General features: G+C 73.3%; 96 protein-coding genes (2 of these 96 cut by a window edge). 45 read left to right on the top strand and 51 right to left on the bottom strand.

Annotated elements, in window-relative coordinates; translation table 11 throughout:
- Both ACE4Q9_RS01685 and ACE4Q9_RS01690 read left to right on the top strand, forming a co-directional pair.
- Positions 1-854, top strand: partial view of a DUF5954 family protein gene (locus tag ACE4Q9_RS01685; RefSeq protein ID WP_397982390.1) — the 3' portion only. Its footprint begins 247 nt before the window's first position; the window shows 854 of its 1,101 coding nt (coding positions 248-1,101); its start codon lies beyond the left edge, outside the window; it ends in the stop codon at positions 852-854.
- A gap of 203 nt (positions 855-1,057) precedes the next feature.
- Positions 1,058-1,468: a glutaredoxin domain-containing protein gene (locus ACE4Q9_RS01690; RefSeq protein WP_397982391.1), complete on the top strand. Its 411-nt coding sequence runs from the start codon at positions 1,058-1,060 to the stop codon at positions 1,466-1,468.
- Positions 1,469-1,551: 83 nt separating this feature from the next.
- Here the strand turns inward: ACE4Q9_RS01690 and ACE4Q9_RS01695 are convergent, their stop codons facing one another.
- Together ACE4Q9_RS01695 and ACE4Q9_RS01700 are read right to left on the bottom strand one after the other, a co-directional pair.
- Positions 1,552-2,010, bottom strand: coding sequence for a universal stress protein (locus ACE4Q9_RS01695; RefSeq protein WP_397982392.1), 459 nt, complete (start codon positions 2,008-2,010; stop codon positions 1,552-1,554).
- 65 nt (positions 2,011-2,075) lie between these two features.
- Entirely contained in the window at positions 2,076-3,152 is a 1,077-nt protein-coding gene (locus ACE4Q9_RS01700; RefSeq protein WP_397982393.1) for a lactonase family protein, read from the bottom strand.
- A 262-nt stretch (positions 3,153-3,414) separates the two neighbouring features.
- On the opposite strand from ACE4Q9_RS01700, the gene ACE4Q9_RS01705 reads away from it, so the two are divergent.
- From ACE4Q9_RS01705 to ACE4Q9_RS01720, 4 genes are read left to right on the top strand one after another with little or no spacing between them, the layout of a single operon-like run.
- The gene (locus ACE4Q9_RS01705) at positions 3,415-4,470 is read left to right on the top strand and encodes an NAD(P)-dependent alcohol dehydrogenase (protein WP_397982394.1); all 1,056 of its coding nucleotides are present in this window, start codon (positions 3,415-3,417) and stop codon (positions 4,468-4,470) included.
- Positions 4,471-4,527: 57 nt separating this feature from the next.
- A complete protein-coding gene (locus ACE4Q9_RS01710) occupies positions 4,528-6,357 on the top strand; it encodes a glycoside hydrolase family 15 protein (protein WP_397982395.1) in 1,830 nt (609 codons plus the stop codon).
- Positions 6,354-7,802, top strand: coding sequence for a glucose-6-phosphate dehydrogenase (locus tag ACE4Q9_RS01715; protein WP_397982396.1), 1,449 nt, complete (start codon positions 6,354-6,356; stop codon positions 7,800-7,802). Before ACE4Q9_RS01710 ends, ACE4Q9_RS01715 begins: the two co-directional genes overlap by 4 nt.
- Positions 7,803-7,818: 16 nt before the next feature.
- Complete coding sequence (locus ACE4Q9_RS01720; protein ID WP_397982397.1) at positions 7,819-8,379, top strand: gluconokinase; 561 nt, start codon at positions 7,819-7,821, stop codon at positions 8,377-8,379.
- A 57-nt stretch (positions 8,380-8,436) separates the two neighbouring features.
- Here ACE4Q9_RS01720 and ACE4Q9_RS01725 read toward each other — a convergent pair whose 3' ends face one another.
- A complete protein-coding gene (locus ACE4Q9_RS01725; protein ID WP_397982398.1) occupies positions 8,437-8,931 on the bottom strand; it encodes a hypothetical protein in 495 nt (164 codons plus the stop codon).
- A 123-nt stretch (positions 8,932-9,054) separates the two neighbouring features.
- Positions 9,055-10,122: a sodium-dependent transporter gene (locus ACE4Q9_RS01730; protein ID WP_397982399.1), complete on the bottom strand. Its 1,068-nt coding sequence runs from the start codon at positions 10,120-10,122 to the stop codon at positions 9,055-9,057.
- A gap of 652 nt (positions 10,123-10,774) precedes the next feature.
- Here ACE4Q9_RS01730 and ACE4Q9_RS01735 point away from each other — a divergent pair.
- The 4 genes from ACE4Q9_RS01735 (at position 10,775) to ACE4Q9_RS01750 (ending at position 15,173) form a co-directional block, all read left to right on the top strand.
- Complete coding sequence (locus ACE4Q9_RS01735) at positions 10,775-12,004, top strand: FAD-dependent oxidoreductase (protein ID WP_397982400.1); 1,230 nt, start codon at positions 10,775-10,777, stop codon at positions 12,002-12,004.
- A gap of 138 nt (positions 12,005-12,142) precedes the next feature.
- Complete coding sequence (locus tag ACE4Q9_RS01740; RefSeq protein WP_397982401.1) at positions 12,143-13,501, top strand: rhodanese-like domain-containing protein; 1,359 nt, start codon at positions 12,143-12,145, stop codon at positions 13,499-13,501.
- A gap of 223 nt (positions 13,502-13,724) precedes the next feature.
- Complete coding sequence (locus ACE4Q9_RS01745; protein ID WP_397982402.1) at positions 13,725-14,474, top strand: sulfite exporter TauE/SafE family protein; 750 nt, start codon at positions 13,725-13,727, stop codon at positions 14,472-14,474.
- Between the two features lie 120 nt (positions 14,475-14,594).
- Positions 14,595-15,173, top strand: a complete 579-nt coding sequence (locus tag ACE4Q9_RS01750) for a rhodanese-like domain-containing protein (RefSeq protein ID WP_397982403.1) — start codon at positions 14,595-14,597, stop codon at positions 15,171-15,173.
- A gap of 94 nt (positions 15,174-15,267) precedes the next feature.
- Here the strand turns inward: ACE4Q9_RS01750 and ACE4Q9_RS01755 are convergent, their stop codons facing one another.
- From ACE4Q9_RS01755 to ACE4Q9_RS01775, 5 genes are all read right to left on the bottom strand, one after another.
- Positions 15,268-17,412, bottom strand: a complete 2,145-nt coding sequence (locus ACE4Q9_RS01755) for a glycoside hydrolase family 6 protein (protein WP_397982404.1) — start codon at positions 17,410-17,412, stop codon at positions 15,268-15,270.
- Between the two features lie 78 nt (positions 17,413-17,490).
- Positions 17,491-19,419 carry a cellulase family glycosylhydrolase gene (locus ACE4Q9_RS01760; RefSeq protein ID WP_397982405.1) on the bottom strand — a complete coding sequence of 643 codons (1,929 nt, stop codon included), beginning with the start codon at positions 19,417-19,419 and terminating at the stop codon, positions 17,491-17,493.
- 1,055 nt (positions 19,420-20,474) lie between these two features.
- On the bottom strand, positions 20,475-21,503 hold the full coding sequence (locus ACE4Q9_RS01765) for a LacI family DNA-binding transcriptional regulator (RefSeq protein ID WP_397987085.1): 1,029 nt from the start codon (positions 21,501-21,503) through the stop codon (positions 20,475-20,477).
- A gap of 209 nt (positions 21,504-21,712) precedes the next feature.
- Positions 21,713-23,218: an MFS transporter gene (locus tag ACE4Q9_RS01770; RefSeq protein ID WP_397982406.1), complete on the bottom strand. Its 1,506-nt coding sequence runs from the start codon at positions 23,216-23,218 to the stop codon at positions 21,713-21,715.
- A gap of 128 nt (positions 23,219-23,346) precedes the next feature.
- Complete coding sequence (locus ACE4Q9_RS01775) at positions 23,347-23,619, bottom strand: hypothetical protein (RefSeq protein ID WP_397982407.1); 273 nt, start codon at positions 23,617-23,619, stop codon at positions 23,347-23,349.
- Between the two features lie 172 nt (positions 23,620-23,791).
- Between ACE4Q9_RS01775 and ACE4Q9_RS01780 the strand changes: the two genes are divergently transcribed.
- Positions 23,792-25,309, top strand: coding sequence for an MFS transporter (locus tag ACE4Q9_RS01780; RefSeq protein WP_397982408.1), 1,518 nt, complete (start codon positions 23,792-23,794; stop codon positions 25,307-25,309).
- A gap of 14 nt (positions 25,310-25,323) precedes the next feature.
- On the opposite strand, the gene ACE4Q9_RS01785 is transcribed toward ACE4Q9_RS01780, so the two are convergent.
- Positions 25,324-26,109 (bottom strand): SDR family NAD(P)-dependent oxidoreductase, encoded by a 786-nt coding sequence (locus ACE4Q9_RS01785; protein WP_397982409.1) that lies wholly within the window; start codon positions 26,107-26,109, stop codon positions 25,324-25,326.
- 168 nt (positions 26,110-26,277) lie between these two features.
- On the opposite strand from ACE4Q9_RS01785, the gene ACE4Q9_RS01790 reads away from it, so the two are divergent.
- Positions 26,278-27,546: a DUF2993 domain-containing protein gene (locus ACE4Q9_RS01790; protein ID WP_397982410.1), complete on the top strand. Its 1,269-nt coding sequence runs from the start codon at positions 26,278-26,280 to the stop codon at positions 27,544-27,546.
- A gap of 27 nt (positions 27,547-27,573) precedes the next feature.
- Here ACE4Q9_RS01790 and ACE4Q9_RS01795 read toward each other — a convergent pair whose 3' ends face one another.
- Positions 27,574-28,455: an SDR family NAD(P)-dependent oxidoreductase gene (locus tag ACE4Q9_RS01795; protein WP_397982411.1), complete on the bottom strand. Its 882-nt coding sequence runs from the start codon at positions 28,453-28,455 to the stop codon at positions 27,574-27,576.
- A gap of 68 nt (positions 28,456-28,523) precedes the next feature.
- Between ACE4Q9_RS01795 and ACE4Q9_RS01800 the strand changes: the two genes are divergently transcribed.
- Complete coding sequence (locus ACE4Q9_RS01800) at positions 28,524-29,192, top strand: TetR/AcrR family transcriptional regulator (RefSeq protein ID WP_397982412.1); 669 nt, start codon at positions 28,524-28,526, stop codon at positions 29,190-29,192.
- Between the two features lie 51 nt (positions 29,193-29,243).
- Here ACE4Q9_RS01800 and ACE4Q9_RS01805 read toward each other — a convergent pair whose 3' ends face one another.
- Positions 29,244-30,002 carry a TetR/AcrR family transcriptional regulator gene (locus ACE4Q9_RS01805; RefSeq protein ID WP_397982413.1) on the bottom strand — a complete coding sequence of 253 codons (759 nt, stop codon included), beginning with the start codon at positions 30,000-30,002 and terminating at the stop codon, positions 29,244-29,246.
- A 134-nt stretch (positions 30,003-30,136) separates the two neighbouring features.
- On the opposite strand from ACE4Q9_RS01805, the gene ACE4Q9_RS01810 reads away from it, so the two are divergent.
- The 11 genes from ACE4Q9_RS01810 (at position 30,137) to ACE4Q9_RS01860 (ending at position 41,469) form a co-directional block, all read left to right on the top strand.
- The gene (locus tag ACE4Q9_RS01810) at positions 30,137-31,327 is read left to right on the top strand and encodes a cytochrome P450 (protein WP_397982414.1); all 1,191 of its coding nucleotides are present in this window, start codon (positions 30,137-30,139) and stop codon (positions 31,325-31,327) included.
- Positions 31,328-31,334: 7 nt separating this feature from the next.
- Complete coding sequence (locus tag ACE4Q9_RS01815; protein ID WP_397982415.1) at positions 31,335-31,556, top strand: ferredoxin; 222 nt, start codon at positions 31,335-31,337, stop codon at positions 31,554-31,556.
- Between the two features lie 146 nt (positions 31,557-31,702).
- Entirely contained in the window at positions 31,703-32,122 is a 420-nt protein-coding gene (locus ACE4Q9_RS01820) for a hypothetical protein (protein WP_397982416.1), read from the top strand.
- A 202-nt stretch (positions 32,123-32,324) separates the two neighbouring features.
- Positions 32,325-32,768 carry a MarR family winged helix-turn-helix transcriptional regulator gene (locus ACE4Q9_RS01825; RefSeq protein WP_397982417.1) on the top strand — a complete coding sequence of 148 codons (444 nt, stop codon included), beginning with the start codon at positions 32,325-32,327 and terminating at the stop codon, positions 32,766-32,768.
- A 122-nt stretch (positions 32,769-32,890) separates the two neighbouring features.
- On the top strand, positions 32,891-35,113 hold the full coding sequence (locus tag ACE4Q9_RS01830) for an MFS transporter (protein ID WP_397987086.1): 2,223 nt from the start codon (positions 32,891-32,893) through the stop codon (positions 35,111-35,113).
- Positions 35,114-35,381: 268 nt separating this feature from the next.
- On the top strand, positions 35,382-36,569 hold the full coding sequence (locus ACE4Q9_RS01835) for an acyltransferase family protein (protein WP_397982418.1): 1,188 nt from the start codon (positions 35,382-35,384) through the stop codon (positions 36,567-36,569).
- A gap of 482 nt (positions 36,570-37,051) precedes the next feature.
- Complete coding sequence (locus ACE4Q9_RS01840) at positions 37,052-37,948, top strand: STAS domain-containing protein (RefSeq protein WP_397982419.1); 897 nt, start codon at positions 37,052-37,054, stop codon at positions 37,946-37,948.
- Positions 37,945-38,325: an STAS domain-containing protein gene (locus ACE4Q9_RS01845; protein ID WP_397982420.1), complete on the top strand. Its 381-nt coding sequence runs from the start codon at positions 37,945-37,947 to the stop codon at positions 38,323-38,325. Before ACE4Q9_RS01840 ends, ACE4Q9_RS01845 begins: the two co-directional genes overlap by 4 nt.
- Positions 38,325-38,771 (top strand): ATP-binding protein, encoded by a 447-nt coding sequence (locus ACE4Q9_RS01850; RefSeq protein ID WP_397987087.1) that lies wholly within the window; start codon positions 38,325-38,327, stop codon positions 38,769-38,771. Before ACE4Q9_RS01845 ends, ACE4Q9_RS01850 begins: the two co-directional genes overlap by 1 nt.
- The gene (locus ACE4Q9_RS01855) at positions 38,768-39,805 is read left to right on the top strand and encodes a SpoIIE family protein phosphatase (protein ID WP_397982421.1); all 1,038 of its coding nucleotides are present in this window, start codon (positions 38,768-38,770) and stop codon (positions 39,803-39,805) included. Before ACE4Q9_RS01850 ends, ACE4Q9_RS01855 begins: the two co-directional genes overlap by 4 nt.
- Complete coding sequence (locus tag ACE4Q9_RS01860) at positions 39,802-41,469, top strand: PP2C family protein-serine/threonine phosphatase (protein WP_397982422.1); 1,668 nt, start codon at positions 39,802-39,804, stop codon at positions 41,467-41,469. Before ACE4Q9_RS01855 ends, ACE4Q9_RS01860 begins: the two co-directional genes overlap by 4 nt.
- A gap of 49 nt (positions 41,470-41,518) precedes the next feature.
- Here ACE4Q9_RS01860 and ACE4Q9_RS01865 read toward each other — a convergent pair whose 3' ends face one another.
- From ACE4Q9_RS01865 to ACE4Q9_RS01900, 8 genes are all read right to left on the bottom strand, one after another.
- A complete protein-coding gene (locus tag ACE4Q9_RS01865) occupies positions 41,519-41,761 on the bottom strand; it encodes a chaplin (protein ID WP_397982423.1) in 243 nt (80 codons plus the stop codon).
- Positions 41,762-41,890: 129 nt separating this feature from the next.
- Positions 41,891-44,155: a catalase gene (locus ACE4Q9_RS01870; RefSeq protein WP_397982424.1), complete on the bottom strand. Its 2,265-nt coding sequence runs from the start codon at positions 44,153-44,155 to the stop codon at positions 41,891-41,893.
- 251 nt (positions 44,156-44,406) lie between these two features.
- A complete protein-coding gene (locus ACE4Q9_RS01875; RefSeq protein ID WP_397982425.1) occupies positions 44,407-44,748 on the bottom strand; it encodes a hypothetical protein in 342 nt (113 codons plus the stop codon).
- A complete protein-coding gene (locus ACE4Q9_RS01880) occupies positions 44,745-46,040 on the bottom strand; it encodes an aminotransferase class I/II-fold pyridoxal phosphate-dependent enzyme (RefSeq protein WP_397982426.1) in 1,296 nt (431 codons plus the stop codon). The genes ACE4Q9_RS01875 and ACE4Q9_RS01880 overlap by 4 nt, the downstream gene beginning before the upstream one ends.
- Positions 46,041-46,174: 134 nt before the next feature.
- The gene (locus tag ACE4Q9_RS01885) at positions 46,175-48,712 is read right to left on the bottom strand and encodes a discoidin domain-containing protein (RefSeq protein ID WP_397982427.1); all 2,538 of its coding nucleotides are present in this window, start codon (positions 48,710-48,712) and stop codon (positions 46,175-46,177) included.
- A 139-nt stretch (positions 48,713-48,851) separates the two neighbouring features.
- The gene (locus ACE4Q9_RS01890; protein ID WP_397982428.1) at positions 48,852-49,673 is read right to left on the bottom strand and encodes an inositol monophosphatase family protein; all 822 of its coding nucleotides are present in this window, start codon (positions 49,671-49,673) and stop codon (positions 48,852-48,854) included.
- A 41-nt stretch (positions 49,674-49,714) separates the two neighbouring features.
- Positions 49,715-51,499, bottom strand: a complete 1,785-nt coding sequence (locus ACE4Q9_RS01895) for an RICIN domain-containing protein (protein ID WP_397982429.1) — start codon at positions 51,497-51,499, stop codon at positions 49,715-49,717.
- Between the two features lie 149 nt (positions 51,500-51,648).
- Entirely contained in the window at positions 51,649-52,821 is a 1,173-nt protein-coding gene (locus ACE4Q9_RS01900; protein WP_397982430.1) for an FAD-dependent oxidoreductase, read from the bottom strand.
- Between the two features lie 240 nt (positions 52,822-53,061).
- Here ACE4Q9_RS01900 and ACE4Q9_RS01905 point away from each other — a divergent pair, with 240 nt between their 5' ends.
- Positions 53,062-54,072 carry a Ppx/GppA family phosphatase gene (locus ACE4Q9_RS01905; protein ID WP_397982431.1) on the top strand — a complete coding sequence of 337 codons (1,011 nt, stop codon included), beginning with the start codon at positions 53,062-53,064 and terminating at the stop codon, positions 54,070-54,072.
- 49 nt (positions 54,073-54,121) lie between these two features.
- Here the strand turns inward: ACE4Q9_RS01905 and ACE4Q9_RS01910 are convergent, their stop codons facing one another.
- Positions 54,122-56,761: a glycosyl hydrolase gene (locus tag ACE4Q9_RS01910; protein WP_397982432.1), complete on the bottom strand. Its 2,640-nt coding sequence runs from the start codon at positions 56,759-56,761 to the stop codon at positions 54,122-54,124.
- A gap of 133 nt (positions 56,762-56,894) precedes the next feature.
- Entirely contained in the window at positions 56,895-57,992 is a 1,098-nt protein-coding gene (locus ACE4Q9_RS01915; RefSeq protein WP_397982433.1) for a GNAT family N-acetyltransferase, read from the bottom strand.
- Positions 57,993-58,199: 207 nt separating this feature from the next.
- Between ACE4Q9_RS01915 and ACE4Q9_RS01920 the strand changes: the two genes are divergently transcribed.
- From ACE4Q9_RS01920 to ACE4Q9_RS01935, 4 genes are all read left to right on the top strand, one after another.
- Positions 58,200-58,616, top strand: coding sequence for a PaaI family thioesterase (locus ACE4Q9_RS01920; RefSeq protein ID WP_397982434.1), 417 nt, complete (start codon positions 58,200-58,202; stop codon positions 58,614-58,616).
- Between the two features lie 721 nt (positions 58,617-59,337).
- Entirely contained in the window at positions 59,338-61,509 is a 2,172-nt protein-coding gene (locus ACE4Q9_RS01925; protein ID WP_397987088.1) for a TIM-barrel domain-containing protein, read from the top strand.
- A gap of 128 nt (positions 61,510-61,637) precedes the next feature.
- On the top strand, positions 61,638-62,858 hold the full coding sequence (locus tag ACE4Q9_RS01930) for a chitinase (RefSeq protein ID WP_397982435.1): 1,221 nt from the start codon (positions 61,638-61,640) through the stop codon (positions 62,856-62,858).
- A gap of 192 nt (positions 62,859-63,050) precedes the next feature.
- Positions 63,051-63,560, top strand: coding sequence for a hypothetical protein (locus ACE4Q9_RS01935; protein WP_397982436.1), 510 nt, complete (start codon positions 63,051-63,053; stop codon positions 63,558-63,560).
- Between the two features lie 51 nt (positions 63,561-63,611).
- Here the strand turns inward: ACE4Q9_RS01935 and ACE4Q9_RS01940 are convergent, their stop codons facing one another.
- From ACE4Q9_RS01940 to ACE4Q9_RS01955, 4 genes are all read right to left on the bottom strand, one after another.
- Positions 63,612-66,986, bottom strand: coding sequence for a pyruvate carboxylase (locus ACE4Q9_RS01940; RefSeq protein ID WP_397982437.1), 3,375 nt, complete (start codon positions 66,984-66,986; stop codon positions 63,612-63,614).
- Between the two features lie 234 nt (positions 66,987-67,220).
- Positions 67,221-68,129 carry a hypothetical protein gene (locus tag ACE4Q9_RS01945; protein ID WP_397982438.1) on the bottom strand — a complete coding sequence of 303 codons (909 nt, stop codon included), beginning with the start codon at positions 68,127-68,129 and terminating at the stop codon, positions 67,221-67,223.
- A gap of 288 nt (positions 68,130-68,417) precedes the next feature.
- Positions 68,418-69,530, bottom strand: a complete 1,113-nt coding sequence (locus ACE4Q9_RS01950) for an MFS transporter (protein WP_397987089.1) — start codon at positions 69,528-69,530, stop codon at positions 68,418-68,420.
- 309 nt (positions 69,531-69,839) lie between these two features.
- Complete coding sequence (locus ACE4Q9_RS01955; RefSeq protein ID WP_397982439.1) at positions 69,840-70,268, bottom strand: DUF6343 family protein; 429 nt, start codon at positions 70,266-70,268, stop codon at positions 69,840-69,842.
- 352 nt (positions 70,269-70,620) lie between these two features.
- Between ACE4Q9_RS01955 and ACE4Q9_RS01960 the strand changes: the two genes are divergently transcribed.
- The gene (locus tag ACE4Q9_RS01960; protein WP_397987090.1) at positions 70,621-71,886 is read left to right on the top strand and encodes an MFS transporter; all 1,266 of its coding nucleotides are present in this window, start codon (positions 70,621-70,623) and stop codon (positions 71,884-71,886) included.
- Positions 71,887-72,161: 275 nt separating this feature from the next.
- Here ACE4Q9_RS01960 and ACE4Q9_RS01965 read toward each other — a convergent pair whose 3' ends face one another.
- The 3 genes from ACE4Q9_RS01965 to ACE4Q9_RS01975 are packed head-to-tail and all read right to left on the bottom strand — an operon-like array spanning position 72,162 to position 74,004.
- Positions 72,162-72,893: a metallophosphoesterase gene (locus ACE4Q9_RS01965; protein ID WP_397982440.1), complete on the bottom strand. Its 732-nt coding sequence runs from the start codon at positions 72,891-72,893 to the stop codon at positions 72,162-72,164.
- Entirely contained in the window at positions 72,890-73,159 is a 270-nt protein-coding gene (locus ACE4Q9_RS01970; RefSeq protein WP_397982441.1) for a BON domain-containing protein, read from the bottom strand. The genes ACE4Q9_RS01965 and ACE4Q9_RS01970 overlap by 4 nt, the downstream gene beginning before the upstream one ends.
- Positions 73,156-74,004 carry a hypothetical protein gene (locus ACE4Q9_RS01975; protein ID WP_397982442.1) on the bottom strand — a complete coding sequence of 283 codons (849 nt, stop codon included), beginning with the start codon at positions 74,002-74,004 and terminating at the stop codon, positions 73,156-73,158. Before ACE4Q9_RS01975 ends, ACE4Q9_RS01970 begins: the two co-directional genes overlap by 4 nt.
- 249 nt (positions 74,005-74,253) lie before the next feature.
- Between ACE4Q9_RS01975 and ACE4Q9_RS01980 the strand changes: the two genes are divergently transcribed.
- Positions 74,254-75,444 carry a PP2C family protein-serine/threonine phosphatase gene (locus tag ACE4Q9_RS01980; protein ID WP_397982443.1) on the top strand — a complete coding sequence of 397 codons (1,191 nt, stop codon included), beginning with the start codon at positions 74,254-74,256 and terminating at the stop codon, positions 75,442-75,444.
- A 73-nt stretch (positions 75,445-75,517) separates the two neighbouring features.
- On the opposite strand, the gene ACE4Q9_RS01985 is transcribed toward ACE4Q9_RS01980, so the two are convergent.
- The 9 genes from ACE4Q9_RS01985 to ACE4Q9_RS02025 form a co-directional block, all read right to left on the bottom strand.
- Positions 75,518-76,003, bottom strand: a complete 486-nt coding sequence (locus tag ACE4Q9_RS01985; RefSeq protein WP_397982444.1) for a hypothetical protein — start codon at positions 76,001-76,003, stop codon at positions 75,518-75,520.
- A 181-nt stretch (positions 76,004-76,184) separates the two neighbouring features.
- Positions 76,185-76,412: a hypothetical protein gene (locus ACE4Q9_RS01990; protein ID WP_397982445.1), complete on the bottom strand. Its 228-nt coding sequence runs from the start codon at positions 76,410-76,412 to the stop codon at positions 76,185-76,187.
- Between the two features lie 839 nt (positions 76,413-77,251).
- On the bottom strand, positions 77,252-77,542 hold the full coding sequence (locus tag ACE4Q9_RS01995; RefSeq protein WP_397982446.1) for a hypothetical protein: 291 nt from the start codon (positions 77,540-77,542) through the stop codon (positions 77,252-77,254).
- A gap of 35 nt (positions 77,543-77,577) precedes the next feature.
- Positions 77,578-79,659: an acetoacetate decarboxylase family protein gene (locus tag ACE4Q9_RS02000; protein ID WP_397982447.1), complete on the bottom strand. Its 2,082-nt coding sequence runs from the start codon at positions 79,657-79,659 to the stop codon at positions 77,578-77,580.
- Between the two features lie 365 nt (positions 79,660-80,024).
- A complete protein-coding gene (locus ACE4Q9_RS02005) occupies positions 80,025-80,873 on the bottom strand; it encodes an ABC transporter permease (protein WP_397982448.1) in 849 nt (282 codons plus the stop codon).
- Positions 80,870-81,835 (bottom strand): ABC transporter ATP-binding protein, encoded by a 966-nt coding sequence (locus ACE4Q9_RS02010; RefSeq protein WP_397982449.1) that lies wholly within the window; start codon positions 81,833-81,835, stop codon positions 80,870-80,872. The genes ACE4Q9_RS02005 and ACE4Q9_RS02010 overlap by 4 nt, the downstream gene beginning before the upstream one ends.
- 158 nt (positions 81,836-81,993) lie before the next feature.
- Positions 81,994-83,028, bottom strand: coding sequence for a M56 family metallopeptidase (locus ACE4Q9_RS02015; RefSeq protein WP_397982450.1), 1,035 nt, complete (start codon positions 83,026-83,028; stop codon positions 81,994-81,996).
- Between the two features lie 4 nt (positions 83,029-83,032).
- Entirely contained in the window at positions 83,033-83,446 is a 414-nt protein-coding gene (locus ACE4Q9_RS02020; protein ID WP_397982451.1) for a BlaI/MecI/CopY family transcriptional regulator, read from the bottom strand.
- Between the two features lie 126 nt (positions 83,447-83,572).
- Positions 83,573-84,025: a flavodoxin family protein gene (locus ACE4Q9_RS02025; RefSeq protein ID WP_397987091.1), complete on the bottom strand. Its 453-nt coding sequence runs from the start codon at positions 84,023-84,025 to the stop codon at positions 83,573-83,575.
- Between the two features lie 228 nt (positions 84,026-84,253).
- Between ACE4Q9_RS02025 and ACE4Q9_RS02030 the strand changes: the two genes are divergently transcribed.
- From ACE4Q9_RS02030 to ACE4Q9_RS02055, 6 genes are all read left to right on the top strand, one after another.
- The gene (locus tag ACE4Q9_RS02030; protein WP_397982452.1) at positions 84,254-84,895 is read left to right on the top strand and encodes a class I SAM-dependent methyltransferase; all 642 of its coding nucleotides are present in this window, start codon (positions 84,254-84,256) and stop codon (positions 84,893-84,895) included.
- Positions 84,896-84,954: 59 nt separating this feature from the next.
- A complete protein-coding gene (locus ACE4Q9_RS02035) occupies positions 84,955-85,290 on the top strand; it encodes a hypothetical protein (protein WP_397982453.1) in 336 nt (111 codons plus the stop codon).
- A gap of 173 nt (positions 85,291-85,463) precedes the next feature.
- Positions 85,464-86,828 carry an FAD-dependent oxidoreductase gene (locus ACE4Q9_RS02040; protein WP_397982454.1) on the top strand — a complete coding sequence of 455 codons (1,365 nt, stop codon included), beginning with the start codon at positions 85,464-85,466 and terminating at the stop codon, positions 86,826-86,828.
- A gap of 423 nt (positions 86,829-87,251) precedes the next feature.
- The gene (locus tag ACE4Q9_RS02045; RefSeq protein WP_397982455.1) at positions 87,252-88,445 is read left to right on the top strand and encodes a hypothetical protein; all 1,194 of its coding nucleotides are present in this window, start codon (positions 87,252-87,254) and stop codon (positions 88,443-88,445) included.
- Positions 88,446-88,472: 27 nt separating this feature from the next.
- Positions 88,473-88,754, top strand: coding sequence for a DUF1232 domain-containing protein (locus ACE4Q9_RS02050; protein ID WP_397982456.1), 282 nt, complete (start codon positions 88,473-88,475; stop codon positions 88,752-88,754).
- A gap of 27 nt (positions 88,755-88,781) precedes the next feature.
- Positions 88,782-89,474 carry a 2-phosphosulfolactate phosphatase gene (locus tag ACE4Q9_RS02055; protein ID WP_397982457.1) on the top strand — a complete coding sequence of 231 codons (693 nt, stop codon included), beginning with the start codon at positions 88,782-88,784 and terminating at the stop codon, positions 89,472-89,474.
- A gap of 1 nt (position 89,475) precedes the next feature.
- On the opposite strand, the gene ACE4Q9_RS02060 is transcribed toward ACE4Q9_RS02055, so the two are convergent.
- On the bottom strand, positions 89,476-90,573 hold the full coding sequence (locus ACE4Q9_RS02060; RefSeq protein ID WP_397982458.1) for a hypothetical protein: 1,098 nt from the start codon (positions 90,571-90,573) through the stop codon (positions 89,476-89,478).
- 452 nt (positions 90,574-91,025) lie between these two features.
- Here ACE4Q9_RS02060 and ACE4Q9_RS02065 point away from each other — a divergent pair, with 452 nt between their 5' ends.
- Together ACE4Q9_RS02065 and ACE4Q9_RS02070 are read left to right on the top strand one after the other, a co-directional pair.
- Positions 91,026-93,548 (top strand): SpoIIE family protein phosphatase, encoded by a 2,523-nt coding sequence (locus ACE4Q9_RS02065; RefSeq protein WP_397982459.1) that lies wholly within the window; start codon positions 91,026-91,028, stop codon positions 93,546-93,548.
- Between the two features lie 319 nt (positions 93,549-93,867).
- Positions 93,868-96,489: a SpoIIE family protein phosphatase gene (locus tag ACE4Q9_RS02070; protein WP_397987092.1), complete on the top strand. Its 2,622-nt coding sequence runs from the start codon at positions 93,868-93,870 to the stop codon at positions 96,487-96,489.
- 38 nt (positions 96,490-96,527) lie between these two features.
- Here the strand turns inward: ACE4Q9_RS02070 and ACE4Q9_RS02075 are convergent, their stop codons facing one another.
- The 3 genes from ACE4Q9_RS02075 to ACE4Q9_RS02085 form a co-directional block, all read right to left on the bottom strand.
- Positions 96,528-97,028 (bottom strand): nucleoside deaminase, encoded by a 501-nt coding sequence (locus tag ACE4Q9_RS02075; RefSeq protein ID WP_397982460.1) that lies wholly within the window; start codon positions 97,026-97,028, stop codon positions 96,528-96,530.
- Positions 97,029-97,059: 31 nt separating this feature from the next.
- Positions 97,060-97,530 (bottom strand): cyanase, encoded by a 471-nt coding sequence (cynS, locus tag ACE4Q9_RS02080; protein WP_397982461.1) that lies wholly within the window; start codon positions 97,528-97,530, stop codon positions 97,060-97,062.
- Positions 97,531-97,603: 73 nt separating this feature from the next.
- Positions 97,604-98,188 (bottom strand): carbonic anhydrase, encoded by a 585-nt coding sequence (locus ACE4Q9_RS02085; RefSeq protein WP_397982462.1) that lies wholly within the window; start codon positions 98,186-98,188, stop codon positions 97,604-97,606.
- Between the two features lie 126 nt (positions 98,189-98,314).
- On the opposite strand from ACE4Q9_RS02085, the gene cynR reads away from it, so the two are divergent.
- On the top strand, positions 98,315-99,232 hold the full coding sequence (gene cynR / locus ACE4Q9_RS02090) for a transcriptional regulator CynR (protein ID WP_397982463.1): 918 nt from the start codon (positions 98,315-98,317) through the stop codon (positions 99,230-99,232).
- Positions 99,233-99,278: 46 nt separating this feature from the next.
- On the opposite strand, the gene ACE4Q9_RS02095 is transcribed toward cynR, so the two are convergent.
- Both ACE4Q9_RS02095 and ACE4Q9_RS02100 read right to left on the bottom strand, forming a co-directional pair.
- Positions 99,279-99,512 (bottom strand): hypothetical protein, encoded by a 234-nt coding sequence (locus tag ACE4Q9_RS02095; RefSeq protein ID WP_397982464.1) that lies wholly within the window; start codon positions 99,510-99,512, stop codon positions 99,279-99,281.
- 82 nt (positions 99,513-99,594) lie between these two features.
- Positions 99,595-101,439, bottom strand: a complete 1,845-nt coding sequence (locus ACE4Q9_RS02100; RefSeq protein WP_397982465.1) for a glycoside hydrolase family 15 protein — start codon at positions 101,437-101,439, stop codon at positions 99,595-99,597.
- Between the two features lie 208 nt (positions 101,440-101,647).
- On the opposite strand from ACE4Q9_RS02100, the gene ACE4Q9_RS02105 reads away from it, so the two are divergent.
- Positions 101,648-101,854 carry a hypothetical protein gene (locus tag ACE4Q9_RS02105; protein ID WP_037652629.1) on the top strand — a complete coding sequence of 69 codons (207 nt, stop codon included), beginning with the start codon at positions 101,648-101,650 and terminating at the stop codon, positions 101,852-101,854.
- Between the two features lie 123 nt (positions 101,855-101,977).
- Here ACE4Q9_RS02105 and ACE4Q9_RS02110 read toward each other — a convergent pair whose 3' ends face one another.
- From ACE4Q9_RS02110 to efeU, 4 genes are all read right to left on the bottom strand, one after another.
- A complete protein-coding gene (locus ACE4Q9_RS02110) occupies positions 101,978-102,457 on the bottom strand; it encodes a DUF5709 domain-containing protein (RefSeq protein WP_397982466.1) in 480 nt (159 codons plus the stop codon).
- A gap of 97 nt (positions 102,458-102,554) precedes the next feature.
- Positions 102,555-103,709, bottom strand: coding sequence for a HoxN/HupN/NixA family nickel/cobalt transporter (locus ACE4Q9_RS02115; protein ID WP_397987093.1), 1,155 nt, complete (start codon positions 103,707-103,709; stop codon positions 102,555-102,557).
- Between the two features lie 217 nt (positions 103,710-103,926).
- Entirely contained in the window at positions 103,927-105,198 is a 1,272-nt protein-coding gene (efeB, locus tag ACE4Q9_RS02120) for an iron uptake transporter deferrochelatase/peroxidase subunit (RefSeq protein WP_397982467.1), read from the bottom strand.
- A 38-nt stretch (positions 105,199-105,236) separates the two neighbouring features.
- Positions 105,237-107,360 carry an iron uptake transporter permease EfeU gene (efeU, locus tag ACE4Q9_RS02125; RefSeq protein ID WP_397982468.1) on the bottom strand — a complete coding sequence of 708 codons (2,124 nt, stop codon included), beginning with the start codon at positions 107,358-107,360 and terminating at the stop codon, positions 105,237-105,239.
- Positions 107,361-107,571: 211 nt separating this feature from the next.
- Between efeU and ACE4Q9_RS02130 the strand changes: the two genes are divergently transcribed.
- Together ACE4Q9_RS02130 and ACE4Q9_RS02135 are read left to right on the top strand one after the other, a co-directional pair.
- Positions 107,572-108,231 carry a DedA family protein gene (locus ACE4Q9_RS02130; protein ID WP_397982469.1) on the top strand — a complete coding sequence of 220 codons (660 nt, stop codon included), beginning with the start codon at positions 107,572-107,574 and terminating at the stop codon, positions 108,229-108,231.
- A gap of 43 nt (positions 108,232-108,274) precedes the next feature.
- Complete coding sequence (locus ACE4Q9_RS02135; RefSeq protein ID WP_397982470.1) at positions 108,275-108,988, top strand: phosphatase PAP2 family protein; 714 nt, start codon at positions 108,275-108,277, stop codon at positions 108,986-108,988.
- A 135-nt stretch (positions 108,989-109,123) separates the two neighbouring features.
- Here the strand turns inward: ACE4Q9_RS02135 and ACE4Q9_RS02140 are convergent, their stop codons facing one another.
- The 3 genes from ACE4Q9_RS02140 to ACE4Q9_RS02150 all read right to left on the bottom strand — a co-directional run bounded on the left by ACE4Q9_RS02140 (position 109,124) and on the right by ACE4Q9_RS02150 (position 112,151).
- Positions 109,124-109,588 (bottom strand): ALF repeat-containing protein, encoded by a 465-nt coding sequence (locus ACE4Q9_RS02140; RefSeq protein ID WP_397982471.1) that lies wholly within the window; start codon positions 109,586-109,588, stop codon positions 109,124-109,126.
- 161 nt (positions 109,589-109,749) lie between these two features.
- Complete coding sequence (gene prcB, locus ACE4Q9_RS02145; RefSeq protein ID WP_397982472.1) at positions 109,750-110,604, bottom strand: proteasome subunit beta; 855 nt, start codon at positions 110,602-110,604, stop codon at positions 109,750-109,752.
- Positions 110,605-110,630: 26 nt separating this feature from the next.
- Positions 110,631-112,151 carry a hypothetical protein gene (locus ACE4Q9_RS02150; protein ID WP_397987094.1) on the bottom strand — a complete coding sequence of 507 codons (1,521 nt, stop codon included), beginning with the start codon at positions 112,149-112,151 and terminating at the stop codon, positions 110,631-110,633.
- A 165-nt stretch (positions 112,152-112,316) separates the two neighbouring features.
- On the opposite strand from ACE4Q9_RS02150, the gene ACE4Q9_RS02155 reads away from it, so the two are divergent.
- Both ACE4Q9_RS02155 and ACE4Q9_RS02160 read left to right on the top strand, forming a co-directional pair.
- A complete protein-coding gene (locus tag ACE4Q9_RS02155; RefSeq protein WP_397982473.1) occupies positions 112,317-112,700 on the top strand; it encodes a BlaI/MecI/CopY family transcriptional regulator in 384 nt (127 codons plus the stop codon).
- A gap of 88 nt (positions 112,701-112,788) precedes the next feature.
- A protein-coding gene (locus tag ACE4Q9_RS02160; RefSeq protein ID WP_397982474.1) for a M48 family metalloprotease crosses the window boundary here: on the top strand, positions 112,789-113,099 show its beginning. 577 nt of this gene lie beyond the right edge of the window; 311 of the gene's 888 nt are visible here — the first part of the coding sequence; its start codon is at positions 112,789-112,791; the stop codon falls past the right edge of the window.

Below are 113,099 nucleotides of genomic sequence, written 5' to 3' on the forward strand. Positions count from 1 at the left end.
TGTGGTTCCGCGCGAAGGACGAGGCCAAGAACAAGGCGGAGCGGCGTGCCCTGCTCGCGGCGGTCGCCCGGCTGGAGACCGAGCCCGTCGACGAACTCACCGTGCTGGACACCCGTTACCGGATCGTCCGCGCCGAGGAGTGGGCCGGCACCGGCGCGGACGGTATCGAACTGCCGCGTCCGACCGATCCGGAGCCCGTCTCCCCCGACTGGAGCCCCGGCAACCGGGAGCCGGAGGTCGACGCCGGCCTGGTCCTGGACCCGGACGCGCCGCTCACCCCGGCGCAGGCCACCGAGCGGCTGGCGCTCCGCGACTTCGTCTACGCCGGCTCGCGCTTCCCCGACTTCGTGATCCGCGAGTCCCGCCGGGCCCGCGCCACCCATCCGGACGTCGTCCTGCTGCCGGCCACGTTCACGGTCGCGGAGCGCAACGGCAAGGCCTGGGAACCGGTGAGCCGCCCGCACACCACCACGCTCGGCGCCCGCAAGGCGCTGGACTTCCGCCTCACATGGCTCGAACCGCGTACCCGCGGCCTGATCGAGGTGGAGGACGGCCACCTCGTGACCGCCCGCACGGTGGTGGCCGAGGACCCCGGCGCCGATCCCGTGCTGGTCGCGTTCGCCGAGGCCTCCGACCGGCTGCGCTCCGGCCGCGTCAACCAGCTGGAGGTCCTCGGCACCACGTACCGGATCATCCGCACCCGCCGCATGCTGCGCTGGGGCCCCGACGGCCCGGAGGGCCCACGCCCGTCCGACACCAGCGATTACGGCCCCGAACGCATCCACCCCCGGATGGACGAGGACGGCGTCGTCCATTACGACGAAGAGTCCAGCGAGGAGTCGGAGGACGACTGACGGCAGCGGGGCCGGGTGCGGGCCTCGACCCCACCACCCCGTCGGCGCCGAGGAGTTGGAGCGGACGCAGCGTCCGGCCGAGGAAGAGACAGCCAGGAGTGGCGACGCCTGGCTCACTCCCGCCCCGTGGCGACCGCCTGGAGCGCTCCGTCCCCGCACGGATAACCTCCCTCATCATGAGGCGCCCTTGAACCCTGCCGATCATGCTGGTGCTCTGCGGCTCCGCCGTGGCGACGGAACTGTTCCGGTCGGGCCACCCCGGCGCGGGCGCGGCCTCCGTGGCGGTTTTCGTGCTGCTCGCCGCCGTCAACTCACCCTTGATCCACCCGCGTTCGGTCAGCGCCTCGGAGGCCCTGCGCCGCAGCGAGGCCGACGGCAGGCCCGTGGTCTACTGGCGGCCGGGCTGCGCGTACTGCCTTCGCCTGCGCCTGCGTCTGGGCCGTAGTGCCCGCCGACTGCACTGGGTCGACATCTGGCGCGACCCCGACGGCGCGGCGGTGGTGCGGGCGGCCACCGGGGGCGACGAGACCGTGCCGACCGTGGTCGTGGCGGGCCGGCCGCACGTCAACCCCGACCCCGCGTGGGTGCGTGACCAGCTCTCTCCCTCCGCGTGACGCGAGGGCGGCCAGGGCCCTGGTCTCTTCGCGGGCGAGGTCGTCGTCCTGTCCGCCGGGCCGGGCGCCCCGGCCGCCGCGCCTCAGTCCTCCTGTCCCCGGAGGACGAGGACCGGGCAGTGGGCGTGCTGGACGCAGTGCTGGGCGACCGAGCCGAGGAGCAGGCCCTTGAATCCGCCGAGGCCACGGCTGCCGACCACGAGCAGCGCGGCGCCGCGGGAGGCCTCCAGGAGGACGCTGGCGGGGGTGCCGTAGCGCGCCACCGTGCTGACCTGCACCGCGGGGTGGGCCGCGACGGCTTCCTCCACCACGGAGGTGACCTCACTCTGCGCCCGTGCCTCCAGCGCGGCCTCGTCGGAGCTGGAGGGCGGCATCCAGCCGAGGGCACCGTGGAACTGCGGGACGTCCCAGGCGATCACCGCCTCCACCCAGCCGCCGGTGAGTTCCGCCTGGCGCACCGCCCAGTTCAGGGCCTGCTTGGAGCCCTCCGAGCCGTCCACCCCGACCACGACGCGTTCTCTCTCGCTCTGCCGCTCCGCCATCCTCGTCCCTCGTCCTTTCCTCGGCCTTGTCCTCGTCTTTGTCTTCGTCCTCGTGTGAGGCGCCCTCAGCCGAATGCGACGCTGCTGGCGGCGGGCACGGTCAGCGATCCGGCAGGCCGGGGAATGCCCGTCGCGTGGTCGACGTCGAGCCAGGTCACCTCGCCCGAGCGCTCGTTGGCCGCGTACAGCCGCCGGCCCGCCGGATCGAGCACCAGATCGCGCGGCCGGCGGCCACCGCAGGGCACGGCAGTGACCGGCTCCGCCCGCTCCCCGGACGCGTCGAGCGCGAGGACGACCACGGTGTCGGGGCCGCGCACCGCCGTCCACAGATACCGGCCGTCCGGTGCCACCACCGGGGCCGACGGCTGCGCCTGGCCGTCAGCGCCGTCCGGGCTGTCCGGGCTGTCCGGGCTGTCCGGGAGCAGCGAGGTCTCGCCGATCGCGCGCAGCACCCCCGCGGCGGCGTCCCAGCGGCACACGGTCACCGTCGGACGGAGTTCGCCGAGGACGTAGGCGTGGTCTCCGGACGGGTGGAAGGCGAGATGGCGGGGTCCGGTGCCCGGCGGCAGGGCGGTCGCGCCGTGCGGGCGCATTGCGCCCGTGCGCTCGTCCAGTGAGCACACCTGCACGGAGTCGGTGCCGAGGTCCACGGCGAGCACCCAGCGTCCCGACGGGTCGGGGACGACCTGGTGGGCGTGCGGGGAGCGCTGGCGTTCCGGGTCCGGTCCCGAGCCCTCGTGGTGCAGCACCGCGCTCGGCGGCAGCGGCAGGCCCTCGGCCGTCAGCGGCAGCACGCTGACGCTGCCCGAGCCGTAGTTGGCGGTCAGCAGATGGCCCTGGGCCAGGGCGAGATGGGTCGGTTCGTCCCCGCCGACCGGCACGGGCTCGCCGAGTGGCCGGGGCACCGCCCCACTGGCGTCGTAGGCGGCCACCACACCCGCCACCGTCTCCGAGACCGCGTAGAGGACGGGGCCCGCCTCGCCGTGCCCGACGGCGAGGTACGAGGGGTCGGGCACGGACCGTACGGCGCCCGTCCGGGTCAGCGCGCCGGTGCGCGGGTCGATGTCGGCCACGACGATCCCCGGTCCGCCCGCCGACGTGAACGATCCGATGAAGGCGCGCCCTGCGGCACTGCCGGACATGAACCCTCCGCCCTCCGCCCCGCGCGCAGCACGACGGAGTCACCACGATGCGGGCGCCCCGCCGGAGCGCGGCGGATTCGCCGTGCGACATGGCCCCGCTTTCACCGGAACGCATCAACGCTTCTGCGGCCGCCGCGCGCTCCCCAGGGCCCCATGTGAGACGGTGATCACGGTGTGCGAGGCATGCCACAGGCCGCCGCGAACGGTTCCGTACGGCGGCCGGTGGCGCGGTGTCGGTCGTCCGACAGGAGGGCGCAGGCCGGTGAAGGCATTCGTGATGAAGGAGATCGGGAGCGTCGGCTTCATGGACAAGCCGCTTCCCGAACCGGGTCCCGCCGACGCCGTGGTGCGCACGACCAAGGCGCTGATCTGCACCTCCGACACGCACACCGTGCGGGGCGGCATCGGGCCGCGTAAGGACCTCACCCTCGGTCACGAGGGCGTCGGCGTCGTGCACGCCGTGGGCAGCGAGGTCAGGGACTTCCGGCCCGGCGACCGGGTGGTGGTCGGCGCGATCACCCCCGACTGGGGCGACCTCGCCGCGCAGAACGGCTACCCCTCGCAGTCGGGCGGCCCGCTGGGCGGCTTCAAGTTCGCCAACCTCAAGGACGGCGTGTTCGCCGAGTACTTCCACGTGAACGACGCGGACGCCAACATGGCGCGGATTCCCGACGGCATCCCGGACGACGTGGCGGTCTACTGCGCCGACATGCTGTCCACCGGCTTCATGGGCGCCGAGCACGGTGACATCCCGATCGGCGGCACCGTCGCGGTGCTGGCGCAGGGCCCGGTCGGGCTGATGGCCACGGCGGGGGCGCGGCTGCGGGGCGCGGGCCTGGTCATCGGCGTGGAGTCGGTGCCCAGCCGGCAGGAACTCGCCCGGTTCTACGGCGCGGACGTGATCGTGGACTTCGGCCGGGAGGACGTGGTCGAGCGAATCGCCGAACTGACCGGCGGGCAGGGCGTGGACACCGCCATCGAGGCGCTCGGCGCGGACGTGACCTTCCGGACCGCGGTCAAGGTCACCAAGCCGGGCGGCACCATCTCCGTCATCGGCTATTTCGGCGAGGGCGAGTTCGTGCACATCCCGCGCGTCGACTGGGGTGTCGGCATGGCGGACAAGACGATCGCGACCGGCCTGTGTCCCGGCGGGCGGCTACGCATGGAGCGGCTGCTGCGGGTGCTGGAGAACAAACGCGTCGACCCGACCCGGCTGACCACCCACCGCTTCCCCTTCCGCGAGATGGAGCGGGCCTTCGAGGTGTCGGACAGGAAGCTGGAGGACACCGTGAAGGTGCTGGTCGGCTTCGACGAGTGACGCGCCCCGGTCCCGCAGCACGGTCCGACTCACCGAAGGTCCACGAAGCGAGGCCGCATGTACGATCCCGATCCGCCCTTCCGGGCCGTCCGCAGGAGGGACGGCTACCTCCCGCTGGAGGATCTCGGCCTGATCGGCGACGGCACCACGGCGGCGCTGGTCGGCCTGGACGGCTCGATCCCCTGGATGTGCCTGCCCCGCTTCGACTCGGACGCGGTCTTCTGCTCTCTGCTGGACCACGCGCGCGGCGGCCACTTCACGGTGGCGCCGGAGGATCTGGTCGAGGCGCGCCAGCGCTATCAGCCCGACACGGGTGTGCTGGTCACCGAACTGCGCTCGCGCACCGGGCTGGTGCGTCTGACCGACGCGCTCGCCCTGAGGGCCGGCGCCGACCTCACCGAGGACATGCCGGCCGGGCGGGCCGAACTCGTGCGCTTGGCGGTGGTCCTGGACGGGCACGTACGGCTGCGGGCCGAGCTGGAGCCGCGCGGCGGTGGGCAGGCACAGGCGCTGTTCAGCGGGCTCGAAGTGCGGCCCCACCGGCAGCCGGGCCAGCGTCTGCACCTGCGCTCCAACCGTCCGCTGACCGGTCTGCGCAGCGTCCACGAGCTGCGGCAGGGCGACCGGCTGGACCTGGTGCTGTCCTGGGGGCGCTTCCACCGGCACCACCGTTTCGACACCGACGCCATGCTGAAGGGCACCGCCGACGCCTGGCACCGCTGGATGCGGCACTGCGACTACGCCGGCCCCGAGGCGGCCCTGGTCAGGCGGGCCGCGCTGACGCTGAAGATGTGCGACGACTGGGCCTGCGGCTCACTGGTGGCCGCCCCGACCTCCTCGCTGCCCGCGCCGATCGGCGGCATCCGCAACTGGGACTACCGCTACGCCTGGATCCGGGACGCGGCGTACGCCGTGTTCGCGCTGCGCCGTATCGGCTTCGACGGCGAGGCGGACTCGTTCCTCGGCTGGGTCCTCGACGCCTTCGAGAACAGCCGGCAGCCGCGCATCATGTACACGCTCCAGGGTGACATGGTGCCGGACGAGGTGACGGACGGTGAGTTGGCGGGCTATCGCGGCTCGGCCCCGGTGCGCTGGGGCAACGGCGCGACCGACCAGCGCCAGCACGACGTGTACGGCGAGATCCTCGACTGCGCCGACCAGTGGCTGCTGTCGGGCGGGGAGGTGCAGCCGGCGCTGTGGGCGGGCCTGGCCGGACTCGCCGACGCGGCGGAGCGCGCCTGGTGCCATCCCGACCAGGGGATCTGGGAAGTGCGCAGCGAGGGAAGGGCGTTCACGTACTCGGCCGGGATGTGCCAGGTCGCCCTGGACCGGGCGGTGCGCATCGGGGAGCGGCACCGGCTGCCCGGCCGGATCGGGCAGTGGCGGGCGGCGGCCGAGCGGGTGCGGCAGGTCATCCTGAAGGAGTCCTGGGACGAGGAGTCGCGGACCCTGAGCGCCCATCTGTCCGGCGGTGGTGTCCTCGACGCGAGTTTGCTGGCGCTGCCGCTGCGCGAGGTCGTACCGGCCGGTCATCCGCGGATGGTGGCCACGGCGGCGGCCGTCGCCGAACGGCTGTCGGCCGGGGGCGGGCTGCTGTACCGCTATCTGCACGACGAGGCCCCGGACGGACTGGCCGGGGACGAGGGCGCGTTCGTGCTGTGCAGCTTTTGGCTGGTCGACAACCTGGTCGGGCAAGGGCGCCTGGAGGAGGCCGGGGAGCTGTACGCGTCCCTGTGCGCGCGGGCCAGCACGGTCGGCCTGCTGTCGGAGCAGATCCATCCCACCACAGGAGAGTTCATGGGCAACTTCCCCCAGGCGTTCAGCCATATCGGTGTCATCGCGAGCGGCGTGAACCTCCAGCGCGCGAGGGCGGCGAGCCGGCGATGATCGGGCGGCTGGTCGTCCTGGGGGCGACGGGGGACCTCAGCGGGCGGTTCCTCATGCCGGCCCTCGCCGCCCTGCACGCCGCGGGCCATCTGGGCGAGGGGTTCCGGCTGACCGGGGCGAGCCGCGAGGAGCTGACCACGGAGGAGTTCCGGGAGTGGATCAACGACTGGCTCGGCCGGCAGGCCGCCGATGTCCCGGCCGCCGCCCGGCGGGCAGTGGTGGCGTCGGCGGACTACCAGCGGGCCGATGTCACCGATCAGGAGGACGTGCGGGCGCTCATCGGCGGCGACGAGCCGGTGGCGCTGTACCTGGCGCTGCCGCCCTCGCTCTTTCCACAGGTGGTCTCCGCGCTGCGCTCGGCGGGCCTGCCGGCCGGGAGCAGGGTCGTGCTGGAGAAGCCGTTCGGGGAGGACCTGGACAGCGCGCGCGAGTTGAACGCGCGCCTGGCCGAACTGGTGCCGGAGCAGGCGGTGTTCCGGGTGGATCACTTCCTGGCCATGACGACGGTGCAGAACGTGCTGGGCAGCAGGCTCGCCAACCGGGTGCTGGAACCCCTGTGGAACAGCACCCACATCGCCGAGGTGGAGATCGTCTGGGACGAGAGCCTCGCGCTGGAGGGCCGGGCCGGTTACTACGACCGTGTCGGCGCCCTGAAGGACATGGTGCAGAATCACCTCCTCCAGGTGCTCTGCCTCGTCGCCATGGAGCCGCCGGTCACCCTCGGCGAACGGGATCTGCGGGACCGCAAGGTGGACGTGCTGCGCTCGGTGCGGATGCCGACCGAGTACGACGTGGTGCACCGCACCCGCCGCGCCCGCTACTCGGCGGGCCGGATCGACGGCCGCGAGGTGCCGTCGTACGCCGACGAGGAGGGCGTGGACCCCGCACGCGGCACCGAGACCTTCGCCGAGGTGGAGCTGGAACTGGACAGCTGGCGTTGGGCGGGTACGACGTTCCGGCTGCGCAGCGGCAAGGGGCTGCGGGCGGACCGCAAGGAGGTCGCGGTGCGGTTCCGGCCCGTGCCGCATCTGCCGTTCGGGCACACCGGGGAGGTGGCGCCCAATGTGCTGCGCTTCGGCCTGGAGCCGGAGGGGCTGACCCTGGATCTGATGGGCACGGGCGCGCGGTCCGGGCATCTCACCGAGCTGGAGCTGTTTGCCGAGCTGGAGCCCGCCGAACTGCCCGCCTACGGGCGGCTGTTGCTGGACGTGCTGCGGGGCGATCCCGCCCTGTCGATCCGCGGCGACGAGGCGGAGCAGGCGTGGCGGGTGCTCACCCCGGTGCTCACGGCCTGGGAGCGGGGCCTCGTCCCCCTGGAGGAGTACCCGGCGGGCTCGGACGGCCCGGCGCCCCGGCACCCCTACGGCCCCGGCCCGCTGACCAGGGACGCGCTGCTGCACGAGGAGACGGTCCTGGGTACGGCGGCCGACGAGAGCCGGTCGTGAGGAGAGGGGGCAGCCGATGCGCCGTGACCCGTTGGAGCGTCCGCCGTGCGTCGTCGTGATCGGGGTGTCCGGGGTGGGCAAGACCACCGTGGCCCGGCTGCTGGCGCGGCGGCTGGGCGTGCCGTTCGCGGAGGCGGACGACTTCCACTCCCCCGAGAGCGTCGCCAAGATGGCGGCCGGCGTACCGCTCACGGACGCCGACCGGGAGACCTGGCTGGAAGCGATCGGCGGCTGGCTGCGGGACCGCGACCGGGCCGGGACCGGGGGTGTGGTGCCCTGCTCGGCGCTGCGCCGCCGCTACCGTGACGTGCTGCGGGCGGCCTGCCCGGACGCCTTCTTCGTGCATCTGACGGCGCGTCATGAGGAGGTGAGGCGGCGGATGAGCGGGCGCTCGGGCCACTTCATGCCGCGCGCGCTGCTGGAGTCGCAGGAGGCGACGCTGGAACCGCTGGAGGCCGGCGAACGCGGCGGTGCCGTGGACGCGGGGCCGCCCCCCGGTGTCGTCGTCGAGGCGGTCCTCAGGCTCATGGCCGAGGCGGCGGACGACACCAACGGGGAGCCAGAGGAGCCGACTTGAGGGGTGCCGGCGGATCCGGACGACGGCGGTCGCCCGGATCCGCCGGCCGGCCCGGTGTCAGCAGCCGCAGCTGTAGTACAGGGCGTCCCAGTGGGTGCCCTCGTCGGCGTAGACGTTGCCGGAGGCCGCGGTCCACATCGGGTAACCGTCGCCGCGCAGACCGGAGTAGGTGAAGTTGTTCTTGATGTAGTTGGTGATGCAGGTGTTCTTCCCGTAGTCGAGCTTGTAGCCGTTCCAGTGGGAGTACGTGCCGGAGGCGTGCCCGGTCTCGGTGCCGCCGGTGATGTTCAGGGCGCAGCCGCTGGCGTGCTTGAGGGTCACGGCGCCCTGGGCGGTGGCCAGGTTGAGCTGGTCGAAGGACGTACAGGTCGCATTGTTGCGGTCGGAGCAGCCACCGGAGGAGGACCAGGTGATGCCCGCGTCGCGGAACATCTGGGTCGCGGTGGCATTGCTGATCTTGGTGACCGCGAAGGCGTCCGTCGCGGTGCCGAGGACGGCGACACCGGGAGCGACGACCAGCGCGAGGGCGGTCAGGGCCGAGCGGACCTTCATGGGGGAGCCTCCTGCGTGAGACCGGGCGACGTGTGGGGCGGCGGTGCAGGCGGTGCGTGGGGATGATGCCAGAGACCTCCGCGCGCCCGCCAGAGACCGCGGACACCGGCCGCGCGGGGCCGCTCAGCGCACGGCACGCCGTTCGCGGGCCGCCCGGTACGACGGCGCGGCGGCGCCGTGCCCGAGGGCACGCCGGGCCCCGACCTTCTGCGCCAGTCCGTACACCAGGGTGACCAGCAGCGCGTGCGACTGCCCCGGCAGCGCCTGGACGACGACGACCGTGCTGACGCTGACGTTGCTCATCCCGCACGCCAGGGTGACGGTGGCCCCGGCGGCGGGCGGCAGCCGCAGTGCGCGGGCGGTGAGCGCACCCGCGAGGAAGGCCAGCCGGCACACCCCCCAGCCCACGGCTGCGCAGAGCGCGACGACCGGCCAGGGCTCCTTGTGCAGCACGGGGACCGCGGCGGTGGCGTTGGCGTACGTGAGCGCGAGCATCGCCGTGACCGCCACCAGCGGCGCCCCGGCGAGCAGGCGTTCGGTGACGGTGGCGGGGACGGACCGCCGGGCGAGCAGTCCGAGCGCGCAGGGCAAGGCGACGGCCCCGGCGAGCAGCGCCCGCGCCTGCCCCGCGGCGCTGTCGACGAGCGCCCCGGTGTGACCCGCGGACGGCAGGACATGGGCCAGCAGGCTCAGTGTCGTCGGCATGGTCAGCGGGCTGAGCAGCGCGGAGAGCAGGACGACGGCGAGCAGGGCGGTGACATCGCCGTCCCGGCCGGCCCAGACCGTCGCGGCGGCGGCCACGGGTGCCGCCGCGATCAGCGCCACGGCGGTGGACAGGCCGGCGGCCGGGCCGCGCAGCCCGGCGCCGTACAGCGCCACGGCGGTGGCGGGGGCCAGGGCGAAGGCGGTCAGCAGATGCGCGGCAAGCCCCGCGACCACGGCCTTCGGCTGCCGGACGGCGGCCAGGGCCCGTTCCGGCGGCACCTGGAAGGCGGCGGCGAAGAGGATGACGAACAGCGCGACCGCCGACGCGTCCAGGCGCAGCCCGGACAGGCCGAGCGCCATCCCGCGCAGCCGGGTTCCGGGTCCGGGGACGAGCAGCGCGAGCAGGTAGCAGACGAGGACGGCCGGAGCCAGGTGCCGGTGGATCCGGCCGGACAACCGGCTGCCGCGGGCGGGTCGAGCGAGCATGAGGGGTTCCTTGGTGTGCCGCCGGGGGGGGGCGGGGACGTGAAGAGGCCGGGCGGGCGGGCGCGACCGGGAAATCCCTGGACCCTGAGCGGTGGTTCTGGTCGGCCGTCGGGAACCCGCCGGGGCGCGCGGTTCCGGGTGCGGTGGCGGAGAGGTGCCGGGCTCGCCTCGGTACCTGCCGTTCGGGACGCAGACGTGGACGCTCGGAGCCGGGGCGGGGGCGGGGGCCGCCGCGGTGAGCGCGCCCCCGCCGTGGCAGCGGGGGCCCGCCGCCTTCCGGGCCTCCGTGTCCGCGGACCGGGGGTCGGCCACCGCTCGGGGCGCGGACACGGCGAACGGCCGGTGCGACGCGTCGGGGGCGGATCCGGCGAGGGCGACCCCGGCTCCTCGCCCCGCGTACACGCACATGCCCGGACGCTACGACGCCCGGACGGGACCAGGGCGTTCACCTGGCGTGGCGCGCCGCCGCGTCCCCTCACACGGTCCCCGGCACTCGCGCGCGACCCCGGATTTACCTCCGAGGCAAATACCCGCCGGGGTATTTGACCCTCTCGCGGGGGCCGTCATAACTTCGGTCGCGGAAACCCCCTGGGGTATTTGAGGAGACAACCAAATCGTGTGTCCGCAGGGCCGATACAGGAAGGACTCCCCCATGGCCGCAAGCCCCGTACCCGGCACCGAGACGATCACCGGTCGGCATCGCGTCGCCATCATCGGCGGTGGCAGCGCGGGAATCAGCGTCGCCGCCCGGCTGCGCCGCGCGGGCGTCAGCGACATCACGCTCGTCGAACCGTCCGACAGCCACTGGTACCAGCCGCTGTGGACCCTGGTCGGCGGCGGTCAGGCGGCCCTGCGCACCACCCGCCGCGCCGAGGCGTCCGTCATCCCGGACGGGGTGCGCTGGATACGCCGGCACGCCCTCGCCGTCGACCCCGACGCACGGACGGTCACCCTGTCCGGCGGTGCCGAACTCGCCTACGAGCACCTGGTGATGGCCCCCGGACTGCAACTGGACTGGGACGCCGTGCCCGGTCTCGCCGAGGCCGTGGGACACGACCGGGTGGCCAGCAACTACGCGCCCGAGTACGCCCCGCGCACCTGGGACCTGATCCGGGGCATGCGCTCCGGCACGGCCGTCTTCACCCAGCCGGCCACGCCGGTCAAGTGCGGCGGGGCGCCGCAGAAGATCGCCTACCTGGCCGCCGACCACTGGCGCAGGCAAGGGGTCCTGGACCGCATCCGGATCATCCTCGTCATCCCCGACGACGCGCTGTTCAAGGTGCCCGAGTGGCGCCGCGTCCTGGAGCGGGTGGCCGACCGGTACGGCATCGAGGTGCGGCTGCGCTCGGAGATGACGGCCGTGGACGGCGACCGCCGGGAGATCACCGTCACCGACCACGCGAGCGGACGCGCGGAGACCGTCGCGTACGACCTGCTGCACGCCGTGCCCCCACAGAGCGCGCCCGACTGGGTCAAGCGGAGCCCGCTCGCCGATCCCGCCGCCCCGCTGGGCTTCGTCGCCGCCGACAAGCACACGCTGCAACACCCGCAATATCCGGAGGTGTTCGCGCTCGGCGACGTGGCGCACCTGCCGACCTCCAAGACCGGCGCGGCGGTGCGCAAGCAGGCTCCGGTGGTGGCCGCCAACCTGCTCGACGTGATGAACGGCCGGACGCCCGCGCACCGCTACGACGGCTACACCTCATGCCCGCTGGTGACCGCCCGCGACCGGATGCTGCTCGCCGAGTTCGACTACGACCTGACGCCCCGGCCGAGTTTCCCGCTGATCGACACCTTCAAGGAACGGCGTGACATGTGGGTCTTCAAGCGGTACCTGCTGCCGCGGATCTACTGGCACGGCATGCTCACCGGCCGCCTCTGATGACCAGGCCGGCCCCTCCCACCAGCGGGGACCGGCCCGACCAAGGTGTACCGGCACGCGTACGAAATACCCCCCGGGGTACCCGTGCTAGGGTTCGATATATACCCCAGGGGGTAATTAGCGAAAGGGAACGTCCGCGTGTTCTTCATCGACACCATCGAGCTTGAGGGCCTCGGAAACCGCAGCTACCTGGCCGGCGGGCGACAGGCGGCCGTGGCGGTGGACCCGCCGCGCGACATCGACCAGGTGCTCGCGGCGGCGGCCCGGCGCGGCGTACGGATCACCCACGTGGTGGAGACGCACATCCACAACGACTACGTCACCGGCGGTCTGGAGCTGGCCCGGCTGACGGGCGCCGCCTACCTGGTGCCGGTCGGCGCGCGGGTGTCGTTCGCGCGGGTGCCGGTGGCCGACGGCGACACCGTCACGCTGGACGACGCGCTGGAGCTGCGGGCGGTCGCCACTCCCGGACACACCCCCCATCACACCTCGTACGTCCTGCGGGAGCAGGGCCGGCCGGTGGCCGCGTTCACCGGCGGTTCGCTGCTGATCGGCACGGTGGGCCGGCCCGATCTGGTCGAGCCCCGGCTGACCGAGCGGCTGGCCCGCGCCCAGCACGCCTCCGCGCACCGCCTGGCCACCGAGCTGCCGGACGACACGTCCGTGCTGCCCACGCACGGCTTCGGCAGCTTCTGCTCCTCGGCGCAGGCCGAGGGCGACACCACCACCATCGGCAAGGAGAAGTCGGCCAACGCCGCGCTCACCACGGACGTCGACTCCTTCGTCGCCCGGCTGCTCGCCGACCTGGACGACATCCCCGCCTACTACACCCACATGGGCCCCGCCAACGCGGCGGGCCCCGCACCGGTCGACCTCACCGCGCCGCCCGTCGCCGACGCGCGGGAGATCGCGGCCCGGCTCGCGGCCGGCGAGTGGGTCGTGGACCTGCGCAACCGGGTCGCGTTCGCCGCGGGCCATGTCGCCGGCTCCTTCAACTTCGCGGCCGACGGCAAGATAGCCACGTATCTGGCCTGGATTATCCCGTGGGGCAAGCCGGTCACCCTGCTCGCCGAGTCCCCTGGTCAACTCGTGGCAGCTCAGCGCGAGTTGGTGCGGGTCGGCATCGACCGGCCCGCCGCCGCGGCCACCGGCGCAGCCGAGGAGTGGGTGCCCGAGGGCGAGAAGCTCGTCTCCTTTCCCCATGCCACCTTCGCCGCCCTGGCCGAGCGGGGCACGGACGGCGTCGTCGTCCTGGACGTGCGCCGCGACTCCGAACGCACCGCCGGGTACATCGAGAACTCCGTGCACATCCCGGTGCACCAGTTGCACAAGCGGCTCGGGGAGGTGCCGGAGGGCACCGTCTGGGTGCACTGCGCCGGGGGCATACGGGCCGGTATCGCGGCCTCCCTGCTGCACGCGTCGGGCCGGGACGTGGTGGCCGTGGACGACGGTTTCGACTCCGCCGGCGCCGCCGGACTGACCGTGGTCACCGGGTGACCGGTTCCCTCGCCGGCCCCGCTCCCGCCGTTCTCCCGTGAGCGCAGGCTCCGGACCACCCGTTTGTTTCCTTGTCTTCTTGTTTCCCTGTCTTCCCGAGAGGTCGAGTGATGTCCCCCCTCCCCCGTGGCGCGTTCCGCGTCAGCGTCGCCGAGGCCGTACGGCACAACCGGGGCGCCGGGCGCCCGGCCGTCGACGAGTGCGGGACCAGCGGTTCCATAGCATGACCGCCCTGATCCTCGCGCTCGTCGCCGGTGCCGTCATCGGCCTGGCCCTGGGCGGCCTCGGCGGGGGCGGCAGCGTCCTCGCGGTACCGGCCCTCATCTACCTCCTCGGCTTCACCACCGCCGAGGCGACGACGGCCAGCCTGGTCATCGTCACCCTCACCTCGGTCACCGGGCTGACCGGGCACGCGCGGGACGGCAATGTCGCCTGGCGCACCGGACTGCTGTTCGCCGCGGCGGGCATCGTCCCCGCGATGCTCGCCGGGGCCGTCGCTGGCCATCTGCCGCAGGCCCTGCTGACCATCGCCTTCTCTCTCGTCGCGGCCCTCGCCGCGCTGCGTATGCTGCGCCCCGCCCGCCCCGCCCCCGACTCCGGCGCCCGCATCGATCCGGGCAAGGCCGGCGCGGTGGGGGCCGGTCTCGGCGCGGTGACCGGGTTCCTGGGCGTGGGCGGCGGCTTCCTCGCCGTACCGGCGCTGGTGGGTGTGCTCCGGCTGCCCATGCGCCGGGCGGTCGGCACCAGCCTGCTGGTCATCACGGTCAACTCGCTGGCCGCGCTCGGCGCCCGCGCCGGCACCGGGATACACCTCGACTGGGCGGTCGTCGCGCCGTTCACCGCGGCCGCCATGCTCGGCGCCTGGGACGGCAAACGGCTGGCCGGACGGCTCCGGGGCGGGACGCTGCAACGCGTCTTCGCCTGGGCGCTGCTCGCCGTCGCGGTCTTCATGCTCGCCGACGTATTCGTGTGACGTTGCCGTCACAGAGCCCTGCCACAGTGGAAACGCCGGGCGTCCCCGCACCCTCACCGCCCCCACCGGTCACTCCCCCCGCTGCGGGACGCCCTCGACGACACAAGGACGACAGCTGCCATGACCACCCTCACCACTCTCGCTCCCGACCAGGCCAGGGAGCGGCTGCACGAGCTCACCGTGATCGACGTGCGCACTCCTGGCGAGTACGCCGGCGGTCACATACCCGGCGCCCTGAACATCCCGTTGGACCAGCTCGACCGTGTGCTGCCCGAGATCCGCGACGCGGCCGAGCGCGGCTCGATCCTCGTGGTGTGCGCGTCGGGTGCCCGCTCGGAGAACGCCTGCCGCCGCCTCGCCGAGCAGGGCGTCCGCGCGGCGACCCTCACGGGCGGCACCGGCGCCTGGGCCGCCGGAGGCCGGGCGCTGGAGCGCCCCGCCGCCCGCGAGGTCAGGCCGGTCTGGAGCATGGACCGGCAGGTCCGGCTCACCGCCGGGTCGCTCGTCCTGCTCGGCCTCGCCCTGGGCGAATTCGTCCACCCGGCGTTCCGGCTGCTGTCCGCGGGCGTCGCGGGCGGCCTCGTCTTCTCCGCCGTGACCAACACCTGCGGCATGGCCGCCCTGCTCGCCAAGCTCCCCTACAACCGCCCCGGCGACGACGGCCTGGACGCGACACTCGCCCGCCTGCGCGACCGCTGACCGCGGGCTCCGCGCATGGCGTCCGCCCAGTACACCGCCGCCCCGGTGCGGGCGCAGGCGTACTGGGCGAACCAACCCCTCAGGCGTCCCCGGCTTACGGTTCGATGCCGCCCGCGAGGGTGCCGTTGACGTACACCGTCACCTTTGTCGCGTCGGCGTAGGCGGTGTTGGTGGCGTAGCTGTAGTCGTCGCTCTCGCTGAAGTTCGACCAGTCCGTCTTGTTGATCCGGCTCTGGATGTCCCCGGTGTTCGCCCCCGCCGCGAGGGAGCCGGCGCCGGAGGTGAACCCGATCTCCACGTAGTGGTCCGCACCCGCCTTCGGCGAGGACAGCGCGACGACCTTCTGCGTGACGTTCGAACAGCCGACGGCCGCATAGTCGCAGGACGTGGTGAAGGTGGAGGCGCCGCCGTCACCGGTGAAGTAGTAGCGGATCGTCACCTTCGACAGATCCAGCGCCGAACTCCCGGTGTTCACCACCCGCAGCCCCGGCTTGATCTGATTGTCGGTCGCGGAGCTGTCGTTGTTCTTGTACTGCACCTTCACCGCACCCGTGCCCGGCGTACCACCACCACCGCTCGCCGCCGTGGTCGCCGACACCGCACTGGAAGCCGCCGACACATTCCCCGCCGCGTCCCTCGCCTTCACCGTGTACGAGTACGACGTGGACGCGGACAGACCGCTGTCCGTGTACGAGGTTGACGTGGTGCTGCCGACCTTGGTCGAGCCTCGGTACACGTCGTACCCGGTGACCCCGACGTTGTCCGTCGAAGCGGTCCACTTCAGCGACACGCTCGAACTGGTCGTCGCGGACACCGCCAGACCCGTCGGCGCGGTGGGCGCGGTGGTGTCCGTACCGCCGCCGCCACCGCCGCCGGAGATGGGCGGGTAGGCGTTCCGGAGCAGCTGCTGGAACTCGGCGGAGAACCAGTGCCCGGCCAGCGGGGCGTTCGGCAGGGCGCCGGTCGGGTTGTTGCCGTTGCGCGCGTTGCCCGTGTAACTCGGGTCGCACATCTGGTCGAAGCCCTTGCCCTCGCTGTTGTCGATGGGCTGGCTGGAACCGTCCGACTCACCCGGAGGCTTCACCCACACATAGGCGTCGATCCCGGCGGCCGGGGCCGCGGTCGGCCGCTCGCCGAGGCCGGCGCCGCTCTGGTTGCACCAGTTGCCGGCGTGGATCCGGCGGTCGATGCGGGCGCCGTTGACGTAGTCGTCCACGGAGGTCGTCGGGCCGGGGCCGGCCGGCCGGGCGGAGCCGCCCCAGCCGTTGCGGGAGGTGTCGATCAGCATGCCGATGCCGGAGCTGAAGCCCTTCCCCACCAGTGTGGTGCGCAGCGCCTGGGCGTAGGACTGCTCGTCGACGTACTGGTTCCAGTCCACCCACTTCGACTGGCGTACGGTCGTGCCGTTGACGGTGTCGGTCACCTTGAAGTTGGGCTCCACGGTCGCCGAGTAGTTGGCCGTGTTGACGATGAAGCCCTGGACGTCGTTGACCGTGGCGCCGGCGGTGTTGGCGGCCTTGTAGAACTCGTCGGCGGCCGGACCGAGGTTGGTGTCCCAGCCAAGCCAGCCGTGGTGGCCGGCGTCGATGTAGTTGTACACGTTGGGTATTGCGCCCAGGTGGTTCAGCGCGTAGCCGACGCCGGTCTCGTAGTTGCCGTTCGCCTTCATCGTCTCGCACTGCGACGTGGAGCCGGCGGTACCGCCCGCGTTGGTCACCAGGTTCGGCAGCGAGTCGGGTTCGATGACGTTGACGATCCGCAGGTTGGCGTAGGCCGGATCGGCGAGGATCTTGGCGATCGGATCGATGTAGTCGGTCTCGTACCGGCCGATCTCGGTCGGGCCCAGCTCGCCGTTGGAGGCGAGCGCGGAGCAGTCCCGGCCCGGCAGGTCGTAGATGACCAGCGTGATCAGATTGGCGCCCTCGGACACGGCCTTGTCGAGGTGGTCGCGCAGGCCCATCCGGCCGCTGGTGCCCTGGATGGTCGAGATGCTGTCCAGCCATACCGCGGTCGGCGTGTTGGCGACCGCGCTGCCGCCGGGCTCGGCGGCGGCGTTCGCGGACCATTCGGGGTTCACGTAAGCCGTCGCGCCCACGTAGGGGTTGTCCACTCGGGCGGTGGCGGCCGAGGCGGCCGGCGCGTCGAACGTCAGGGCCAGCCCGGAGCCGAGCGCGAGCGCCGACAGCACCGCGGAGCCGCGGGTGAGCCTGGATCTCGGGGGAGGTGGAAGCTTCTTCACCAAGGGTTCCTTCCATGGGGTGTGGTGGCGCGCGATGCGGCCGTACGGCACACCACGCGCCGCTCGGGGAGGGAGAACTCAGGGTTCGATGCCGCTTGCGAGGGTGCCGTCGACGTACACGGTCACCTTGGTGGCATCCGTATAGGCGGTGTTGGTCGCGTAGCTGTAGTCGTCGCTCTCGCTGAAGTTGGACCAGTCCGTCTTGTTGATCCGGCTCTGGATGTCCCCGGTGTTCGCCCCCGCGGCCAGAGTGCCGGCGCCGGAGGTGAACCCGATCTCCACGTAGTGGTCCGCACCCGCCTTCGGCGAGGACAGCGCGACGACCTTCTGCGTGACGTTCGAACAGCCGACGGCCGCATAGTCGCAGGACGTGGTGAAGGTGGAGGCGCCGCCGTCACCGGTGAAGTAGTAGCGGATCGTCACCTTCGACAGATCCACCGCCGAACTTCCGGTGTTGACGACCCGCAGCCCCGGCTTGATCTGATTGTCGGCCGGGGAGCTGTCGTTGTTCTTGTACTGCACCTTCACCGCACCCGTGCCCGGCGTACCACCACCACCGCCACTCGCCGCCGTGGTCGCCGACACCGCACTGGAAGCCGCCGACACATTCCCCGCCGCGTCCCTCGCCTTCACCGTGTACGAGTACGACGTGGACGCGGACAGACCACTGTCCGTATACGACGTGGACGTCGTGTTGCCCACCTTCGTGGCCCCCCGGTACACGTCGTACCCGGCCACCCCCACGTTGTCCGTCGACGCCGACCACTTCAACGACACACTCGAAGCCGTCGTCCCCGACACCGCCAGAGCCGTCGGCGCGGACGGCGCGGTGGTGTCCGTACCGCCGCCGGTGCCGGTGCCGAATCCGGGGGCCTTGATGGACGCCAGGTAGCCGTCCTTGGTGGTGTCCACCGTCTGCCAGTCGTCCTTGAGGATGCCGCCGGTGTCGCCGGAATCGGGGTTCCAGCACCAGAAGGTCCACTGGAAGCTGTCGCCTCCGTACTGCGAGGTCGGGCGGAGGTAGTCGACCAGGGCCTTCAGCCAGGTCTGGTCGGTGGTCGACTGGAGCGTCGTACCGAACTCGCCGACCCAGACGGGGGCGATGTCGTTCTTGAAGAGGTAGCCCCAGTACTTGTCCCAGATGCCGGGCATGTTGCTCGGGAAGGACGGGTCGCTGAACCAGGGCTGGTTGGAGACGCTGGTGGCGTAGTCGTGGGCCGAGTAGACCACGCGGTTGGCCACATCGAGCTGGACCGGGTAGGTGCCGGCGCCCTCCAGGTTGCCGCCCCACCAGGTGGAGTCGCCGTTGTAGGTCTGGACGCCCTCCACGAAGATCAGCAGGTTGGGGTTGACCGACAGCACCGCGTTGCCGCCCCGCTCGGCGGCGAGCCGCCAGTCGACGGTCGTGTCACCGCAGCCCCAACAGGCGGGACCGTGCGGCTCGTTGTGCAGGTCGATGCCGATGACCGTGGGATTGTTCGCGTAACGGCCCGCGAGTGACTTGAGGTTGGCGATCCAGGTCGACTCCGGGACGCTGCTCGTGTACCACAGGGCACTCTGGCCACTGGAGTCCGGCCGGTGCCGGTCGAGGATCACCTTCAGGCCGATCTGCCCCGAGTAAGCCACGATCTTGTCCAGGACCTGAAGGGAGTCGAGCCCCTGGAGGTCGGCATTCTTGCCGCCGGAGAAGTCGATGCTGGACGGCATCGTGCCGGACTTGAAGATGTCGTCGGAATACGGGATGCGCAGCGTGTTGTATCCGGTCGCGGCGATCTGGTCGAGCATGCTCTTGTAATCCCGTGACCACAGGCCGTGGACCACGTGGTTGTCGGTCTCGAACCCGAACCAGTTGATCCCGGCGATGCGCACCGAGTTGCCGTTCGCGTCCACGATCTGACGACCGCTGGTGTGCCAGTAGCCCGCTCCCGCGGTGCCCGCCGCCCGCGCGGGCGCCGTGCCGGACACGGCGGCCAGCAGGGTGAGCAGGATCGCGGCCACGACACCCATGGCCGTGTACCGCCGCCGAGGTGGGCCCAAGTCCGCAGGTCTCATAGCAGCCAACTCCTCTTGTAGGGCGTGCCCCGTGCTGAGTGACTTCGCTGCCGCGCCGTCTCCCCTGGCGGGGCGCGGTGCGGTTCGAACGCGGTGGTGCTGCGCCGGTGAGCGCCGCCTCGAGTGAACGGGCCGGAGGCCGCGTCCGGTTGGTGGCGGCGACGATCAACTCCGGCTTGATTCCATGGCGTTGAGCGTGGGAGCGCTCCCAGTAAGTGAGGAAAGTAACAACTCGAAACAGCGCTGTGAAGGGGGCCCGGTGAAGCCTGAGCGCAATGGCGAGTTCACGCGCCCGCTCGGTGCGGGGCCCGCGCGCTCGCCTCCGGCTGAGGGGCACGGCACTGGACCACGGTGCACTCGCCGCATCCGGCGCTTATGCGCGACGGGAGCGACGCCTACCGCCGGGCAGCCGCCATCGGGCCGTCGGGAACCGGTCGCCGCGCAGCGCCGGAGGCAGGGCGGAGAAACAGCCATTCGGCACATGCGCGGAAGGGGGTGACCCCGCGCCACACGGTGCGCTCCCCCGGCTGCAGCGGACGACCACCGGAACGCCCGGCCGACGCGGCGCACGGATGCCGAAGCGCTCCCTGGGCGCGGCAGGCGAAGCCGCCACGGTCTGCCGGCGCGGCGGGGGGATGCCGGCAGCCTCCCGGCATGGCCGGCGAGTGCCGGTGGTGAGCCGACCCCGGAGCGGCGGCCCGGCGCGAGAACGGCCTCCCGGCTCGGCAGGGCGAACGCCGGAACGGTCTCCCAGCGCGGCACACAGATCCGGAAACCGCCTCCCGACGTGGCGCATGGCACCGAAACACTTCCCCGGCGCGGGCAGGTCGGTCCCGCAACGGCGCCCCCATGCCGGAACGGCCACCCGGCCTGGCCCGCGAGCGCCGAGGCGGGCCCAGCCCCCAGGCGGCACCCGGATACCAGGGCAACCTCCCCGCCTGGCCCGCGAACCCGAAGTGGGCCGGTCCCGGAGCGATGGCCGGCCGCCGTGGCGGTCCCCCGTGCCCCGCTCAGGCGGACTCGCGTACCACCAGCTCCGTGGAGAGCACCACATGGCGGCGGATGCCGTTGCGGGACTCGATCTCTTCCAGGAGTACCCGCGCCATGGTGCGGCCCATCTCCTCGGTCGGCTGGCGCACGCTGGTGAGCGGCGGGTCGGCGTGCCGGGCCACCGCGGAGTCGTCGAAGCCGACCAGCGCCACGTCCTCGGGCACCCGCCGCCCCGACTGACGCAGGACGTGCAGGGCGCCGCTCGCCATGACGTCGGAGGCGGCGAAGACGGCGTCGATGCCGGGGTGCCGCTCCAGCAGGGCCCGCATGGCGGTGCGGCCGCCCTCCTCGGTGAAGTCGCCGTGGGCGACCAGCGAGGTGCCGCCGCCCAGCCCCGCGGAGTTCACCGCCTGGGTGTAGCCGTCGAGGCGGCAGCGGGCGACGTACATGTCCAGGGGTCCGGTGATGGTGGCGACGGTCCGCCGGCCCAGACCGAGCAGGTGCTCGGCGGCCGACCGAGCGCCGCCCACGTTGTCGGCGTCGACGTAGGACATCCATTCCCGCTCCGAGCGCCGGCCGTTCAGCACGGTCGGCACCCGCAGCCGCTCCAGCAGGCTGGGCAGCGGGTCGTTCTCGTGCACGGACACCAGCAGCACGCCGTCGACGCGGCGGGCCGCCAGGTGCTGGCCCAGGCGCTGGCGTTCGCGCGGGGTGCGGACCAGGGTGAGCAGCAACTGCATGTCCGTATCGGCGAGTTCGGTGCTCACCCCGCGCACGATGTCCAGGAAGTACGGCTCGGCGCCCAGCCTGGTCTCCGATTCGGGGATGACCAGGGCGACCGCGTCCGTGCGATCGGCGGCCAGCGCGCGGGCGGCGCGGTTCGGCACGTAGCCGAGCTCGGCGATCGCCGCCTCCACGGCCGCCCGCGCCTGGGCGCTGACATGCGGGGAGCCGTTGACCACCCGCGAGACCGTGCCCCGCCCGACACCGGCCCGCGCGGCGACCATCTCCAGCGTCGGCCGGCCGCCCCGCCCCTCGCCCGCAGCCATCGCGCCCTTGCCCGTCACCATGGATGACAACCCGTCAGTCGCACCGACTCGAAGTGTTCGTTCCCTTGACACGGCCTCGGGAACGGAGGACCTTCATTATGCCAATCTGGGAGCGCTCCCACGGGAGCGCTCCCAGATAAAGGCCGGTTTGATCAAGCCGGACCGCCGGGCGCGGTGCGGCGCCCGGCGGTCGACGGGTGGTCAGCGGGTCAGAACTTGGGGTCGGGCGACTGGGCCCGGACCAGTTCGGCGGCCTCCGCCTCCGATTCCACGGACGGCGGGGAGCCGGCCAGCGGCTTGTTCGCCGTCTCCGTCATGCACAGGACGGCGATGACACCCACGGCCGCCGCACCCATGGCGTAGAAGGCCGGCACCAGGTTCGTGTGGAAGACGCCGAGCAGGGCCGTGATCACCAGCGGGGTGGTGCCGCCGAACAGGGAGGTGGAGAAGTTGTAGGCGACCGACAGGGAGCCGTAGCGGACGTGCGTCGGGAAGATCGCCGGAAGGGCCGCGGACATGGTGCCGAGCATGGCCACCAGGGACAGGCCCATCAGCAGCAGGCCCAGGCCGATCAGGGCGATGTCGCCCTGCCGGATGAGCAGGAACGAGGGCACCGACAGGACCAGGAAGCCGAGCATTCCCGTCATCAGCAGGGGTTTGCGGCCGAAACGGTCCGAGAGGCGGCCCACCTGGTTGATGACGCACATCTGGAGGACCATCACGATCAGCAGGATCAGCAGCCCGTGGTTGGTGTCGTAGCCGAGTTCGTCGGACAAGTAGGTCGGCATGTACGACAGCAGCATGTAGTCGGTGATGTTGTACGCCGCCACGAGGGCGACGCACAGCAGCAGCGGCCGCCAGTAGCGGGTGAAGATCTTGCCGAGGTCGGCGGCGGCCGAGGTCTCCACCGCGTCAGCGGCCTCGGTGGCCTTCGCCATGCCGCCCTCCAGCTTCTGGAAGGCGGGCGTCTCGTCCAGCTTGAGCCGCAGGTACAGGCCGATGAAGCCGAGCGGGGCCGCGACCAGGAAGGGGACGCGCCAGCCCCAGTGCAGCATCTGGTCGTCGCTGAGGAAGCTGGTCAGGGCGACGACCAGGCCGGACGCCCCCACGTAGCCGGCGAGCGTGCCGAACTCCAGGAAGCTGCCGAAGTAGCCGCGCCGTTTGTCGGGGGCGTACTCCGCGATGAAGGTGGAGGCGCCGCCGTACTCACCGCCGGTGGAGAAGCCCTGCACCAGGCGGAAGAAGATCAGCAGGGCCGGGGCCCAGATGCCGATGGCGGCGTGCGAGGGGATCAGGCCGATGGCGAAGGTGCCGATCGCCATCATGATCATGGTGAGGGCGAGGATGGTCTTGCGGCCGATCTTGTCGCCGAGCGGCCCGAGGACCATGCCGCCGATGGGCCGCACCAGGAAGGCGACCGCGAAGGTCGCGAAGGTGCTGAGCAACTGGGCGGTGTGGTTGCCCGAGGGGAAGAAGACCTTGCCCAGGGTCGCCGCCAGATAGCTGTAAATGCCGAAGTCGTACCACTCCATCGCGTTGCCGAGCGCGGCGGCCTTCGTGGCGCGTTTGACCGCCGCTTCGTCGGTCACGGTGATGTCGCTGCGGCGCAGCTTCGGATTGCGCCGCTTCTCGATGGCACGAAAGAGCATCCGGTGGCGTCTGACCGCGGCGGGATCCGCCGTATCCACGGGATTGTCGTGGTCAGTCGCCGTCATCACGGTGTTCCTTTCGCCGAAACGCATTGCACACGCACGCCTGCGCAGAACTCACGCGCTCAAACGCACCGCTTCGTACCGCATCCGGTCGGCTACTGTGGGTGGATGACACTGCGGTGCGGTGGTCCTCAGGGGATGTCGCCGCTCCAGTCGAGGCGGCCGGGGTCGCTGGGGCGCGGGGTGTACATCGCCCGGCCGCCGGTGCCGAACCGGCCCAGCTCGGTCGGCAGCGGGACGCCGGTGGCGGGAGCGTCGCCGGGCCGGTCGGTGATGTCCAGGAGGAGGCCGTCCAGGGGCCCGCCGACCAGTTCGGCATACCTGCGGTCCGGGCGCGGGCCCGGATCCTCGTGGTCATGGCCGTAGACCCGGCCGCGCAGCAGCTGCTCGTCGTCACCGTTCATGGTCCAAGCCTCGCAGCCGCCACTGACAACGGGATCTTGCCGCAGCCGGAGCGCCGGTCGGTGCGGGGCGGATTTTCTTCCCGCACTTTGCGGTTGCACCGAGAGGTGTGTGCTCGAGCCCCGGCGGGGAACCTGAACCCTCCGGACGGGGCCCCAGCCGAGAGGAGCCCAGGTGAGTACGTCGACGCCGGCGGCGGAAGGCCGCGGCCAGGGGGCTCAGGACGACGGTTACCAGCCGGATCCGCGCCGGTGGCGGGCCCTGTGGGTGACGCTCGTGGCGGGCTTCATGAGCCTGCTGGACGTGACGATCGTGGCGGTCGCCCTGCCCACCGTCCAGCGGGATCTGGGGGCCTCCCCGGCCCAGGTGCAGTGGGTGGTGTCGGGGTACGCCCTCACCTTCGCCCTCGCGCTCGTCACCGCGGGGCGGCTCGGCGACGCCCTGGACCGGCGCCGTATCTTCCTGCTCGCGCTCAGCGCCTTCGTGCTGTTCAGCGCGGCCTGCGGGGCGGCCCCCGACATCACTCTGCTGGTGGTGGCCCGGCTCGCCCAGGGACTCGCGGCCGGATTCATGGCGCCCCAGAACTCCGCCCTCATCCAGCAGTTGTTCCGGGGTGCCGAGCGCGGCCGGGCCTTCGGCTTCTTCGGCGCGACCGTCGGCATCTCCTCCGCCGTCGGTCCCATCACCGGCGGCGCCATCCTCGCGCTGGCCTCCGGCAGCGACGGCTGGCGGTGGATCTTCTACGTCAATGTGCCCATCGGCATCCTCGCCGTGCTGCTCGGCCGCCGGCTGTTGCCGCGCGTGCGGGGGTCCGGCCGGGGCCATGTGGACGCCGCCGGTGTCCTGCTCCTCGGTCTCGGGGTGCTCGCGCTGATGTTTCCGCTGGTCCAGGCGGACTCCGGCGGGATCGACCGGCTGTGGTGGCTGTTCCCCGCGGGTGTCGTCGTGCTGCTGGTCTTCGCGCAGTGGCAGCGGCGTCTGGTGGCCAGGGGCGATCAGCCGCTGCTCGATCCGCGGCTGTTCAGCACCGTGCGCGGCTACGCGGTCGGCGCGGGCGTCGGCACGCTGTACTTCATCGGATTCAGCGGGGTGTGGCTGGTCTTCGCCCTCTTCTACCAGCACGGTCTGGGCTTCTCCCCGCTGCGCTCCGGGCTCGCCGTGACCCCGTTCGCCGTGGGCTCGGCGGTCGCCGCCGTGGTCGCGGGGCGGCTGGTGGAGCGGCTGGGCCGGCTGCTCACCGTGTGCGGTCTCGCCGGGGTGATCCTCGGCCTGGGCGGCACCGCGGTGCTGCTGCACTACGTGGACCTGGGCATCGCCCCCTGGGTCGCCGCCCCGGTGCTGTTCCTCGGCGGCATCGGCGGCGGCTTCGTGGTCTCGCCGAACTTCACGATGACGCTGCGGGACGTACCGGTGCGGATGGCGGGCGCGGCGGGCGGCGCGCTCCAGACCGGGCAGCGGCTCGGCGCGGCGGTGGGCACGGCCGCGCTGCCCGGCCTCTACTACCTGATGCTCGGCCGGCACCACGACTACCGCACCGCCGTCGTCATGGCGCTGAGTGCCGCGCTCATCGGCATGGTGGCGTCCCTGGCGCTCGCCACGTTCGACTGGCAGCGGGACCGGCTGACGCGCTCGGGGGACGGGAAGCGGCCGCGGGAGGCGGCCGACGACCCGGTGCGCTCCGGCCAGTCGTGAGCACTGACGACGGCTCAGAAGAAACCGCCGTCCAGGGCGAGCGTGCGGCCGGTCATGTAAGCGGCGTCATCACTGGCCAGGTAGGCGTAGCCCGCGGCGATCTCCTCGGGCGTGGCCAGCCGGCCGAGCGCGCCGTGCACCGACAGCCACTGCCCGAGCGGCATCTCGCCCCGCAGCCGGGGGTGCTGGTATCCGGCCGAGTTCTCGGCCGCCATGTCGGTGTCGGTGCCGCCGGGGGCGATCGCGTTGATGGTGATGCCGCGCTGGCCCAGTTCGGCGGAGAGGTTGAGGACCATGGCCTCCACGGCGGCCTTGGAGGCGGCGTACAGAGTGTGCGCGAAGACCGCGCGGGAGGCGCTGACCGAGGAGGTGAGCACGATCCTGCCGCCCTCCCCCATCCGGGCGGCGGCGTGCTGGGCCGCGAACAGCTGGCCGCGGGTGTTGACGGCGAAGACGCGGTCGAATTCGGCCGGGGTGAGGTCTTCCAGGGCGCCGAAGTGCTCGATGCCGGCGCAGGAGGCCAGTACGTCCAGCCGGCCGAATTCCGTGACCGCGCGTTCGATCAGTGCCTCGCTCTGGGCGGGGTCGGCCACGTCCGCGCCGTGGGCGAGGGCTCTTCCGCCGTCCGCCTCGATCGCCGAGACCAGCGCGTCGGCCGCCGCCCGGTTGCTGCGGTAGCCGATGACGACGGCCGCCCCCTCCGCCGCCAGGCGGGTGGCGACCGCCGCCCCGATGCCCCTGCTGCCGCCGGTCACCACCGCCGTCCTGCCCGCGAAACGCCCGCCCTGCCGTGCCGTCATGGAGGTCTTCCTTTCCGTCCTTCACGGACCCGTCGCCGACAGTGTCCAACGGCGGCCGGGCACAAGCGAGTTGAGCGCTACTCGATAGCGCGTGCGAATCGGGCCATTCCCGGTCCGGCCCCTCGTCAGAGTTGCGGGCCCGGTAGGGTTATGTGATCAAATCTGCCGATGCGTACCCCCCACACACCGACGCATCACACGACTCACTCCGACGGACCCGGCCCCGACCGGGTTCCGTCCGGGCGAAGTCCGTACGACGAACTGGCCGCGCTCGCGGACGATCCCCCCGGCCATCCGGCGGACGGTGCGCTGGACGACTTCCTGCGCGCGGACGACGCCCCGGACCGGCCGGAAAAGGATGCCGACGAGCCCTGGACGCCACCCAACCACAGGCGCCGGGGCCGCCGCCGCAACCGCGCCACCGGGCTGCCCACCCTGCTCAGGCTGACCGTCTGGGCGCTCACCTTCGCCTGCCTCGTCGCCCTGGCCGACCGCTGGGCACTGCTCTACGCCGAGCGCCAGGCCGCCGACCGGCTCAAGGACCGGCTGCATCTGACCGCCGCGCCCGAGGTGCGGATCGGCGGCTTCCCCTTCCTGACCCAACTGCTCGACCAGCGGCTGGACTCGGTCCAGATCACCGTCCCGGACGTGCCGGCCAACCGGGTCACCCTGACCCAGGTCACCGCCACCGCGCACGGCATACGCATCGACGGCGACGGGCCGACTGCCGTACGCGGAGCCCTCGTCCAGCGGCTGCACGGCCAAGTCCTGCTGTCCTTCGCCGACATGAACCGTGAACTGGGCGCCTCCCAGGTGGCGTTCAGCGCACTGGGCCCCGACCGGATCAGGGCGCTCGGCTCGCTGCGCGTCGCCGGGCAGGATGTGCGGGTGCGCGCCGACGCCCGTGTCGGGCGCGACGGGGACCGCGGCATCAGCACCTCGGTGGACGGGATACGGCTGGACATCGGCGACCTGGCGACCTACCGGCCCGGTACCGGCCCTACCGAGGGGCTGCACCTCACCAGGACCGCCGCGCGCCGGGTCACACGGGAGGCGGACAAGATCAAGGCGCTGCTGGGCGTCCCGGAGATCGTGCACGGCCTGGGCGTGCCGGACAGCGCGGTGGACGCCGCGCTGCACGACGAGGACAAACTCCACCGGCTCACCGGCGCACCGCGCTTCCTGCACCAGCTGACCCGGCTGAACCTGGTGGACCTGGCGCTCGCCCACCCCGAGGTGCTCAAGCGGCTCGGCGTCGACCTGTCCCTGCTCGCCTCGCTGACCAAGCTGACCCGCCCGCAGATCGCCGACCGGTTCGACTTCGCCTTCCGGGTACCCGAACCGCCCTCCGGTGCGCTGCGCGTCCAGCGGGTCGCGGTGGACAAGGACGGGGTGCACGTCTACGTCAGCGGGGCGGGGCTGCTGCTCGGCAAGTGAGCGGCGCCGGACGGGACGGGCCCGCGCTCACGCGGGCTCCGGCGACGGGAGCGGTACGGGGTAGGGCTGGCCGAAGTCGGCCGAGCGGCTGACCTCCTCCCAGGCGCCCGCCTCGGCGAGCTGGCGGCGGGAGTAGTCCAGCGCCATGGTCACGGCGTTCACCCCGAGCAGGAGATGGCCCGGGACGTCACCGCGCCGCACGGTACGGACGATGATCTCGGCGGCGCGGCGCGGGTCACCGGCCGCGCCGGCCGTGTTCTGCCGCATCAGCCGGTTCATCGCGCCCACGGTCGCGTCGTAGGTCTCGGGCACGTCGTGGACGGTCATGGAGGAGCCGGCCCAGTCGGTGGCGAAGCCGCTCGGCTCGACCACCATGACCCGCACCCCGAACGGCGCGGTCTCCGTCGCCAGCACCCGGCTGAAGCCGTCCACGGCGAACTTGGCCGCCTGGTACGACGCGATGCCCGGCGAGCCGCCGACCCGGCCGCCGGTCGAGGAGAACTGCACGACGGTGCCCGCCCCCTGCCGGCGCAGGACCGGGAGGGCGGCCTTGGTGACGTGGTAGACGCCCCAGAAGTTGGTCTCGAACTGGGCGCGGAAGTCGTCGTCCCCGGTCGTCTCGATGGGCGACACGTTCGCGTAGCCCGCGTTGTTCACGAGCACGTCGATGCGCCCGAAGCGGGCGACGGCCGCCTCGACGGCCGCGCGTGCCGCTTCCGGGCTGGTGACGTCCAGCGCGAGGGGCAGGACGCGGTCGCCGTACCCGGCGGGTTCTTCGGCGAGGGCCTCGGGGCGGCGGGCGGTGGCCACGACGCGGTCACCCGCCTCCAGTGCGGCGGTGACCAGGGCGCGGCCGAGGCCGCGCGACGAACCGGTGATGAACCAGACGCGGGAATCCTGTGTACTCATAGCGTTAGTACAACACCGTTCTCTTATTAGCGCAACACCGTTTCCTTAACGCTTTCTATGATGTCCGCATGAGTGAGCCTGCCTTTCAGCGTGCGCGCAGTGCCGAGGCCAAACAGGCGCGGGAAGCGGCGATCCTGGACGCCGCCCGGACGCTCGGCCGGGTGCGGGGGGTGCGGGACGTCACCCTCACGGACATCGCCGCGGCCGTGGGCATGCACAAGTCCGCGCTGCTGCGCTATTTCGAGACGCGGGAGCAGATCTTCCTCGCGCTGACCGCCGAGGGCTGGCGGGAGTGGTCCGCCGAGCTCCGCGCCGACCTGGGACGGCGGGCCGGGGCCACGCCCGCCGAGGTGGCGGCCGTGTTCGCGGGCACGCTGGCGGCGCGCCCCATGTTCTGCGACCTGCTCGCGCAGGCGCCGCTGAACCTGGAGCGGAACGTGTCGACCGAGTCGGTGCGCTCCTTCAAGCTCGTCACCTTGAAGGAGGTCGAGCTGATCGTCGGCGAACTGGGCCGGCTGCTCGGTCTCGACGAGCAGCAGGGCGTCGACACGATCGCGACGGCGACGAGTCTCGCCGGGGCGCTGTGGCAGATGGCCACGCCCGGCCCCCGCCTGCGCGAGCTGTACGCCGGCGATCCCCGGTTCGCCCACGCGGTGGTGGAGGTGGAGCCGCGGCTGAACCGGGTGCTCGGCGCGTATCTCACGGGGCTCAAGGTGAGCTCGGCGGCGGCCACCTGAGACCGGTCAGGCGGATGCCCCATGCCCGCACCCGACGCCGTACCGCGGCGGCTACGACCGCGCGCCGGGCCGCTCCTCCCCCGGTCCGACCCCCGGCTTCGCCCCCGCCTCCTCCCCCGGTCCGACCTCCGTCCCCGCCTCCATCCCCTCCCACGGCCCGGCCCGCGTCCCCGGCCCCCTCTCCTCCCCCGGTGCCACCGGCAGCAGCCGGTCCAGTGCCGCGAGGACGTGCGCGCAGACCGTGTCCGGGTCGGCGCTCGCCAGCGGTTCCTGGCCGACGACGACGCGCATCAGGCCGATGCCGAGCAGCCAGGCCATGGCGAGCTGGGCGCGCAGGGTGCCGTCCTCGGCCCCCGAGAGGGCGGCGAGCGCGGCGGCGTACTCCTCGCCCAGCGCGCGGACCGTCTCCGGGGCCGCGTCGGCGCCGCCGATGGAGCGGAGGTAGACGGCCAGCAGCCGGTCCGCGCCGGCGCCGCCCTGGGGTGCGAGGACACCGCGCAGCGCGGTTTCGAACAGCAGCTCGGGTGGCGTGCTGCTCACCTGCGCCTTGCCGTCCTGCGCCATCACCTCGGTGAGCAGGGCCTTCTTCGAGCCGAAGTAGCGGAATATGAGCGCCTGGTTCACCCCGGCGCGGCCGGCGATGTCCCGGACCGTGGCGGCCTCGTAACCCCGCTCGGCGAAGACCGCGCCGGCCGCGCGCAGGATGCGTGCGCGGGTCTCCCTGGCGTCGCGCGGGCGCTGCGGCGGCTCCCCGTCCGGTACGCCGCCGGCGCTCCGGTGCCGGTCCTGCGTGTACTCGCCGCCGTCCACCCGCTACTCCTTCGCCGCCCCGCGCCCGCGCGCGTCCCGACCGGACCCGCAGAGTAACGGCCGATTAGCGTCGTTGCGCGCCCGGTGCGCGGCTCCTAGCGTTGTAAGCGTGTGCTTACACAAGGGAGACAGCTGTGACGGCAACGGACCAGACACCCCTCGCCTACCCCTTCAACTCCGGCCAGGACCTCGATCTGTCCGAGGCGTACGACCGCGCCCGTGACACCCCCGGACTGCTGCGCGTACGGATGCCGTACGGGGAGCCGGCCTGGCTCGCCACCCGGTACGCGGATGCCCGGCTGGTCCTCGGCGACCAGCGGTTCAGCCGTGCGCTGAGCCTTGAACACGACGAGCCGCGGGCCTCCGAGGGCCGCCGGGACAGCGGCATCCTCAGCATGGACCCGCCCGACCACACCCGGCTGCGCTCGCTGGTGGCGAAGGCGTTCACCGTGCGCCAGGTGGAGAAACTCCGGCCGCAGGTACGCGAGTTGACGGCGTCCCTGCTGGACGCGATGGAGGCGGCGGGGCCGCCCGTCGATCTGGTCGACCGCTATGCGCTGCCCATCCCCGTGGCGGTGATCTGCCGGCTGCTCGGGGTGCCGGAGCGCGACCGCCCCCAGTTCCGCGTGTGGAGCGACGCGGCGCTGTCCACCAGCTCACTGACGGCCGAGGAGTTCGACCGCAACCGCGAGGAACTGCGCGCCTACATGGCCGAATTGATCGCCGCGCACAGAGCCGAGCCGCGGGACGACCTGATGACCGCGCTGATCGAGGCCCGCGACCACGGCGACCGGCTGTCGGAGCTGGAGCTGGTCGACCTGTGCGTCGGCATCCTGGTGGCCGGTCACGAGACCACCGCCACCCAGATCCCCAACTTCGTGCTCACCCTGCTCGATCACCCGCAGGCGCTGGCGCGGCTGCGTGCGGAGCCCGAGCTGATCACGGGCGCGATCGAGGAACTGCTGCGGTTCGTCCCGCTGGGCAGCGGTGCCGGGCAGGCCCGGTACGCCAAGGAGGACGTCGAGGTCGGCGGCACCCTGGTACGGGCCGGAGAGCCGGTGCTGGTCGCCATCGGGGCGGCCAACCGGGACGCGCTGCGCTTCACCGACGCCGGGACGCTCGACCTCACCCGCGCGGGCAACGCGCACCTCGGCTTCGGCCACGGCGTGCACCACTGCCTCGGCGCGCCCCTCGCCCGGCTCGAACTCCAGGAGGCCATCGGCGCGTTGGTGGCCCGCTTCCCGTCGCTGCACGTCGCCGGGGACATCACCTGGAAGACCGAGATGCTGGTGCGCGGGCCCCGCGTCATGCCGGTGGGGTGGTGAGGCGGCGATGAGCTGGCGACTGAGCGTGGACCGGGGGCAGTGCATGGCGTCCGGGATGTGCGCGGGGACCGCGCCGGACCTGTTCGTCCTCGACGGCGACCATGCGCGTCCGGTGCGCGAGCGGATCCCGGAGGGCGAGGAACGCGCCCTGGAGGCGGCCGACATCTGCCCGATGCAGGCCATCACCGTGCGGGACGCCGACGGAAAGGAGATCGGGCCCCGCGAGTGACGCCGGGAGCGGCTGTTACAAGACAGGGACGAACCAGCAGTGAACGCCCGCGCCCGTGGTGTCGTCGTTCCAAGTGACCGCGCCAATCGGCATGTTCCTCTCCTTTGGCGTGAACAGTCGAACTCACCACAGAAAAGGACAGATTCATGATGGTCATGAAGCGGCGTTCCCTGCGCGTTGCCGTCGTCGGCGTCCTGGGCGCGGCCTCGCTCGCCCTCGCGGGCTCGGCGATGGCCGCCACCCCGGCCGGCCACACGGCGGCTCCCGCCGCCGCCCCTGCGGCCGCGACCGCCAAGCCCGCCATCACGGCCACGCCGTCGGTGTCCTCGGTGCCCGCCTGGACGCTGTTCCGGATCACCGGCAAGACCACCGGCATCAAGGCGGGCGGCACGGTGACCCTCCAGCAGAAGCAGCGCGGCAAGTGGGTCGCCCTGCCCGCGTCCACGCCCGTCAACCGCGACGGCTCCTACGCGCTCCGCGCCGAGCTGGGCCTGAAGGGCAAGAACGAGCTGCGGATGGTCAGCGGCAGCACGGCGTCCCCGGTCTTCAACGTCACGGTCCGCTGAGCGACCGCTTTTCCGCGCAAGCCCCCGAAAAACCGGTGCCGGGACGGATTCACCGTCCCGGCACCGGCATGTCCGGAAGTTCTTACGAAGATTTTCATAGGGTTCCTATATAGGCGGGTGATACTTAAAGAGTGTGGATCACTCTCACAGAGATGCGGACGTACGGCGGACCGCACAGTCACTGGCGGATACGGCGTCTGCCGTGATCAGAGTCGTGACGGACCACCGGGACCTCAGTTTCACCGCGGCCTCCACCCTGGCGCGGCTGGAACGCGAGGGCCCGGTCCGGCTCACGCTCCTCGCGGCGGCGGAGGGCGTGGCCCAGCCGTCCATGAGCCAGTTGGTGCAGCGGCTGGAGCGCCAGGACCTGGTCATGCGCGTCGGTGACGCGGTGGACGGCCGGGTGACGCTGATCGCCGTCACGGACGCCGGGCGCCAGGTGCTCGCCGCCCGCCGGCGGTCGCGGGACGCACGCCTGGCCGATCTGATGGCCAAGCTGCCGGACGACGACCGGCACGCGCTCGCCGAGGCCATGCGCGTCGTCGCCCCGCTCGTACAGCGCATGCTCGCCGACCCCGCCCAGAGCGCTCGGTCCGCCCAGAGCGCCCCCCTGACCGAACGGCCTGACACCGGGAGCGACCGATGACGACCAGGGAGACCGACCGCATACCCGGCGCCTCCGAGACCGGGCAGCACCGCCGGCGCGGCTGGATCGGCGCCGACCACCCCGGCTACAAGTGGGTGGCGCTGACCAACACCACGGTGGGCATGCTGATCGCCACGATCAACAGCTCGATCGTGCTGATCTCGCTGCCCGGCATCTTCACCGGCATCCGCCTGGACCCGCTGGAACCCGCCAACGTCAGCTATCTGCTGTGGATGCTGATGGGCTACATGCTCGTCACCGCGGTACTGGTCGTGGCGCTCGGCCGGCTCGGCGACATGATGGGCCGGGTCCGCATCTACAACGCGGGCTTCCTGATCTTCACGGTCACCTCGGTGATCCTCTCGCTGGACCCGTTCCGCGGCGGCAGCGGCGCACTGTGGCTGATCGGCTGGCGCATCGTGCAGGCCGTCGGCGGCTCGATGCTGATGGCCAACTCGGCGGCGATCCTCACCGACGCCTTCCCGGCGCGCCAGCGCGGCATGGCCCTCGGCGTCAACATGGTGGCGGGCATCGCCGGTTCGTTCCTCGGTCTGGTGCTCGGCGGTGTGCTGGTCACCTGGAACTGGCGCTCCATCTTCTGGGTCAACGTGCCCATCGGCCTGATCGGCACGGTGTGGGCGTACAAGTCGCTGCACGAGACCGGCGTCCGCAGGCCGGGGCGGATGGACTGGTGGGGCAACATCACCTTCGCCCTCGGCCTGACCGCGCTGCTCGCCGGGATCACCTACGGCATCCAGCCGTACGGCGGCCACACCATGGGCTGGTCCAACCCCTGGGTGCTGGCGGGCCTGATCGGCGGCGCCGTGATGCTCGCGGTCTTCTGCCTGGTGGAGGCCAAGGTCCCCGAACCGATGTTCCCGCTGCGGCTGTTCCGCGACGCGGCCTTCGCCGGCGGCAACGCGGCCACCCTGCTCGGCGCGATCGCCCGCGGCGGGCTCCAGTTCATGCTGATCATCTGGCTCCAGGGCATCTGGCTGCCGCTGCACGGCTACGACTACGCCGACACCCCCCTGTGGGCGGGCATCTACATGCTCCCGCTGACCATCGGCTTCCTGCTCGCCGGACCGCTGTCGGGCGCCCTGTCGGACAAGTTCGGGGCGCGGCTGTTCGCGGCGTGCGGCTTCCTGGTGATGGCGGTGTCGTTCGCCGGGCTGCTGGTCCTGCCGAGCGACTTCTCCTACTGGGTGTTCGCCGCGCTGATCTTCCTCAACGGGCTCGGCGGCGGTCTGTTCGCAGCCCCCAACACGGCGATCACCATGTCCAGCGTCCCGGCCGACGCCCGCGGCGCCGCCTCCGGAATGCGCGCCACCTTCCAGAACGCGGGCATGGTGCTGTCCATGGGCGTGTTCTTCTCACTCATGGTCGCGGGTCTCGCCGGAACCCTCCCCGACACCCTCACCACCGGTCTGACGGCCCAGGGCGTGCCCGCGGGGGCCGCGCACACGGTGGCCCAACTCCCGCCGGTCGGAGTGCTGTTCGCCGCGTTCCTCGGCTACAACCCGATCCAGCACCTGCTCGGCCCGGACATCCTGAGCCACCTGTCCCCGTCCGCCGCGGCACATCTCACCGGCCGCGAGTTCTTCCCGCACCTGATCTCCCAGCCGTTCCACGACGGCCTGGTCGTGGTCTTCTCCCTCGCCATCGCGATGTCGCTGGCGGCGGCGGGCGCGTCGCTGATCCGCGGCCGCCGGACGGAACCGGTGCCGGCGGGCGCGCCGTCCCCCGCGCCGGCCTCGCCCGCGATCGCCGCGGAGACCCGGAGCACCGTCGAGGACAAGGGCACGGCGGCGACGACCACCGCGCCGCCCGCCGCCGGGGTGGTGCGCGGCCGGGTGTACGACAGCGCCGGGCAGCCCCTCGCGCGGGCGACCCTCACCCTGGTCGACCGTTCCGGCCGGCAGCGGGCGATCGGCAGCACCGGTGCCGACGGCACGTACGAACTGACGCCGGGTGAACCCTCGTCGTACACCCTGGTCGTCTCGGCCGCCGGGCACCATCCGCGGGCCGTGCAACTCGACGCCGGCGCCGGTCCCGTCGTACCGGACGTCACCCTGGCGGGTCTGGGCAGGGTCCACGGCACGGTGCGCCACGAGCACACCGGGCAGCCGGTCCCGGACGCGCGCATCACCCTGCTGAGCGCCTCGGGCGAGGTGGTCGCCTCGGCCGCGACGGACGCCGGGGGCGCGTACACCCTGCGGAATCTGGCTCCGGGGGCGTACACCGTCGTCACCTCGGGCTACGGGCCCGTCCTCGCGGACGTGACGCTCGGCGAAGGCACGTCCTGCGAGGTGAACCTGCACGTGGGAGATCCGGACGCCGACTGACGCCGGAGACAGCCGAGGGGCGCGGTTCCACATGGGCCGCGCCCCTTTCGCGTGCGCACGCACACCATGGCGTGGCGCCGGAGGCGCGCCGCCAAGCGGTGGAGACCGTGTCGCTCGTACGGGTGTAGCGGGGGTGATGTCCGTGGCGCGCACGGGGTTGCCTCGTTCGGCATCTGTGTGATGTTCGGCATGCCATGTGATGGAAGGGGGAGAAGCGGGCAGCAGTCCCCTTCGTTCCTCACACCAACCCTCTGCGGCAGGTGATTCGATGACCACGGCGACGACCCGGACGCTCCGGACGACGCCGCTCGCTCCGACCGGCACGACGAACGCCCGTGTTCCCCCCGCCGCCAATCCCTCCCTGCCGTCCCTGACGGGGCTGCGGTGGATGGCGGCGCTGCTGGTGTTCGGACTGCACGTCAACAACTTCGGCTACTTCGGCGGCACCGGCGGCCAGCTGGTCAGCTGGGGCTTCGGCGCCGGTGCCACCGGAGTGTCGTTCTTCTTCGTCCTGTCGGGATTCGTCCTGACCTGGTCGGCCCGGCCGGGCGACAGACCACTCGCCTTCTGGCGGCGGCGCATCGCCCGGATCTACCCGGTACACCTGGTCACCCTCGCCGTGGCCCTGCTGATGGCCCTCACCCTGGCGCACCAGGGCGACCCCGCGCCCGAGCCGGCGCTCGCCAACGTCCTGCTGCTGCACTCCTGGTGGCACCCCTGGTGGCAGACGCTCAACCCGGTCAGCTGGTCGCTGGCCTGCGAGGCGTTCTTCTACGCCGCCTTCCCGCTGCTGATCCTGATGCTGCGCCGCCTAGGGGCCCGCGCGCTGACCGCGCTGGGCGCCCTGGCGGCGGTCTCGGTGCTGGGGCTGGCCTGGTCGGACGCGCACCACTGGTGGACGTACACGCTCTATTCGTTGCCCGCGGCCCGGCTGCCCGAGTTCGTGCTCGGCGCGGTCACCGCGCGGCTGGTGCTGCTCGGCCGGTGGCGCGGGCCGGGGCTGGAGGCGTCGCTCGCGCTGGCGATCATCGGCTACTTCCTGGTACCCCAGGTCACCCCCGGCTACTCCGCCACGGTGTGCACCCTCACCGGGTTCGCCCTGCTCATCCCGGCGGCGGCGGTCGCCGATCTGAACGGGCTGCCGTCGCTGTGGCGGCACCGGCGGCTGGTGCGGCTCGGGGAGCTGTCGTTCGCCTTCTACATGATCCATCTGCTGGTGCTGCGGTCCACCACCAACCTCCTGGGCACCAAGCCCCACTTCGGGGTCCTCGCGGGGCTCGGCGTCACCGCGACCGCGTTCGCCGTCTCGCTCGGGCTGTCCTGGGTGCTGTACGAGGCGGTCGAGTGCCCGGCCCGGCGGCTGCTGCTGCGCCGCCGGCGGTCCGCGACGCAGCAGGCGCCGCGATCGGACCCGGTTCCGGCCCGCCGCGAGGCCCCCGCGACCGCGCCGGACTGAGCAGGAGCCGCCGAACCCCTCGGAAAAGTGCCCCTCGGTCGGCCCCCAGTGCCGTCGGGGGGCCCTGCTTCGGCCCACGGCCCCCGACGGCGGGGCCCGGCGCCCGGCCGCCGCCCTGCCCGCCGCACCTCCCCCGACTGGCGCCAGGGCCCCGATCGCTGGACGGGCGCGGGGGGGGGCCTCGATGTCCGTCCTCCGGCGCGGGGCACGCGCACCCGGAAGAGTGACATCCGCAACAGTCGGGCACGTCTCGCGCGATGCGGGGTAGACGGCCAGCTGGCACCCATGCCGGATCGGAGCGGGTGCCGGAGCCGGGAAGGTGGTCACCGGGTCGGCTGACGCCGCGAATTCCCCGTGCGACAAGGGAAGTTCGCACGTCAGCGCCCTTCTCGGGTTGGTCCGGCCGGGAGGCTCGGGCTAGGGTGCCCAGACGGTGAAGACCAGCCGCCGGTCGGCGGCTTCCGGATGGGTGAGAGGAGAGTGTGACAGTGCCGAAGGAGCAGGACGCGGCCGCATCGGCGCCGCGATTGGTGGGTTCCTTCCTGGAGCGACGCCAGGAGCAGATCGCCCAGCGATGGGCGGACGCGCCCCTGTTCAGGTCGGTGTTCACGGTCTCCCGTGACGAGGCGGTCGAGGCCAGCAAGGCGGTCGTGGACGCCCTGTCCGACGTGGCCGTGAGCGGACGCCTGGAGGACACCGGAGCGCCCGGATACGAGCCGGTGCGCGAGCAGCTGAGCCGGATGACCCAGCACCGGGCCCACTCCGGTGCGACGCCGTCCGGCATCGCCGACGAGGTGGCCGCGCTGCGCGCCCCCGTCGTCGACCTGCTGCGCGAGGAATTCACCGACCCGGCCGACCCGCAGGCACAGGAATGCGTGCTCACGCTGACCCTGCTGCTGGGGACCCTGCGTCTGGTCGTGCTGGAGACCGCCCTGGACTCGGGCGCCGAGCTGATCGAGCGGCAGCGCCAGCAGCTGCTCGAAGTGGCCACCCCCGTCATCAAACTGTGGGAACACACCGTCGCCGTCCCGCTGATCGGGACCCTGGACAGCGCCCGAAGCCAGGTCGTGATGGAGTCGCTGCTGGAAGCCATCGTCGACCAGCGCGCCCGGTACGCCATCCTGGACATCACCGGCGTGCCCACGGTGGACTCGCTGGTGGCGCAGCACCTGATGAAGACGGTGGCCGCCGCGCGGCTGATGGGGGCCGAGTGCATCGTCTCCGGCATCCGCCCGGCGATCGCGCAGACGATCGTGCAGCTCGGCATCGACCTCGGCTCGGTGCTCACCCGCGCCTCGCTCGCCGACGCGCTGGCCTACGCGCTGGGCCGGCAGGGCATCGAGATCTCACGTGCGCAGACGGGTACGAGCGCCCGGTGAACGAACCCGCCCCGATCCACCCGGCCCCGGTGCCGGTGCTCGCCCTCGGCGACATACTCCTCGTCTCGCTCCAGGGCGAACTGCACGACGGCCTCGCCGAGCAGTTGCAGCAGGACCTCAGCCACCGCATCGCCACCACCGGGGTCAGTGGGGTGATCATCGACATCTCCGGAGTGGACATCGTCGACTCCTTCCTCGGCCGGGTGCTCGCGGAGATCGCGTCCACCGCCCGGCTGCTCGCCGCCCGCACCGTCCTGGCCGGGATGCGGCCCGCCGTCGCGATCACCCTGGTCGAGCTGGGCCTCGCGCTGCCCGGTCTGACCACCGCGCTGGACGTCGACCGGGCCATGGAAGTGCTCTCCCAGAGGGGGAGATGATGCAGTCGTCCGGCCGGGCGTCCGCGACCATCCTGCCCATCGGTTCGGACGCGGATCTGGCCTGGGTGCGGCAGCAGGTGCGGCAGTGCGCGGCGGCCCTCGGATTCGGTCTGGTCCAGCAGACGAAGCTGGTCACGGCGGCGAGCGAGCTGGCCCGCAACACCCTGGTGCACGGCGGCGGTGGGCACGCGGAGATCACCCCGCTGGACAACGGCCGCGCCCGCGGTCTCAGGATGAGCTTCATCGACAGCGGCCCCGGCATCCGCGACCTGGAACTGGCCATGACCGAGGGCTACACCAGCGGCGGCGGCCTCGGGCTCGGGCTCAGCGGTGCCAAGCGGCTGGTGCAGGAGTTCAGCGTGGACACCGAACCGGGCCGGGGCACCACCGTCACGGCCGTCGCCTGGGTGACTCCGGTACCCGCGTCGCGATCGGGGCTGGGATGAGCCGGGTGTGGGAGGTTCCGGTGCACGACCCCACACGCGTCCGGGACGCCCGTACAGCGGTCCATGAGGCGTGCGCACGGGCGGGGCTCGGCCCGGAGCGTACGGCGGCCGGGGAGCTGGTGGCCACCGAGCTGGCCACCAATCTGCTCCGGCACGCGGGCGGCGGCATCCTGCTGGTGAACCTGGTGACGCCGCCGTCGGGCTCGGGCACCTCGGTACGGCTGTTCACGCTGGACCACGGGCCGGGCATCGCCGATGTCACGGCGGCCCTGCGGGACGGCTGCACCACCGCCGGGCCCTCCCTCGGCGCGGGCCTCGGAAGCTGTCTGCGCAACGCCGACGCCTTCCACCTGTACGGCGCTCCGGGCCGGGGCACGGTGGCGACGGCACGGATCGATCCGGAGCCCTCGCGGGACGCCAGAGCCGTCCGGGGGCCCTCGGCCGGCGGCGTCGTCATAGCACTCGACCGCGCCGGGACCTCCGGTGACGCCTGGGGATGCGTGCGCCACGAGGAGCGGGTGACCCTGCTGCTCGCGGACGGGCTGGGGCACGGGCCCAAGGCGGCACACGCCTCCGTCGCGGCGGTCGAGGAGCTGCGCCGGGCCGCCCACCTGCCGCCCGAGGAGATCCTGCGGCGGCTGCACACCGCCCTGCGCCCCACCCGCGGGGCCGCGGTCGCCGTGGCCCAGGTGGACACGGCGAAGGGGGACATCGGCTTCGCCGGGGTCGGCAACATAGGAGGCCGGCTGCGTACCCCGGACGGGTGGACGTCGCTGGTGTCGCATCCGGGTATCGTCGGGGCGTACTTCCCGGCGCACGTCCCCTTGCGCCGGGCGCCGTGGCACCGGGACAGTCTGCTCGTACTGCACAGTGACGGGCTGCCCAGCCGCTGGCCCCCGCCCGAGGACCCGCAGCTGCTCGCCCACGATCCGTCGGTGCTGGCCGCGACCGTCCTGCGGGACGCGGGCAGCCCCGCCCGCCCCCCACGCGACGACACCAGCGTCGCCGTACTCGCCCCGGACCGGCACCCATGACCACGACCACCGACACCTGGGCCCTGACCGGCCCCGTCGACGCGGCCCGCGCCCGTGCCCTGCTGGCCCGGCTCACGGCGGACGCGGGGGTGCCGGCCCGCGACCGCGCCCGCTTCCTGGCCGCGCTGGCCGATCGGCTGCGGCCATGTCGCGAGGGGCGGCCGCTGCGGCTGACCGTGACCGCCGGCGACGACCTCCGCATCGCCGTGGACGGACCCGCGCCCTGGCGGCACTCGCTGGCCTGCCCCGCTCCCCTGCCCCGGCCGCTGCCCCGGCCCGGCGACCTGACCGAGGCGGACCTCGCCGAGGCGCTGCTCGGCGCGGGCGAGGACACCGCCGCCCTCCTCGCGGGACTGGACGAGGCGGAGGAGCTGGTCCGGTTCCACCGCGAGGAACTGCACCAGACCAACCAGGGTGTGCTCGCGCTGCACGCCGAGCTGGAGGCGGCCGCGCTGGCACAGCGGGAACTGCTCGACGCCGAGCGGTCGGCCCGCGCCGAGGCGGAGAACGCCCGTCGGCTGCTGACCTTCCTCGCCGACGCAAGCGCCTCCCTCAACGCCTCCCTCGACCACGAGGACATCCTGCGCCGGCTGCCCAAGCTGCTCGTCCCGGAGTACGCCCGGCACGTGGACGTATGGCTGATGAACGACGAGCGGACCCCGCCCGCCGAACGCGCCGCGGCCGCGGTGACGGCCGCGCGCACCGGGCGCCCCCAGCACGCGGCGCCGCACCCCGGCGGCCTGCCCGGCGTGAACGATCTGCCAGCCTCCGCGCTCTCCCCCGACCGGCCGCTGCTGTGCCTGCCGCTCGGCGCGCGCACCGTGCAGGGCGTGCTGACCCTGTCGGCGCCCGGCGAACGGTTCGCGCCGGACACCGCGGTCATGCTGCTGGAGCTGGCCCGGCGGGCGGGCATCGCGCTGGACAACGCCCGCCAGTACGAACAGCACCGGGACGTCGCCGAGGCGCTACAGCGCGCCCAGCTCACCGAGTTGCCGGACACCGCGGGGCTCGCGCTCGCGGCGCGCTATCTGCCGGCCACACACGGGCTGAACATCGGCGGCGACTGGTACGACGCGTTCCCCGGACCCGACGGCAGCGTGCTGGCGGTGATCGGGGACGTCACCGGGCACGGGCTGCGGGCCGCGGTGATCATGGGCCAGCTGCGGACCGCGCTGCGCGCCTACGCGGTCGAGGGCAACGGGCCCGCCCGCATCCTCACCCTGCTGCACCGCATGCTGCGCCATCAGCAGCCGGAGCTGTACGCGACCTGTGCCATCGCCCGGTTCACGCCCGGGGAGCCCGGTGTGGTGTGGGCGGCGGCCGGGCATCCACCCGCGCTGGTGCGCGGCCCCGGCGGCGAGGTGCGGGTGCTGGACGCCAAGCCGGGAATCATGCTCGGCGTCCCGGTGCCCTACGAGTACGAGGAGCACCGCGAGGAGTTGCCGGCCGGTGCCACGCTCGCGCTGTACACGGACGGCCTGGTGGAGCGCCGGTCCGCCGGGATCGACGCGGGCATCGAGCGGCTGGCGCGGGCCCTGGGCGGGCTCGGCACAGCGGAGCTGGAGCAACTGGACGCGGCGGCCGACGCGCTGCTCAAGCCGATGCTGCGGGACTCCGAACACGACGACGACATCTGCCTGTTGCTCTGCCGCACCGCCCCCTGACGCACCCGTGCGCCGGTCCCCGGCGGGGAACCGGCGCACGGGCGTGCCGTCACTGGTTGGCGCAGGCGTTGCCCGTGGCCGGGTTCAGCAGACCGATGACGTCGATGCTGTCGCCGCAGACGTTGACGGGGATGTGGATCGGGACCTGGATGACATCCCCGGAGATGACGCCCGGACTGCCCACGGCCGTGCCGGTCGTCGGGTCAGGGTCGGCCGCGAAGGCGCCGGCGGCGCCGCCCAGCGCGAAGACACCTGTGAGTACGGCCGTGGTGGCGATGCTGCGGATGCGCATGAATCTGCCTTACTGGTCGAACGGTTAGGGACAGCACCATCACACCCGGCCCCCGCGGTGTCCGCCTCTCTGAATACGCCGACGGGGTGGCCCCCTTAGGAGGGACCACCCCGGCTCGGACGGGTCCGCTCAGGCTGCGGACGGGAAGCGCTCCCAGACCCGGTGCGCGCCCAGCAGCCCGACGAGCTGCTGAAGCACCGAGCTCGCGTCGTCGCCGGCGATCACGCCGGGGGCGTCGAGCGGCAGGCCGGCCGCCTCCAGTGCCGCCTGGCCGCCCTTGGCGGCGCCGATGGCCTTGCCGTGCCGGTAGGCCTCCGCCAGCAGCAGCCCCACCCGCGGGTCCGGGGTGGAGGGGCCCGAGGGCAGACCGGCCTTGGCGTCGCGGGCGCCGTACGCGTCCTCGCCGACGCCCGGCGTGCCCGCCACCAGCAGGGCGTCGAACTCCACGGAGCGTGCGGTGGCGTAGGTCCGCTGCACGGTCAGGGCGTCACCGCCGGAGCCGAGCTTGCCGCCCTTGGGGGCGATGACGAGCGGGACCATCCCGCCGTCCAGCACCGCCTGGCGGACGGCCGCCACGCCGTCGAGGTCGCCGTCCTCGCCGGTGATGATGCCGATGATCCGGCCGTCGGTGGGCCAGGTGTGGCCGACCTGGGACAGGGCGGGGCTGGGCTCGACGTCGGCGAGCGGCTCGGTGGGCTCGGGGGCGGGCAGACCGAGCCCGGCGGCGACACCCGCGCACAGCTCGGGGTCGATGTTCGCGAGGACCTGCAACGCCCGCTCCCGGATGGCCTGTTCGTAGCACTTGGCCAGCTCGAAGGTGTAGGCGCCGATGATGTGCTCGCGCTCCACCGGGCTCATGCTCAGCCAGAACCGGCGCGGCTGGCTGAAGTGGTCGGCGAACGACTCCGGGGCCTCGCGGACCTTGGTCGCCTCCGGCACCCGTACCGGCGCCTCGACGTAGGCGCCCATGTCGGCGCCCGCGGTGAACGGGCAGCCGCCGTCCAGGGAGTTGGGGCGGTAGGGGGCCACACCGCGGTGCACGGCGGTCTGGTGGAAGCTGTCGCGCAGCATGTCGTTGACCGGCGCGTGCGGCCGGTTGATCGGGATCTGCGGGAAGTTGGGGCCGCCGAGGCGGGTGATCTGGGTGTCCAGGTAGGAGAAGAGGCGCCCGGCCAGCAGCGGGTCGTCGGTGATGTCGATGCCGGGGACGAGGTGGCCGACGTGGAAGGCGACCTGCTCGGTCTCGGCGAAGAAGTTCGAGGGGTTGCGGTCGAGGGTGAGCAGCCCGATCGGCTGCACCGGGGCCAGTTCCTCGGGGACGATGTTCGTCGGGTCCAGCAGGTCGATGCCCTCGAAGGTCTGGTCGGGGGTGTCGGGGAAGGTCTGGATGCCGAACTCCCACTCGGGGTAGGCGCCCGCCTCGATCGCGTCGGCGAGGTCCCGGCGGTGGAAGTCGGGGTCCACTCCGCCGATGATCTGCGCCTCCTCCCACACCAGCGAGTGCACGCCCAGCTTCGGCTTCCAGTGGAACTTCACCAGGGTGGTCTCGCCGGCCGCGTTGACCAGGCGGAAGGTGTGGACGCCGAAGCCCTCCATGGTGCGGTACGAGCGCGGGATGCCCCGGTCGGACATGTTCCACAGGGTGTGGTGGGTGGCCTCGGTGTGCAGGGTGACGAAGTCCCAGAAGGTGTCGTGGGCGCTCTGTGCCTGCGGGATCTCCCGGTCGGGGTGCGGCTTGCCGGCGTGGATGACGTCCGGGAACTTGATCGCGTCCTGGATGAAGAAGACCGGGATGTTGTTGCCGACCAGGTCGAAGACGCCCTCGCTGGTGTAGAACTTCGTGGCGAAGCCGCGGGTGTCGCGGACGGTGTCGGCGGAGCCGCGGGAGCCGAGGACCGTGGAGAAGCGCACGAACACCGGGGTCTCGACGTCCTCGGCGAGGAAGGCGGCCTTGGTGACGTTGGCCGCCGTGCCGTAGCTGCGGAAGACACCGTGGGCGCCGGCGCCGCGGGCGTGCACCACGCGCTCCGGGATGCGCTCGTGGTCGAAGTGCATCACCTTCTCGCGAAGGTGGTGGTCCTGGAGCAGGACCGGGCCGCGCGGTCCCGCCTTCAGGGAGTGGTCCGTGTCGGGGAGGCGGGTGCCCTGCGCGTTGGTGAGGTAGCTGCCGCTCTGAGCCATCCGGGCCTGGTCGGCGCCGGTGGGCTGGCCGGTCGGCGAGACGGTGTCGGGGCCGGTCTGGTCGGGCTTGGGGGGCAGCGGTTCACGGGCCTCGGTCGGCTCGGCGACCGGCGGCGACTCGGGTCCCGGCTTGCCGGGGATGCCCTCCTCCGGGCCCTCGCCCGCGCCCTTCAGGGCGTCCGCCGCTCGCTTCAGGGGGTTCTTCTCGCTCATCAGTTCCATTCCTTCGCTGGTCACGGGACGGGCCCGGCGCGGCGGGACGCGGTCGGCCGGAAATTTCCTGCCGGAAGTACATAAAGGGGGGGTGGGCCGGGCCTGGTACCGAGGTCCCCGGGCCGGGGCGTCCGAAACCGGGAATCGGGGGATTTCCGGCCGGGGTGAAGTCGGGCCGTCTCCCGTCGCGTTGCCGGGACAGCTGACCCGCCGGACACGCTGGTCCGGACCCGGAGACCGCTCGGGCAGGGTCAAGTCCCCTTTGCCGAGGGCGGGTTGGTCGGGGGCCGGTTTCTTGACCCGGTGCAGGGCAGCACCCGGCCGCCCGCATACGACACCCTAGGGGCTGACCCGGATGCGCGCAGTCCGGCACGGCCGCTCGGGCGCGCCCGGAACCCGCCTGGCGGCACGGGTCCGGGGCGGCCCGGAGGGTCAGTCGCGGGCCACGACCCGCAGGGTCCTGGCGAGGGGTCCGCCGCGTCCGCGATCAGGAAGCCGTGCTCGACCCCGCTGCGCAGGTAGTCCACCACCTCGTCGGTGATGACCTCACCGGGCGCCACGACCGGAACGCCGGGCGGGTAGGGGCTGATCATCTCGGCGGCGATCCGCCCGGCCGCATGCTCGGCGGCACCTGTTCGGCGGGCCCGAAGAAGGCCGTGCGGGGCAGCATCGCCTGTTCCAGTTCGAGGACGGCGGGCTCGGGCAGGTGCACCGCGGGCCGCCGTTCGATCGAGCCGGCGTTGTCGACCAGGGTGCGCAGCGAGTCCACGAGGACCTTCTCGGTCTCGTCGTCGTCGGCGTAGGTGATCGAGGCGTTGATCCGGCAGCTGTCCGAGCCGCCCATGTCCACGTGGCAGTGGGCGCGCAGCCACTCGGTGGCCTGCATGCCGCAGATGCCGAGGTCCCGTACGTCCACGACGATCTTCATGGGGTCGAACTCGGCGGTCAGCCCCTCCTCGATGACCTCGCCGCCCATCACGTCGAGGCCGGGGATCTCGCGCAGCACGGCGCGGATGCGTTCGGCACGGCGTAGGGCGGCGTCCAGCAGTTCGTGGCCCCGCTCGGCCATCTGGCGCCGCCAGCCGTCCAGGGCGCCGTACACCACGGAGGAGGCGCTGGTGGTGCCGAGCAGGTCCTCGCGCTGTTTGAGCACCGCGGGGTCGATGCGGTCGCCCTGGAGGTGGAAGACCGAGCTCTGCTCGATGGCGCCGCCCATCTTGTGGACGCTGGTGACCACGAGGTCGGCGCCGGCGTCCATGCCCCAGGTGGGCAGGCCGGAGTGGAAGGGCAGATGGGCGCCCCACGCCTCGTCCACGATGAGCGGCACGTCCAGCTCGTGGCAGGTGTCGGCCACGCCGCGGATGTCGGCGCAGGTGCCCCAGTCGGTGGGCGTGATCAGCAGCATGCCCTTGGCGTCGGGGGTGCTCACGCAGTTTGCGCCGTACGTCCTCGGGCTCGGGCGGATGCGCCTGGTGTCGAACTTTGGGTGGACCCAGACCGGCTCCACGCCGTTGATGATCACCGCGGCGATGACCGACTTGTGGGCGTTCCGGGACAGCAGCAGCTTCTCCCCCGGCCCCGCGACCGACAGCATCGCGGTCTTGACCGACAGGGAGCTGCCGCAGGTGGAGGAGAAGGCGCGTTCGGCGCCGACGGCGTCCGCCATCAGGTCCTGAGCCTGTTCCAGCACGCCCTGGGACTGGCGGCGGTCGTCGAGGCCGTTCAGGCTGAGCACGTCGGAGCGGAAGACATCGAGACCGAGGACGTCGGCGACCCGCGGGTCGGTACCGCGTCCCTGCTTGTGTCCGGGCGGTCCGAACACCACGTCTCCCCGGCGCCGGAACTCCTCCAGGGACTCCAGTACGGGTGCGCGCGAATGGTCCATGCGTCCTCCTGATCGGTGCCGTGCCGCACGGGTTGCACCGGTCGAGCGGGGCCAAACCCATATGAAGGACGCGCTCCGGCCTCGCCGGGTGCCCCTGGGGCCGGTGCCGGCCCGGTCCCAGGGGCGCGGTGGGATCACGGGAAGGACGTCACCTTGGACGGGACGGTGCTGGTCCCCGAGGTGGCCGCTCCGGTGTTGTTGACGACGTGGGCGTACTGGCCGTTGCCGCCGAGGGAGATCACCAGCAGGTCGTGCAGTTTGATGCCGGATCCCGTCGGCACCTGGAAGCCCTGGGCCTGCACGATGGAGGGGTCGGCGGTGTAGTTGCAGTAGCTGCCCAGGCCCCATGCCTCGTGCGTGGTGACCGAGTCGTCGACCTTGTAGGCCGCGTAGCCCACGATGCCGTCATGGGTGATGGCGGCGGCGTTCGGGGCGTCGTAGGCCTTCTCGTTCTGGAAGAAGATGGTCCGGCCGCGTTCTCCGCTCCAGTAGACGTCGTACTTGTTGAAGTGTTCGACGAACAGGCCGGTGGCGAGGACGTCGTCGCCGTTGACCCGCAGGCCGTAGTCGGCGCGGTTGGTGGTCCAGCCGACGCCGCTGCCGTGGTCGGCGCGCCAGATCCAGGTGTGGTCGATGATCGTGTCGTCGCTGTTGACCACCAGCGAGTTGGTGGCCAGGCCGGGGCCCGCGCCGCCGATGCGGAAGAACACGTCCTGCACGGTGGTGGGGTTCGCGGAGTGGTCGGCGCTCGCACCGGGGTCGCCGATGCGCACGAGCGTGTCGGAGTTGGCGGGTCCGGCGTCGATCAGCAGCCCGGCCAGCTTGACGCCGTCGACGTCGGCGACGTGCACGGCGTCGACGCCGTTGTCCGGCACCAGGGTGGCGAGCCCGAGACCGAGGACGACGGTGTTGGCGCGGGTCACGTCGATGGTCTGGTCGAGGTGGTAGATGCCCGGCGTGAACAGGAGGTTGAGGCCCTGGGCGAGGGCCGCGTTGATGGTGGCCGCGGTCGCGCCCGGCTTGACGACGTAGAACTGGTCGAGCGGCAGGGAGGTGCCCGGCGTGTTCGGCCAGGAGACTCCGCGGGCGTTGGTGCGCTTGGCGGGGACGAACACCTTGTAGGTGGAGCCGTCCAGGTAGAGGAACGGCTTCTCGCGGGAGACGGGCGTGTTGTCCAGGGTGGTGTACGGGCCGCTGTCGAAGTTGGTGGCGGGCGCGCCCTGGACGCCGGAGAAGGTCATGTTCCACACGCCGTTGGTCCAGCCGCCGACCGAGCTGTCGCGGGTGTACCACTGCTGCTGGGAGTACGGGCCGACCGTGCCGTCGATCTTCGAGTCCGCGATGTAGCCGCCGGAGGCCCAGCCGTAGCCGTTCGGGGCCAGGTTGAGGCCGCCCTCGACGTGGATGCGGCGGAACGGCGCGGCCTGGGCGACGGCCCAGGCCGCGCCGTTCGACGGCTTGATGGCGAGGTTCTCGGCCGAACGCCAGAAGTTCTGGGTGGCGTTGCCGTTGAACCAGCCCGCGTCCACGGTGACGTCACCGTTGATCTGGGTGTCGTCGGGGTTGAGGCCGAGCCCGGAGATCGAGGTGTAGAAGCCGATCTGGGCGTTGATGTTGTTGTAGGTGCCGGGCTTGAGCAGGAACTGGTAGCGGCCGGTGCCGAACTGGGCGGATTCCTGCTGGGCGAAGACGTCGTCGAACTTCTGCTGGAGGTTCGGCGTGGAGGGGTCGACGACGATGACGTTCGGGCCGAGGTCGCCGCCGCCCTGCACGGGCGGGGTGCCGGTGGTGCCGGTGTGCACGGCGATCTCCCACAGGGAGTAGCCGTAGCCGGTGCCGCGGGCGGTGCCGTACACGCGCACGTACCGGCCGGTGCCGCTGACGTCGTAGGACGCGGTGCCGCCGGTGGCGCCGGTGACGCTCTTGAGGGTGCTCCAGTGCTGGCCGTCGGCGGAGGATTGGATCTGGAAGTCCTTGCCGTACGCGGTCTCCCAGTTCAGGTCCACCTTGCAGAGGTCCTGGACGGAGCCGAGGTCGACCTGGACCCACTGCGGGTCGGATGCCTGGCTGGACCAGCGGGTGGCGGTGCTGCCGTCGAAGGCGGCGGAGGCGGGGGTGCCGGCGTTCTCGGTGGAGGAGGCGGTGGCGGCCCTGCCCTGGGCCGCGTTGGCGGTGCCGCAGCTCGGCTGGGCGGTGCCGGTGGTGCCGTACACCTGGAACTCCCAGAGGGAGTAGCCCCATTGGGTGGCGCGGTGGACGCCGAGCATGCGGACGTAGCGGCCCTGACCGGAGACGTCCAGGGTGTCGGCCCCGCCGTCCGAGCCGGTGACGGACTTCAGGTCGGTCCAGTTGACGGCGTCCTTCGATATCTGGACCTTGTAGTCCTTCGCGTACGCGGCCTCCCAGTCGAGGGTGACGCGGGTGACGGAGGCGGTGGCGCCCAGGTCGACCTGGAGCCACTGGTCGTCGGTGGCGGCGGAGGACCAGCGGGTCCCCGTGTCGCCGTCCACGGCGTCGGCCGCGGTGGTGCCGTAGTTCTCCTCGGAGGAGGCGGTGGCCGTCTTCCCCTGGGACAACGGGGTGTCGGCGGCCGCGGCCCGGCCGGGGGCGAGGGGCAGGGTGATCAGCGCGGCCATGGCGGCCAGCGCGACACCCGCGGTGCGGAATCTCATATGCGGCTCCCTGAGGGCTGAGGGGCGAGCGAACCCGATCGCTCACTACTTAGTTCACGTTTTGATTTAAGTGGCGAGACGTGTGCCGCACAAGCCTTCGGAAGCCGAACGTTTCCGGGTGCCCTTTCCTGACGTCCGGTCAAATCCCCTTTCGCGTCTGCCGTCTGACCATCGTGAGGAGCGCGGCGTGGGTACCGGGGTCGGCGGCGGCGATCAGGCCGCCCCGGCCGGTGTGCACCGGCTCGCCGTACAGGCCGGTGACCGTGCAGCCGGCGGCCTGGCACAGGGCGATCCCGGCGGCGAAGTGCACGCTGCCGGCGAGATGGCCGTCGGTGACGTATGCGGCGCGGCGCCCGGCGGCGACCCAGGCGACGGCGAGGGTGCTGGAGATCACCCGAGGCCGGAACCATTCGGTGAAGTCGGGGTCGGCGAGCAGCGAAGGGACCCGGAATCCGGGCGCGTTGGGGAAGGGCGGGTCGAGGTTGACGTCCACCAGGGCGGAGGCGGCGGACGGGGTCAGCTTCTCCTCGGCCTCGCCATCGCCTTCGCTCAGCCGCGCCCGGTGGCCGTCGGTCCAGAAGACCTCGCCGGTGAACGGGTCGGCCGTGGCCGCCGCGGTGATCTCGCCGGCCACCCGCAGCGCGACGTTGACGCCAACGAGCATGGTGCGCACCGCGTAGTTGAGGGTGCCGCACAGGGGGTCGACCAGCCAGCGGCGCCGGGCCCCGGCGGCGCCGTCGCTGCCGCTCTCCTCGCCGGTGACGGCGTCCTCCGGGCGGCCGGCGCGCAGCACGTCCAGGATGGCCCGCTCGGCGGCGAGGTCCGCCTCGGTGGCGAAGTCGCCGCCGCCCTTCTCGTACCGCGCGAGCCGGCCGCCGTAGAAGTCGCGTACGACGGCGGCGCCCGCCCGTGCCGCGGTCACGGCCAGGCGGGCGTCGGAATCCCCCTCGGTGATCGTCATATGCGCAGCCTATGCGCAACTCGCCCGGTAGTTGGAGGGGTTCAGTTCTGTGCCGGGGCGAGCGTGAGGGTCTGCTCGGCGGCGGTGCGGCCCCGGCCGACGGCGCTGTGCCCGGTGTCGGTCCAGGTGCGCACCGGTACGGTCTCCGCGCCGCGGCCGGGGGCGGCGGACAGACCGAGGACGAGGCCGCTGTAGCGGTTGACCAAGTGGTACGTGCCGGCCGGGGTGGCGTCCGGGATCAGGAACCACTGCTGTCCGACGGCCGGGCCTCCGCTCCGCTTGCTCACGGTCGGCCGGGTGCCCCAGGCGCGGTCCGCGGTCCTGGTGGAGTCGACGCCGAGCAGGCCCCCGGTGGCGGCGTTGGTCACGGTGTAGGCGCCGTCGCCGGTGGGCCGGAAGGTCCAGGAGGCGCGGGCCGCGGGGGTGGTCCGGGCCGCGGTGGTGGTGGCGGCGCCGGGGGTCTGGGCGAGGACGCGGCCGGTGCCCGCGGCGATCCGGTAGCGGTGCCCGGTGGCCACGGGCGGGGCCGGGCGCGTGGCGGAGTCGAGGGTGAGGTCGACGTACTCGCCGTCGGCGCCGTGCGCGCAGCCGAAGGAGCAGTACGAGCGCATGGTCCTGCCGACGACCGAGGAGCTGGTGCGGTTGGCACCGTCGAGGAACCAGCGGTACCAGGAGGCGTTCCTGTAGCCGCCGGTGTCGCCGATGAGGTGCCACTTCTGGGTGGCGAGGTCGTCGGTGGCGTAGAGGTGCTGCGGCGCGTTCCCGCTCTGGTCGACGGCCTGCGGTTCGCCGATGTACAGGCCCAGGTAGGCGTCGTAGGCGATGTTCATCACGAACAGCGGGGAGGTCGGGGGTGTCTTGCCGGCCGCGATCTGCTCGGCGGTGGTGCCGGTGTTCGCCGGGTCGTACTCGGCGGCGGCGGGGGTGTACCCGGTGGGGTGGTCCGCGTCGACGGGGACGATGTCGCTCTCCTTGCCGCCGGTGCCGGGCTGGGACCAGGCGCCGTCGTACCACTTGCGCCAGGTGCCGGGGGCCATCTTGCCGGCGATCGGGGCGCGGGCGACGTGCTCGTAGAAGGCCTTCCAGCCGCCCTTCTTGTCCACGATCCGGGAGCCGTAATAGACGTAGAAGTAGCCGGATGCGGTGTCCACGAAGAGGCGCTGGTCACCGTCGCCGTAGTCGTACGTCTGGTTCGGGAAGGCGGCCGTGTCGCCGCGCACGGTGCTGAACGGGGACGTGAGGACGTGGTCCGCGATGGTCCAGGTGCGGCCCCGGTCGGTGGAGACGGCGTAGTCGATGGCGTCGAAGTGCAGCCCGTCGCCGAAGGGTTGGGGGGTGAACTCGTTGTGGACCAGGCCGTACCAGTCGCCGGTGTCGGGGTCGATCCACACGCCGGAGAGGTCACAGTAGTTCTTCTGGGCGTAGCCCGATCCGGCGGGGGCGTAGCTCGCCTCGCGGCCGGTGGGGCTGTTGTTGCACCGTGCGGTGGTGTCGTCGTTGCGGTCGGCGGGGTCGGCCGGGTTGACGGCGGTGCTCAGCGCGCTGTCGAAGGTGGCGGTGTCGAAGTCGGTACCGGTGTAGAAGTCCCAGGTGCGCGGGTCGCCGGCGCCGTACAGGGCGGCGGACTGCTGGTAGTGGAAGGTGCCGTCGCGGTCGAGGAAGGGGCTCGCGGGGGTGTCCGTGGGGTACGGGAAGGGCACCGGGCTGCCCACGGTCACGGTGTAGGCGGGGGCGGGGGCGGCGGACGCCGGGGAGGCGGTGGCGCCGCCCAGGACGAGGGCGGCGGCCGCGGCCACGGCGCCGCCCGCTCTGCTCAACAGTCGCACGGATGCTCCTCGTTGCCGGAGGTGATGCCGGAGGTGATGCGGAAGGTGGGGCCGGAGGTCCGGTCCCACGGAACGATCAGCCCCCGGCGGTGTCCCGGCAATGGACTCCCGTGCGCCGCCTCTTGCACTTTCGCGCGCGGGCCGGCCGGTCAGCCTTCCCCGGACAGTGGTGTATCCCAGTCCAGTTGACGGATCAGTTCCTCGTCCTGGTGGTCCGGGCGGTGGTCCGGGGCGGCGGGGCGGGCGGGGGCGTGGGTGCCGCGGGAGATGCCTCCGCTGACGGTGATGTTGTGCTCCACGCGCGGGCGCCGGTGCCGCTCGTACGCCTCGAACGCCCGCTCCGGGTCCGGCAGATCGCGCAGCGCCTTGGCGAGGACGACCGCGTCCTCCAGCGCCATCGAGGCGCCCTGACCGGTGGCCGGGGAGGCGGCGTGGGCCGCGTCGCCGACGAGCAGCACCCTGCCGGTGTGCCAGCGGGTGCCGAGCGGCATCTCGGTGGCGTTGGTGACCATGACGGGGCCCGGGCAGGCGGCCACCAGCGCGGCGGCGGGCGTGGGGTCCGCGCGCAGCAGGGGCAGCAGTTCCTCGCGCGGTACGGCGCTGCGCGCGCCCGGACCCCGCTCGGGCAGCGGGTCGCCGCCGACGCGTGCGAACCAGTACGTCTCCCCCGCCGGCGCCTGGGCGTAACCGAAGGCGCTCGTGCTGCCGCGCACCATGGTGATGACGCCGCTGCCTCCCGTGCCCGGCGCGCCGGGGGTGCGGCCGTAGAAGACGCGCTGTCCCGCGTAGCCGGGCCGGACCTCGGGGGCGAGGGCGCGGCGGACGGTGGAGTTCAGGCCGTCGGCGCCGATGAGCAGCTCGCCGCCGGCGGTGCCGCCGTCCGCGAAGCGCGCGGTGACGCCGCCCGGTCCCCCGGTCACGGAGGTCAGCCGGGCGCCGCGGACGAGGCGGATGCCGCGTCGTGAAACCTCCTGCTGGAGCGCGGAGTTGAGTTCGGCGCGGCGCAGGCAGCGGTAGCGCAGGCCGGGTTCGGCGACCTCCCCGAGCGGGACGTGGGCCAGTTCGGTGCCCGCCGCGTCCAGCAGGCGCAGCGAAGTCAGCGGAAAACCGATGGCCGTCACGGCCCGGCCGGCCTCCAGTTGGGTCAGGGCGCGCATGCCGGCGCTCGCCAGGGTGAGGAAGGCGCCGGCGTCCTGGTCCGCACCGGGATGGGCCTCGTACACGCGGACGTCCAGGCCCGCCCGGTGCAGGCCCAGTGCGGCGGCGCTGCCCGCGATGCCGCCGCCGATCACCAGGACCCTGGTCGCTGCCGTACCGGTCATTGCCGCTCCCCATGCCGTCAGTGGTGGCGACCATCCAAGTACAGCCGGGGACCGCGGGGGCCGGTCGGGGTCCGGTTTTGGACAGGGGCGGGGCCCGGTTCTGGACAGGCGCGGGTGCCCGTCCGCCGCGCGCCGGTGGGTGCAGGGAGCGCTCCGGGCGCCGCCCGCCGGGGCGTGGTGTGCGCACGACCGCCCCTCGTGCGCAGGCGTCCGGGCGGGCCAGGTGGGTACGCACCGGCCATGCGCGTGAGTGTGGTGGATGCGGGTTCGAACACGGTACGCCTGATGATCGCGGATGTGGAGGGGGGTGTTCCGCTGCCGGTGCACACCGTCAAGTGGAAGCTGCGCCTGTCCGAACAGGTCGGTGCGGACGGCACGATCGGTGGGGAGGCGGTGGAGCGGCTGGTCGAGGCGGTGGCCGAGGCGGGTGAGACGGCGCTGCGCTGGAAGGCGGCGGGCCCGCTCGCGTTCGCCACCGCGGTGGTGCGGGGCGCGCCGAACCGGGCGGAGGTGCTGGAGCGGGTGGCGGCCGGGACCGGGATCCGGATGTGCACCCTGCCGGGCGAGACGGAGGCCGAGCTGACGTTCCTGGCGGCCCGGCGCTGGCTCGGCTGGAACGCGGGGCCGCTCGCGCTGCTCGACATCGGCGGCGGTTCGCTGGAGGTGGCCTTCGGGCGGGGCCGGCTGCCGGACTTCGCGGCCTCGCTGCCGCTGGGCGCGAACCGGCTGACGCGGGAGTACCTGGACGTGCGGGATCCGCCCGGCGCGGGCGAGTTGAAGGAGCTGCGCCGCCGGATCCGGCACGAGCTGCGGGACGTGGCGGCGCGGATACGGTGGGAGTCGCCGCGCACCGCCGCGGTCAGTTCCCGCACGTTCCAGCAGCTGGCCCGGTTGTGCGGAGCCGCGCCGGGGCGGTTCGGCCCGTTCGAGCCGCGCACGCTGCGGCGCCGCGACCTGGGTGCGGCGGTGCACACGCTGGCCGCGCTGCCCGGCGCGGAGCGCGCCCAGTTGCCCGGCATCTCCGCGCCGCGCGCCGAACAAAGCCTGGCCGGCGCCGTCGTCGGGCACACCGCGCTGAAGCTGATGGGGCTGCGGCGGGCCGTGGTCAGCCCGTGGGCGATCCGGGAGGGCATCCTGCTGCGGTACATCGAGGACGGCGCCGACTGGTGGGCGCGGACCGCGGGGTCCTGCCTCCCGGTGGTGCCCTCCTCGGGGGTGTCGCTGCGCAGCGTGGTGGGGCCCTCCGCGTAGCGCGGGGGGAGGGGCGGACCGCAATCGGCCGCCCCTCCCCCGGTCGCCGTCAGCGCAGGGTGCCGGTCCTGATGGTGTAGATGCCCCGGCCGTGCGTGGCGGCGTACAGCGTGCCGCCGTCGGGGCTGGTCTTCAGCTGGAGCACGGCGACGGCCGGGAGGTCGCCGACGCGCTTCCAAGTGGTGGCGCCCGGCGCCCGGTAGACGACGCCGAGGTCGGTGCCGACGGCGAGACCGCCATCGGCGGTCACCAGCGCGGAGTTGGTGGGCACGTCCGGCAGGTTGCCGGAGATGTCCTTCCAGGTGGTGCCGCCGTCCGTGGACTCGAAGACGTGGCCGACGCCGGCGCCGGGGCCCTCGGTCCACTGCCGGGAGAAGCCGTTGACCGTCAGGTAGATGTGGTCGGCGTTGTGCGGGTCGATGGCGAAGCCGCTGAGGTAGCGGTTGGGCACCGTGCCGTCCACGGGCAGGTTGATGTCGTGCCAGCCGGTGCCGTCCGCGTTGCCGACGGAGATGCCGCGGGCGAAGCCCTGGTCGTTGCAGGGGCCGCACCAGGCGGCGTAGACCTTGCCCCCGGAGGCGGCGACGGCGGTGGCGGTACGGCCCTCGCCGAGGTCGTGGGCGCTGGTCCACTCGGAGCCGCTGCGGATGGCGTAGCCGTGGTGCTGCACCCAGACGTGGCGGCCGCCGGCGACCCAGGTGTTGCCGTCCTGCATGTCTGCGGCGAGCGGGGCGATGAAGCGGGCCTCGTCGGTGGCGTTGTCGGGCGGGGCGACCGAGTACGACGTGACCTTGCTCGGGTCGTTGACCCAACTGCCGTCGTTCAGCGCGCAGTTCTGGGTGACCTGGATGGCGAGGTAGACGTACTCCTGGGCGATGTCGCACCCGTTGGCGGGGTCGGTGAGGGTGTCGCCGCCGTCACCGCCGAAGTTGGAGCCCATCACCGTGTCGTTGCTGCGCAGGATGGACTGGCCGTTGTCCTGGAGGCCGCCGGTGACGGAGACGCCCCCGTGGTCGAGGTCCTTGCCGATGCCCACGGAGTAGTACTCGAGGGCGTCGATGGTGCCGTCGTTCAGGGACGTCCAGTCGGTGGCGTGGCCGGAGGCGTCCTGGGAGCCGTTCACCGGGCGCTTGTAGATGCCGCCGTCGTTGCCCACGTACACGTACGGCTTGCCGTGGTAGCTGCCGATGGCGACGCCGTGCTGGTCGGAGTGGGTGGTCTGGCTACAGTCACCGGTCTGCTTGGCGGGGTCGATGCTCCAGCAGGAGAAGGTGAAGTTCCAGTACGGGCCGACGGTGGACCAGGTGCTGCCGCCGTCCTTGGTCTCGTAGACCTCCTCCAGGCCGGCGTACAGGTGCTCCGGGTTCTCCGGATCGACGGCGAGGAACTGGTTGTACCAGGCCTGCACGCCGGGCATGTAACCAGCCGTCGTGAGCGCCGAGTTGTCGGCGGCCAGGCCCTTGTAGTCGGCGATCTTCGTCCAGGGTCCGGCCGGGGAGCCGGACTTGGAGACGTAGATGCCCTCCAGACCGCTGTCCGGGTTGCTTTCGAGCTGCTGCGGCGACTGGTCGATGGCGTAGTAGCGGGAGCCGTCGGCGGAGCGGGCGAAGGCCACGTTGCCCACGTCGTCCGGGTCGGCCGGGAGGTCGCCGAGACCGTCGGTGATCCGCTTCCAGGTGCCGCCGGACCTGGTGTAGAAGCCGTTGTAGTCGTCGCCGCCGCGCCAGCCGATCGCGAGGACCACCTGGGCGGGGTCCTTGGGGTCGATGGCGATGTCGTTGGCGATGTTCTTGTACGCCGCGTCCGGGTCGTGCGCCTTGGGGCCGTTCGGCAGGTAGTCCGGGTTGGGCGCGAACTCCAGCTTCCAGGGGCCCTTCAGGTTCCTGGCGGAGTGGCTCCACACGCCCTCGCTGGTGGCCGCCCACACCGTGCCGCCGGCGAAGCGCAGCTCGTGGATGGTGGTGCTCTCCAGTTCGTCTCCGCCGACGCGGGTGCGCTGGGTGAAGGTGCCGTGGTGGGGGTGGGCGAGGACGTAGACGCCGCTGCCGAGGTAGGCGTCGGAGTTGGTGGTGGCCTCGCCGGTGCCCAGCCACAGCCGGCCGGCGCCGTCGAGGGCGAGCGCGCCGGTGGACTGGGAGGGCAGCCTGTCGCTGATGGGCTGCCACTTCCCGCCGCCGGTGCGCGAGCGCCAGACGCCGCCGCCCGCGCTGCCCGCGTACACATAGCCGTCGTCGTCCGCGGCCACGGCGGCCATCCGGCCGGTGACATCGCCCGAGCCACCGCTGGAGTTGGAGTCGATGTCGCGGTAGCGCGGGTCGTCCGAGTTGTACGGCAGGTCGGTGATGTTCTTCCAACTTCCGCCGGTGCTCTTGAGTTTTCCCAGGTCTCCCCAGGCGGCGCCGTAGGCGCCCGGCGCGACGATGCCGGGCGAGGTGCGGGCCTCCGCGAACTGGTCCGCGCCCTCGGCGATCTCGTCCGCCTCGTTGCCGCCGTCGTCGTCCCCCGACAGACGCGGCGTCATGGCGCCCGCCGACTTCGTCCGCTCCTTGGCGAGTTGACCGAGGGCGCGGACGCCGAAGGGGCTCGCCGTGCGGCCGGCGGCGGACGACGGGGGTATCGCGACGAGCGCGGCCGACGCGGTGATCGCGCAGACGGTGAACCACCGTCTTCTGCGGGATGGTACGGACACCAGACCTCCAGGAACAGGCATTCGACTCCGCCGACGCAGGAGACCCGATCACACGGGCGGGCGGCGCTCCGCCACTTGGCGAACTTTTGACGCGTACGTGCCAGTAATAGTCCTGCTGCCCGCCGTGCCGCCGTCAGAGGCGGGCGGCGCCCTGCACGCGGGTGCGCAGCGAGCCCACCGTCCGCAGCAGGCGGTCGGCGGGTTCGCGCAGCCGGGGGTGGGCCAGCACGGTGTTGCGCAGGCCGCGCGCGGGCCCGCGCCACAGGCGGTGGGCGAGGGCCACCGGGTGCGGCCGGACCAGGAGCCCCTCCCCGACCCGCAGTTCGCGGGTCTTCAGCCAGTCCTTGTACTCCTTGTCGCCGCGCCCGAGGTCCACCAGGCCCACCCCGTGCCGGGCAGCGGCCTCGGCGGTCCGCAGATGCATCATCAGCCCCGGTGAGTAGCGGTGCAGTGCAGGGTCGTACGCGGTGAACCAGGCGGCCAGTACGGTGCTCGACCGGGGTCCGAAATGGGCGGCGACCGGGCGGTCGCCCGCGTAGAGCACCGACAGCACCCCGGTGCAGTGCGGGTCCCGCATGCGGAACATGTCCTCGACCAGGGCGACGATCCAGGGCCGGGAAAAGCGGTCCATGCGGCCGGTCCTGCGGTACTGGGCGGACTTCCAGCGCATGAGGGTGCGCAGCGCCTCGGGGTCACGCTCGTCGAACACGAAGCGCACCTCGCCGGCGTCCCGGCCGAGTCGGCGCTCCTTCTTCAGGGTCGTCTTCGCCTGTCCGGGGTAGGCGCCGCGCAGCCAGCCGGCGTAGTCGCCGTCGCCGGGCCGCACGTCGATGACGGGGGAGGCGAAGGTGGCGGTGACGTACGGCTCGAACGGCCGCTGTCCGGCCGCGAGATGGTCGAACGCGAAGCTGCTCAGCTCGCAGGCGCGCAGCAACTCCCCGGTGTCCCAGGTGACTCCGGGCCGGTGCACCAGGGCCTGGCAGTCGGACAGGCCGAGCCCGATCGCCCGGCCCGTGCCGAACGGCCCCCGCTCGTACGGCAGGAAGCCGACGTCCCGGCCGTCCTCCCGCAGCACCGCCACCCGGACCCCGCCCCGGTGCCGGCCGACCGCGAGGGCGAACTCCGGGGCGAGGAAGGGGTTGGCGAACGCGGGCGACGCGTCCATCGCCTCGTGCCAGGCCTGTAGCTGACTGGCTGTCAGCTCGCCGGACGCGTGGACGGTGATCTCCACTCGGCTCCCCCGCCTTCCCGCCGCGCGACGGGCGCCCGGTCCCCCGCCGTGCGCCGCTGCTCAAAACTGGCGAAACAGACGGACCCTGTCAAGGGGGCGCAGGCGGCGCGGGGCGGCCGCTCCCCGCGAACTCCCCGTTCCGCGACAGGGGATGGCGCCGGCTGGCAGACTCCCGATCATCCTGGCCCAAAGGAGAGGCGGTACGTCATGACGTCCCATTCCGAGCCCGCCGAGCTGCTGGCCGCGATGCCGTTCGCGGCCGGTCTCGGCATCGAGCTGCGGGAGGCCACCGCCGAGCGCGCCATGGGCTCGCTCGCCTGGTCGCCCCGGCTGTGCACGGCCGGTGGCGCGCTGCACGGCGGGGCGCTGATGGCGCTTGCGGACAGCGTGGGCGCGGTGTCCGCGTATCTCAACCTGCCCAAGGGGGCGTCGGGCACCTCCACGGTCGAGTCCAAGACCAACTTCCTGCGGGCCCTCACCTCGGGCCGCGTGCACGCCACGGCCCGGCCGCTGCACGTCGGCGGCACGCTCATCGTGGTGCAGACGGAGCTGCGCGACGACCGGGACCAGCTCGTCGGGCAGACCACGCAGACGCAGATCGTGCTGCGCGGGCAGGCCGGCTGAGCCACGACCGTGCTGCACGGACAGGCCGGCTGAGACACGGCGGCCGGAAGGGCCGGACCGCGCCGGGGGCGGGGTCCGGCCCTTTGCCATGCGTGCCCCCGCCCCGCGCGGAGCGTCCCGCATCTACCCGCGGTATTGACATGAACCTGTGCTTCCTTCGAGTCTTCGTGCGTGAAGTTGCTTGATTTCACGCATCTTCAAGCACTTCCGTGCAAGCTCAGGTACTCCGCACCGACGCGAGGGGAGCTGTTCCGCCGTGCGAAGACTCCGACACCGGGTGCCGTGGCCGGCCTGGGTGCCGCTGGGGCTGGTGACCGCCCTGGCGGGCACCGCGCTGGTCGCCCCGGCGCCCGCCGCGGCCGCCGCCACCGGCGCCGTACTGGACCCCGCCCACAGCAGTGTCAGCTGGCAGAGCCCCGCCTACCCCAAGGGCACCGGCGGCGGCCCCGAGACCTGCCCCACCGCCGGCGCCGACCCCGACGACAAGGTCTGCGACCGCTTCGACCTGACCGTCTCGGTGCCGGCCGGCTACTGGGACGACAACCCCGAGGGCGGCGTCCCGCTGAACATCCGGTGGGACCACCCCACCGACGACTTCGACCTGTACGTGTACGACGACCACGGCACCCAGGTGGCCTCCAGCGCGGGCACCGCCGACCCCGAGGCCACGGTGATCCCGCGGGCGTCGGGGACGTACCACGTGGTGGTGGTGCCGTACGACGTGCACGGCGGCTCGTTCACCGGCACGGCCTATCTGCCCGCGACCGAGGACGCCGGCGATCTGACGTCCTTCTCGGGCGGCGACGGCAGCTACACGATCCGGGCCGGGCAGCTCGTGGCGCGTGCCGACTTCCTGACCGGTGGTCAACTCCGGCTCCAGGCCGATCCGTCGGGCACGCTGAGCGATCCGGCGGGCACCGAGATCGTGCGCACGGAACCGGCGGCGGACCGGCACACCTCGTCCTTCGACGCGGGCGGCTACTACGGCATCCGCGCGTCCGGCGCGGTGCTGCGCGTGTACAAGAAGCCGCTGCGGTTCGGGTTGTACAAGGCGGACAACCGCACCCGGATCTGGCAGGAGGACAAGCCGCTGCGCTGGTCCACCGGCGGAATGCGGCAGAGCCTGGACCGGGGCGCCGACGAGCAGTTCTTCGGCGGCGGGGAGCAGAACGGCAGCTTCTCGCACCGCGGGCAGACGATGTACGTGTCCAACAGCTTCGACTGGAACGAGGGCGGCTACAACAACTCCCAGCCCTTCTACCTCTCCAGCGCGGGCTACGGCGTCTTCCGCAACACCTTCGCGCCGGGCGTGTACACCTTCGGCGCGCCGGTGACCACCGGGCAGCAGGAACGGCGCCTGGACGCCTACTACTTCCTCGGCGACGCCAAGCACGTCATCGGCAAGTACACGAAGCTGGTGGGCAGGCCGTTCATGCCGCCGGTCTACGGACTGGAGCCCGGCGACTCCGACTGCTATCTGCACAACGCCAACCGGGGCGAGCGGCACACCCTGGACGCCCTGAAGGTCGCCGACGGCTACACCGAGCACCAGATGCCGCTGGGCTGGATGCTGGTCAACGACGGCTACGGCTGCGGCTACGAGAACCTCCAGCAGACCGCGCAGGGCCTTCAGGACCACCACGCCCAGCTCGGCCTGTGGACGCAGGACGGCATCGACAAACTCGCCGAGCAGGTCAAGGCGGGCCAGCGGGTGGCAAAGCTGGACGTGGCCTGGGTCGGCAACGGCTACCGATTCGCCCTGGACGCCTGCGACGCGGCGAAGAAGGGCATCGAGGACAACAGCGACGCGCGCGGCTTCGTCTGGCTGCCCGTCTCCTGGGCGGGCGCCCAGCGCTGCGGGGTGCTGTGGAGCGGCGACCAGCAACTGTCCTGGGACTACATCCGCTGGCAGATCCCGACCTACGCCGGAGCGACGATGTCCGGCATCGCCTACGACACCGGCGACGTGGGCAGCATCTACCGCCACGACGCCAAGATGTACACCCGCGACCTCCAGTGGAAGGCGTTCCTGCCCGCCATCATGACCATGGACGGCTGGGCCACCGACCTGACCACCAAGAAGCCCGCCGACCAGCAGCCGTGGCTGGACGGCGAGCCCTACACCTCCATCAACCGCACCTACCTCCAGCTGAAGGAGCGGCTGCTGCCGTACATGTACACCCTCTCCGCCGACGCGGCGAAGACGGGGGTCGGCGCGGTGCGTCCGCTGTGGCTGGAGTACCCGGACGATCCCGGCACCCTGGGCCCGGACGCCACATACGAGTTCCTGTCCGGCCCCGACTTCCTGGTCGCGCCGGTCTACCAGGACTCCGACACCCGCGACGGCATCTATCTGCCCAAGGGCACCTGGACCGACTACTGGACCGGCCACACCTACCACGGCCCGACCACCGTCAACGGCTACCACGCCCCGCTGGACACGCTCCCGCTGTTCGTGCGCGAGGGCGCGATCGTCCCGATGTGGCCCAAGGGCACCACGAGTTGGGGGACGCGGGACCGGCACGAGCTGGACTGGGACCTGTACCCGTCGGCCCACGGCACCAGTGGCTACACGCTGTACGAGGACGACGGCGTGACCCGTGACTTCGCCAAGGGCGCGCACGCCACCCAGCGGGTCTCGGTGCACCGGGACGCGCACGGGACGAGCGTGTCCGTCGGTGCGAGCAAGGGCGACTACGCGGGCAAGCCGGCCGCCCGGACGTACCGGTTCACCGTGCACGGCGGCTCCGCACCCGCGCGGGTCCTGCTGGACGGGCGTCAACTTCCGCGCTCAGCCTGGTCGTTCGACCCGGCAACTCATGTCACGACGGTCACCACGGCGAGGCTGCCGCTGGACCGGGGCTTCGGTCTGCGATTGGTCGACAGGAGGTAAAGGGATCGTATGGTCTAGTCCAAAGAGCAAGTTGGTCTAGGCCAACTTATTGACGTGGCCGCAACAGCTCCCGGAGGGTGGGGGCTCCTCCCCCACCTCGGGTTCTCCCCACCCTCTGGAGGCACGCAGTGAGACGTCTTCACGCCTGTCTGAGCGCGGCGGCCGCCGTCGTGCTCGCCGCCGCGGGCACCACCGCCCTGGTCGCGGCCAACGCCTCGGGCGCCACTCCCCAGGACGCCCTGAGCAACCGCTGGTACGCGGCCGCTCCCTATCTGATGCCGCTGGACAACGACCCGCCGGACCCGGCCGCCATCATGGACGCCACCGGCCTCAAGGCGTTCCAGCTGGCCTTCGTGCTCGCCCCCAACGGCGGTGGCTGCTCGCCCACCTGGGGCGGCACCGCACCGGTCTCCTCGGACACCGCCGTGAAGTCGATGATCGACACGATCCGCGCCAAGGGCGGCGACGTGTCCGTCTCCATCGGCGGCTACGGCGGCACCAAGCTCGGCCAGGCCTGCGCGGACCCGGCGTCCACGGCAGCGGCGTACCAGCAGGTGATCACCAAGTACGGCCTGCACGCCATCGACTTCGACCTGGAGGAGCCGGAGTACGAGAACACCGCCGCGATCAAGAACGAGATCGGCGCCGCGAAGATCCTCCAGCAGAACAATCCGGGCCTGTACGTGTCCGTGACGACGGCCGGCACGGCGGACGGCACCGGCTGGTTCGGCAAGCAGATGCTGCTGGAGGCGAAGTCGCAGGGGTTCACCCCGAACAACTTCTCCATCATGCCGTTCGACGGCGGCTTCAACGGAGCGGCGAGCCAGACCAGCGCGCTGACCAACTTCAACGCGATCCTCCAGTCCACCTTCGGCTGGGACGAGGCAACCGCCTACGCCCACGAGGGCTTCTCCGGCATGAACGGCCGCAGCGACACCGGAGAGATCTTCACCCAGAGCGACTTCCAGACGGTGCTGGACTACGCGACCAGCCACCACATGGACCGCTTCACCTTCTGGTCGATCAACCGCGACCGGCAGTGCAGCCCGCCGGACAACGGGGGCCGTACGTCCGGGACTTGTTCCAGCGTCGCCCAGAGCGACTGGGACTTCGCGAAGTACTCGGTGAAGTTCGCGGGCGTCACCCCGCCGACCGGCACGCCGACCCCCACGCCCACCCCGACCCCGACGCCGACCTCGTGCAAGCCCGCGTGGAACTCGTCCACCGCGTACACGGGCGGGTCCGAGGTGTCGTACCAGCAGCACAACTGGAAGGCCAAGTGGTGGACCCAGAACGAGGTGCCCGGCGCCTCCACCTGGGGACCCTGGCAGGACGAGGGCACCTGCTGAACCGGCGCGCCCGGTGGCCGGGGACGCGCGCGGTGGGACACCCCCGCCGGGCGCGTCCCCGGCCGCACGTCCGAGGCGGAACCGGTCCGTCCGGGTGACACGCGGCGTCACCTGCGCGACTGGTGGAATACGCCAGGTGGCCGTAGCGTCGATGGCATCTGCTCGGACACGGCACGAACGGTGGGAGCGGCCATGCGCGGAACAGTGGCGGGAACGGCGGTGACCCTGGCGGCGGCGGCACTGCTGACGGCGGGGATGACGACGGCTTCGGCCAGCCCGCCGACCACGACCGCGTCACCGACGGCGACCACGTCACCGGCCGCGACGGCGCGGGGCTCGCGCGGGGACAGGGTGCTGGTGGACTGCTTCGCGCACCGCAATGTGCGCCCCACGGACTTCATCCTTGCCTGCGGCGACGGTAACAGCCGCCTCAAGGGGCTCCAGTGGTCGAGCTGGGGCACCGGCGGCGCCACGGGCACCGGCACGAACTGGGTGAACGACTGCAAGCCGTACTGCGCGGCCGGCACCTTCCACCCCTACCCGGTGGTCATCCGGCTGAGCGGTGACACGCAGTGGAAGAAGCACCCCTCCTTCGACCGCTTCACCCAGCTGACCCTGACCTACACCGGCGCGCGGCCGGAGGGCTTCCAGCGCGTGATGTCGTACCCGCTCTGGGACGGCCCCTCGTCACCGCAAGGCTGACAGCGCACCAGCGGCCGGGTCCGGCGAGGACCCGGCCGCTTCCCCGCGCGCTCAGGCGATCTCGACCAGCAGGTCGCCGCCCTCCACCTGCTGGATCCGGTTGATGGCCAGCCGGGACACCCGGCCCGCCTTCGGGGCCGTGATCGCGGCCTCCATCTTCATCGCCTCGATGGTGGCGACGGTGACACCGGCCTCGACCTCGTCGCCCTCGGCCACCGAGAGCGTCACCACACCGGCGAACGGCGCGGCCACCTGGCCGGGATTCGCCCGGTCGGCCTTCTCCGTCACCGGCACGTCCGAGGCCGCCGCCCGGTCGCGTACCTGGATGGGCCGCAGCTGGCCGTTGAGCGAGGACATCACCGTGCGCATACCGCGCTCGTCGGCCTCGCCGATCGCCTGGAGCTCGATCAGCAGCCGCACGCCGGGCTCCAGGTCGACGGCGTACTCCTTGCCCGGCCGCAGCCCGTAGAAGAACGCCTTGCTGTCCAGGACGCTCGTGTCGCCGTACGCCTGCCGGTGGGTGTCGAACTCCCTGGTGGGGGCCGGGAACAGCAGCCGGTTGAGGGTCGCCCTGCGGTCCTTGGCCAGCCCCTCCCGGTCCTCCGCGGACAGTTCGGGCACCGGCTTGGCCGCGGCGCGGCCCTTGAGCGCCTTGGTGCGGAACGGCTCCGGCCAGCCGCCGGGCGGAGTGCCCAGCTCCCCGCGCAGGAAGCCGATCACCGAGTCGGGGATGTCGAACCGGTCGGGGGTCTGTTCGAAGTCCGCGGGAGAGACCCCGGCGCCCACCAGGTGCAGGGCGAGGTCGCCGACTACCTTGGAGGACGGGGTGACCTTGACCAGTCGGCCCAGGATGCGGTCGGCGGCGGCGTACATGGCCTCGATGTCCTCGAAGCGGTCGCCGAGGCCGAGCGCGACGGCCTGGGTGCGCAGGTTGGACAGCTGCCCGCCGGGGATCTCGTGGTGATAGACCCGCCCGGTCGGCGCGGCGAGACCCGCCTCGAACGGCGCGTAGATCCGGCGCACGCCCTCCCAGTACGGCTCCAGGTCGCCGACCGCCTGGAGGTCGAGGCCGGTGGGCCGCTCGGAGTGGTCGGTGGCGGCCACGATCGCGGACAGGGACGGCTGCGAGGTCGTCCCGGCCATGGAGGCGACCGCGCCGTCCACCGCGTCCGCGCCCGCCTGGATCGCGGCGAGGTAGGTGGCGAGCTGGCCGCCCGCGGTGTCGTGGGTGTGCAGATGCACGGGCAGGTCGAACTCGCGGCGCAGCGCGGAGACCAGGGTGGCGGCGGCCGGGGCGCGCAGCAGTCCGGCCATGTCCTTGATGGCGAGGACATGGGCGCCCGCGTCGACGATCTGCTCGGCGAGCCGCAGGTAGTAGTCGAGGGTGTAGAGCCGCTCGCCGGGGTCGCTCAGGTCCCCGGTGTAGCAGAGGGCGACCTCGGCGATGGCGGTGCCGGTCTCGCGCACGGCCTCGATGGCGGGGCGCATCTGGCCGACGTCGTTGAGGGCGTCGAAGACGCGGAAGATGTCGATGCCGGTGGCGGCGGCCTCCTGGACGAAGGCGTCGGTGACCTCGGTCGGGTACGGGGTGTAGCCGACGGTGTTGCGGCCGCGCAGCAGCATCTGGAGGCAGATGTTGGGCACCGCCTCGCGCAGGGCGGCCAGCCGCTCCCAGGGGTCCTCGGCGAGGAAGCGCAGCGCGACGTCGTAGGTGGCGCCGCCCCAGCACTCCAGGGACAGCAGCTGGGGCAGGGTACGGGCGACGACCGGGGCGACGGCCAGCAGGTCCTTGGTGCGCACGCGGGTGGCGAGCAGCGACTGGTGGGCGTCGCGGAAGGTGGTGTCGGTGACGCCGATCGTCGGCGATTCACGCAGCCGGCGGGCGAAGCCCTCGGGACCGAGATCCACGAGGAGTTGGCGCGATCCGGCGGGCGGTTCACCGGCCGGCAGCGCGGGCAGCTTGGTCAACGGGTCGAACAGTTCGGGGCGTTCGCCGTGCGGCTTGTTCACCGTGACATCGGCGAGGTAGGTGAGCAGCTTGGTGCCGCGGTCCGCGGAGGAGCGGGCGGTGAGCAGGTGCGGGCGCTCCTCGATGAACGAGGTGGTGATCCGCCCGGCCTGGAAGTCCGGGTCGTCGAGGACGGCCTGGAGGAAGGGGATGTTGGTGGCCACGCCGCGGATGCGGAACTCGGCGACGGCGCGCCGGGCGCGGCCGATGGCGGCCTTGAAGTCCCGCCCCCGGCAGGTGAGTTTGACCAGCATCGAGTCGAAGTGGGCGCTGATCTCCGTACCGGCGTGGGTGGTTCCGCCGTCGAGCCGGATGCCGGAGCCGCCGGGCGAACGGTAGGCACTGATCGTGCCGGTGTCCGGGCGGAAGCCGTTGGCGGGGTCCTCGGTGGTGATACGGCACTGGAGCGCGGCCCCGTGCAGGGTGATGGTCTCCTGGGCGAGACCGAGGTCGGCGAGGGTCTCGCCGGCGGCGATCCGCAGCTGCGCCTGGACCAGGTCGACGTCCGTGACCTCCTCGGTGACGGTGTGCTCGACCTGGATGCGCGGGTTCATCTCGATGAAGACGTGGTTGCCGTCCCGGTCGAGCAGGAACTCCACGGTGCCCGCGTTGCGGTAGCCGATCTCGCGGGCGAAGCGCACGGCGTCGGCGCAGATCCGCTCGCGCAGCGCGGGGTCGAGGTTGGGGGCGGGCGCCAGCTCGATGACCTTCTGGTGGCGGCGCTGGAGCGAGCAGTCCCGCTCGAAGAGGTGGATGACGTTGCCCTCGCCGTCGGCGAGGATCTGCACCTCGATGTGGCGCGGGTCGACGACGGCCTTCTCCAGGAAGACGGTCGGGTCGCCGAAGGCGGAGGCGGCCTCGCGGGAGGCGGCCTCGATGGACTCGCGCAGCTGCGTGGGGTCCTCGACCCGGCGCATGCCGCGCCCGCCGCCGCCCGCGACCGCCTTCACGAACACGGGGAAGCCGATCTCCCCGGCGGCGCGCACCAGTTCGTCCACGTCGGTGGAGGGCTGGGAGGAGCCGAGCACCGGTACGCCGGCCGCGCGGGCGGCGGCGACCGCGCGCGCCTTGTTGCCGGTCAGCTCCAGCGTGGCCGTGCCGGGGCCGACGAAGGTGATGCCCGCCTCCTCGCAGGCGCGGGCCAGCTCCGGGTTCTCGGACAGGAAGCCGTAGCCGGGATAGACGGCGTCCGCCCCGGCCCGGCGGGCGGCGGACACGATCTCCTCGACGGAGAGGTAGGCGCGCACCGGGTGGCCCGGCTCGCCGATCTCGTAGGCCTCGTCGGCCTTGAGCCGGTGCAGCGAGTTGCGGTCCTCGTGCGGGAACACGGCGACGGTGCGCGCGCCGAGTTCGTAGCCCGCCCGGAACGCGCGGATCGCGATCTCTCCGCGGTTGGCGACCAGCACCTTACGGAACATCCTGGAATCCCTTCAGCTGCCTGGCGGCGACGAACGTCATGGTGACCGAGACCATGGTGGTCAGGACACGCCCTGCCCTGCCGTTTCCCGCGCAACCCTAGGGGCTGGCCGAACGCGGCCGTATGCGAAAACCATCACACCGAGGGTGTGGGCGGCGCCACAGGTGCGCGGGGCGGGTCGGGGCGGGTTCGGTCCGGGCGTGGTCGGTGTGCGGTGGCTTAGGCCGTGGCTCGGTCAGCGTTCGAGGGACGTCATCGCGGTGGTGGGGGCCCGGCCGCCGGCGGGGGCGGGTGCGGGGTGGGGGGACGCGGGGGCGGGGACGGCGGCGGGCACGGGGAGGATCGTAGGGGCCGCAGGGGCCGCAGGGGCCGCAGGGGCCGCAGGGGCCGCAGGGGCCGCAGGGGCCGCAGGGGATGGTCGAGGGGTGCGGGTGCGGGTGCGCAGTCGTTCGCGGCGGCCGTGCAGGAGGCCGAGGACGATGGCCGAGCCCACCGCGATCAGGTGTTCGCGCCCGGCGAGGTTGGGCACGGCGATCGACTCCCACACCATCGAGCCGCCGGTCAGGGTGAACACCACCGGGGCGCGCCGGACGACCGAGAGGTAGGTGAACAGGCCGACGACCGCCGCCGAGGGCCCGGTGTCCAGGACGTGCCCGCATTCGGCCGGCAGACCGAGGCCCCACCAGCCGGGGCCGATCCCGATCATCAGCCGGGCGACGAGGGTCCCGGCCAGCGTGGTGGCATAGGCGATCGCGAGGGTGCGGGAGCGGCCGAGGGTGAGTTCGGCGAGCGCGAAGGCCAGGAACAGCTGGGTGATGCCGGCCCAGACCGGCAGGTCGAGCGCCGGGACGTACAGCGACACGGGGGTGCGCAGCAGGGACAGCCACAGCGGCAGGTCGGCCTTGACGCCGCCGAGCCGGGTGACCCAGAGGGCGCCGGTGGGGTGCTGGGCGATGTCGTGGAAGAAGATGACGCCGAACGCGGCGACGAAGGCCAGCAGCAGCCCGGACAGCCCGCGCCGGGCGAGTTGCCGTACCGGGTCGACGACGATGGCCTGCCATTCGCCGCGCAGGGTGCGCCCGGTGAAGCGGGCGAGTCGGGCCGCTGCCGGGCGGAGCCGGTCGAGACGTCTTTCCGCGGTCATGAGACGGGACAGCCCGTCGCCTTCACCTTCGACGCACCTGTCATGCACATCGCCCCCTTCGGCCCGCGTCCGGTGGTCGACCGTACGAGGCTTTCCCCTACCCGCTCGTCTCCGGCAATCACCGGGTGACTGCCGTCGGTGTTCTCCGGGCCGTGTGGTCGCGCGGCCCAAGGGGACAGTTCAGCGACCCGCGCGACGGTCGTCAAGATCTTTAACGGGTGGGAAGCCCCACAGGCGGACGGAACGGAAAACTGGGACGGGAAGGCAACCTCCACCCCTCCGGACGCGTCATCCGAGTCGGATACTCCGGCCCCGGCCGAGCAGCACGGCGCAGGCTCCGGCGGTCAGCAGGCCGCCGGCGAGGAAGGTGCCGCGCACGGCCACGAGCGGCAGGAGCAGCGCGCCGAGGGCGGCGCCCGCCGCGATCCCGGCGTTGTAGGCGCCCGAACCGGCCGCGAGGGCGAGGTCCGTACGGCCGGGGGCGCAGATCAGCGTCTCGTGCTGGGCGGCCATGAACACCGGCCCGAGCGCGCCGCCCGTCAGGGCGAGGAACACCACCGCCGCAACCGGGTGCGCGCCGGTCGCGTACAGCCCGAGCATGCCGACCGCTTGGACGGCCACGGCACAGGTCAGCGCGGCGCGCGGGAAGCGGTCCAGCAGCGCTCCGGTGATCCCCACTCCGGCCAGGCACGCGGTGCCGAACACCACGAGAAGCAGGTCGACGGCGCCCGGCGAGAACCCGCTGACGGTGCCGAGGAACCGCACGATGTACGTGTATCCCGTGAACGCCCCGGTGGCGGACAGGGCGCCGGCCGCGAGCACGGTCGCGAAGCGGCGGCTGTCGGGGGCGGTGCCGTAGGCGGCGGACCCGGCCTCGGGGGGCGAGGTGGGGAGCAGCGCCGCGATCGTCGCCAGCGAGACGAGGCCCAGGGCGGCGAGCGCGCCCGTGGGCACCCGCCAGTCGGTGCGCCCGCCCAGCCAGGTACCGGCGGGCGCGCCGAGTACGAGGGCGAGCGAACCGGCGACGGACAGCGCCCCGATCACCCGCCCGCGCACCTCCGGCGCGAACAGGCCCACCGCGACCGGTCCCAGCACCGCCCAGAACAGCGCCTGGGCGAGCGCGGCCAGCAGCCGGGCCGCGAGCAGGAGGCCGTAGGAGCGGGCGGACGCGGCGAGCAGGCTGGAGATGACGAGCGCGGCCAGCAGAGCGGTGAGCACATGGCGCCGGGGCATCGCGCGCGTGCCGTGGGCGAGCGGCACGGACGCCAGGGCGACGGTCACGCCGTAGCCGGTGACCAGGAGACCGACCTCGGAGGGGGACACCCGCAGGCTCCGGGAGATCGCGTCCAGCAGGCCGACCGGCAGGCTCTCCGTCGTGTTGAAGGTGAAGGCGGCCAGCATCAGGGCGCCGAGCACGGCCGGGCCGCGCCAAGGGGCCGTTCGTCCGGTCCCGGCCCGTGCCGCCCGCTCGATGCCGTCCGCCGTGGTGTCCATGGCCCCAGCTCACCGGGGGCACGGGGTGCGGCGCAACGCGTTTACGGCCCGGACGGACACCGGCCCCGCCGTGCGCGGGGAGGCTTCCGGACCTCGTGACACGGCGGGGCAGGCGGTACGTGAGCAGACTGCCCTCGGAATCCGGGATTCAGTAGCGTGCGTATGGCATATTCACGCCCTGTGTCCGGCAAAGCCGCGCCAAGCGGCGCCCCCGGGTCAGCCGATGGCGTCCTCGGGCCGGTCGAGGGCGTCGTCGGCCGTGCCGCGCTCGCGCCGCCGGCGGCCCGTCACCCGGACCAGGTCCAGAGCCGCGGCCAGGGCGAGGACCCCGCACACCACCGCGAGGACGGTCAGCGGACCGCTGCCGGGACTGTCGCCGGGACCCTGGTGGGCGGACCAGAGGGCGAAGCCCACGGTGGCGGCGGTGAAGACGGGAAGGAAGAGGGCGGAGAGGATCAGGCGCAGGCGCAGGGCGCTGCGGGCGGTGGCCGGTTCGGTGCCGGCGGGTCCGGTGCCGGTGGCTCCCGTGTTAGCGGGTCCGGTGCCGGTGGGGGCGTGTGCGGGATCGTGCGCTGGAGTGCGCGCGGGGGCGGGGTGTGCGCGGCGCGCCGGTGGTGGCGTCCGTCCGTTCCGGTCATCAGCCATGACGGCCTCCTCGCGCCCGTGACGGCCCTTACGGGATCCCCGTCCGCGTAGCCCGGCGCGGCGCCCGCAAACCGGCTCCCGGCGGGGTCTGTGAGCAACCCCACGCGCCGGTCCAACTGCCGTACCCGTACACCGTTTTGAGCGTCGTTCGACCTGCCCGGCAGGGGTCTTGGCAGGCGCCCCTCCCCCGCCGTCTGTCACGATTGCCAACGCCCTGACCGGGTAGCCCGGCCGTGCAGCGCAGCCGGCTCGCGGGCACCGTCGGTCACTGCTCCCCACCCTTGTCGAGTACCCCTCCGTGTCCTTTTCCCCTGACGTGGCCGCACCCGTCTCGCGTGCGCCGTGGCGCTCGCTGCGGCACCGCGGTATGCGCTGTTGGTCGGTCGCCAACCTCGTCTCCAACGCCGGCACCTGGATGCAGCTCACCGTGCAGAACCTGCTGGTGCTGCACATCACGGGCTCCGCGGCGGCGACCGGTCTGTCGATGTCCGTGCAGGCGGCGCCCGCGCTGTTCGTGAGCCTGCTGGGCGGCGCGGCCGTGGACCGCTGGCCCCGGAAGCTGACGGTCGCGGTCAGCCAGGCGCTGCTGGGCGCGGTGGCCTTCACCATGGCGCTGCTGGTGGCCCTGGACCGGATCGACATGACGTCGCTGCTGGTGCTGGCCGCCGTGACCGGTGTGATCGCCACCGTGGACGGCCCGGCCTGCGCGCTGCTCGGCAACGACCTCGTGCCCATGGAGGACGTGCCGTCCGCGATCGGTGTCGGCGCCCTCGTGCACAGCGCGGGGCGGCTCGCGGGCACGGCGCTGGCCGGTGTGACGGTCGCCCTCCTCGGCACCGGCGCCGCGTACGCGGCCAATGGGCTGTCCTTCCTGTTCGTTGCGTCGGTGGTGCCGTTTCTGCGGCCCCTGCGCGCGGCCACCGAGCGGCCCGTGGCCGAGGTGCGCCGCGAGCCCGAGCCGGTGCGGACGAGCGCCCGTGAGGGCCTCGCGTACTTCGTGCGGCGGCCCCGCCTGATGGCGCTGGCCGGGATCACCGCGATCAGCTCCGTCTTCGGCCGCAACTACGGCCTCACCCTCGCCGTCCTGGTCACCGGGCCGCTGGCGGGGGGCGCCGGGTCGTTCGGCACCGTCTCCACGGTGCTGGCGGTCGGCGGCATCCTGGGCGCGGTGCTCGGCGCCCGGCTGCGCAGCCCCTCGGTGCGCACGGTAGGGCTGCTCGCGGCGGCGGGCGGGCTGCTCCAGGTGGTGGCCGGGCTGTCGCCGTCGCTCGCCGTGCTGCTGGTGCTGGTGCTGCCGATGGCCGTCGTGGAGTCCGTCTCGGACACCGCGGGCACGGCCGTGCTCCAGACCGATCCGCCCGCGCATCTGCGGGGCCGGGTGCTCGGGGTGTGGAGCACCATCGGCACCGTGTGGGGCCTCGGCGGCCCGCCGCTGCTGGGCCTGCTCATGCAGACGGCGGGCGCGCGCGGCGCCCTGGTCACGGGCGGTCTGCTGATCGCCGGGTCGGTGGCCGCGGGCCTGCTGCTGCGCCGCCGGGGCGGTCTGCTGCCGGTGGCGGCGGTGCCGGCGCCGGACGGGGACGTACCGCAGCGGGTGGCGCTGGGTACGGCGGCCTGATCCGCGGACGGGTGCCGGAGCGGCCGGTACCGGTCCTGCGCCGGATGACCGCTAGCTCCACGCCGAACGGCAGGCGCCAGCCACACTCCGGATGACCGCTGCCTCCACGCCGAACGGCAGGCGCCAGCCACACCCCGGATGACCGCTGCCTCCACCCCGAACGGCAGGCGCCAGCTTCACCCCGGATAGCCGCTGCCTCCACGCCGCGGGGGGCCATTTCTGACCTCGTTCCGGGTGGCCGGTGCCGACCTCGCTCCGGGTCGGCGGTGCCGATGTCACTCCGGGTGGCCTGGCAGGTGGTACACGTGGAAGGCCTGGCCGATCACCGGCTGGGCTACGTTGCGGACGCGGACACCGCCGCTGGTCATGCCGTGTTCGGTGCCGGCGTGGGCGTGGCCGTGGACGGCGAGGTCGGCGCCCGCCGTGTCGATGGCCTCCGCGAGCAGATAGCTGCCGAGGAACGGATAGATCTCCGGCGGCTCCCCCGCGAGGGTGTCGGGCACCGGCGAGAAATGCGTGAGGGCGATCCGCACGTCCGGGCTCCACTGCTCCAGGCCCTTCAGCGCGGCGTGCAGCGCGTCGGCGCAGCGGCGGGTGTAGCGGACGAACTCCTTCATCAGCGGCTCGCCGAACTCGCCCGCGCAGCGTCCGACGAAGCCGCCGCCGAACCCCTTGGTCCCGGCGACCCCGATGCGCGCGTCCCCCGCGGTGACGACGGCGGCTTGGCCCTCCAGGACGTGCGCGCCCGCGTCCCGGAGGATCGCGGTGACCTCCTCGGGGTGCTCGTCGTGGTGGTCGTGGTTGCCGAGGACGGCGACGACGGGCACCCCGAGGTCCTCGATCTCGCGGGCGACGACCGCGGCCTCCTCGGGGGTGCCGTGCCGGGTCAGGTCGCCGGCGAGCAGCAGGACGTCGGCGCACTCGGGCAGCGTCTCGAAGGAGGGGCGGAGTGTGCCCTGGCTGTCGGCGCCCATGTGGATGTCCCCGACGGCCGCGACGCGGATCATGTGAGGTCCTCTCCGTGGTCGGGCGAGGAGGTGCCGGCGACGAGCAGGTCACTGTGGACGGGGTGGTGCGCCAGCTCCTCGCGGGCCGTGGCCAGGATCTCGTCCCGGCACTCGGCGGACGGGACGGTGCCGGTGAGCAGGACGGTGTCGCCGCGCAGTTCCAGGCGTACGCCGAGTTCGCCGAGCCGTCCCGAGGCCAGGCGTTCGGCGAGGTGGGCGACGCGGTAGTCCAACTGGGTGTCCGGTGAGTTCGGGGCGTCGGTCATGGCCGGTCCTCACGGGGTTCGATCACGTTCAGGCGTTCGAGGAGGAAGAGGAAGGCGGCCGGCATCGGCTGGTCGCCGCAGGAGTCGCGGACCACGTCCCAGTCGACCTTCTCGCGCACGGCACGGGCGACCGGCAGCACGGCCCCGAAGTCGCAGTAGTGCTCGGAGAACGCGCTGATCAGGCTGCGGATGAGGTCGGTCGGGCAGAGCACCGGCATCAGCACCGAGTCGACGGGCAGGACGTGCGCCCGGTCGAGCCTGGCCTTGGTGACGGGCTCGTGGGCCAGCGCGAAGATGATGTCGACGTTCTGGCCGTGGCAGGTGGTCTTCAGCAGCCAGTCCTCGGGCGGGGTGCGGACCTCCAGCCCGGCCTCGCGCAGGGTGGCGGCCACGGCATCGGCGTCGTCCGGGAGCACGCAGAAGTCGGCGTCGTGCTGGAGGTAGCGGCTGCCGCCGTGCGCGTACACGGCGACGCTCCCGGCCAGCGCGAAGGGGTGGCCGGCTCGCTTGAGCAGGGCCCCGATCCGCTTGGCGGCCTCCAGGATGGCCTGACTGCGGTCGTGCGGCAGAGCGGGCGCTTCGGGCGCCGTACGGGTTTCCGGCTGCGGCTCGCATGCCGGTGGTGCTTGCGTCGTCCCCTCGGATTCCGCCGGGACAGGTGACCGCGGCCCCGGGCCAGGCTCCGGCCGGCCTTCCTGCTGCGGCTGCGTTCCGTGTTCCGGCAGGGCGTACGGCCGGTCGCCCGACGCCCGCGGCTGGGTCCCGTCCGTCGCGAGGCGCAGCCCGGCGGCCTCCGGTACGTCCTGCCGCCGCGCGGACGCGGCCTCCTCCCCGTTGTGCGGCATGGCCCTCCCTTCCCGGCACCTGCCCCGGCGACCTGGGCGGGCACCGGGGCTCGTACGGGTACCCGGCGCGACGGCGGCGACACCGGGGCGGCGGAACCGGGCGCGCGGCAGGACACGGCGGCAGCGCACGCCGCCGGCCGCCCCGGACGCCACCCCGAGATCCCCCATGCCCCGGCTCCGGGAGCCCCCTAGGGGCGCACCGTCAGGCGCAAGTGGCCGCCCGTCGCGGCCGGGAGCACGCTGGTAGGCATGAGATTCGGGCTCGGGTCGGCGGGCGGGCGGCGATTCTGGCAGTCCTCGCAGGCGTTGCTGCTGCTGCCGGTCACGCTCATCGTGGTGATCACGGTGGTGGACGTACAGGCGCCGGAGAGCGTCCACCTCGGTCCGGCCCTGGTGATCGCGCCCGCGCTGACCCCGTCCTTCGCCGGCCCCCGCACCACCGCCGCCGTCGGCGCGCTGGCCACGCTCGCGCAGATCGTGATCGGTCTCGCGCACGGCGGGATCGGCACCTCGAACCACATCGTGCAGGTCATCACCCTCGCGGTGCTCTCGGTGACCGTGGTGATCTACAGCGCCCTGCGCGAACGGCGCCAGGCCCAGCTGGCCCAGGTGCGCACGGTCGCCGAGGCCGCGCAGCACGTGCTGATGTGGCCGCTGCCCGAGCAGATCGGCCCGCTGCGGATCGCCTCGCTGTACCTGGCCGCGGAGGACGAGGCCCAGATCGGTGGCGACCTCTACGCGGCGACGGTGTGCGACAACGCCGTACGGGTGCTGATCGGGGACGTCCGCGGCAAGGGGCTGCCCGCCATCGGGGAGGCCGCGCTGCTGCTCAGCGCGTTCCGGGAGAGCGCCCACCGCCATCACTCGCTGCCGGACCTGGTCGACACGCTGGAGCAGAGCGTCACCCGGTACACCGCCGATCTGGAGCCGGAGGACGAGGCGAGCGAGCGGTTCGCCACCGCGCTGCTGGTGGAGATCCCGGACCGGGACCAGATCACCCGGATGACCAGCTGCGGGCATCCGCCGCCGCTGCTCCTGAGTCCGGGGCACGTGGTGACGGTGCCGAGCCTGCACCCCTCGCCGCCGCTCGGCGTGCAGGGGCTGCCGGCGAGCGTGGAGCACACGCTGGACGTCTTCTCCTTCGAGCCCGGTGACACGCTGCTGCTCTACACCGACGGGGTGGTCGAGGCGCGGGACGCCCGCGGCCGGTTCTATCCGCTGGCGGAGCGGGTGGCGCGGTGGACCGACGACACCCCCGAGGCGCTGCTGCACCACATCCGGCGCGATCTGCTCACCCACGCGGGGGGCCGCCTCGGCGACGACGCCGCGCTGATCGCGCTGCACCGCACCCCGGTCGAACGGCACCGCCACCACGGCCACGGCCGCGATCACGGTCGGGCGGCCGCACGGCAGGGCGCGGCGGGCGCCGAGCGGCCGTAGCCGCGCTCCCGGCCGCGGCCGGGAGCGGGGCCGTACGACCACGGGGCCGGGCCGGGCCGCCGGGTCGGTCGGGTCAGCCGGCCGGGCGGAGGTCGGTGATCTTCAGGGTCCGCAGGTCGGACTGGACGTCGATCCGGGTGACCTTGGCGCGCGGGCCGTCGCTCCAGGTGAGCGTCACCTGGCTGGTGGCGTGCCCGGCGCCCGAACCGGTGTAGGCCACCTGCCAGCGCACCGGCACGTTCTGGGCGAAGAGGATGCCGTCGGCGTGCTCCTGGGCCTCGTACGCGGTGACCTTCTTCTGGGCGGACGGGGAGAGGTAGAAGGCGCGCAGGGCCTTGGCCTCGGCGCCGGCGGCCTTGTCGTCGGCGGCCCAGACGGCGTCGATGTAGGCGCCGTAGAAGTCGGCGACGTGCTGGGTGGCATTGCGCGCGTCGCCCTGGACGACGGCGGCGGCGCGCGGGGTGGAGGGGCGGGCGAGGGCGGGCGTCACCGCGGCCAGGCTGAGGCCGGCGGCGAGGGCGAGGGCGGTGAACAGGGTCGTACGGCTGCGGACGGACATGTGTCTCGTTCCCCCGGTTTCGTGACGGACGGACTGATCACGGACGTTGACGGCTGGTAAGACCGTGTTTCAGCGAGGGCGGTTCCGGTGGTTTCCGGATGATTCACGGCATGCGGCACATCGGGAAAGGTTGCGTCGATTTCCGGTCCCGGCACGTGCCGATCCGGTCATGTATCCGGTTCTACCGTTCCTCCGGCAGCCGGGCGAGCCGGTCGAGGGCCATGCGGGTGCCCCGCTCGCCGTCCGCGTGGGGGACGGCGCCGGGAACGCCCTCGTGCAGGACGTCGATGCCGGGATCGGTGCGCCCGCCCGACGTGCCGGTGCCACCGCCCTGCTCGCAGGTGAGGGCGCGATCGCGGCGGGGTCGCTCAGGGCCCGGTAGACGGCCGAGGGGGGCCCGCGCGCACATGACGGGTGACTCGGGTGGCGTACACGGAGGCCCGCCATTCGGCGCCACGACCACCGCGTCGCCGACCGGCCGGGTGCGGCACGGCCCCGTCCCGGGCGGTGTGCCGTCCGCTGCGCACTGTCGGCCAACCGGTCCCCCCCACCACCACGCTCTGCCGGACGCTCCCCGCGCGAGGCCGGACGAAAGGCGCACGGCGATGGCTCCGCCCTCCCTCCCCCGACCGCTGCACCGCCCGCCCCCGGACACCGGAACGGACGAGTCGCCCCGCGCGGACGGGATGCCCTCCGCCGACCCGTCGCCCCGCGCGGATACTCCGCCCCCGAGGGGGACGATGTGGTGCGGGTGGCCTCCAAGCTGATCACCAACGTGTTGGTGCACGCGGGCGGCGCGCGGATCGCTAACCGGCTGCGCCGCACGGCCGGGCGCGGATGCGGATCGAGGTGGCGGACGAGATCACCGGGGGGGGCGGGCGCCGCGCTCCCCGCGACCCGCAGCCCCGGCCCCGGCCCCGGCCCCGGGGAGCAGCACGGGCGCGGGCTGCTCCTGATGGAGGCGCTGAGCCTCGCCTCGGAAGCGTCCCTCCCTTCCGACCGATCCACCCGTGTCGTCCGGACGGAACTGTCGTTCGCCTGGGGGAAGTCGCCTCAACCGGCGCGTCCGGACAGCCCGACGCCCCTCGAACCGCCGTCACGGACAGCCCCCCACCAGTTCGAAGGACCCTCCATGCACCACGCCACCCCCCTCGTCGACCCCTCCTGGACCCGCACCCGTCCGAAGCCCGGCTCCGAGGAGCAGCCCGGCTGAACCGTGCGCCACGCCCCCGTCGGCCCATGGGTTCTCTACGGCCCCGACATCGCGCCCCGCGTCGGCCGGTCGGCGCGCGCGTGAGCGAGCAACGCCTCGGCGGCGGACCGCAGTCGGACCGCCGCCGAGGCGCAGGCGGTCGCGTGCCGTTCCAGGGCCGGCCGGCTCCAGCCGGGTGCCGCCGGGCAGTCGCCGAGCGTGGTCGCGGTGGCGCGCAGGCGGCGGGCGTAGCCGTCCATCAGGTCGGCGTCGGCCCGCAACCGGCCGATGTGGGCGAGGAGTTCATCGGCCTGCGCGACGCGCGCCCCGGCGGACTCGGTCACCATGCGTACTCCCAACTAGGCTGCGTCGATACGGGACTTCAGCGCGCCAGCTCCGCGCCGCCGCCACGGTGCGCCATGAACTGCGGGCAGGCCAGCACGAAGAGGGGCCGGGCCCCGTCGATGCCGAGCCGGCGCAGCTGCCCGGCGAGGGGTTCTGCCGCCGCGGTGTCCAGCCGTACCCGGACGCCCGCGCCCGGATGCAGCCGGAGCCCCCCGTGGGCCCGGACCAGGGTGCGAACCGTCCCACTTCCCCGGCGGCCGTACAGGGCCCGGTCGGCGTCCGGGCAGCGCACCCCCGGCCCGAGGCGGCCCTCCACCACGAGGCCGAGGTCCTCCGAACGGGCCCGGATCTCCCGGCAGGTCAGGTCGGCCTCGGCGCGCATCGTGAACACCGGCTGCCCCCAGACCTCCCGCGCGACCACGCGGGCCGCCTCGGTGGTGACGCCGAGCGAGAGGACGTAACGGCCGGTGCGGCGCAGGTCGACGGGGCGCAGCAGATCGGTGACGGCGTCGTACGGACGCGGTCGCCACAGGTCGTCCACCAGCACGGACAGGGCGATCTCCGTGTACGGACCGATGGTGGTGCACCGGTGCTCGTGCACGGACAGCACCGCGAGGGCGCGGGGGCCGAGCCGGCTGGGCGTCAGCCAGTCCGCGTCGGGCAGCAAGCTGCGCGCGGCGGACGGGTCGACGGGGAAGCAGAGGTGCGCGGCGGCGGAGTCGTAGTACCGCACCGGCACGTCGACCGGGCCCACCGTGGTGCGCACGGGGGCGGTGGCGAGGGTGAGGAAGGGGTGCCCGGCGGGCGGGTGGGCGTGATTCGTGAGCCGGTAGGCCTGGGTGCGCACGACGGGGCCGCGGTAAGGCGCCAGCGCCTCGTCCAGGTCCGCGCGGGCCTCCGGGAGCAAGGTCCGCAGGTGCTCGATGTACTCGCGCAGGCGGTGGCACAGGGGGAACTCGCGGGTGGGCCCGGCGTATTCGACGTGGTAGCGGCCGGGACCGGGCGCCGGACGGGTGCGGTGGCCGTCGGGGGCGGCCACCAGGTCGTACTGGTTGGCGACGGTGGCGATCCAGGTGCGGGGGTCGGCGGGTTTGCGGTCGCCGGACGGGGCGCCCACGGCGATCGCGTGGGTGACGCGGTAGGTGCGGCAGAAGTCCTCGTCCTGGGCGAGGTTGAGGACCGCGTTGCCGCCCTCGCCGTGGCCGATCAGGGCGAGTTCGGCGCCGCGCGGGATGCCGTGCGCGGCCAGGGCGTGCACCAGGGAGCGGGTGTACGGGGAATCCGTCGCGCACAGGTCGCGCCAGGCGCCCACGAGGTCCTGCGGGGCGTCGTCGCGGGGGCGGCCGGGGGCCGCGCCGGGTGCCTGGACCACATAGCGGACGACGCCGTCGGGCCCGCGCACGTTCTGCACGAGGATCCGCCCGTCGGTGGCCAGCGCCTCGATGTTGCGCAGGAAACCGAGGAGGGAGCCCTCGGTGGCGACGATCCGCCGCCGCTGGTCGGTGAGGTCGGCGGCCTCGGCGCCGCCTTCGGGGGTGCTGCCGTGGTCGGGCGGCCCGTCCAACAGGGCGTGCACGGCGAGGAGTTCGGATATCAGCGGGGCGAGCCCGGACAGCGCGCGCTGGGCCGTGCGGTCCCTGAGCAGGGCGCGCAGGGCCCGTACGGCGTGCTGGTCGCGGTCGGCGGCGATGGCCCGGTTCAGCAGGCGCATTCCGGGGGTGCGCGCCAGTTCGGGATGGTCGGCGAGTACGGCGGTGACGCGCAGCCGCAGGGAGGTGAGCCCCGCCAGCGCGGCCAGGTTCTCCGCGCCGCGCGCCCGGCCCGCGAGGCCGAGGGCGCGGGCCATGGTGCCGCGCGGACCGGTGCCCGCGGGGGCGCCGAGGCCCGGTGCCGCGGTCAGGGCCCGCAGCAGGGCCCGGCATCCGGCGAGGCCGGTGCGGGGGTGGCGGCGGGTGGTGGCGGCCAGTTCGGGGGCGGTGAGAGTGGTGGCGGTGCGTTCGGACACCGCGCGGATGCCCTCGGCGATCTCCAGCACGTCCCGCGCGCAGTCGCGCAGCACGTCTCCCGGCTCCGGACCGCCCGGCGCGGGCCGTCCGGGTGCGGTGCCGTCCGCTCGCATCCGACGCTCCCTCGGCTCGACGACGTTCGACGGCTGCGGTCGCGTCGGCGGGACGCGACCCGCGTCCATCGTGTGCCAGCCCCACCGGCCCCGCACCTTCGTCCGGGGTGGCGACGGGGGCGGCGGGCGGGGTGTGGCGCCGGGCGCACGCCGTGGGGTGAAGGCCGGCGGGCGCGGGGCCCTCGGGCCAGGCCGTACTTTCCCGACGGGTCCGGGTCACTCGTGTGGCCTAGAGGTGCCGGGGGCGGGCGGGTCAGGGGCTCTCAGGGGCAGGGCGGCCGTCGGGGGCCTGGGGGTACGGCGGTCACGTGGGCCGGGCGGGGTGGGCGCCGGGGGCCGGTGTCCGGCGCCCGTGTCCGCGTCGGTCAGACGTCCCCCCGCCGCAGCCGGTAGGCCGCCCCCGCCAGCGCCAGCGCGGTCCAGCCGAGGAAGACCAGCAGCCCGGCGCCGGGAGACAGCGCGGTGGCGTCGTGCGTGAGGGCGTACATCGCCTGGCCCGCGTTGCTCGGCAGATAGGGGCCGATGTCGTCCTGCCAGGAGCTGGGCAGCAGGGAGGCGAGGCCGGGGACGAGCATGAAGGTGGCGACCAGGACGGAGATGCCGCCGGCCACCGAGCGCAGCAGCGCGCCCAGGGCCGTACCGATGACGCCGACGAGGCCGAGGTAGAGCCCGGCGCCCAACAAACCTCGTACGACGCCCGCGTGACCGATCGTCAGGGCGGCGGACGTGTCCGAGACGATCCGGCCGCCGGCGAGGAAGGCGGCGAACGCGCCGGCCGTGCCGAGGACCAGCGCGACCAGACCGTACACCGCCGCCTTGGACCACAGCACGGGCAGCCGGCGGGGCACCGCCGCCATGGTGGAGCGGATCAAGCCGGTGGAGTACTCCCCCGCCGTGACCAGCACGCCCAGGACACCGAGGGCGAGTTGGGCGAAGTTGGCGCCGAAGAGGGAGAGGCTGAGGGCCGTGGAGCGGGCGAAGTCCTTGTCCATGCGGGGCGAGCCGGTCATGGACCGGAAGCGGTAGGCGGCGATGACGCCGAAGACGACGAGGAACAGCAGTCCCAGGCCGAGGGTGATCCAAGTGGAGCGCAGGGACCAGAGTTTGGCCCATTCGGAGGCGAGGACGCGGCGCCCGGTCACCCGGTAGGCGGGGCGGCCGGGCGCGGCCCCGGCGTTCCCCGCGGCCGGGGCGGATTCGGTGAGGGTGCTCATGCGGCGCTCCCGGTGCGGTCGGCGCCGGCCGTGGCCACGGCGGCGTCGGTGCCGGTCGTGGTGCCGTGGTACTCGACGGCGTCCCTGGTCAGTTCCATGAAGGCCGACTCCAGCGTCACTGCCCTGGTGCTCAGTTCGAACAGGGGGATGCCGTGCTTGGCGGCCGTCAGCCCGATCTGCCGGGCGCTCACCCCGCTGACCTGGAGTTCCTCCGAGCCGACCCGTCCGGTGATCTCCACGCCCGGCCCGGCGAGCACCTCCCGCAGCCGCCCCGGGTCGTCGGTGGCGACCCGTACGGTGTCCCCGCCCGCCGCGCGGACCAGCTCCCGTACGGTCGTGTCGGCGAGCAGCCGCCCGCGGCCCACGACGATGAGATGGTCCGCGACCTGGGCGACCTCGCTCATCAGGTGGGAGGAGACGAAGACCGTCCGGCCCTCGGCGGCGAGCGAGGTGAGCAGGTTGCGGATCCACAGGACGCCCTCGGGGTCGAGGCCGTTGACCGGCTCGTCCAGCATCACCGTGCGGGGGTCGCCGAGCAGGGCCGCGGCGATGCCGAGCCGCTGGCCCATGCCGAGCGAGAAGGAGCCGGCCCGCTTGTCCGCGACGCTGCCGAGCCCGGCGAGTTCGATGACCTCCTCGACGCGGCGGCGCGGGATGCCGTGGGTCAGCGCGAGCGCCCGCAGATGCTGGTAGGCCGAGCGGCCGGGGTGCACGGACCTGGCCTCCAGCAGGGCGCCGACCTCCTGGAGCGGGGCACGGTGCTCGGCGTAGCGGCGGCCGTTGACGGTGACGGAGCCGCTCGTCGGGGCGTCGAGGCCGACGATCATGCGCATGGTGGTGGACTTCCCGGCGCCGTTCGGGCCCAGGAACCCGGTGACGGTGCCGGGTTCGACGACGAAGTCCAGTGCGTCGACCGCCGTCTTCTCGCCGTATCTCTTGGTCAGTCGTCGTGCCTCGATCATGCGGGCTCCCTCTTTCGCGGACCGCGGCGTCCGTCGCGCCCTCGCGGGCAGCGGCGTCCGTCACGTCTGACGTCTCATCCGCCACGCTAGGCGCCGAAACCCCGCGAACCCGAGGTGATGGGGGCTGAACGGGGCAGAGGGGGTGGTACAAGGGGGTATTACGCCGATCCGCCGCACCGGTGCGGGCCGCGGTGGTGACGCCGGAGCGCCGCGCCGTCCACGCGGGCGCTCACGCGGGCGTCCGGGCCGGCGGCAGCGTGGGTGGCCGCGGTGGCGGCGGCCGTGGTCCGCTCGGCCGTGCGCGCGGTGACGACCATCCGCTCGCTGTCGGAGGCGGCCTCGGCGAGGCTCGCGCAGCACAGTGCGAGCAGCGCGGCGCCGGCCACGACCGGCAGGGCGCGCGGCGGCGGGGGCGGGGCCAGCAGGGCGCGTACCCGCTGCGGCACGGGCCCGCCGGTCGCGGCCAGCGCGGGCCGGTCCTCGGCGGCGGCGGTGGCCAGGGCGGCGCGGCCGACGGCGCGGGCGACCACCGCCCGGCTGCCCACGTGCGCGGCGGCGGCCTCGTCCGCCCAGCGTTCCAGGACGAAGCCGCCCGCGTCGGCGAGCGGTCGCAGCAGCGGGGTGACGGCGGCGGTGAGCCGCCACAGGGCGAGGTAGAGGTGGTGCCGGCCGCGCAGATGGGCGCGTTCGTGGGCGAGCAGGGCGGCGCGCTCGTGGTCGCCCAGGCAGCGCAGCATGCCGCGGGAGACCACGATCCGGCCGGGCGCGCCGGGCAGCGCGAAGGCCCGCGGCGCCTCCTCGTCGAGGACGGCCAGTTCGGTGCCGCCGGGCAGCGCCGCGGCCTCCCGCCGGGCCCACCGCAGGTGCCGGGTCGCCCGTACGGCGGCCACGGCGAGCGAGCCGGTCCCGGCGGCCAGGCCGAGCGCGCCGAGTACCGCGACGGCGAGGGAGACCGGGTCGGCGGCGCGCAGCGCGGCCACCGACCAGTGGCCCTGCTCGGCGACCTCGGGGATCTGGGCGAGCGCGGTGAAGGCCAGCAGCGCGAGCGAGCCGAGCCAGCCGCCCGCGGTGACCGTCGCCGCGCAGGCCAGGGAGCGGGCGGCGGCGCGGGGCGGTAGCCGGCGGGCGGCGCGCGGGGCGAGCACGGCGAGGACGACGGTCACCAGCAGCGGTACGTAGACGGTGAAGGTCACCCGGTCACGGCTCCCCGGCGGGGCGGTCTTGGCCGGGCCCGGTGAGCAGCCGCTGGAGCACCTGCTCGTCCTCGGCGGAGAGTCCGGAGACGAACCGGCCGAGTACCGCCTCCCGGTCCGGACCGCGGTCCAGCAGGGTGCGCATCCGGGCGGCGATGTCGGACGCCTCGTCCCGCGCGGGGGCGTAGGCGTGGCCGCGGCCCTCGCGGTGCCGGACCAGCATGCCCTTGTCGTGCAGGCGGGACAGGATGGTCAGCACGGTGGTGTACGCCAGGTCGCCGGGCAGCGCGCCCAGGACCTGCCGGGCGGTCAGCGGCCCGTCCGCGGCCCAGAGCACGGCCAGCACGCCGCTCTCCAGTTCGCCGCGTGCCCTGCGGCCGGACGGTTCCCCGGCCGTCCCGCTCCCTCGCTCGCGCATCCGCCCCCCTCCCGCCGGTCCCCGGACTCTCCCGCCCCCCGGAGTCGTGGGGGTCCGGCGCACCACCCTATCCGGCTGCTCCTACACGTCGTACGAGCCCGTCTCCCCTGGGCGCGAGCGGCCGGTTCAGACGGACAGGTTCGCCGCGAGGGTGGCGCCGAGTTCCCAGCATGCCTCCGTGTCGGCCCGGCCGGGTTCACCCGTGACGGTGACCGGTTCGGCCGCGCGGCGCCAGCCGAGGCCGGTGGTGATGGTGTCGAGGGCGCGCACCGCGCCGGTGACGTCGCTGCCGCCGTGGACGTAGTAGCCGAAGGGACGGCCGCGGGTCTCGTCCAGGCAGGGGTAGTAGATCTGGTCGAAGAAGTGCTTGAGGGCGCCGGAGAGGTAGCCGAGGTTCGCGGGGGTGCCGAGCAGGTAGCCGTCGGCTTCGAGGACGTCGGCGGCGGTGGCCGCGAGGGCCGCGCGGCGCACGACCCGGACGCCCTCGATCTCGGGTGCCGTGGCGCCGGAGACGACGGCCTCGAACAGGGCCTGGCAGTTGGGCGACGGGGTGTGGTGGACGATCAGCAAGGTGGGCACACCCGCACCCTGCCGGGTCGGACGCGCGGTGCGCAAACGGGGCTTCGCCGCTCGCCGTTGTGGCGTGCCGCGCGGGGTGCGAGGATGCCGGGCGGCGGTGCCGAACACGTTGCCGCCGTACATGTCGGTGCCGAAGACGTCGGCGCCGTGCGCGTCGGTGCCGTACACGTCGGGTGCCGCGCGGCGCGGTGGCGCGCGGGCCGGTGCCGCGCGACGGGAGGAGCCGTGGTGGGCGAGGACGAGCGCCGGGTGCCGGCGGCCGTGGTGTTCGACGCGCTGGGTCTCGACTACGAGCGGGCGTTCGCCTCCTCCGCGGCGCACCGGGCGTCCCTGCGGTGGCTGCTGGAGCGGCTGGCGCCGGGCAGCCGGGTGCTGGACGCGGGCTGCGGGACCGGGCGGCCGACGGCCGAGACGCTCGCGGCGGCGGGGCACCGGGTGCTCGGCGTCGATGTGTCCCCGGTGATGGCCGAGCTGGCCGCGCGGCAGGTGGCGGGCGCCGAGTTCCGCCGGGCCGACATCCGCGAACTCCCGCTGGAGGAGGGGGCGTTCGACGCGGCCTGCGCCTACTTCTCGCTGCTCCAGATGGACCGGGCCGAGCAGGAGGCCGTGGTGGGCCGGCTCGCGCGGGCGGTACGGCCCGGCGGGTTCGTGGTGCTGGCGACCGTACCCGTGGACATCGAGGGCGCCGAGGGGCTGTTCATGGGGCAGCCGGTGCGGGTCACGAGCTTCGGCGCGGACGAGTTCAGGGACATGGCGGGCCGGGCCGGTCTTGCCGTACTGGCCGAGGAGCACGCGGAGTTCGCGCCGTCGTACCCCGCGGCCGTACCGGAGCCGCACCTGTTCCTGCACTGCCGGCGGTCCGCGCCGTAGCCTCTGGTCTTCCTCAAGCCGCTTGGTCCACCGGGCGGTTGGCGTCCAGGATGATGACCATGACGGGAATCGCGGTTCTGAACAGGAAGCACAACCACGTGCTGGTCACCCGGGACGCGGACGTGGTGGCCGCGGCGCTGCGCGGGGCACTCGCGGAGGCGCCGGCGGGGGAGCGGCCGGGTCTCGAGCGGGCCGTCGCGCTGGTCGAGTCGACCGCGGAGGCCACCGAGGCCGAGCTGCGCGCCGACTGGACCCGCGGCCGGCTGGCCGCCGTCGGCTTCACGGGGGACCTCTCCTCGGTCGCGGCGACGAAGGCACTGCGCCAGGCGGAACCGAGGCTGAGCCTGCTCGCCGCGGTCCAGCTCCAGAAGGAGGCCCTGACCCATCCGGAGTGATCCGGGCGGGGGTCCTCCGGGCTCGGGGGCCTCCAGGAGCGCCATAAGGCACCCCTGGAGAGGTCATAAGATGTCCTTATGAGGTCATAGGCGGGACCCGCGTACCAACTTAGGTCTGCCTTAGCTTAGGCTTCCCGATCGAGTCGACTGTTTCACTCGAAGGGAACCTGATCATGCCGCGCCCCCTGCGGGTAGCCATCGTCGGAGCCGGCCCCGCCGGGATCTACGCCGCCGACGCCCTGCTCAAGTCCGAGGTGGCCGCCGACCCCGGCGTGTCCATCGACCTCTTCGAGCGCATGCCCGCCCCCTTCGGCCTGATCCGCTACGGTGTCGCGCCGGACCACCCGCGCATCAAGGGCATCGTCACCGCCCTGCACCAGGTGCTGGACAAGCCGCAGATCCGCCTGTTCGGCAACGTCGACTACCCGACGGACATCAGCCTGGACGACCTGCGCACCTTCTACGACGCGGTGATCTTCTCCACCGGCGCCATGGCCGACCGCGCGCTGTCCATACCCGGCATCGACCTGGACGGCTCCTACGGCGCCGCCGACTTCGTCTCCTGGTACGACGGCCACCCGGACGTACCGCGCACCTGGCCGCTGGAGGCCGAGAAGGTCGCGGTGCTCGGCGTCGGCAACGTGGCCCTGGACGTGGCCCGCATCCTCGCCAAGACCGCGGACGAACTGCTGCCGACCGAGATCCCGCAGAACGTCTACGACGGTCTGAAGGCCAACAAGGCCCTGGAGATCCACGTCTTCGGCCGCCGGGGCCCCGCGCAGGCCAAGTTCAGCCCGATGGAGCTGCGCGAACTGGACCACTCCCCCAACATCGAGGTCATCGTCGACCCCGAGGACATCGATTACGACGCCGGTTCGATCGAGACCCGGCGCGGCAACAAGCAGGCCGACATGGTCGCCAAGACGCTGGAGAACTGGGCGATCCGGGACGTCGGCGACCGGCCGCACAAGCTGTTCCTGCACTTCTTCGAGTCCCCCGCGGAGATCCTCGGCGAGGACGGCAAGGTCGTCGGGCTGCGCACCGAGCGCACCGCCCTCGACGGCACCGGCAACGTCAAGGGCACCGGCGAGTTCAAGGACTGGGACGTCACCGCCGTCTACCGCGCGGTCGGCTACCTCTCCGAGAAGCTGCCCAAGCTGCCCTGGGACCTCGCCTCGGGAACCGTCCCGGACGAGGGCGGCCGGGTCATCGAGGAGGGCGGCACACACCTGACGTCCACCTACGTCACCGGCTGGATCCGGCGCGGCCCCGTCGGTCTCATCGGCCACACCAAGGGCGACGCCAACGAGACGGTGGCCAACCTGCTCGCCGACCACGCGGAGGGACGGCTGCACACCCCCGCCTCGCCCGCGCCGGAGGCCGTCGACGCCTTCCTCGCCGAGCGCGAGGTCCGCTACACCACGTGGGAGGGCTGGTACCGCCTCGACGCCGCCGAGCGCGCCTTGGGCGAGCCGCAGGGCCGCGAGCGCGTGAAGATCGTCGAGCGGGAGGACATGCTGCGCGAGAGCGGCGCGTAGGCGCTCCGCGCACTGCCCCGGCCGGGGCTGAGCTCCGGCCGTTGCGGGGTGGGTGGCACGCGGGTGCGGGCTCGTCGGGGCTGGTCGCGCGGTTCCCCGCGCCCCTGGGGGATCGCCCTGCCGTCGGCCGAGAAGCCGCCGTGTCCGAAAGGTCCGCGAGGACGGCCCGGCGCACAGGCCGACCGCCCCGCGCTCATGCCCCGCACATTTCGCGGGTGCGGGGCGCGGGCGCGCACCGGCGCGCATCGCACGGCGCGAGCAAGTCGCGCACCCCGGCGGAAGCGGCTCGCGCGCGCCGGGCGAAGGCTCCCGCGCGGCCCACGGGAAGGACCCGCGCCGCGCGCGGGCGCCGGGCCGTCTACGTTTCGCCGCGGCGAGCGGTGATACTGGAAGGCGCACCCGCCCCCATCAGCAGATTGGCCTATGTCGAACTCCGCCACCGACCGCGCCCCCCTTCCGCAGTCCGTATGGGCGGCCCGCGGCCGTCACACCGGCCCGGCCCCCGACGACGTCGTCCGCCGCACCCTGCGCCGGCACAAGGAGAGCGGGGACATCGACGACTTCGCGGAGCCCTCCGTTTCCGAGGACGCCTCCGGCGGCGACGCGCCGTCCACGGTCTTCGAGGCCCGCTGGCGGGTGGGCGGCACGGTGACCGTGCGGGCCCGGCTCACCCTCGTACCCCGGCACGGCAAGCCGCAGGGGCACGAGTGGCGGCTCGTCGCGGAGGCCGAGCGGCCCTGGGACGAGGGCTGGCCCTCGCCCGCCACGCTGTTCTGGCCCGAGGGCGGCACCGGCGACGACGGCTCCTGGGACCACCACCCCACGGTCGCGGGCCTGCGCTTCCGGCAGGTCAACGCGCTGCCCGTGGACGACAAGGAGATGCGCCGGCGGCTGCGGGAAGCGGCCCGTGAGGCCTGGTGCGTCAATCTGGTCGTGCACGAGGCCATGACGCCCGACGAGCAGGGCAAACTGCCGCTCGCCCGGCTGCTGCCGCCCGGTCTGAGGCACCGCGTGGTCGAGCACCGCGCCGCCCCGCACCAACTGCGCGGCGTCAACTGGGCGTTGAAGGACCTCGGCGTCGAGGTACCGCGCGGCGGCGCCGTACTCCTGCCGCCGAACCCGGCCCCGGAGGACTACGACAGCGAGCCGCACCGGGTGCGCAGCGTCTTCCTGGACGGCTCCGAGCCGCCGGAACTCCTCGCCGCGCTGCGGCACTTCATCGCGCTGCCCCGGCCCGCGCCACAGGAGGCGGCCGAGGCGCTGGCGGACCTCAGGGACAACTGGACCCTGATGACCCACCAGGAGGAGCTGGACCGGGAACGCCGGCTCGTCGCGATGTACGCCGAGGCGCTGGAGGCCATGACGAAGTCGCGGGACCTGTACAAGCAGGCCGCCGAGCAGGCCCTGGAGGCGCTGGCCGCCTACCGTGACGTACCGGCGCCCGCCCTGCCGCAGCAGCGGCCCGCCGTCAAGGCGCCCGCACCGCTCCAGCAACTCACCCGGACCTTCGAGCGACTGCGGCTCCCCGGTCTCCCCGGTCTTTCCGGCCGGGCGAAGACCGCCCCCGCACACACCGCCGACGGCGCGGACCCGCCGTCCCCCGACCTGCCGTCGTAAGGCCCCCGTGCCGCGCAAGGAGCCCCGATGGACACCACCACCCTGCTGCTGATCCTCGCCGCCGTCGTCGCCGCGGGCCTGTTCGCCGGTGCCGTCGCGCTGCTGGTGCGCCTGGTGCGTACCCGGCGGACGCTGCTGCGGGCCGGGCTGCCCACGGGTCCGCGCTGGGTGTTCTGGGGCGCGGTGGCGTATCTGCTGCTCCCGGCCGATCTGCTGCCCGACCCCATCTACCTGGACGACATCGGCGTCCTGCTGCTCGCCCTGCGCAGCATGCGCGCCGCGCGCCCGGAGGACCCCCGGCTCCCCTGAACCGGCCGGGTACCGGATCATGGTGCGATGCGGACCGTGTTCACCGGGATCTCCGACGCTCCCGCCGCCCCGGACGTCGCCGTCGTGGTGGACGTGATGCGCGCGTTCACCGTGGCCGCCTCGGCGCTGCACCGTGGTGCCGAGCGGATCGTGTTCGCCCGGACGCGGGAGGAGGCGCTGGCCCTCAAGGCCCGCGATCCCGGCCGGCTCGCCTTCCAGGACGGGGCGCCTGCGCCGGGCTTCGACCTCGCCAACTCGCCCGCGCGACTGCGCTCACTCGACGTGCGCGGCCGCACGATCGTGCAGAAGACCACCGCCGGTACGACGGGGGCACTGGCCGTGGCGGACGCCGGGCTCGTGCTGTGCGCGAGCTTCCTGGTGGCCGGGGCGACCGCCGGGGTGCTGCGCCGGGCCGGGGCGCGGACGGTGACCTTCGTCGTCACCGGGGAGGACGGGCGGGCCGAGGAGGACCGGGCCTGCGCCGAGTACATCGCCGCCCTGGTGCGAGCCGCCGACCCCGATCCCAGTCCCTATCTGGAACGGGCCCGCCGCTCCGCCGCCGCGGCGGAACTCACGGAGGGGGTGCGGCGGGGGTGGCCGGGGGTGCATCCCGAGGATGTCGAGCTGTGCCTGGACGCGGACAGCGTGCCGTTCGCGATGGTGGCCGCCCCGACGGACGGCCACCTGGTGCTGCGGCCCTTGGCGCCCGACGCCCGCTGACTCAACGCCCGCGCCGGTCGGGCCCGTCGAGCCCCAGCAGTACGGCCACCACCACCGCGAGCGCCGCGAGCGCCGCCACCCCGGCGGCCGTACCGGCGAGCCAGGGCGGGGCCAGTGTCGCCGCCCACAGCCGCGCCGGGTCCGGCGGGCCGAAGCGTCCGCCGAGCAGTTGTCCGGCGCCGAGCCCCGCCGTGACCACGAGGGCGCTCGCCGCCGCGCCGAGCCGGGCATGCAGCGCCCGCGTGGGCAGGGCGAGGCCCAGCAGCATGCACAGCGCGGAGGCGACGAGCGTGGCGCCGAGGAGCCCACGGGACAGCCCGGCCCAGTAGCGGGGCGCGTGGGCGGCTCCGCAGAGGAAGACCAAGAGGGCGGCCGTGCGCACACCGGTCTCGGCGCGGGAACGCGAGGGGGTGTGCGGCGGCGGGACCGGGGCGGGCGTGCGGGTGGGGGCGAGGAGCTTGTAGGCCGCCGGTTCGAGCCGGAGGAGCTTGAGCCGGGGCGCCCGGCGCGGCGGGGCCTCGGACGGTTTCGGGCGCTCGCCCTCCGGGGCAGGGGGCGGTTTCGGGCCCGCGCTCTCCGGGGCAGCGGCGGCGAGCGCACGCCCCTGCCGATCCGTGCCCCCACCCGCGACCGCGCCCCCGTTCCCGTCCGTACCCGCAGCAGCCACAGCCGTGCACGGACCCGCAGCCGATTCCGCGCCCCCGCCCGCACCCGCAGCCGCACCCGCCGCCAACCCGCCGATCAGTTCCGTCAGTTCCTCGACCGTCCGGCCCCCGGCCGCGGCCGCTACGGCGGTCCGTCCGCAGCGCGGCTCCAGCGGGGCGCGGTGCAGCAGCCGCAGCAGCGGGCCGACCTCGTCCACGGGGCGCTGCCCGGCGGCGACGCGGAGCACGGCGTCGGCGCCGGCGGGATTCCTCGGGGGCCGGGTGAGCAGGGCCGCCAGTCGGGTGACGTCCGCGACCGAGCGGTCGAGCCCCGCCGACCGCACCGCCTCGGCCAGGGCGGGCGCGTGCTCGGGGGAGTCTTCCAGCAGGGCGATGAGGCGGGCGACGTCTTCCAGCGGGCGGGTGGTGACGGCCGTACGAACCAGGCCGATCACCGGATCGTCGTACCGGCCATTCTCCCCGTGGCCGGACCTCGCGCCCCGTCCCTCCCCCGCACCCTGCGTGCGCGTGTTCCCCGGCCCGGACGGCGGCCCGGACCGCGTCAGGATCCGGACCGGCGGCACCCGGACCCCGACCGCGGCCGGCGCCGTACCTATGAGGAAGTCGTCGGGACGCGCCGTCCCTATGAGGGAGTCGTCGGGACAGGCGGACGAAGATCGGGTGGTCATCTCGGCTCCAGTGCGGGAGTACGGCCGCGTCCGACGCCCCCGACCACGGCACGCGCGGTACGCAGTCCATTACTAGGAGCCGCTCCCCCGCCCCGCCACCCGAGTGAGGCACCGGTGTGAGCTCCCGCCGCGCCGCCGTCCGCCGGGGTGCGCCCCGTGCTGCCCCTGGCGCATTCTTGCTGTGTGATCCACCCGGCGGACGGGACGAGGTAGGGCCGATGGCGGGCAGCGGGGAGCGGGCGGTCCGTACACGGGCCCGGCTTGCCGCGCTGCTGGCGGACGCCGCCACCGCGGCGCTCCGCGCGGCGGGCGGCCGGGTGGCGGGCGTGTATCTGCGCTCGGCCGGCCCCGCCGACGCGCCCGCCGTCCTCCGCCTGGCCGTCCTCGCCGGGCTCCCCGGTCCCCTCTTCCGCCCCTGGTGGCGGGTGCACGCGGACCGTCCCTTCCCCGTCTGCGACGCCTACCGGCTCGGTACCGCCGTGGTGCTGCGGGACGCGGCGGAGGCGGTGCGCCGTTACCCGCAGTTCGCGGCGGGGCTGCCGTTCCCCTTCGCCTCGGCGCACCTGCCGGTGCCGGGCGGCGGCCGGCCGCTCGGGGTGCTCACGGTGCTGCGTCCCTCGACCGGCGACGACGGGGACGACGAGCCCTTCGACCCGGAGCTGCCGACCAGGCTCGCCGAGGGCCTGGGCACCGAATTGCTCGCGCTCGCCGACGGCGACCCGGACGCGATCGTCTGGGACGGGGAGCCGCAGTGCGTACGGCCACCCGCGACCCGTCCCCCGCAGGCCGCCATGGGACGCTTCACCTGGGACCCGGACACCCACGCGGTCCACGCCGACGAGCGGCTGCACGCGCTGCTCGGCCTGGCGGCGGGCGACTTCGCGGGCACCGACACCGCGCTCGCCGAGGCGCTGGCCCCGGCGGAGACCCACCGGGTGCTGGCCGCGCTGCGCGACACCGCCGCCGGGAAACCGCTGGCCCCGCTGAGCCTGCGGACGGCCGGCGGCGCGCCCCGGCTGCTGGACCTGTGGCCCGCGGGGGACGGCGGCGCGCTGGGGATCGGCGCGGACGGCGGCACGGCGGCGCGGGTCGGCGGGGTGGTGTTCGACCCCGGCCGGGCCGCCCTCGCCGACGGGGCCGCCGACCAGCTTCCGCAGGGCGTGTTCACCCTGGACCGGCTGGGCGTGATCGGGTACGCCAACGCGGCCGCGGCACGGTTCGCCGGCCGGCCGCGGGAGTCGCTGGTCGGGCGGACGCTGTGGGACGCGCTGCCGTGGCTGACCGGTCCGCCGTACGACGATCACCTGCGCGGCGCCCTGCTGTCCCCCGAGCCGGTGCACTTCCATGTGCGGCGGCCGGGCGGCGCCGACGGGGCACCGGGCGGGTACGACGGGTTCGCGGTATCGGTGTATCCCGGTGACGACCTGCTGACCTGCACGCTCGTCCCGGCCAGCCGGATCGCGGCGCCCGAGGGGCCGTCGCCGCCGGGGCAGCCGGTGGCGGGCGGTCCCCCGGTGGCGGCGGCGTACCGCCCGATCGCGCTGGCCATCGCGCTGACGGACGCGGTGACGGCGCAGCAGGTGTCGGCGGTGGTGATGCGGGAGCTGCTGCCCGTGTTCGGGGGCCGCCGGCTGGCCATCTACCTGCTCCAGGAACGGCGGCTCCACCTGGCGTGGGAGTCCGGTTTCCCGCCGGGCTTCCCGGAGCGGTTCGACGGGGTGGCGCTGGATGCGCGGATCCCGGCCGTGGAGACCCTGGCGACGGGGCGGCCGCTGTTCTTCGAGTCGATGCGGCAGCTCGCGGCGACCTATCCGGGGCTGCCGATGGACGCCGCGGAGGGAGCGCGGGCGTTTCTGCCGCTGATCGCGTCCGGCCGGCCGGTCGGCTCCTGCGTCCTCGGCTTCGACGGCCCGCGCCGCTTCAGCGCGCAGGAGCGTACGGCGCTCACCGCGCTCGCCGGGCTGATCGCGCACGCGATGGAGCGGGCCCGGCGCTATGACAGCGAGGCGGCCCTCGCCCGCGGGCTCCAGCAGGCCCTGCTGCCGGGCCGGCTGTCGGCGCATCCCGGAGTGGAGACGGCGGGCCGCTATCTGCCGGGCACCCGAGGGCTGGAGGTGGGCGGCGACTGGTACGACGTGGTGGAGTCGGGGGACGGTCTCGCCCTGGTCATCGGGGATGTGCAGGGGCACGGGGTGCAGGCGGCGGCGACGATGGGCCAGCTGCGCAGCGCGGTCCGGGCGTTCGCGCTGGGCGACCGGCCGCCCGACGAGGTGCTCAGCGGCACCAACCATCTGCTGATCGGTCTCGATCCGGGCCAGTTCGCCAGCTGCTGCTGTCTGCGCCTGGACCCGGCGACCGGGCGGACCCTGATCGCCCGCGCGGGCCATCCCCCGCCGCTGCTGCTCTCCCCCGGCGGCCGAACCCGGCCGCTGGACGTGCCCGGCGGGGTCGTCCTCGGGGTGGATCCCGGAGCGCGCTATCCGGTGACCGAGCTGGTCCTCGAACCGGACGCGATCCTCGCGCTGTACACGGACGGGCTGGTGGAGCGGGCGGGTGCCGACATCGACGACGGGATCGCCGAGCTGCGTGCGGCCCTGGACCGGGCGGGCGCCGCCGCCCGGCGGCGCGACGGCCTCACCCTGTCCGGGGTCGCCGACCGGCTCACCGCCGCCGCCCGGCACGCCGACGCCCGCCCCGACGACGTGGCCCTGCTGCTGGCGCGAAGGCTCCGCCGTGGGTAGCCGGCCGGTCCTGCCGCGGTGGCTGCCGGCATCCGGGCGGCGGCGGACCGCCCGGCTCCCGCGGGTCGTCCGCGGCCGGCCGCGCGGCACCTCGCGCCCGCTCGCCGCGCTGCTTCACCCGGCACGTCTCCTGCGCCTTTCCCGGCGCCCGCCGACCGGGGTGACGGTCTCGCCTGATGGCGCCGGGCAGTGTAGACATGGGCACATGGTGCGACTGCCCGGCCGGCCAGTGTCCCGGCCGCCCCGACCTTTCGGGCACCCGCGCGCACCACTGGCCCCCCCGCCGGACGGCCCCGGTGCGAACGGCGACCGGCCGGGGATGCTGTGGGCGGCGGTGACCGGGCGCAGCGTCGCCGGTCAGGTGTTCGTGCTCCAGGTCGTGATCGTGCTGCTGCTGGTGGTCTCCGCGGTGGTGGCCCAGGTGCTCCAGGTGCGCCACGACAGCGAGACCGAGGCCCGCAACCGCTCCCTCGCCGTGGCGCAGACGTTCGCCAACGCACCGGGCACGGCCGCCGCGCTGCGCTCACCGGATCCGACGGCGGTCCTCCAGCCGAAGGCCGAGGCCGCGCGCAAGGCGACCGGCGTGGACTTCATCGTCGTCATGAGCACGAAGGGCATCCGCTACACGCATCCCCACCCCGACCGCATAGGCAGGAAGTTCGTCGGCACCATCGGGCCGGCCGTGGCCGGCGGCACGGTCGTGGAGACCGTCAACGGCACGCTCGGCCCGCTGGTGCAGAGCGTGGTCCCGGTCAAGGACGCGCACGGCACCGTGGTCGGGCTGGTGTCGGCCGGGATCACGACCGCGCACGTGGGCGGGGCCGCCGACCAGCAGCTGCCCCTGCTGCTCGCCGCGGCCGCCGCGGCGCTCGCGCTGGCCACCGCGGGCACCGCGCTGGTCAGCAGACGGCTGCTGCGCCAGACGCACGGCCTCGGGCCGTACGAGATGACCCGGATGTACGAGCACCACGACGCGGTGCTGCACGCGGTCCGCGAGGGGGTGCTGATCGTCGGCCGCGACGGCCGGCTGCTGCTCGCCAACGACGAGGCGCAGCGCCTGCTGGACCTGCCCGCGAACGCCGAACGCCGGCATGTCCTGGAGCTGGGCCTGGACGACGACACGGCGCGGCTGCTGGCCTCCGGGCGGTCGGCCACGGACGAGGTGCGCCTGGTCAAGGACCGCCTCCTGGCGATCAACCAGCGGCCCACCGAGCTGCGCGGCGGGCCGGCCGGCAGCGTCGCCACGCTGCGCGACTCCACCGAGCTGCGGGCGGTGTCCGGGCGAGCGGAGGTGGCGCGGGAGCGGCTGAACATGCTGTACGACGCCGGGGTGGGCATCGGCACCAGCCTGGACGTGACCCGCACCGCCGGGGAACTGGCGGAGCTGGCGGTGCCCCGGTTCGCGGACTTCGCCACCGTGGACCTGTTCGAGCCGGTGCTGAACGGGGAGGAGCCGCGGCCCGGCAGCGATCTGCGCCGGGTGGCCTGTGTGGGGGTGCGCAAGGACTCCCCGCTGTACCCGGTGGACCACCGGATCCGGTTCGTGCCGACCTCGCCGCAGGCCCACAGCCTGACGACCGGGCGGTCGGTGGTGGAGCCGCGGCTGCGCGAGGCGCCGGGCTGGCGGGCGCAGGAGCCGGAGCGTACGGACAGGGTGCTGGAGTACGGCATCCACTCGCTGATCACCGTGCCGCTGCGGGCCGGGAGCCTGGTCCTCGGCGTGGCGAACTTCTGGCGTGCGGAGAAGCCGCAGCCGTTCGACACCGAGGAGCTGGCACTCGCGGAGGAGCTGGTGGCGCGGGCGGCGGTGTCCATCGACAACGCCCGCCGGTACACGCGCGAGCACAGCATGGCGGTGACGCTCCAGCGCAGCCTGCTGCCGCGGACACTGCCCGAGCAGGGGGCTCTGGAGATCGCCTACCGGTATCTGCCGGCGCAGTCCGGGGTGGGCGGCGACTGGTTCGACGTGCTGCCGCTGTCCGGGGCGCGGGTGGCGCTCGTGGTGGGCGATGTGGTGGGGCACGGGTTGCACGCGGCGGCGACCATGGGGCGGCTGCGCACGGCCGTGCACAACTTCTCCGCGCTGGACCTGCCCCCCGATGAACTGCTCGGTCTGCTGGACGAACTGGTGGGCCGGATCGACCAGGACGAGAACCCGGACGAGGGCGCCGCGGTGACCGGCGCGACCTGCCTGTACGCGGTGTACGACCCGGTGTCGCGACGGTGCACCATGGCCCGCGCGGGGCATCCGCCGCCCGCGCTGGCGCGTCCCGACGGGCGGGTGGAGTTCCCGGAGGTGCCGGCCGGGCCGCCGCTGGGCCTGGGCGGGCTGCCGTTCGAGACGGTCGATCTGGAGCTGGACGAGGGCAGCAGGCTGGTGCTGTACACCGACGGCCTGGTGGAGGACCGGGAGCGGGACATCGACGTCGGCCTGGAACTGCTGGGCGACGCGCTGCGCCGGACACCGGACAGCTCCCCGGAGACGACCTGCCGTACCGTGCTGGAGCTGATGCCGGGCCGGCCGAGCGACGACGTGGCGCTGATCGTGGCCCGGACGCGGGTGCTGGGCCCGGATCAGGTGGCCGAGTGGCAGGTGCCGTCCGATCCGGCGGCCGTCTCCGAGGTGCGCTCCGCGGTCACCCGGACGCTGGAGGCGTGGGGCCTGGACGAGCTGGCGTTCGCGACCGAGCTGATCCTCAGCGAGCTGGTCACCAACGCCATCCGCTACGGGCGGCCCCCGATCGGGGTACGGCTGCTGCGCGACCGCACCCTGATCTGCGAGGTCTCCGACCGCAGCACGACCTCCCCGCATCTGCGGTACGCGGCGAGCACCGACGAGGGCGGCCGGGGCCTGTTCCTCGTGGCACAGGTCGCCGACCGCTGGGGCACCCGCTACACGCCGAACGGCAAGATCATCTGGGCGGAGCAGCCGCTGCCGTAGGGGCCGCTCCGCCCGGATTGCGCCGTCCGGCGCGCCGGTCAGCCGGCGGTGGGTGCGCCGGTGACGCGGCGCTCGCCACCGTTGCGGCGCTGCCACATCCAGTAGACCTCCACGGCGTCGGCGCGCGGCTCGTGCCGCATCGGCAGCCGGCGCTGGTCCCAGTTCTTGCCGAAATCCTCGTAGAAGGTGGCGAGTTCGAAGTACTTGCGGTCGTCGGCGTAGTGCGGTGCGTAGGCGTCGCGGGTGGTGAGGAAGACGACCTCGTCCGGCGAGCAGTAGTACAGCGAGCCCAGGCACATCGGGCAGGGGTGGGCGAGGACGTAGATGGTCGTCCCGGTCAGGTGCTCGGTGCGCAGCTTCACGCAGGCCTCGCGGATGGCGAGGATCTCCGCGTGTGCGGTGGGGTCGCTGGTCTGGGCGACCCGGTTGGCGCTCTCGGCGAGGATCTCGCCGTCCTTGACGATCACGGTCGCGAAGGGGCGGCCGCCCTCGGCGACATTGCGGCGGGCGAGGTCGATGGTGCGCTGGACGAAGTCCACGGGGTCCTCCTGGGTGGTCGGGCGGGGCGGGTCAGAAGGGCTTGGTCGGCAGGTACTTGCCGTCCAGGGTGATGACGGCGCGCTCACCGCCCTCGGGGTCGGCGACCTTCCTGACGTCGAGCCGGAAGTTGATCGCGGAGATGATGCCGTCGCCGAACTCCTCGTGGACGAGGGCCTTGAGGGTGGTGCCGTAGACCTGGAGCATCTCGTAGAAGCGGTAGATCGTCGGGTCGGTGGGGACCGTGCCGGGGATGGAGCCGCGGGTGGGGACGGTAGTCAGCAGCAGGGCGGCGTCCTGGTCGAGGCCGAGCAGTTCGGCGACGGCGTCGGCGGCGGGCGCGGGCAGGGCGTGCTGGCCGAGGACGGCGGCGGTGGTGAAGGCGACCGACAGACCGGAGGCGTCGGCGATCTGCTGCCAGGAGAGGTTCTTGCGGGTCTTGGCCTCGACGGCGGCGACGGCCAGGTTCTGGCGGGCGGTGGGGTCGAACTGGGCGTGGATCATGGGGGGTTGTTCCTCACTGTGTGGCTGGGGCGGGTACCGGACCACGCCGGCGGGGCCGGTCCGGGGGCGGGGGTCAGGCCGCGAGCGGGGCGGCGGGGGTGAGGTCCTCGACGTGGCCGGTGGCGATGTCGAAGACCCAGCCGTGCACCGTGACCTGGCGTCGGGCCAGGGCGCGGGCGACGCTGGAGTGGGTGGCGAGGTTGGTGAGCTGGGCCAGCACGTTCTGCCGGACCAGGGCGGGCACGTCACCGGTGCCGGGGGTGCGGGCCACCGAGGTGTCGGCGAGTCGCAGCCAGTCGGCGACCGCGGGGGCGCCGCCGAGGTCGTGCCCGTGGGCGAGGGCGGTCATCGCGCCGCACGCGGAGTGCCCGCAGACGACGATGTCCCGCACGCCGAGCGTCCCGACGGCGTACTCGATGCTCGCCGCGACCCCGTCGGCGCCCGGTGCGCGGGCGGGGACGAGGTTGCCCGCGGTGCGGATGACGAACAGCTCGCCGGGCTCGCAGCCGGTGATCAGCTCGGGCACGACGCGGGCGTCGGAGCAGCCGATGAACAGCGTGTGCGGCGCGTGGTGCGCGGCCAGGTGGTGGAACAGCTCCCTCTTGGCGGGGAAGACGTCCTGCTGGAAGCGCGCGACGCCCTGGGCGAGGTCATGCATGGGTGACTCCCTTTCGTGGCGGCCCGGCCCCTCGGGCCCGGCGAGATCCACCCTGCATGACCTCGATCTATAGCGTCCAAGACGCACTGCGCATCGCACCTATTGGTGCTGTCTATAGTTATGGTCATGGCCCTGGAACTGCGTCATCTGCGCTATCTGCTCGCCGTGGCCGGGCACGGCAACTTCACCCGTGCCGCCGAGGAGCTGCACGTCTCCCAGCCCACGCTGTCCCAGCAGATCAAGCAGCTCGAACGGACCCTCGGCAGCCAGCTGCTCGACCGCACCGGGCGCACCGTGCGCCTCACCGACGCGGGCGAGGCGTACGTCCAGCACGCCCGCGCCGCGCTGCACCAGCTCGCCGCCGCCGAGCGCGCCGTCCACGATGTGCGCGACCTCTCGCGCGGGCGGCTGCGGCTGGCGGTCACCCCCACCTTCACGGCCTATCTCGTCGGCCCGCTCACCGCCGAGCTGCACGGCCGGCATCCCGGCATCACGCTGACCGTGCGGGAGACCACCCAGGACCGGATCGAAACGGGGCTGCTGGCCGACGAGTTCGACCTCGGCATCGCCTTCCGGGGCGTCCACCTGCCCGGCATCACCGCGACCGACCTGTTCACCGAGACGCTCACTCTGGTCACCGGCGGCTCCGGCAACTCCCCTGATCCGGAAGGTGGTTCGGCCGCGCTGCCGGTGCGCGCCCTCGCCGAGCGCCAACTCGCTCTGCTCAGCGGCGATTTCGCCACCCGCGGCCATATCGACGCGTACCTGGAGCGGCACGGCGTCAGCCCGCGCATCGCCGTCGAGGCGAACTCCATCCAGGCCCTGACCGAGGTCGTCCAGCGCACCCGGCTCGCCACCGTGCTGCCGGACGCGATCACCCACGACCACCCCCGCCTCACCCCCGTGCCGCTCGACCCCGCGCTGCCGGCCCGCACGGTCGCCCTTCTGGGCCGCGCCGACGCCTACCGCAGCGCGGCGACCGGCGCCTTCACCCGGCTCGTCCACGAGCTGGTGCGCGCCCGCGGATACACCGGGGCAGCCTGAGGCCGGGACGGGCGCACGGTCCCGTCCCGGCTCCGCGGCGGGGTGGTCAGCCGCTGAGGCGCGCGCGCAGCAGCTGCTTGCCGAGTTCGGCGCCCTTGCGGCTGTCGGCCTGGGCCTTGCGGAACAGTTCCGCGGTCTCGTTGTCGCCGTCGCGCTCGGCGTCCTGGATGTAGGTCTCCAGGCGCAGCGCGTTGTTCAGGCACGACTCGACGTACCAGATCAGGTTGTAGTCCTTGTCGCGGGTGCCGGTGAGGTGGCCGGTCTCGCTGGTGCTGGTCATGCGGTTTTCCTCCTTCGGTCCCGTCTGTCGGCTTGTGCGCCTCGGGTACCCGTGCGGCCTGCCCGCACACGGGCCGGCGTGCTCAGCCGAGGGCGCGGTCGAGGTTGAAGGCGGCGCTGATCAGCGAGAGGTGGGTGAACGCTTGCGGGAAGTTGCCCTGTTGCTCGCCGGTGCGGCCGATTTCCTCGGCGTACAGGCCGAGATGGTTGGCGTAGGTGAGCATCTTCTCGAAGGCGAGGCGGGCCTCGTCCACCCGGCCGGCCCGCACCAGCGCCTCGACGTACCAGAAGGAGCAGATCGAGAAGGTGCCCTCGTCGCCGCGCAGTCCGTCGGGGCTGACCCGCGGGTCGTAGCGGTAGACCAGCGAGTCGGAGACGAGTTCCTCGGTGAGGGCGTCCAGGGTGGACAGCCACTTGGGGTCGGTGGGGGCGATGAACTTGGCGAGCGGCATCATCAGGAGGGAGGCGTCCAGCACATCGCCGTCCTCGTGCTGCACGAAGGCGTTGCGCCGCGCCGACCAGCCGCGGTCCATGATCCGCCGGTAGATGGCGTCGCGGGTCTGCCGCCAGCGCAGCAGCTCGGCGGGCAGGCCGCGCCGGTTGGCGAGCCGGATGGCGCGCTCCACCGCGACCCAGCACATCAGCCGCGAGTACAGGAAGTTCTTGCGCCCGCCGCGGGTCTCCCACACACCCTCGTCCGGCTGGTCCCAGTGCGCGCAGACCCATTCGACCAGGTGGGTCACGTCGTCCCACTGCGCGCTGGAGATGGGCTGGGCCCATTTGTCGAAGAGGTAGACGGAGTCGATCAGGGCGCCGTAGATGTCGAGCTGGAGCTGGTCGGCGGCGGCGTTGCCGACCCGGACCGGGGCCGAGCCCTGATGGCCCTCCAGGTGCGGCAGCTCGCGTTCGGGCAGGTCGGTGCGGCCGTCGATGCCGTACATGATCTGGAGCGGGCCGGAGGCGGCGCCGTCGCCGGGGCTGATGTGGGTGGTGAGGAAGCGCATGAACGCCTCGGCCTCGCCGCTGAAGCCGAGCCGCAGCAGCGCGTAGACGGCGAAGGCCGCGTCGCGCACCCAGACGTACCGGTAGTCCCAGTTGCGCTCGCCGCCGAGCTGCTCGGGCAGGCTGGTGGTGGGGGCGGCGACGATGGCGCCGGTGGGGGCGTAGGTGAGCAGCTTGAGGGTGAGGGCGGAGCGGTGCACCATCTCGCGCCAGCGGCCCCGGTAGCGGGACTGGTGGAGCCAGCGCCGCCAGTAGGCGACGGTCGCGTTGAACTCCTGCTCGGCCTCGGCGTGGGCGCAGCCGCGCGGGGCGAGGGCGGTGCCGGCCTGGTCGAGGGCGAACACCGCCGTCTCGCCCTCGCCGAGCTTGAACTCGGCGCGCGCGTCGCGGCCGTCGCACTCCACGGCCACGGTCGCGGTGAGCGCGAGCGCCAGGTCCGGCGATTCGAACAGCAGGGTGCCGTCCGCGTCGCGGACGGTGTGCGGGGCGGCGCCGTAGTCGAAGCGGGGGGCGACGAGGGCGCGGAAGGGCACGTTGCCGCGCACGCACACCACCCGCCGGATCAGCCGGTGCCGTACCGCCTCGCCGGACTGCCGGTCGTCGGCGGCGACCGGCATGAAGTCCTGCACCTCGCCGACGCCCTCCTCGGTGAAGAACCGGGTGATCAGCACGTTGGTGTCGGGGAAGTAGAACTGCTTGGTGCGGGCCGGGACGGCGGCGGCCAGCTCGAAGCAGCCGCCGCGCTCGGCGTCCAGGACGGCCGCGAAGACGCTGGGCGAGTCGAAGGACGGCGAGCAGTACCAGTCGATGGTGCCGTTGCTGCCGACCAGGGCGACGCTGCGCAGGTCGCCGATCAGGCCGTGTTCGGCGATCGGCAGGTAGCGGGGGCGGGCGGAGGTGTCCGCGGGGAACGGCGTCTGGCTCATCGGCGGCCTCCCGGTGCGGGTGCGCGATCTCGTCCGCGATATCTCCAGCTTAGGAGCGAGTACGGCGCGGTGGAGTGGGCAGGCGCTTGTCACCCGTCACCGGCGTGCCTTCCGGATGCAGGGTGCGCCGCGGCGGGCAATGGTGAGAGTGTGCCCCGTTCGGCGGCACCGGCACGGATGCGGTCATCCGGACCGAGGAGGAGGCAACATGTCGACATCCGCAACGGGAGGGTCCCGGTCGCCCGACGACCACTGCACCCCGGACTCCCTGCTCCACTCGGCTCCCCAGCAGGACGTCACCCCGGAGGACCTGGTGATGGCGGCAGGCAGGGACGTCACCCCGAAGACGCTCGACTGGGCGCGCCGCAAGCTGGAGACGGAGGGTCCGTCGGCGATCGAGAAGCTGCTGCCGTAGCTTTTCCGGCGGGTACCGGCCGAGCGGCGTTCGAGTCTCGGCCGGTACCCGCGTACCGCTCAAGGGCGCAGTGCCGTCCCCGCGGGCGGTCCGGCGCTGGCTTGCCGGGCGGGCACGCCCGCGTCACTCAGGCAGTTCGGTCTCGTCCGGTACGACGTGCACCGCGGCCTCCTCCGCGCCCGCCGCTCCTCCGTCGATGCCCACGTCCTCGGCGACCTCTTCCTTGGTCGTGTCGGAGCGGGTGCCCTCGTCGGGGGCCAGCAGGCGGCCCGCGCGGGTCTCGCCCGCCTCGGGGTCGACCGGTTCACCCGCGCCGCCGGGCAGGTCGCCGATGCCGTCGCCGGCCGGCACCTCCGTGTCGGGGACCTCCTGGCCGAGCCGCTGGTCCAGGCTCTCGCCCGCGCGCTGCTCGGCGGCGGTCGTCCCGTACTTGGTGACGCCGAGCGGGCGTTCCGGCGGCGAGTAGCCCTCGTCCAGCATGTCGTCGTACGAGCGTTCGCCGATCGTGTCCTGCGGGTCCAGGGGCGCGGCGTCCTCCTGCTCCTCGTTGGTCCCGGTGGGCTGGTAGGCGTCGTCCCCCATGGGGGTCTGCGCGTCGCTCATCGTCGGCTCCTTCCGTGCTCGCGCGGCGGTCCCGGTCCGCGTTTCCCGCAGCCGGGGGATCAACCCCGCGAAAACCGGATCGGCCGGCGCGACCGCGTCAGTCGGCGGACTGCTCGGCCAGGTGCGAGGTCCACTTCTCCTCGATGCGGCCCGCCTTCCACACCAGCAGCGCGAGCGCCCAGGTGGCGAAGAACAGGCCCACGATGACGAAGCCGACCGTGTTGAGGTCGAGCCCGGCGACCCAGTCCCAGAAGAAGCCGTGCAGGTCCATCTTGTCGGCGAGGAGGCCGAGGAGTTCGACCGAGCCGATGATGAGGGCGACGGCGACGGACAGGCCGGTGATGGTGAGGTTGTAGTAGACCTTGCGGACCGGCTTGGAGAACGCCCAGCCGTAGGCGAAGTTCATGAACGAGCCGTCGATGGTGTCCAGCAGCGACATCCCGGCCGCGAAGAGCACCGGCAGGGTCAGGATGGCGTACCAGGGCAGGCCGGAGGCGGCGCCGGAGCCGGCGAGGACCAGCAGGGCGATCTCGGTCGCGGTGTCGAAGCCGAGCCCGAACAGCAGGCCCAGCGGGTACATCTGCCAGGGCTTGCTGATCGAGTTGGTGACCCGCCCGAGCAGCCGGTTCATGAAGCCCCGGTTGTCGAGCTGGGCCTCCAGGGCGGCCTCGTCGTAGTGGCCGGTGCGCATCTTGCGGAAGACCTTCCAGATGCCGGCCAGGATGACGAGGTTGATCGCGGCGATGAGGTACAGGAAGGCGCCGGAGACGGTCGTACCGATGAGACTGGTGACCTGGTGCAGGTGCGAGTTGTCGTCGCGGACCGGTCCGGCCAGGGTCTTCATGCCGAGGGAGAGCAGCAGGGCGAGGCCGAAGACGATGCTGGAGTGGCCGAGGGAGAACCAGAAGCCGACGGAGAGCGGGCGCTGCCCGGAGCCCATCAGCTTGCGGGTGGTGTTGTCGATGGCCGCGATGTGGTCGGCGTCGAAGGCGTGCCGCATGCCCAGGGTGTAGGCGGTCACGCCGATGCCGATGCCGAAGGACTCGGTGCCGACGCTGAAGTGCTGGGGCGCGATGACGCCGACCAGGGTGCCCCAGCCGATGACGTGCAGGGCCAGCACGAAGGCGGCCATCGAGCCGACCCTGATCCACTCCTGGCGCGTCATGGAGCGGCGCACGCGTTGCCAGGGCGACGGCCTCGCGGCGTCGGCCCGGGCGGGGAGGGGCGGAGCGGAACCAGGGGCGGCCGTCATCGGGAGGGTCATTCCTAACGTCGTACGGAGTGCGGCTGCACAGCACAGCCTTGTGCCATCATCCCGTACCTGCAACTCATGTGCAGTAAAGGCGGCGGCAGGCCTTTCCCATGGTCAGGAAAAGACCACGGGAAGGAAAAGGACCCGGGAAGGAAAGGGACCTGGGACGGAAAAGGCCGCTCCCCGGACGGGGAGCGGCGCGGGGGAGCCGGTCCGGTCAGGCGGAGAACATGCCCCGGCCCAGCCAGTCCCCGGTGTTCCGGACGCCGGGCAGGGCGAAGAAGTAGCCGCCGCCGGTCGGGGAGATGTAGTCCACCAGGGGTTCGTCGATCAGCCGGGTCTGCACGGCCTCGAACTGGCGCTTGACGTCCTGCTGGTAGCAGCAGAAGACGAGGCCCATGTCGAGGTTGCCGACGTTGTCCGCGCCCCGGTCGTAGTTGTAGCCGCGGCGCAGGATGCGGGAGCTGTCCGACGCGGCGGTGCGCGGGTTGGCGAGCCGGATGTGGGCGTCCAGCGGGATCGCGTTGCCGTGCGGGTCCTTGGCGTAGTTCGGGGAGTCGGTCTCCTTGGCGCCGTCCAGCGGGGCGCCGGTGTCCTTGCGGCGGCCGAACATCTTCTCCTGCTCGGTGAGCGAGACCCGGTCCCAGAACTCGACCAGCATCCGGATGATCCGGATGACCTGGTAGCTGCCGCCGGCCGCCCAGGCGGGCTCGCCCTGCCCGGCGCCGACCCAGATCAGCTTGTCCGTCTCGCGCGCGGAGTTGACGTCCGGGTTGGCGATGCCGTCCTTGAAGCCGAGCAGATTGCGCTGCGCGCCGGTGGGCCGGGGCGCGTTCTGGAAGCCGTCGATGCGCCACTTGACCTGCATCGCGCCGCGGGTGTGCCGGGCGATGTCGCGCAGCGCGTGCAGCACGGTGTCCCGGCTCTGGGCGCAGATCTGGAGGGAGAGGTCGCCGTGGCACTCGGCCGGGTTCAGGTTGTCGTTCGGGAAGGTCCGCATGGGGACGAGCCGGGCGGGCCTGGCCTTGGCGAGGCCGTAGCGGTCGTCGAAGAGGGAGGAGCCGACGCCGAGGGTGAGGGTGAGGCCGTCCGCGGGGACCTCGGGGCCGAGGATGCCGTTGTCGGCGGGCGGGGCGCCGACGCCGAGGTCGGCGGGGGCGCCGCCGGAGGTGAGGAAGCGGGCCCGCTCGGTGATGGTCTTCAGCAGGTCGGCGAGTCCCTTCCGGTCGTCGGCTATGACGTCGAAGGAGACGAACGCGGCGGCCGCCGGCTGCGGGGTGATGATCCCGGCCTGGTGGGCGCCGTGGAAGGGCACCTTCGCACCGGCGTCCGGACCGCTCGGCCCCGCCTGGGCGGTGCCGCCGCTCTCGGCGAGCGCGAAGCCGCCGCCGGCCAGGACCGCTCCGGCGGCACCGGCGCCCAGCGCGCCGCGCACGAAGGAGCGGCGGGCGGGGCCGACGGGGCAGGACGGCGTGTCGGCGGTGGACATGGGCGGGTTCCCTTCGGGGTGCGGGTGCGCGGTGGTCATCAGGCGGACTTCCGGATCTCCAGCAGGTCCGGGATCGGGGCGAGGTCCTCCAGGAGCTGCCCGGTCGCCCCGTCGAGGCGCTGGCGGTCGGTGGTGGAGAGCTTCTCGACCGGGGTCCAGTGGCCGCCGTCGTGGGCCGCGTCCAGCAGCTTCTGCACCCGGTCGATGTCGGTGTCCACGGTGGGCAGCACCTTGGGGGCGCGGTGGGTGAGCAGCGGCGTAAGGACGGTGAGCAGTTCGCGGGTGCCGGCCAGGTTGGCGTCGGCGGTGGCGAGGTTGGTGCCGCTGCCCTCGTCGGTGTCGCCGGTCAGCTCGAACTGGAGGGTGTTCTCCAGGATCTCGTGGGCGCGCAGCGGCAGGTCGGCGGGGTCGAAGTCCTGGCTCGGGAAGGCCTTGCGCAGCCCGGCCACGTCCGTGCTGAGCTGCCGGGCGGGCCCGGTCAGCTCCTTGGCCGACTGGCCGTGCCACAGGCCGTACTCCAGGCGGAGGAAGCCGCTGAAGTCCTTGTCGTGCTCGCCGCCGGGCAGGCCGTCGGCGCGACCGTCGATCTTCTGGTCGAAGTCCTCGAAGGTGCCGTAGGCGGCACCGAGGGAGGCGTAGGTGCGGTGGGCGGTGAGCCAGTCGGCGCGCGCCGTGTCCAGGTGGCCGCCCTCGATGTCGTGCTGGAGGGTGCGGGTCTGGCCGACGAGGGTGTCCAGGCCCTTGCCGACGTACGTCTTGTACGACTTCAGCGGCGCGGCGAGGTCCTGTTCGGAGACGGGGGCGACCGGCTTGGCCGCGCCGCCGCCGGTGACGGTGACCGCCTTGGAGGTGACGGCCTTGCCGCTCGCCGGGACGCAGCGCCAGGCGTAGGTGCCGCCGGCGACGGTGGCGACGAGGTCACGGGTGGTGCCGGGGGCGAGGCCCTCGATCTCGCCGTAGACCGCGTTGGTGGACGGGTCGACCAGGTAGACCTCGGAGGCCTGGCGGCCGGTGTTGTGCATCTGGAAGGTCTGCCGGCCGGGCTTGGGCGCCGTGAAGCCCTTGCCGCAGTCCGTCTCGGAGACGGCGACGGTCTGGTCGCCCGCGGGCTTGGGACGGCCGAGGGCGACGAAGAGTCCGGCGACGACGGCGGGTACGGCGACCACGGCGGCCGGGACCACCCAGACCGGGCGGCGCCGGGCCGCGGGCTTCGGCGCGGGCTCGGGTGCGGGCGCGGCCTCGGGCGCGGCGTCAGAAGCAGGCTCCGTCTTGGGCGCGGGCTCCGCCTGGGAAGCGGATTCGGCCTTCGGCGCGGATTCGGCCTTGGGTGCGGGCGCGGGCTTGGGAGCGCTGACGCGCACGCCGCGCACGAACAGGGTCATCACCACGGCGAGGTAGCCGACGTAGGCGACGACCTGGAGCCAGGTCATGGTGGGCATCAGGTTGAAGACGCCCTGGACCAGGGTGCTGTACCAGGAGCCGGCGTCGATGCTGCCGGCGAGGTCGACGGCGTAGGCCGTCTTGCCGGGCAGCACGCCGCCCTCCTGAAGGTCGCGCAGGCCGTAACCGAGGACGCCCGCGGCGATGACGATCAGGACGGCGCCGGTCGCGGTGAAGAACTTCGTCAGGTTGATCTTCAGGACCCTGCGGTACAGGCCCCAGCACAGCCCCGCCGCGAGGACGAGGCCGATGGCGGCGCCGGTCAGCGGGCCCGCGGACTCGCCGGCCGCCTGGGCGGTGGTCCACAGGAACAGCGCGGTCTCCAGGCCCTCACGGCCGACGGCCAGGAAGGAGGTGAGGACCAGCATGCCGGAGCCCATGGCGAGGGCGCCGGTGACCTTCTGCTTCAGCTCGCTGGAGAGATTGCGGGCCGAGCGGCGCATCCAGAACACCATGGCGGTGACGAACGCGACGGCGATCACGCTGAGGACGCCGCCGAACGCCTCCTGGGCGGTCCCCGGCATGGACGCGGCCGTGAAGGTGAGGACCGCGCCGAAGCTCATCGCGACGGCGATCGCGGCCAGCACACCCGTCCACACCTGCGGCAGCCGGGAGCGCGCCTCGGCGCGGACCAGGGTCGCGACCAGGATGGAGACGATGAGTCCCGCTTCGAGCCCCTCCCGCAATCCGATCAGGAAACTCGGAAACGCGTCGTCCCACATGCCCTGCGACCCTCCCGGAAATTAGCGAAGGCATGCCTTACCTTCGCGACCATGATGACCACACCTTCGTACGCAACCGGTCACGAACGGGCAATCGGGGGGCAAAGTCCGGGAAGCGACCCCTGGCCGGGTTCGCCGGAACACCCGGCGACCGTCTACAAATGTGTAGTCACATGTTGTCGAGGCAAGTCGAAGGAAAGGGCGTGCGGCCGTGGCCACTCCCCCGCAACTGGCAGCGCAGCTCGCGGTCAATGTGCTCGACGCCCACTCGCTGCTGGCCGCCTTCGGCGTGTTCGGCGTCGGCGTGGTGCTGTTCGCGGAGACGGGTCTGCTGATCGGGTTCTTCCTGCCGGGCGACTCGCTGCTGTTCACGGCGGGCCTGCTGTGCACCGGCGCGGCCGACCGCGGGCTGCACCTCTCGCTCGGCCCGCTCCTGGTCGCGGCGGCGCTCGGCGCGCTGGCGGGCTCCCAGTGCGGGTTCCTGATCGGCCGCAAGGCGGGTGGAGCGCTGCTGGCCCGCACCCGCTCGGCCAAACTGCGCGAGGGCGCGCGCCGCGCACAGGAGCTGCTGGACCGGTACGGCCACGCGAAGGCGATCGTGCTGGCCCGCTTCGTGCCGGTGGTGCGGACGGTGCTGAACCCGATGGCGGGCGCGCTCGGCGTGCCGGCCCGCACCTTCGCCCTGTGGCAGGTGCTCGGCGGCCTGGTCTGGAGCCTCGGCCTCACGCTGGGCGGGTACGCGCTGGGGTCGTCGATCCCGAACGTCGACAAATACCTGCTGCCGGTGATCGCCCTGATCGTCCTGGTCTCGCTGAGCCCGCTCGCGGCGGAGGCGCTGCGCGCCCGCCGGGCGGCGAAGGAGACGCCGTGACGGGTCCGGCGCGATTGTCCATGGCGACGGGAGCGTTCCGGGCGTGGCCGCCGCCGGCGTCGTGAGCCGCCGCGGGGGCGCGCTCGTCGCCGGCGTCGGTGTCTGCGCCTGGTCCGCGTTCGCGGCGCTGACCCTGATCGTGGTCGCGCGGCACGGCGCCCCGCTCCCGCCGGATCGCGCCCTGCACGCGTGGTCGCTCGGGCACCGGCCGCCGGTCGCGGTCGCCGTGGCACGGGGAGTGACCGGCACGGGCACGGGGGCGGTGCCGTACGCGCTGGTGGTCGCGGCCGGACTGATCGCGGGCCGTACGACCCGGCAGCGGGGGGCCGCCGCCCTGCTGGGCCTGCTCTGCCTGGGCCTCGGCCAGGCCGTGCGGTACGGGGTGATGGAGCTGGTCGGCCGGCCCCGGCCGCCGTACCAGGACTGGCAGACGCTCGCCTCCGGCTGGTCGTACCCCTCCGGGCACACCACCACCTCGGCCCTGACGGCCGGGCTGCTGATCACGGCGCTGTGGCTGCGCTCCCCGCGCGGCCGTGGCCCGCTGGCGCTGCTGGCCGCCTGCTGGGGTGCGGGGGTCGGCCTGACCCGGATCTTCCTCGGGGTGCACTGGTGCACCGATGTGCTGGGCGGCTGGCTGTTCGCGGCGGGCTGGCTCGCCCTGCTGCTCACGGCGGCCGACCGATGGCTGCCCGCCGCCCTCCGACCCCACGCTCCGCCCCTCGATTCCGGCCCGGGCTCTGAGACGGACGCGCCCTAGGGAGATGCCAGGGAAGCTTCACAAGCCAGCCCCCGGCCCGAACGCGCCCGCCCGCGCGCCCTACCGGCCGCCGTCACCTGGCCGGTCCTGGCCCGCGGCGGCCTGACCGGCGTGCGCGAGCGCGGACCCGGTCCGTCAGGCGCCGGCCTCGTAGCGCCCGTGCTCCAGGAAGGCGCGCAGGGCTTCGGGGGTGCCGTCGTCCAGGGCCCGCTCGGCCGCCGTGCGCAGGGCCGCGCCGGTGGCCGGGTCGGCGAGGATGCGCAGGATCGCGACCCGGTCGTCCTCGGCCCGGGCGAGGCGGTAGCCGGTCTTCAGGAAGGCGCGCAGGGCGTCCACGGAGCCGTCGTCCAGGGCGGCGTTCGCCTCCCGGATGACGGCCTTGTCCTGGTTCTTCTGCGCGTCGGCGAGGATGCGGAAGACCGCGACGCGGACGTCGTCGTCGGACATGTCGTCCACCGGTGTGGTGGAGCCTTCCGTCGTCGCCGCCACGCTCGTGGTCGCGGCGGCGGGCGCGCCGGCGGCGAAGGCCGGGGCGGTGAGCAGCAGGGCGGGTACCAGCGCGGTGGCCGCGACGGTCAGGGCGGCGCGGGTCGGTCTCACGTGTGCACCTTCTCCGTGATGATCCAGAAGTTCGGGATGTGTGCGGGGCGCGAGCGCCCCTTACAGCGGAATCTAGGCCCTGACCAGCCCGGATTTCACTGCCGGGGCCCGGCAGTGTTCGGCCGCGGTTCGCTGCCGTTCGCCTGACACCCCGTCAGGGTTCAGGGCGCGGCGTGCGGGCCGTCCGGTCGGCTGTCGCGCCGGCGCACCATCTCGCGGCTCAGTTCCTCGGTCTCGGTCTCCGGCAGCCGTTCGTAGCCGGCCTCGGTGATGAACGCGAGGATCGGGAAGATACGGCGGTTGAGGTCGGGGCCGCCGGTGGCCGAGTCGTCGTCGGCCGCGTCGTACAGCGCGTGCAGCGCGGCGAGGGCGGCCTCGCGGCGGGACAGGCCGGGCCGGTAGAGCTTCTTGAGCGCGCCGCGCGCGTACGGCGAGCCGGAGCCCTCGGCGTGGAACTCCCGCTTCTCGTACAGGCCGCCGGCCGCGTCGTAGGCGAAGATGCGGCCGCCTGCCCCGGTGGGCGCGCCGAGGTCGTACCCGGCGAGCAGGGGGACGACGGCGAGGCCCTGCATGGCCTGGGCGAGGTTCTGCCGGATCATGGTCGCGAGGCGGGTCGCCTTCGCGCCCAGCGTCATCGGAATGCCCTCGATCTTCTCGAAGTGCGCCAATTCGACCTGATAGAGCCGCACCATGTCGAGGGCGAGTCCGACGGTGCCGGCGAAGGCGACGGCCGTGTGGTCGTCGGCCGGGTGGACCTTCTCCAGGTCCCGCTGTGCGATCAGGTTGCCCATGGTGGCCCTGCGGTCCCCGGCGAGCAGCACACCGTCGCCGTAGGTGAGCGCGAGGACCGTGGTGCCGTGCGGAAAGCTGTCCGGGGCGGCGCGCGTGCCGGGTGGCAGCGGGGCGGCGGTGGGCAGCAGGCGGGGGCGGTGGGCGGCCAGGAACTCGGCGAAGGACGAGCTTCCCGGCGTGAAGAACGCCTCGTCCATCAGTCCGGCGGTGTCGTTCCCCGTCATCTGCTTCCCCTCCATGACACGCGGTATCACCCGTGTCCTACCTGCCCCCGCGCCACCGGAAACTCTTTCCCGTGCCCCGGCGTGTAGTACAGCCGTCGGTTTTCGGCCGCGACCCAGGGCCAGTCGCGGGCGTACGCGGGCGGTTGTGCCCCCGCCGGCACGAGCGTGGCCGTCGGGATGCGCCGGGCGGTGCGCGCGATGGCGTCCGCCGTGGTGTCGGCGTTGGGGCCGGAGGTCGCGGCCGAGGAGCAGCCGGCGTAGAAGGCGACGGGCAGCGCGTCCTCGCCGGTGACCAGGCAGGGGGCGCGCACGCCGAGGCGGTGCAGGGTGGCTGCGGTGCGCGACCAGGAGCGGTGCCCGGCGGCCGCGACGTCCGCCGTGCGCACCAGGACGGTCAGCTGGGTCCCGAGGTGGACGGCGGACACCAGGCAGAGCGCCGCGGCGGCCACCGGGCGCCAGGGCCGGGGCGGGGCGCTCGCCAGGCGGAGCAGCGCGGCGGCGACGGGCAGGGCGAGCAGGGCGTAGGCGGGCAGCAGGAAGCGGGGGGCCGCATAGCCGATCAGGAACAGATAAGGGAAGGCGGCCGACGCGGCGCACGCGAGCGGCAGCGCGGTGACCGCCGGGCGCCCGGCGCGGAAGGCGAACAGCAGGGCGAGCGCGGCGAGCAGGGGCAGCGCGCACCACCAGAAGGTGACGAGCGGGCCGGGCAGCGCGCCGGTGCAGGGCCGGCACAAGGTGCGCCCGCCGAGGCTGCGCAGCTGGTCCACGAGGGCGAGGTGCCAGCCGAGGCCGCCCTGGATCGCCGAGCCCTCGGACAGCCGGTGGAGCAGCCCGCCGTAGCGTACGTACGCCTCGATCACCCACTCGGCGACCCCGGCGGCGAGCCCGGCGAGCAGCGCGGCCGTCCGCCGCCAGTGCCGGTGCCGGAGGCCGAGGGCGAGCAGCGGCAGGACGACCCAGACCGCGTCCATGGGCCGCATCAGGCCCATCAGCGCGGCACCCGCGGCCACGCCCCACGGCGCGGCCCGGCCGGCATCGGACGCGCCCGCGCGCAGGTACGCGCCGACCGTCACCAACGCCCCTACCGCCACCCAGTAGTTGGGCATGGCCTGGAGACCGTAGAAGAGGGTCACCCACAGGGAGGCGAACAGGGCGGCGCCGAGGGCGAGGACGCGGGGCGGGAACAGGCCGCGCCAGGCCCGCAGGGCCAGGTACAGGGCGAGGCCGGACAGGGCGGCGAGGTAGCAGCGCAGCAGGACCGTCGAGGACGACCACGCGGCGACCGGCGCGACGAGCAGGGAGATGCCGCGGGCCCGCGGTGCGCTGAAGTAGGCGGCGGGCGCGCCGCCGCCGACCTGGCTGACGTACACCGCCTCGTCCCAGCCGAGGCCCATGCCGGGGTGGACCAGGAGCAGTTGGGCCAGGGCGAAGGCCGCGGCGACGGCCGCGAGCGGGAGGGCGGCACGTGCCTTTTGGGCGCCGTCGGACGGTGGCCGGGAGCGGGCGGTCCGCGTCCCGGTGCGTACGGTCTCGGCGCTGCCGGTCATCATCCTCCCCTTCACCCCGGATCCGGCCCCGGACGAGGCGGAACCCGAAAGGACCACCCCATCACAGAGCGCACGGGCAGCGCAGGCGAACCGCCGCTCACCGCGGTGTCCGGGAAGGCCGTACGGCCCCCCGGGCGCCGCCACTACGCGCTGTAAGGTTGGACCATGGCTGGCACAGGGCCCCGTGGCAGGGCGGAACGGCGCAGCGCCGGGGAGCTGGAGAGCGAGGTGCTGGCCGCCCTCTGGGCCACCGATCGGCCGCTCACCCCGGCGGAGATCCAGGCCGAGATCGGCGGCGATCTCGCGTACAACACGGTGCACACCATCCTCAAGCGCCTGTACGACAAGGGGCTGGTGCTCAGGGACGCGGACGGGCGGCGCGGCGCGTACCGTCCGGCGAAGAACGCGGCGGAGCTGACCGCCGAGGCCATGCATCAGGCCCTGGACCGGGGCCCGGACCCGATCGCCGCGCTCCAGCAGTTCGTGACGGGTCTGAGCCGCGAGGAGGAGCGGGCGCTGCGCGAACTGCTCGCCGGGGGCGACGCGTAGGGGAAAGGACGGCCCCCGCGCGGGGCCGGTACACGAGGTTCGGCACACGAGGTTCCGCGCACGACGTCCACGACTTGAGGTCTCGCGCATGAGATTCGATGTGTACAGCCCGCTGGCGCTGTCGCTGCTGCTCGCCGCTGCGGGCCCGCTGACCGGCCGGTACGTCGCTCCGGCGGCGGCCGCGCGGGTGCTGGCCGCGGCCGCCGTGGTGACCGCGGGGGCCACCGTCTGGACGCTGGTGCTGCTCGGTGCCGCGCTGCTCGGGGACGTGCCGCCCGAGGCGCGCGGGGGCCACCAGGGCGGGGCGGCCGATCCGGTACCGGTGGTGATCGGGCTGACCGCGTGTCTGGGGCTGGTGGTCGTCGCCGTGCGGCTGCGCCGTGCCGTACGGGCCGAGTG

Source organism: Streptomyces sp. AM6-12, assembly GCF_044327085.1.
Lineage (GTDB): Bacteria > Actinomycetota > Actinomycetes > Streptomycetales > Streptomycetaceae > Streptomyces.

What these genes read in the sequence shown, in the direction of transcription:
- ACE4Q9_RS01690 (WP_397982391.1), top strand. Translation starts at nt 1,058, where the DNA reads ATGCTGGTGCTCTGCGGCTCCGCCGTGGCGACGGAACTGTTCCGGTCG.
- ACE4Q9_RS01695 (WP_397982392.1), bottom strand. Translation starts at nt 2,010, where the DNA reads ATGGCGGAGCGGCAGAGCGAGAGAGAACGCGTCGTGGTCGGGGTGGAC.
- ACE4Q9_RS01700 (WP_397982393.1), bottom strand. Translation starts at nt 3,152, where the DNA reads ATGTCCGGCAGTGCCGCAGGGCGCGCCTTCATCGGATCGTTCACGTCG.
- ACE4Q9_RS01710 (WP_397982395.1), top strand. Translation starts at nt 4,528, where the DNA reads ATGTACGATCCCGATCCGCCCTTCCGGGCCGTCCGCAGGAGGGACGGC.
- ACE4Q9_RS01715 (WP_397982396.1), top strand. Translation starts at nt 6,354, where the DNA reads ATGATCGGGCGGCTGGTCGTCCTGGGGGCGACGGGGGACCTCAGCGGG.
- ACE4Q9_RS01720 (WP_397982397.1), top strand. Translation starts at nt 7,819, where the DNA reads ATGCGCCGTGACCCGTTGGAGCGTCCGCCGTGCGTCGTCGTGATCGGG.
- ACE4Q9_RS01725 (WP_397982398.1), bottom strand. Translation starts at nt 8,931, where the DNA reads ATGAAGGTCCGCTCGGCCCTGACCGCCCTCGCGCTGGTCGTCGCTCCC.
- ACE4Q9_RS01730 (WP_397982399.1), bottom strand. Translation starts at nt 10,122, where the DNA reads ATGCTCGCTCGACCCGCCCGCGGCAGCCGGTTGTCCGGCCGGATCCAC.
- ACE4Q9_RS01735 (WP_397982400.1), top strand. Translation starts at nt 10,775, where the DNA reads ATGGCCGCAAGCCCCGTACCCGGCACCGAGACGATCACCGGTCGGCAT.
- ACE4Q9_RS01745 (WP_397982402.1), top strand. Translation starts at nt 13,725, where the DNA reads ATGACCGCCCTGATCCTCGCGCTCGTCGCCGGTGCCGTCATCGGCCTG.
- ACE4Q9_RS01750 (WP_397982403.1), top strand. Translation starts at nt 14,595, where the DNA reads ATGACCACCCTCACCACTCTCGCTCCCGACCAGGCCAGGGAGCGGCTG.
- ACE4Q9_RS01760 (WP_397982405.1), bottom strand. Translation starts at nt 19,419, where the DNA reads ATGGGTGTCGTGGCCGCGATCCTGCTCACCCTGCTGGCCGCCGTGTCC.
- ACE4Q9_RS01765 (WP_397987085.1), bottom strand. Translation starts at nt 21,503, where the DNA reads ATGGCTGCGGGCGAGGGGCGGGGCGGCCGGCCGACGCTGGAGATGGTC.
- ACE4Q9_RS01770 (WP_397982406.1), bottom strand. Translation starts at nt 23,218, where the DNA reads ATGACGGCGACTGACCACGACAATCCCGTGGATACGGCGGATCCCGCC.
- ACE4Q9_RS01775 (WP_397982407.1), bottom strand. Translation starts at nt 23,619, where the DNA reads ATGAACGGTGACGACGAGCAGCTGCTGCGCGGCCGGGTCTACGGCCAT.
- ACE4Q9_RS01785 (WP_397982409.1), bottom strand. Translation starts at nt 26,109, where the DNA reads ATGACGGCACGGCAGGGCGGGCGTTTCGCGGGCAGGACGGCGGTGGTG.
- ACE4Q9_RS01790 (WP_397982410.1), top strand. Translation starts at nt 26,278, where the DNA reads ATGCGTACCCCCCACACACCGACGCATCACACGACTCACTCCGACGGA.
- ACE4Q9_RS01795 (WP_397982411.1), bottom strand. Translation starts at nt 28,455, where the DNA reads ATGAGTACACAGGATTCCCGCGTCTGGTTCATCACCGGTTCGTCGCGC.
- ACE4Q9_RS01800 (WP_397982412.1), top strand. Translation starts at nt 28,524, where the DNA reads ATGAGTGAGCCTGCCTTTCAGCGTGCGCGCAGTGCCGAGGCCAAACAG.
- ACE4Q9_RS01815 (WP_397982415.1), top strand. Translation starts at nt 31,335, where the DNA reads ATGAGCTGGCGACTGAGCGTGGACCGGGGGCAGTGCATGGCGTCCGGG.
- ACE4Q9_RS01820 (WP_397982416.1), top strand. Translation starts at nt 31,703, where the DNA reads ATGATGGTCATGAAGCGGCGTTCCCTGCGCGTTGCCGTCGTCGGCGTC.
- ACE4Q9_RS01830 (WP_397987086.1), top strand. Translation starts at nt 32,891, where the DNA reads ATGCTGATCGCCACGATCAACAGCTCGATCGTGCTGATCTCGCTGCCC.
- ACE4Q9_RS01835 (WP_397982418.1), top strand. Translation starts at nt 35,382, where the DNA reads ATGACCACGGCGACGACCCGGACGCTCCGGACGACGCCGCTCGCTCCG.
- ACE4Q9_RS01850 (WP_397987087.1), top strand. Translation starts at nt 38,325, where the DNA reads ATGCAGTCGTCCGGCCGGGCGTCCGCGACCATCCTGCCCATCGGTTCG.
- ACE4Q9_RS01855 (WP_397982421.1), top strand. Translation starts at nt 38,768, where the DNA reads ATGAGCCGGGTGTGGGAGGTTCCGGTGCACGACCCCACACGCGTCCGG.
- ACE4Q9_RS01860 (WP_397982422.1), top strand. Translation starts at nt 39,802, where the DNA reads ATGACCACGACCACCGACACCTGGGCCCTGACCGGCCCCGTCGACGCG.
- ACE4Q9_RS01865 (WP_397982423.1), bottom strand. Translation starts at nt 41,761, where the DNA reads ATGCGCATCCGCAGCATCGCCACCACGGCCGTACTCACAGGTGTCTTC.
- ACE4Q9_RS01870 (WP_397982424.1), bottom strand. Translation starts at nt 44,155, where the DNA reads ATGAGCGAGAAGAACCCCCTGAAGCGAGCGGCGGACGCCCTGAAGGGC.
- ACE4Q9_RS01875 (WP_397982425.1), bottom strand. Translation starts at nt 44,748, where the DNA reads ATGATCAGCCCCTACCCGCCCGGCGTTCCGGTCGTGGCGCCCGGTGAG.
- ACE4Q9_RS01880 (WP_397982426.1), bottom strand. Translation starts at nt 46,040, where the DNA reads ATGGACCATTCGCGCGCACCCGTACTGGAGTCCCTGGAGGAGTTCCGG.
- ACE4Q9_RS01885 (WP_397982427.1), bottom strand. Translation starts at nt 48,712, where the DNA reads ATGAGATTCCGCACCGCGGGTGTCGCGCTGGCCGCCATGGCCGCGCTG.
- ACE4Q9_RS01890 (WP_397982428.1), bottom strand. Translation starts at nt 49,673, where the DNA reads ATGACGATCACCGAGGGGGATTCCGACGCCCGCCTGGCCGTGACCGCG.
- ACE4Q9_RS01900 (WP_397982430.1), bottom strand. Translation starts at nt 52,821, where the DNA reads ATGACCGGTACGGCAGCGACCAGGGTCCTGGTGATCGGCGGCGGCATC.
- ACE4Q9_RS01905 (WP_397982431.1), top strand. Translation starts at nt 53,062, where the DNA reads ATGCGCGTGAGTGTGGTGGATGCGGGTTCGAACACGGTACGCCTGATG.
- ACE4Q9_RS01920 (WP_397982434.1), top strand. Translation starts at nt 58,200, where the DNA reads ATGACGTCCCATTCCGAGCCCGCCGAGCTGCTGGCCGCGATGCCGTTC.
- ACE4Q9_RS01935 (WP_397982436.1), top strand. Translation starts at nt 63,051, where the DNA reads ATGCGCGGAACAGTGGCGGGAACGGCGGTGACCCTGGCGGCGGCGGCA.
- ACE4Q9_RS01940 (WP_397982437.1), bottom strand. Translation starts at nt 66,986, where the DNA reads ATGTTCCGTAAGGTGCTGGTCGCCAACCGCGGAGAGATCGCGATCCGC.
- ACE4Q9_RS01945 (WP_397982438.1), bottom strand. Translation starts at nt 68,129, where the DNA reads ATGACCGCGGAAAGACGTCTCGACCGGCTCCGCCCGGCAGCGGCCCGA.
- ACE4Q9_RS01950 (WP_397987089.1), bottom strand. Translation starts at nt 69,530, where the DNA reads ATGCTGGCCGCCTTCACCTTCAACACGACGGAGAGCCTGCCGGTCGGC.
- ACE4Q9_RS01955 (WP_397982439.1), bottom strand. Translation starts at nt 70,268, where the DNA reads ATGGCTGATGACCGGAACGGACGGACGCCACCACCGGCGCGCCGCGCA.
- ACE4Q9_RS01965 (WP_397982440.1), bottom strand. Translation starts at nt 72,893, where the DNA reads ATGATCCGCGTCGCGGCCGTCGGGGACATCCACATGGGCGCCGACAGC.
- ACE4Q9_RS01970 (WP_397982441.1), bottom strand. Translation starts at nt 73,159, where the DNA reads ATGACCGACGCCCCGAACTCACCGGACACCCAGTTGGACTACCGCGTC.
- ACE4Q9_RS01975 (WP_397982442.1), bottom strand. Translation starts at nt 74,004, where the DNA reads ATGCCGCACAACGGGGAGGAGGCCGCGTCCGCGCGGCGGCAGGACGTA.
- ACE4Q9_RS01980 (WP_397982443.1), top strand. Translation starts at nt 74,254, where the DNA reads ATGAGATTCGGGCTCGGGTCGGCGGGCGGGCGGCGATTCTGGCAGTCC.
- ACE4Q9_RS01985 (WP_397982444.1), bottom strand. Translation starts at nt 76,003, where the DNA reads ATGTCCGTCCGCAGCCGTACGACCCTGTTCACCGCCCTCGCCCTCGCC.
- ACE4Q9_RS01990 (WP_397982445.1), bottom strand. Translation starts at nt 76,412, where the DNA reads ATGTGCGCGCGGGCCCCCCTCGGCCGTCTACCGGGCCCTGAGCGACCC.
- ACE4Q9_RS01995 (WP_397982446.1), bottom strand. Translation starts at nt 77,542, where the DNA reads ATGGTGACCGAGTCCGCCGGGGCGCGCGTCGCGCAGGCCGATGAACTC.
- ACE4Q9_RS02000 (WP_397982447.1), bottom strand. Translation starts at nt 79,659, where the DNA reads ATGCGAGCGGACGGCACCGCACCCGGACGGCCCGCGCCGGGCGGTCCG.
- ACE4Q9_RS02005 (WP_397982448.1), bottom strand. Translation starts at nt 80,873, where the DNA reads ATGAGCACCCTCACCGAATCCGCCCCGGCCGCGGGGAACGCCGGGGCC.
- ACE4Q9_RS02010 (WP_397982449.1), bottom strand. Translation starts at nt 81,835, where the DNA reads ATGATCGAGGCACGACGACTGACCAAGAGATACGGCGAGAAGACGGCG.
- ACE4Q9_RS02020 (WP_397982451.1), bottom strand. Translation starts at nt 83,446, where the DNA reads ATGCGCGAGCGAGGGAGCGGGACGGCCGGGGAACCGTCCGGCCGCAGG.
- ACE4Q9_RS02035 (WP_397982453.1), top strand. Translation starts at nt 84,955, where the DNA reads ATGACGGGAATCGCGGTTCTGAACAGGAAGCACAACCACGTGCTGGTC.
- ACE4Q9_RS02040 (WP_397982454.1), top strand. Translation starts at nt 85,464, where the DNA reads ATGCCGCGCCCCCTGCGGGTAGCCATCGTCGGAGCCGGCCCCGCCGGG.
- ACE4Q9_RS02045 (WP_397982455.1), top strand. Translation starts at nt 87,252, where the DNA reads ATGTCGAACTCCGCCACCGACCGCGCCCCCCTTCCGCAGTCCGTATGG.
- ACE4Q9_RS02050 (WP_397982456.1), top strand. Translation starts at nt 88,473, where the DNA reads ATGGACACCACCACCCTGCTGCTGATCCTCGCCGCCGTCGTCGCCGCG.
- ACE4Q9_RS02055 (WP_397982457.1), top strand. Translation starts at nt 88,782, where the DNA reads ATGCGGACCGTGTTCACCGGGATCTCCGACGCTCCCGCCGCCCCGGAC.
- ACE4Q9_RS02065 (WP_397982459.1), top strand. Translation starts at nt 91,026, where the DNA reads ATGGCGGGCAGCGGGGAGCGGGCGGTCCGTACACGGGCCCGGCTTGCC.
- ACE4Q9_RS02070 (WP_397987092.1), top strand. Translation starts at nt 93,868, where the DNA reads ATGCTGTGGGCGGCGGTGACCGGGCGCAGCGTCGCCGGTCAGGTGTTC.
- cynS (WP_397982461.1), bottom strand. Translation starts at nt 97,530, where the DNA reads ATGATCCACGCCCAGTTCGACCCCACCGCCCGCCAGAACCTGGCCGTC.
- ACE4Q9_RS02085 (WP_397982462.1), bottom strand. Translation starts at nt 98,188, where the DNA reads ATGCATGACCTCGCCCAGGGCGTCGCGCGCTTCCAGCAGGACGTCTTC.
- cynR (WP_397982463.1), top strand. Translation starts at nt 98,315, where the DNA reads ATGGCCCTGGAACTGCGTCATCTGCGCTATCTGCTCGCCGTGGCCGGG.
- ACE4Q9_RS02095 (WP_397982464.1), bottom strand. Translation starts at nt 99,512, where the DNA reads ATGACCAGCACCAGCGAGACCGGCCACCTCACCGGCACCCGCGACAAG.
- ACE4Q9_RS02100 (WP_397982465.1), bottom strand. Translation starts at nt 101,439, where the DNA reads ATGAGCCAGACGCCGTTCCCCGCGGACACCTCCGCCCGCCCCCGCTAC.
- ACE4Q9_RS02105 (WP_037652629.1), top strand. Translation starts at nt 101,648, where the DNA reads ATGTCGACATCCGCAACGGGAGGGTCCCGGTCGCCCGACGACCACTGC.
- ACE4Q9_RS02110 (WP_397982466.1), bottom strand. Translation starts at nt 102,457, where the DNA reads ATGAGCGACGCGCAGACCCCCATGGGGGACGACGCCTACCAGCCCACC.
- ACE4Q9_RS02115 (WP_397987093.1), bottom strand. Translation starts at nt 103,709, where the DNA reads ATGACGGCCGCCCCTGGTTCCGCTCCGCCCCTCCCCGCCCGGGCCGAC.
- efeB (WP_397982467.1), bottom strand. Translation starts at nt 105,198, where the DNA reads ATGTCCACCGCCGACACGCCGTCCTGCCCCGTCGGCCCCGCCCGCCGC.
- efeU (WP_397982468.1), bottom strand. Translation starts at nt 107,360, where the DNA reads ATGTGGGACGACGCGTTTCCGAGTTTCCTGATCGGATTGCGGGAGGGG.
- prcB (WP_397982472.1), bottom strand. Translation starts at nt 110,604, where the DNA reads ATGACGGGGAACGACACCGCCGGACTGATGGACGAGGCGTTCTTCACG.
- ACE4Q9_RS02150 (WP_397987094.1), bottom strand. Translation starts at nt 112,151, where the DNA reads ATGACCGGCAGCGCCGAGACCGTACGCACCGGGACGCGGACCGCCCGC.
- ACE4Q9_RS02155 (WP_397982473.1), top strand. Translation starts at nt 112,317, where the DNA reads ATGGCTGGCACAGGGCCCCGTGGCAGGGCGGAACGGCGCAGCGCCGGG.